Annotated in this window: 97 protein-coding genes, 1 tRNA gene and 3 pseudogenes (2 of these 101 running past the window's edge); 63 read left to right on the forward strand and 38 right to left on the reverse strand. The window is 54.0% G+C overall.

The annotated features are described in order from the left end of the window. From LF929_RS06010 to manD, 5 genes are all read right to left on the reverse strand, one after another. Positions 1 to 253, reverse strand: the start of a protein-coding gene (locus LF929_RS06010) for a GntR family transcriptional regulator (protein WP_038905142.1). Its footprint begins 434 nt before the window's first position; 253 of the gene's 687 nt are visible here — the first part of the coding sequence; the start codon lies at positions 251 to 253; the stop codon falls past the left edge of the window. 130 nt (positions 254 to 383) lie between these two features. Further along, the gene (locus LF929_RS06015) at positions 384 to 1,841 is read right to left on the reverse strand and encodes a mannitol dehydrogenase family protein (protein ID WP_226092714.1); all 1,458 of its coding nucleotides are present in this window, start codon (positions 1,839 to 1,841) and stop codon (positions 384 to 386) included. A gap of 63 nt (positions 1,842 to 1,904) precedes the next feature. Continuing rightward, on the reverse strand, positions 1,905 to 3,449 hold the full coding sequence (locus LF929_RS06020; RefSeq protein ID WP_038908642.1) for an MFS transporter: 1,545 nt from the start codon (positions 3,447 to 3,449) through the stop codon (positions 1,905 to 1,907). Positions 3,450 to 3,479: 30 nt separating this feature from the next. Further along, a complete protein-coding gene (gene uxaC / locus LF929_RS06025; RefSeq protein ID WP_226092715.1) occupies positions 3,480 to 4,886 on the reverse strand; it encodes a glucuronate isomerase in 1,407 nt (468 codons plus the stop codon). A 28-nt stretch (positions 4,887 to 4,914) separates the two neighbouring features. Next, entirely contained in the window at positions 4,915 to 6,129 is a 1,215-nt protein-coding gene (manD, locus tag LF929_RS06030; protein ID WP_226092716.1) for a D-mannonate dehydratase ManD, read from the reverse strand. A gap of 275 nt (positions 6,130 to 6,404) precedes the next feature. Here manD and LF929_RS06035 point away from each other — a divergent pair, with 275 nt between their 5' ends. Continuing rightward, complete coding sequence (locus LF929_RS06035; protein ID WP_038908640.1) at positions 6,405 to 7,496, forward strand: iron-containing alcohol dehydrogenase family protein; 1,092 nt, start codon at positions 6,405 to 6,407, stop codon at positions 7,494 to 7,496. A gap of 128 nt (positions 7,497 to 7,624) precedes the next feature. On the opposite strand, the gene pelI is transcribed toward LF929_RS06035, so the two are convergent. Then, on the reverse strand, positions 7,625 to 8,659 hold the full coding sequence (gene pelI, locus LF929_RS06040) for a pectate lyase PelI (RefSeq protein ID WP_226092717.1): 1,035 nt from the start codon (positions 8,657 to 8,659) through the stop codon (positions 7,625 to 7,627). A gap of 591 nt (positions 8,660 to 9,250) precedes the next feature. On the opposite strand from pelI, the gene LF929_RS06045 reads away from it, so the two are divergent. Beyond that, complete coding sequence (locus LF929_RS06045; RefSeq protein ID WP_226092718.1) at positions 9,251 to 9,625, forward strand: hypothetical protein; 375 nt, start codon at positions 9,251 to 9,253, stop codon at positions 9,623 to 9,625. Between the two features lie 306 nt (positions 9,626 to 9,931). Here the strand turns inward: LF929_RS06045 and LF929_RS06050 are convergent, their stop codons facing one another. After that, positions 9,932 to 11,044, reverse strand: a complete 1,113-nt coding sequence (locus LF929_RS06050) for an ABC transporter ATP-binding protein (RefSeq protein WP_038908638.1) — start codon at positions 11,042 to 11,044, stop codon at positions 9,932 to 9,934. A 362-nt stretch (positions 11,045 to 11,406) separates the two neighbouring features. Between LF929_RS06050 and LF929_RS06055 the strand changes: the two genes are divergently transcribed. The 6 genes from LF929_RS06055 (at position 11,407) to LF929_RS06080 (ending at position 18,877) form a co-directional block, all read left to right on the forward strand. Further along, on the forward strand, positions 11,407 to 12,639 hold the full coding sequence (locus LF929_RS06055; protein WP_226092719.1) for an extracellular solute-binding protein: 1,233 nt from the start codon (positions 11,407 to 11,409) through the stop codon (positions 12,637 to 12,639). A gap of 70 nt (positions 12,640 to 12,709) precedes the next feature. Beyond that, the gene (locus LF929_RS06060; protein WP_226092720.1) at positions 12,710 to 14,017 is read left to right on the forward strand and encodes a carbohydrate ABC transporter permease; all 1,308 of its coding nucleotides are present in this window, start codon (positions 12,710 to 12,712) and stop codon (positions 14,015 to 14,017) included. 10 nt (positions 14,018 to 14,027) lie between these two features. Continuing rightward, positions 14,028 to 14,924, forward strand: coding sequence for a sugar ABC transporter permease (locus LF929_RS06065; RefSeq protein ID WP_050570692.1), 897 nt, complete (start codon positions 14,028 to 14,030; stop codon positions 14,922 to 14,924). A 5-nt stretch (positions 14,925 to 14,929) separates the two neighbouring features. After that, entirely contained in the window at positions 14,930 to 16,129 is a 1,200-nt protein-coding gene (locus LF929_RS06070; protein WP_038905131.1) for an arabinogalactan endo-beta-1,4-galactanase, read from the forward strand. A 258-nt stretch (positions 16,130 to 16,387) separates the two neighbouring features. Then, a complete protein-coding gene (locus LF929_RS06075; protein ID WP_226092721.1) occupies positions 16,388 to 18,445 on the forward strand; it encodes a beta-galactosidase in 2,058 nt (685 codons plus the stop codon). Positions 18,446 to 18,562: 117 nt separating this feature from the next. Beyond that, positions 18,563 to 18,877 carry a glucose PTS transporter subunit EIIB gene (locus LF929_RS06080; protein WP_038905129.1) on the forward strand — a complete coding sequence of 105 codons (315 nt, stop codon included), beginning with the start codon at positions 18,563 to 18,565 and terminating at the stop codon, positions 18,875 to 18,877. A gap of 118 nt (positions 18,878 to 18,995) precedes the next feature. On the opposite strand, the gene LF929_RS06085 is transcribed toward LF929_RS06080, so the two are convergent. Continuing rightward, positions 18,996 to 20,267 (reverse strand): maltoporin, encoded by a 1,272-nt coding sequence (locus LF929_RS06085; RefSeq protein WP_226092722.1) that lies wholly within the window; start codon positions 20,265 to 20,267, stop codon positions 18,996 to 18,998. 267 nt (positions 20,268 to 20,534) lie between these two features. Here LF929_RS06085 and LF929_RS06090 point away from each other — a divergent pair, with 267 nt between their 5' ends. After that, positions 20,535 to 21,608: a LacI family DNA-binding transcriptional regulator gene (locus LF929_RS06090; RefSeq protein WP_226092723.1), complete on the forward strand. Its 1,074-nt coding sequence runs from the start codon at positions 20,535 to 20,537 to the stop codon at positions 21,606 to 21,608. A 167-nt stretch (positions 21,609 to 21,775) separates the two neighbouring features. On the opposite strand, the gene LF929_RS06095 is transcribed toward LF929_RS06090, so the two are convergent. The 3 genes from LF929_RS06095 to LF929_RS06105 all read right to left on the reverse strand — a co-directional run bounded on the left by LF929_RS06095 (position 21,776) and on the right by LF929_RS06105 (position 24,361). Continuing rightward, a complete protein-coding gene (locus tag LF929_RS06095) occupies positions 21,776 to 21,964 on the reverse strand; it encodes a YjfB family protein (protein WP_019844956.1) in 189 nt (62 codons plus the stop codon). A gap of 465 nt (positions 21,965 to 22,429) precedes the next feature. Next, entirely contained in the window at positions 22,430 to 22,906 is a 477-nt protein-coding gene (locus LF929_RS06100; RefSeq protein WP_012884037.1) for a WbuC family cupin fold metalloprotein, read from the reverse strand. A gap of 315 nt (positions 22,907 to 23,221) precedes the next feature. Continuing rightward, positions 23,222 to 24,361 carry a cupin domain-containing protein gene (locus tag LF929_RS06105; RefSeq protein ID WP_210174125.1) on the reverse strand — a complete coding sequence of 380 codons (1,140 nt, stop codon included), beginning with the start codon at positions 24,359 to 24,361 and terminating at the stop codon, positions 23,222 to 23,224. Positions 24,362 to 24,590: 229 nt separating this feature from the next. On the opposite strand from LF929_RS06105, the gene LF929_RS06110 reads away from it, so the two are divergent. From LF929_RS06110 to LF929_RS06120, 3 genes are read left to right on the forward strand one after another with little or no spacing between them, the layout of a single operon-like run. Continuing rightward, positions 24,591 to 24,920: a metalloregulator ArsR/SmtB family transcription factor gene (locus tag LF929_RS06110; protein ID WP_210174126.1), complete on the forward strand. Its 330-nt coding sequence runs from the start codon at positions 24,591 to 24,593 to the stop codon at positions 24,918 to 24,920. A 6-nt stretch (positions 24,921 to 24,926) separates the two neighbouring features. After that, positions 24,927 to 25,358, forward strand: coding sequence for a YeeE/YedE family protein (locus LF929_RS06115; protein WP_226092724.1), 432 nt, complete (start codon positions 24,927 to 24,929; stop codon positions 25,356 to 25,358). Positions 25,359 to 25,368: 10 nt separating this feature from the next. After that, the gene (locus LF929_RS06120) at positions 25,369 to 25,779 is read left to right on the forward strand and encodes a DUF6691 family protein (protein WP_038908625.1); all 411 of its coding nucleotides are present in this window, start codon (positions 25,369 to 25,371) and stop codon (positions 25,777 to 25,779) included. Between the two features lie 96 nt (positions 25,780 to 25,875). Here LF929_RS06120 and LF929_RS06125 read toward each other — a convergent pair whose 3' ends face one another. The 3 genes from LF929_RS06125 to LF929_RS06135 all read right to left on the reverse strand — a co-directional run bounded on the left by LF929_RS06125 (position 25,876) and on the right by LF929_RS06135 (position 29,651). Then, positions 25,876 to 27,414 (reverse strand): diguanylate cyclase, encoded by a 1,539-nt coding sequence (locus LF929_RS06125; protein ID WP_226092725.1) that lies wholly within the window; start codon positions 27,412 to 27,414, stop codon positions 25,876 to 25,878. A gap of 506 nt (positions 27,415 to 27,920) precedes the next feature. Continuing rightward, positions 27,921 to 28,814, reverse strand: a complete 894-nt coding sequence (locus LF929_RS06130) for a proline iminopeptidase-family hydrolase (protein ID WP_226092726.1) — start codon at positions 28,812 to 28,814, stop codon at positions 27,921 to 27,923. Positions 28,815 to 28,898: 84 nt separating this feature from the next. Then, positions 28,899 to 29,651, reverse strand: a complete 753-nt coding sequence (locus tag LF929_RS06135) for a LuxR family transcriptional regulator (RefSeq protein ID WP_210174131.1) — start codon at positions 29,649 to 29,651, stop codon at positions 28,899 to 28,901. Between the two features lie 269 nt (positions 29,652 to 29,920). Here LF929_RS06135 and LF929_RS06140 point away from each other — a divergent pair, with 269 nt between their 5' ends. From LF929_RS06140 to LF929_RS06160, 5 genes are read left to right on the forward strand one after another with little or no spacing between them, the layout of a single operon-like run. Next, positions 29,921 to 30,859, forward strand: coding sequence for an ABC transporter permease (locus LF929_RS06140; RefSeq protein WP_210174132.1), 939 nt, complete (start codon positions 29,921 to 29,923; stop codon positions 30,857 to 30,859). Next, complete coding sequence (locus LF929_RS06145; RefSeq protein ID WP_226092727.1) at positions 30,856 to 31,701, forward strand: ABC transporter permease; 846 nt, start codon at positions 30,856 to 30,858, stop codon at positions 31,699 to 31,701. Before LF929_RS06140 ends, LF929_RS06145 begins: the two co-directional genes overlap by 4 nt. Further along, positions 31,698 to 32,681 (forward strand): ABC transporter ATP-binding protein, encoded by a 984-nt coding sequence (locus LF929_RS06150; protein ID WP_226092728.1) that lies wholly within the window; start codon positions 31,698 to 31,700, stop codon positions 32,679 to 32,681. The genes LF929_RS06145 and LF929_RS06150 overlap by 4 nt, the downstream gene beginning before the upstream one ends. Further along, complete coding sequence (locus LF929_RS06155) at positions 32,678 to 33,715, forward strand: ABC transporter ATP-binding protein (protein ID WP_226092729.1); 1,038 nt, start codon at positions 32,678 to 32,680, stop codon at positions 33,713 to 33,715. Before LF929_RS06150 ends, LF929_RS06155 begins: the two co-directional genes overlap by 4 nt. Next, positions 33,696 to 35,210, forward strand: coding sequence for an ABC transporter substrate-binding protein (locus tag LF929_RS06160; protein WP_226092730.1), 1,515 nt, complete (start codon positions 33,696 to 33,698; stop codon positions 35,208 to 35,210). The genes LF929_RS06155 and LF929_RS06160 overlap by 20 nt, the downstream gene beginning before the upstream one ends. A gap of 207 nt (positions 35,211 to 35,417) precedes the next feature. On the opposite strand, the gene LF929_RS06165 is transcribed toward LF929_RS06160, so the two are convergent. From LF929_RS06165 to LF929_RS06175, 3 genes are all read right to left on the reverse strand, one after another. Next, entirely contained in the window at positions 35,418 to 36,221 is an 804-nt protein-coding gene (locus tag LF929_RS06165) for a pyrroline-5-carboxylate reductase (protein ID WP_210174137.1), read from the reverse strand. A gap of 2 nt (positions 36,222 to 36,223) precedes the next feature. Next, positions 36,224 to 37,402 carry a M20 aminoacylase family protein gene (locus LF929_RS06170; RefSeq protein WP_226092731.1) on the reverse strand — a complete coding sequence of 393 codons (1,179 nt, stop codon included), beginning with the start codon at positions 37,400 to 37,402 and terminating at the stop codon, positions 36,224 to 36,226. A gap of 122 nt (positions 37,403 to 37,524) precedes the next feature. Beyond that, positions 37,525 to 38,226 carry a GntR family transcriptional regulator gene (locus LF929_RS06175; protein WP_038908617.1) on the reverse strand — a complete coding sequence of 234 codons (702 nt, stop codon included), beginning with the start codon at positions 38,224 to 38,226 and terminating at the stop codon, positions 37,525 to 37,527. A 548-nt stretch (positions 38,227 to 38,774) separates the two neighbouring features. Between LF929_RS06175 and LF929_RS06180 the strand changes: the two genes are divergently transcribed. The 11 genes from LF929_RS06180 (at position 38,775) to LF929_RS06230 (ending at position 49,217) form a co-directional block, all read left to right on the forward strand. Next, positions 38,775 to 39,902: an ABC transporter substrate-binding protein gene (locus LF929_RS06180; protein WP_226092732.1), complete on the forward strand. Its 1,128-nt coding sequence runs from the start codon at positions 38,775 to 38,777 to the stop codon at positions 39,900 to 39,902. Between the two features lie 48 nt (positions 39,903 to 39,950). Beyond that, complete coding sequence (locus LF929_RS06185) at positions 39,951 to 40,844, forward strand: branched-chain amino acid ABC transporter permease (protein ID WP_038905107.1); 894 nt, start codon at positions 39,951 to 39,953, stop codon at positions 40,842 to 40,844. Then, positions 40,837 to 41,724, forward strand: coding sequence for a branched-chain amino acid ABC transporter permease (locus tag LF929_RS06190; RefSeq protein ID WP_038905106.1), 888 nt, complete (start codon positions 40,837 to 40,839; stop codon positions 41,722 to 41,724). The genes LF929_RS06185 and LF929_RS06190 overlap by 8 nt, the downstream gene beginning before the upstream one ends. Beyond that, positions 41,721 to 42,500 (forward strand): ABC transporter ATP-binding protein, encoded by a 780-nt coding sequence (locus LF929_RS06195; protein WP_226092733.1) that lies wholly within the window; start codon positions 41,721 to 41,723, stop codon positions 42,498 to 42,500. Before LF929_RS06190 ends, LF929_RS06195 begins: the two co-directional genes overlap by 4 nt. Beyond that, positions 42,497 to 43,216 carry an ABC transporter ATP-binding protein gene (locus LF929_RS06200; RefSeq protein ID WP_210176510.1) on the forward strand — a complete coding sequence of 240 codons (720 nt, stop codon included), beginning with the start codon at positions 42,497 to 42,499 and terminating at the stop codon, positions 43,214 to 43,216. Before LF929_RS06195 ends, LF929_RS06200 begins: the two co-directional genes overlap by 4 nt. Positions 43,217 to 43,249: 33 nt before the next feature. Then, complete coding sequence (locus LF929_RS06205; protein ID WP_226092734.1) at positions 43,250 to 44,092, forward strand: VOC family protein; 843 nt, start codon at positions 43,250 to 43,252, stop codon at positions 44,090 to 44,092. Positions 44,093 to 44,995: 903 nt separating this feature from the next. Beyond that, positions 44,996 to 45,658, forward strand: coding sequence for a DUF3313 domain-containing protein (locus tag LF929_RS06210; RefSeq protein ID WP_210174144.1), 663 nt, complete (start codon positions 44,996 to 44,998; stop codon positions 45,656 to 45,658). 86 nt (positions 45,659 to 45,744) lie between these two features. Further along, positions 45,745 to 46,371, forward strand: coding sequence for a paraquat-inducible protein A (locus LF929_RS06215; RefSeq protein WP_226092735.1), 627 nt, complete (start codon positions 45,745 to 45,747; stop codon positions 46,369 to 46,371). Then, entirely contained in the window at positions 46,367 to 46,984 is a 618-nt protein-coding gene (locus LF929_RS06220) for a paraquat-inducible protein A (protein WP_226092764.1), read from the forward strand. The genes LF929_RS06215 and LF929_RS06220 overlap by 5 nt, the downstream gene beginning before the upstream one ends. After that, on the forward strand, positions 46,981 to 48,615 hold the full coding sequence (locus LF929_RS06225) for an intermembrane transport protein PqiB (protein ID WP_226092736.1): 1,635 nt from the start codon (positions 46,981 to 46,983) through the stop codon (positions 48,613 to 48,615). Before LF929_RS06220 ends, LF929_RS06225 begins: the two co-directional genes overlap by 4 nt. Further along, a complete protein-coding gene (locus LF929_RS06230) occupies positions 48,612 to 49,217 on the forward strand; it encodes a membrane integrity-associated transporter subunit PqiC (protein WP_038908608.1) in 606 nt (201 codons plus the stop codon). The genes LF929_RS06225 and LF929_RS06230 overlap by 4 nt, the downstream gene beginning before the upstream one ends. A 66-nt stretch (positions 49,218 to 49,283) precedes the next feature. Here LF929_RS06230 and LF929_RS06235 read toward each other — a convergent pair whose 3' ends face one another. From LF929_RS06235 to LF929_RS06255, 5 genes and pseudogenes are all read right to left on the reverse strand, one after another. Next, positions 49,284 to 49,907 carry a TetR/AcrR family transcriptional regulator gene (locus tag LF929_RS06235; protein ID WP_038908607.1) on the reverse strand — a complete coding sequence of 208 codons (624 nt, stop codon included), beginning with the start codon at positions 49,905 to 49,907 and terminating at the stop codon, positions 49,284 to 49,286. Between the two features lie 294 nt (positions 49,908 to 50,201). Beyond that, a pseudogene (locus LF929_RS06240) lies at positions 50,202 to 50,405 on the reverse strand (transposase); the annotation flags it as partial. Between the two features lie 345 nt (positions 50,406 to 50,750). Continuing rightward, positions 50,751 to 51,011, reverse strand: a pseudogene (locus LF929_RS06245) (PIN domain-containing protein); the annotation flags it as partial. A 21-nt stretch (positions 51,012 to 51,032) separates the two neighbouring features. After that, positions 51,033 to 51,494 carry a helix-turn-helix domain-containing protein gene (locus LF929_RS06250; protein WP_226092737.1) on the reverse strand — a complete coding sequence of 154 codons (462 nt, stop codon included), beginning with the start codon at positions 51,492 to 51,494 and terminating at the stop codon, positions 51,033 to 51,035. Between the two features lie 375 nt (positions 51,495 to 51,869). After that, positions 51,870 to 51,946, reverse strand: a tRNA-Arg gene (locus LF929_RS06255). A gap of 328 nt (positions 51,947 to 52,274) precedes the next feature. On the opposite strand from LF929_RS06255, the gene LF929_RS06260 reads away from it, so the two are divergent. Further along, positions 52,275 to 54,725, forward strand: coding sequence for a DUF3772 domain-containing protein (locus LF929_RS06260; RefSeq protein ID WP_226092738.1), 2,451 nt, complete (start codon positions 52,275 to 52,277; stop codon positions 54,723 to 54,725). Positions 54,726 to 54,874: 149 nt separating this feature from the next. On the opposite strand, the gene LF929_RS06265 is transcribed toward LF929_RS06260, so the two are convergent. Then, positions 54,875 to 55,735, reverse strand: coding sequence for a D-amino-acid transaminase (locus LF929_RS06265; RefSeq protein WP_226092739.1), 861 nt, complete (start codon positions 55,733 to 55,735; stop codon positions 54,875 to 54,877). 477 nt (positions 55,736 to 56,212) lie between these two features. Here LF929_RS06265 and alaC point away from each other — a divergent pair, with 477 nt between their 5' ends. Together alaC and outS are read left to right on the forward strand one after the other, a co-directional pair. Beyond that, positions 56,213 to 57,451, forward strand: a complete 1,239-nt coding sequence (alaC, locus tag LF929_RS06270) for an alanine transaminase (protein WP_210174151.1) — start codon at positions 56,213 to 56,215, stop codon at positions 57,449 to 57,451. A gap of 155 nt (positions 57,452 to 57,606) precedes the next feature. After that, a complete protein-coding gene (gene outS / locus LF929_RS06275; protein WP_038905095.1) occupies positions 57,607 to 58,008 on the forward strand; it encodes a GspS family T2SS pilot lipoprotein variant OutS in 402 nt (133 codons plus the stop codon). A 35-nt stretch (positions 58,009 to 58,043) separates the two neighbouring features. On the opposite strand, the gene gspB is transcribed toward outS, so the two are convergent. Then, positions 58,044 to 58,691: a type II secretion system assembly factor GspB gene (gene gspB, locus LF929_RS06280; protein ID WP_226092740.1), complete on the reverse strand. Its 648-nt coding sequence runs from the start codon at positions 58,689 to 58,691 to the stop codon at positions 58,044 to 58,046. Between the two features lie 1,105 nt (positions 58,692 to 59,796). Here gspB and gspC point away from each other — a divergent pair. The 12 genes from gspC to LF929_RS06340 all read left to right on the forward strand — a co-directional run bounded on the left by gspC (position 59,797) and on the right by LF929_RS06340 (position 71,780). Further along, positions 59,797 to 60,615, forward strand: coding sequence for a type II secretion system protein GspC (gene gspC / locus LF929_RS06285; RefSeq protein ID WP_038905093.1), 819 nt, complete (start codon positions 59,797 to 59,799; stop codon positions 60,613 to 60,615). Between the two features lies 1 nt (position 60,616). Continuing rightward, on the forward strand, positions 60,617 to 62,761 hold the full coding sequence (gene gspD, locus LF929_RS06290; RefSeq protein WP_038908595.1) for a type II secretion system secretin GspD: 2,145 nt from the start codon (positions 60,617 to 60,619) through the stop codon (positions 62,759 to 62,761). Continuing rightward, complete coding sequence (gene gspE / locus LF929_RS06295; RefSeq protein WP_038905091.1) at positions 62,758 to 64,254, forward strand: type II secretion system ATPase GspE; 1,497 nt, start codon at positions 62,758 to 62,760, stop codon at positions 64,252 to 64,254. Before gspD ends, gspE begins: the two co-directional genes overlap by 4 nt. A 1-nt stretch (position 64,255) precedes the next feature. Then, positions 64,256 to 65,482, forward strand: coding sequence for a type II secretion system inner membrane protein GspF (gene gspF / locus LF929_RS06300; protein ID WP_038905090.1), 1,227 nt, complete (start codon positions 64,256 to 64,258; stop codon positions 65,480 to 65,482). Between the two features lie 33 nt (positions 65,483 to 65,515). Beyond that, a complete protein-coding gene (gene gspG / locus LF929_RS06305) occupies positions 65,516 to 65,977 on the forward strand; it encodes a type II secretion system major pseudopilin GspG (RefSeq protein WP_016941164.1) in 462 nt (153 codons plus the stop codon). A gap of 2 nt (positions 65,978 to 65,979) precedes the next feature. After that, positions 65,980 to 66,519, forward strand: coding sequence for a type II secretion system minor pseudopilin GspH (gspH, locus tag LF929_RS06310; protein WP_019844983.1), 540 nt, complete (start codon positions 65,980 to 65,982; stop codon positions 66,517 to 66,519). 3 nt (positions 66,520 to 66,522) lie between these two features. Continuing rightward, complete coding sequence (gene gspI / locus LF929_RS06315; protein WP_012885481.1) at positions 66,523 to 66,900, forward strand: type II secretion system minor pseudopilin GspI; 378 nt, start codon at positions 66,523 to 66,525, stop codon at positions 66,898 to 66,900. Then, positions 66,897 to 67,658, forward strand: a complete 762-nt coding sequence (gene gspJ, locus LF929_RS06320) for a type II secretion system minor pseudopilin GspJ (RefSeq protein ID WP_226092741.1) — start codon at positions 66,897 to 66,899, stop codon at positions 67,656 to 67,658. The genes gspI and gspJ overlap by 4 nt, the downstream gene beginning before the upstream one ends. Further along, positions 67,655 to 68,767 (forward strand): type II secretion system minor pseudopilin GspK, encoded by a 1,113-nt coding sequence (gene gspK / locus LF929_RS06325; protein WP_226092742.1) that lies wholly within the window; start codon positions 67,655 to 67,657, stop codon positions 68,765 to 68,767. Before gspJ ends, gspK begins: the two co-directional genes overlap by 4 nt. Then, entirely contained in the window at positions 68,764 to 69,966 is a 1,203-nt protein-coding gene (gene gspL / locus LF929_RS06330; RefSeq protein ID WP_226092743.1) for a type II secretion system protein GspL, read from the forward strand. Before gspK ends, gspL begins: the two co-directional genes overlap by 4 nt. After that, positions 69,963 to 70,451 (forward strand): type II secretion system protein GspM, encoded by a 489-nt coding sequence (gene gspM / locus LF929_RS06335; protein WP_038905084.1) that lies wholly within the window; start codon positions 69,963 to 69,965, stop codon positions 70,449 to 70,451. Before gspL ends, gspM begins: the two co-directional genes overlap by 4 nt. Before the next feature lie 477 nt (positions 70,452 to 70,928). Continuing rightward, positions 70,929 to 71,780 carry an A24 family peptidase gene (locus LF929_RS06340; protein ID WP_226092744.1) on the forward strand — a complete coding sequence of 284 codons (852 nt, stop codon included), beginning with the start codon at positions 70,929 to 70,931 and terminating at the stop codon, positions 71,778 to 71,780. A 175-nt stretch (positions 71,781 to 71,955) separates the two neighbouring features. On the opposite strand, the gene ypdK is transcribed toward LF929_RS06340, so the two are convergent. Beyond that, a complete protein-coding gene (gene ypdK, locus LF929_RS06345; protein WP_099048981.1) occupies positions 71,956 to 72,015 on the reverse strand; it encodes a membrane protein YpdK in 60 nt (19 codons plus the stop codon). Between the two features lie 540 nt (positions 72,016 to 72,555). On the opposite strand from ypdK, the gene LF929_RS06350 reads away from it, so the two are divergent. Both LF929_RS06350 and LF929_RS06355 read left to right on the forward strand, forming a co-directional pair. After that, complete coding sequence (locus LF929_RS06350) at positions 72,556 to 73,128, forward strand: alpha/beta hydrolase (RefSeq protein WP_226092745.1); 573 nt, start codon at positions 72,556 to 72,558, stop codon at positions 73,126 to 73,128. 406 nt (positions 73,129 to 73,534) lie between these two features. After that, the gene (locus LF929_RS06355; protein ID WP_226092746.1) at positions 73,535 to 74,593 is read left to right on the forward strand and encodes an alkene reductase; all 1,059 of its coding nucleotides are present in this window, start codon (positions 73,535 to 73,537) and stop codon (positions 74,591 to 74,593) included. A 415-nt stretch (positions 74,594 to 75,008) separates the two neighbouring features. On the opposite strand, the gene LF929_RS06360 is transcribed toward LF929_RS06355, so the two are convergent. The 6 genes from LF929_RS06360 to LF929_RS06385 form a co-directional block, all read right to left on the reverse strand. After that, the gene (locus LF929_RS06360; RefSeq protein ID WP_016941155.1) at positions 75,009 to 75,425 is read right to left on the reverse strand and encodes a hotdog fold thioesterase; all 417 of its coding nucleotides are present in this window, start codon (positions 75,423 to 75,425) and stop codon (positions 75,009 to 75,011) included. Between the two features lie 41 nt (positions 75,426 to 75,466). Next, positions 75,467 to 76,225, reverse strand: a complete 759-nt coding sequence (gene dhbA, locus LF929_RS06365) for a 2,3-dihydro-2,3-dihydroxybenzoate dehydrogenase (RefSeq protein WP_038908588.1) — start codon at positions 76,223 to 76,225, stop codon at positions 75,467 to 75,469. Then, on the reverse strand, positions 76,222 to 77,097 hold the full coding sequence (locus LF929_RS06370) for an isochorismatase family protein (protein WP_210176499.1): 876 nt from the start codon (positions 77,095 to 77,097) through the stop codon (positions 76,222 to 76,224). The genes dhbA and LF929_RS06370 overlap by 4 nt, the downstream gene beginning before the upstream one ends. 3 nt (positions 77,098 to 77,100) lie before the next feature. Beyond that, positions 77,101 to 78,729, reverse strand: coding sequence for a (2,3-dihydroxybenzoyl)adenylate synthase (locus LF929_RS06375; RefSeq protein WP_226092747.1), 1,629 nt, complete (start codon positions 78,727 to 78,729; stop codon positions 77,101 to 77,103). After that, positions 78,726 to 79,913: an isochorismate synthase gene (locus LF929_RS06380; RefSeq protein ID WP_226092748.1), complete on the reverse strand. Its 1,188-nt coding sequence runs from the start codon at positions 79,911 to 79,913 to the stop codon at positions 78,726 to 78,728. Before LF929_RS06380 ends, LF929_RS06375 begins: the two co-directional genes overlap by 4 nt. Before the next feature lie 83 nt (positions 79,914 to 79,996). Continuing rightward, positions 79,997 to 82,207, reverse strand: a complete 2,211-nt coding sequence (locus LF929_RS06385; RefSeq protein WP_226092749.1) for a TonB-dependent siderophore receptor — start codon at positions 82,205 to 82,207, stop codon at positions 79,997 to 79,999. Positions 82,208 to 82,518: 311 nt separating this feature from the next. Here LF929_RS06385 and fes point away from each other — a divergent pair, with 311 nt between their 5' ends. The 3 genes from fes to LF929_RS06400 are packed head-to-tail and all read left to right on the forward strand — an operon-like array spanning position 82,519 to position 92,838. Beyond that, complete coding sequence (fes, locus tag LF929_RS06390) at positions 82,519 to 83,811, forward strand: enterochelin esterase (RefSeq protein WP_226092750.1); 1,293 nt, start codon at positions 82,519 to 82,521, stop codon at positions 83,809 to 83,811. A 34-nt stretch (positions 83,812 to 83,845) separates the two neighbouring features. Next, positions 83,846 to 84,064, forward strand: a complete 219-nt coding sequence (locus LF929_RS06395) for an MbtH family NRPS accessory protein (RefSeq protein ID WP_038905071.1) — start codon at positions 83,846 to 83,848, stop codon at positions 84,062 to 84,064. Between the two features lie 50 nt (positions 84,065 to 84,114). Further along, positions 84,115 to 92,838, forward strand: a complete 8,724-nt coding sequence (locus tag LF929_RS06400) for an amino acid adenylation domain-containing protein (protein WP_226092751.1) — start codon at positions 84,115 to 84,117, stop codon at positions 92,836 to 92,838. A 367-nt stretch (positions 92,839 to 93,205) separates the two neighbouring features. Here LF929_RS06400 and LF929_RS06405 read toward each other — a convergent pair whose 3' ends face one another. Genes LF929_RS06405 through fepD form a run of 3 tightly spaced genes read right to left on the reverse strand, consistent with a single transcriptional unit; the run spans position 93,206 to position 96,163 of the window. Beyond that, positions 93,206 to 94,003 (reverse strand): ABC transporter ATP-binding protein, encoded by a 798-nt coding sequence (locus LF929_RS06405; protein WP_038905069.1) that lies wholly within the window; start codon positions 94,001 to 94,003, stop codon positions 93,206 to 93,208. A 47-nt stretch (positions 94,004 to 94,050) separates the two neighbouring features. Next, positions 94,051 to 95,085 (reverse strand): iron-enterobactin ABC transporter permease, encoded by a 1,035-nt coding sequence (gene fepG / locus LF929_RS06410; RefSeq protein WP_226092752.1) that lies wholly within the window; start codon positions 95,083 to 95,085, stop codon positions 94,051 to 94,053. A 10-nt stretch (positions 95,086 to 95,095) separates the two neighbouring features. After that, on the reverse strand, positions 95,096 to 96,163 hold the full coding sequence (gene fepD / locus LF929_RS06415; RefSeq protein ID WP_226092753.1) for a Fe(3+)-siderophore ABC transporter permease: 1,068 nt from the start codon (positions 96,161 to 96,163) through the stop codon (positions 95,096 to 95,098). Positions 96,164 to 96,404: 241 nt separating this feature from the next. Here fepD and entS point away from each other — a divergent pair, with 241 nt between their 5' ends. Continuing rightward, complete coding sequence (gene entS / locus LF929_RS06420) at positions 96,405 to 97,688, forward strand: enterobactin transporter EntS (RefSeq protein WP_226092754.1); 1,284 nt, start codon at positions 96,405 to 96,407, stop codon at positions 97,686 to 97,688. A 28-nt stretch (positions 97,689 to 97,716) separates the two neighbouring features. Here entS and fepB read toward each other — a convergent pair whose 3' ends face one another. Continuing rightward, on the reverse strand, positions 97,717 to 98,763 hold the full coding sequence (fepB, locus tag LF929_RS06425) for a Fe2+-enterobactin ABC transporter substrate-binding protein (protein ID WP_226092755.1): 1,047 nt from the start codon (positions 98,761 to 98,763) through the stop codon (positions 97,717 to 97,719). A 416-nt stretch (positions 98,764 to 99,179) separates the two neighbouring features. On the opposite strand from fepB, the gene LF929_RS06430 reads away from it, so the two are divergent. Then, the gene (locus LF929_RS06430; RefSeq protein ID WP_210174170.1) at positions 99,180 to 101,036 is read left to right on the forward strand and encodes an Svx/AvrXca family virulence/avirulence protein; all 1,857 of its coding nucleotides are present in this window, start codon (positions 99,180 to 99,182) and stop codon (positions 101,034 to 101,036) included. Positions 101,037 to 101,155: 119 nt separating this feature from the next. Here the strand turns inward: LF929_RS06430 and LF929_RS06435 are convergent, their stop codons facing one another. Further along, positions 101,156 to 101,962: a 5'-nucleotidase, lipoprotein e(P4) family gene (locus LF929_RS06435; protein WP_210174171.1), complete on the reverse strand. Its 807-nt coding sequence runs from the start codon at positions 101,960 to 101,962 to the stop codon at positions 101,156 to 101,158. Positions 101,963 to 102,583: 621 nt separating this feature from the next. On the opposite strand from LF929_RS06435, the gene LF929_RS06440 reads away from it, so the two are divergent. The 13 genes and pseudogenes from LF929_RS06440 to LF929_RS06500 all read left to right on the forward strand — a co-directional run bounded on the left by LF929_RS06440 (position 102,584) and on the right by LF929_RS06500 (position 113,501). Continuing rightward, complete coding sequence (locus tag LF929_RS06440) at positions 102,584 to 103,375, forward strand: NPP1 family protein (RefSeq protein ID WP_226092756.1); 792 nt, start codon at positions 102,584 to 102,586, stop codon at positions 103,373 to 103,375. Between the two features lie 522 nt (positions 103,376 to 103,897). Beyond that, positions 103,898 to 104,116 carry an AlpA family transcriptional regulator gene (locus LF929_RS06445; protein WP_019844053.1) on the forward strand — a complete coding sequence of 73 codons (219 nt, stop codon included), beginning with the start codon at positions 103,898 to 103,900 and terminating at the stop codon, positions 104,114 to 104,116. Then, positions 104,113 to 104,970: a hypothetical protein gene (locus LF929_RS06450; RefSeq protein WP_226092757.1), complete on the forward strand. Its 858-nt coding sequence runs from the start codon at positions 104,113 to 104,115 to the stop codon at positions 104,968 to 104,970. Before LF929_RS06445 ends, LF929_RS06450 begins: the two co-directional genes overlap by 4 nt. A 35-nt stretch (positions 104,971 to 105,005) precedes the next feature. Continuing rightward, entirely contained in the window at positions 105,006 to 106,004 is a 999-nt protein-coding gene (locus LF929_RS06455) for a P2 family phage major capsid protein (protein WP_226092758.1), read from the forward strand. Between the two features lie 7 nt (positions 106,005 to 106,011). Then, complete coding sequence (locus tag LF929_RS06460; protein WP_226092759.1) at positions 106,012 to 106,521, forward strand: GPO family capsid scaffolding protein; 510 nt, start codon at positions 106,012 to 106,014, stop codon at positions 106,519 to 106,521. 88 nt (positions 106,522 to 106,609) lie between these two features. After that, positions 106,610 to 106,852, forward strand: a pseudogene (locus LF929_RS06465) (ash family protein); the annotation flags it as partial. A 113-nt stretch (positions 106,853 to 106,965) separates the two neighbouring features. After that, on the forward strand, positions 106,966 to 107,163 hold the full coding sequence (locus LF929_RS06470) for a host cell division inhibitor Icd-like protein (protein ID WP_226092765.1): 198 nt from the start codon (positions 106,966 to 106,968) through the stop codon (positions 107,161 to 107,163). Continuing rightward, on the forward strand, positions 107,156 to 107,347 hold the full coding sequence (locus LF929_RS06475; protein ID WP_042862156.1) for a hypothetical protein: 192 nt from the start codon (positions 107,156 to 107,158) through the stop codon (positions 107,345 to 107,347). Before LF929_RS06470 ends, LF929_RS06475 begins: the two co-directional genes overlap by 8 nt. Continuing rightward, positions 107,340 to 107,591 (forward strand): hypothetical protein, encoded by a 252-nt coding sequence (locus LF929_RS06480; protein ID WP_050569887.1) that lies wholly within the window; start codon positions 107,340 to 107,342, stop codon positions 107,589 to 107,591. The genes LF929_RS06475 and LF929_RS06480 overlap by 8 nt, the downstream gene beginning before the upstream one ends. Next, positions 107,566 to 110,268 carry a DUF927 domain-containing protein gene (locus LF929_RS06485; RefSeq protein ID WP_226092766.1) on the forward strand — a complete coding sequence of 901 codons (2,703 nt, stop codon included), beginning with the start codon at positions 107,566 to 107,568 and terminating at the stop codon, positions 110,266 to 110,268. Before LF929_RS06480 ends, LF929_RS06485 begins: the two co-directional genes overlap by 26 nt. 304 nt (positions 110,269 to 110,572) lie before the next feature. Next, positions 110,573 to 110,899, forward strand: a complete 327-nt coding sequence (locus tag LF929_RS06490) for an ogr/Delta-like zinc finger family protein (RefSeq protein ID WP_226092760.1) — start codon at positions 110,573 to 110,575, stop codon at positions 110,897 to 110,899. Between the two features lie 692 nt (positions 110,900 to 111,591). Continuing rightward, positions 111,592 to 112,566, forward strand: a complete 975-nt coding sequence (locus LF929_RS06495) for a retron St85 family effector protein (protein WP_123250068.1) — start codon at positions 111,592 to 111,594, stop codon at positions 112,564 to 112,566. Continuing rightward, positions 112,563 to 113,501 (forward strand): retron St85 family RNA-directed DNA polymerase, encoded by a 939-nt coding sequence (locus LF929_RS06500; protein ID WP_123250067.1) that lies wholly within the window; start codon positions 112,563 to 112,565, stop codon positions 113,499 to 113,501. Before LF929_RS06495 ends, LF929_RS06500 begins: the two co-directional genes overlap by 4 nt. 141 nt (positions 113,502 to 113,642) lie before the next feature. Here LF929_RS06500 and LF929_RS06505 read toward each other — a convergent pair whose 3' ends face one another. Beyond that, positions 113,643 to 114,683 carry an IS481 family transposase gene (locus tag LF929_RS06505; RefSeq protein WP_210175837.1) on the reverse strand — a complete coding sequence of 347 codons (1,041 nt, stop codon included), beginning with the start codon at positions 114,681 to 114,683 and terminating at the stop codon, positions 113,643 to 113,645. Positions 114,684 to 114,777: 94 nt separating this feature from the next. Beyond that, a protein-coding gene (locus LF929_RS06510) for a tyrosine-type recombinase/integrase (RefSeq protein WP_226093332.1) crosses the window boundary here: on the reverse strand, positions 114,778 to 115,343 show its 3' end. Its footprint extends 616 nt past the window's final position; only the last 566 of its 1,182 coding nucleotides appear in the window; its start codon lies beyond the right edge, outside the window — the gene reads right to left on this strand; the stop codon is at positions 114,778 to 114,780.

Consider the following 115,343-nt stretch of genomic DNA (forward strand, 5'->3'; position numbering starts at 1 on the left):
CGGCCACGCGCTGCTCGGAAATCTTCATCACGAACGTGCCGCGCTGCGGCAGAATCTGTACCAGCCCGGCTTCCGCCAGTTTGATGAACGCTTCTCGTACCGGTTGACGGGAGACAGAGAAACGAGTCGAAATTTCCTTTTCAGACAAGAGTTTGCCGGGAGGGATCGTGCATTCCACAATGTCTTTGCGCAATACACGATAGATCTGTTGATTAACAGGTTCGTTGCTGTTGATTTGGGCGTAGTTATCCATGCATCCGTGGTGTATTTGAGCTGTTTGTCATCATGATACATGGTTAGCTAACGCCTTATCCATAAGGCGTGTGATTTTCCCCACCGAGGGCGCACAGGCTAACGGGGTGGCCTGTGCGCCCCGGGCGGTATTATTGCATTAGCGCCTGTAGCGTGGCGTTAACACCGTGATCGACCAGCGACAGATAATAGCGGGTGACGGTCTGGACAAAACGGCTATCGGCGGGCAGGTCGCGACCAAAAATGCTCTCCCGCGCCAGCAGGGCGTTAACACGCGCCTCGCCTTGCGCGCTGTGTTGGACAACCTGCGCCAGCACCTCTTTTTGTGGATCGCTTATCTCGATTGGCTGGCCTTGTTCATCCACGCCGCCGACATAGCGCATCCAGCCCGCCACCCCCAGCGCCAGCATGTCGAACCGGCTGTTATGGGCCAGATGCCAGCGAATGGAATCCAGCAGGCGCGGTGGCAGTTTTTGCGAGCCATCCATGGCGATTTGCCAGGTGCGGTGCTTCAGCGCCGTATTACGATAACGTTGCAGCAGTGCATCGGCGTAAGCGACTCTATCGACCCCGATGGTACGCAGTGTCGGTGCCTGCTCCTGTAGCATCAGGTGACGTGCAGCGGCGACCAGTACCGGGTCCTGCATACAGTCGCTGATATGCGCGTAGCCCGCCAGATAACCGAGGTAGGCCAGAAACGAATGACTGCCGTTGAGCATACGTAGTTTCATTTCTTCATAGGGTAAGACATCCGACACCAGTTCAGCGCCGCCTTTTTCCCATTCCGGTCGCCCGTTGACGAAGTTATCTTCGATGACCCACTGGAAGAAGGGCTCGCAGGCGACACCCGCCGGGTCATCAACCCCCAGCATGGCGGTGATTTGTGCCCGTGTTTCCGCGGTGACCGCCGGTACAATGCGGTCCACCATGGTCGACGGAAACGTCACATTCTGTTCTATCCAGCCTACCAGGCCGGGCTCCTGCAACTGCGCTAACTGGGTGATGACGTTGCGTGTCACATGGCCATTCTCCGGCATGTTATCGCACGACATAACGCTGAACGGTGGCAGGCCATGTTCTCGGCGACGTCTGATAGCCGCCAGTATCACGCCCGGCAGAGAACGGGGTTGTGCCGGGTTCTGAAGGTCATGCACGATCAACGGGTGTTCGGTGTTTAACTGCCCGGTAGCGGGGTGGTGGCAGTAGCCTTTTTCCGTCACGGTGATCGACACAATGGCTATCTCGGGTGCGCTGAGCGCCGCCAGAATGCTTTCAATGCCGTCCAATTCGGCGTGCAATGCCTTTTTCGCCACACCGATGAGGCGGCTGCTCCAGTTATCGCCCGCCATTTCCGATACCGACCACAGCAGATCCTGCTGCCGGATATCCTTGATCTGTTGCTCTCCGCCAATCAGGTTGATTTCACAGTAGCCCCAATCGCTGCCGAATTGCGCGGCCAGTTTATCTGCGCACACCGCCTGGTGAGCGCGATGGAAGGCACCAAAGCCAATATGGGCGATGCGTGCCACCAGTTTGTTACGGTCATACTCAGGCTTTACCGCGTTTGCCTGTAACAGTGGAGTTGTCATGACTTTTTTCCTAACGTGAATGCTTACCGGTGGTTTTTGACCACCGGAGTGACTGCTGAAATGTTATTCACCGACGTGAGTGATGGTTCGCGCCCTGTTGAGGGTGGGGGATTCGGTGTGTTGCCACAGGGTGTCGTAGGCATGACCGGTCAAGTCCTCCACGATACGACGTGTCTCTGGCGTGACGTCTTGCTTCCTGCCGTTCGCTTTCAGGCGTTCGACTTCATCGATAAGGACTTTGTGCGTTTGCTTATTGAGGTGGAAGGTCAACGCCTGCCACAGCGCAATCAGCAATAACCCGGCGGTACCGATGAACATCAGCCCGGCGATGGTATTAATCGCTTCCTGCGGTTGCACCTGACTGCCTTTTACAAAGCCCCCCGATTGCAACAGCAAACCGACGACAAAAGTGGCGATGGCAACCGTGGTTTTGCGTGAGAAGGTCATGACTGCCGCGAACAGCCCTTCACGGCGCTGGCGTGTGACCATCTCATCGATATCTGGAATGAATGGGAAGACATTCCAGGGGGTAAATTCCAGCACGCAACGGCCAACCTGATAGCAACCCGCCAGCGCCACCAGTGCCACCGTCTTGTTATCCATCGGTACGCGGTAGACATAAAAGAAACCGGCGAGACACACCATCATTACCGTGTAGGCGAAGATGTACAGACGTGACGGACCGTATTTGATCATGGCAAGCCCGGCCAGCAACGTCACCGGTAACCCGACAATGCTCATGGAAAGCAGGCTGCCAGCAAATGACGACGACACGTTCAGGCAGTAGACGCAGAAGAACACGAACACGGTGTTATAGACGTCTTTGGCGGTAAACGAGAACAGGTAAATCGCCAGGTGTTTTCTAAAGGCCCGTACACGCAGGGTAGAGGCATAATCCTTCAGCAGCCCACCGAGCATCCGCAATTTTTCCCATACGGTGCCAGGGTGCCGTTTCGCTTCCAGTTCCGCCAGCATTTCTGGGGTGAGTTCACGTTCCCAGGTCACTTTCCATGAGATAAACACGCACAGCATAAAGGTCACGGCGAACATCACGCCATTAACCAGATACGCGTTGGCATCGTGCTCACCATAGTGCTTAATCAGCAGGCCGGGGATAAAGGTGGCGAGGAATGTCCCCAGTGCCGACAGAAACATACGGCAGGTAGAGAGTTTGGTGCGTGAGTTAAATCCTTTGGTCATTTCCGACGGCAGCGTTTCCCACGGAATGAGCACCATCGCGGCGATGATTTCGAATGCCAAATACACCGACAAGTAGAACCAATAGTTCATGCCGTTTACCCATAACAGGGCGTAAACCAGCATCAAGGGCGCACCAATTAATAAAAAGAATCGGCGGCGGCCAAATTTTTTACCAAAATAATTTTTATAGAAATGATCGGTAAAGCTGCCCATAAATAAACTAACAATCGCATCGACAATACGAGCGATGGCGACAATAGACGCCGCCTCTACGGGAGTTAACCCCACAAAGGTGGTATAGAAAAAGAGTAACCAGGCTCCGATGACGGTAAAGGCACCGCCACCCATAATATCTGTCAGGCCATAACCAATACTGACGGGTATCGTGACTTTCTTGGTACCAGACATAATTTATCCTCATTGAAATGAGAGTAATAATCAGAATTTAAAATAGTGTAGGGCGTTATCGTGGCAAATATTTCTTACCATGCGTTGGAGAATAAGCGTGTCGGCAGGATAGTCGCCATTCTCAATCCACTGCCCGATTAACCCGCAGAGAATGCGTCGGAAATAATCATGGCGGGGATAAGAAACAAAACTGCGTGAGTCAGTCAGCATGCCGACAAAATTCATTAACAACCCCTGGTCTGCCAGGGTGTTGAGTTGGTTTTGCATACCACGGCGGGTATCGTTAAACCACCAGCCAGAACCGAACTGTAGCGGTGATTTAATGCCGTCTTCGCCAGATTGGAAATTGGCAATCGTCGAGGCCACAATATCGTTGTACGTTGCGTAGAGATTATAAAGAATGGTTTTCGGTAAGTGATTCTCCCTGGTCATGGCATTGAGAAAGGCATTCAGATTGCTGGCTAATTGATTCTGATCGGCAATGGAATCAAATCCACTGTTGATGCCCACTTTTTCAAGCGTTCGTTGATTGTTATTACGAATGGCACCGAAATGAATTTGCATGGCCCAATCATATTTTTTATAAAGCCTGGACAGCGTCATTAATAATACACTCTGCCAGGTGATTTCTTCTGCGGGGGATAATGCCTTGTTCTGTGTTTTTTTCAGGAATACCGCTTCGGCTTCATGAGGTGTAAATTCGCTAAACGTGAATGCTCCCAATCCGTGATCGGAAATACGACAGCCGACATCATGGAAATATTTCACACGCGCTTCCAGCGCACGTTCAAAATCCGCCAGTTGGGTAATTTTTTCGCCCGTTAATGCCGACAGGCGTGTCAGTGCAATAAAAAATACCTGATGTTGCTGGGAAAAAAACTCATCCGGACGGAAAGTTGGCAATACACGTGGCGCGAAGGTGTCATCCTGTTTTAATAACTGGTGATAGTGCAGGTCATCCAGTGGAGAATCGGTAGTGCAGATAACCTCCACCCGGGAGCGCGTCATCAGCGCGCGTGGCGTGAAAGCCTCATCGCGGAGCTGGCGATTACAGGCCTCCATGATTTCACGCCAGTTGCGGCTGCTGAGCGGTTCATCAATGCCAAAGTACTGTTTGAGCTCCAGATGTGTCCAGTGATAAAGCGGGTTACCGAATGCCGCTTCCACGGTGTCTGCCCAGGCCTGAAATTTTTCTTCTGCCGTGGCATCACCGGTGATGTTGGCCTCGGGGATGCCGTTGGCGCGCATTGCGCGCCATTTGTAGTGATCGCCTGCCAGCCATAGCTCGGTCATGTTGCTGAACGGGCGGTTGTGGTAAATATCCCTGGCCTCCAGGTGACAGTGATAGTCAATGATGGGTAAGTCACGCGCGACCTGTTGGTAGAGCGCTATCCCCGTTGGGTTGCCTATCATGAAGTTGTCGTTAATCAAGCTCATGGCTTTCTCTCCTCACCCTGTCGTTGGTTTACCAGTTCCACAGCGTGCCATCTTCCAGACGGGCAACCGGCAGATAGGCGGGGTCGTAGGGATATTTGGCCGCCAGTTTTTCGTCGAACTCGATCCCCAAACCGGGTTTGTCGCCGGGGTGCATATAACCGTCTTCAAACGTCCAGTTATGCGGGAAGACGTCCAGCATCTGTTCGGAATACCCCATAAATTCCTGAATACCGAAATTCGGCACCCAGAGATCGAAGTGCAATGCGGCGGCCATGCAGACGGGTGACAAGTCCGACGGGCCGTGCGAACCAGTACGAACCTGATACAGCGAGGCGAAATCGGCGATACGGCGCATCCCGGTAATGCCGCCAGCGTGGGTGATGGTGGTGCGGATATAATCGATTAACTGCTCTTCGATCAGTTGCTTGCAATCCCAGATGCTGTTGAAGACCTCGCCGACGGCAATCGGCGTGACGGTGTGCTGGCGAATCAGACGGAAGCAGGCCTGATTTTCGGCCGGTGTCGGGTCTTCCATCCAAAACAAACGGTATGGCTCCACGCTTTTACCAAAACGCGCAGCCTCAATCGGTGTCAGGCGGTGGTGCATGTCGTGTAGCAGGTGTTCATTAAAACCAAATTTGTTACGCACGGCTTCAAACAGGCTGGGGGTGAAGTCGAGGTACTTCTCCGTCGACCAGACTTGTTCTTCCGGCCAGTTGCCTTTGGTGGCGGGTTCATACGCCAACCCTTTGCCCTTCGCCATACCATAGGTGGTTTTCATACCCGGAATGCCGCACTGCACACGAATCGCTTTGAAACCCTGCTCGCGGTGGCGGGCATAATCATCCAGCACCTCGTCGATGGAGTGACCGGTGGTATGGCAATACACCATGACGCCACTGCGGGAAGCGCCGCCCAGTAACTGGTAGAGCGGCATGTTCGCCACTTTGCCTTTGATATCCCACAACGCCATATCCACGGCGGAAATGGCGGACATGGTGACCGGACCGCGACGCCAGTAAGCGCCTTTATAGAAATATTGCCAGATGTCTTCGATCTGCCGGGCGTCACGGCCGATCAACTGCGGGCAAAGATGATCCTTAAGGTAAGACGCAACGGAGATCTCCCGTCCGTTCAGCGTGGCATCGCCAAGACCCGTGACGCCGCTGGTCGTGGTGATTTTCAAGGTAACGAAATTACGTCCCGGACAGGTGACAAACACTTCTGCGCTAACAATTTTCACGGTTTTGAGTCCTTTTTATGTCTTCTACGCTAACTACCATACAAGTATATATTGGCGTACACTATGCGCTGCCTCACAGTTATTCATTTGGCTGGGTAAAAAAACCGCCTTACGCCATGCCGGAACCGCTGATGGCAATCTGTAGCGAAAAACAGCCGTGAAGTGGCATAGTGTTTGCTTGATAAAGGGTGTGCCTGGCAAAAGCAGAGGGCAGTATCGAGCCCCGATAGGCCATTAACAGCAATCAATGACAGCAAACAGGAACAGTAATAGAGATGACACAACAGGTTTTCTTTCCCGCCACCGTGTTGCGTGGCGTCGGGGTCAGTCAGCAGTTGGGGGCGGTGTGTGCCCGGTTCGGTAGTCGGGTTCTGGTGGCCGGAGGGCATCAGGCGCTGGCAGCCGCACAAACCGTGATCATTGAGCAACTGCGGCAGGCCGGGGTGACGCTGACGGCGGTGGAGTGGTCCGGTGAGCAATGCAGCGTCAGTCAGATAGAACGGTTGTGCGCGCGGGTGCGTGAAACCGACAGTGATCTGATCCTGGCGGTGGGGGGCGGTAAAGCGCTGGATACAGGGAAAGCGGTGGCGTTTCAGTGTGGTATCCCGGTAGTGACGTTGCCGACTATTGCGGCTACCTGCGCGGCGGTGACCCCGCTGTCGGTGCGTTACCATGATGACGGCCATTTCCACGATTTGTATCACCTGCCGGTGGCCCCCGCTGCCGTGGTGATAGACAGCGCGTTGCTGGTACGTGCCCCACTGCGCTGGCTGGCAGCCGGGCTGGGGGATACGCTCGCCAAGTGGTATGAGTTCCGTGCGATTGATAAAGGTGACGATAGCAATGGCTTTGCGGCGTCGTCACGCGCTAACAGCGAGATCTGTTTTCGGTTGATAGCGCAGCACGGCGAGTCTGCCTGTCGTGCGGTGATGGAAGGGCAAGCCAATGACGCGCTGGACCAGGTGCTGGATGCCATCTTCCTGTTTGCCGGTCTGACATCGCTGATGGCCAGTGGCGCACATGCCGCAGCCTCCCATGCGTTATATGAAGGGTTTACCGTGTGTGATAAAACCCGTGAATTTGGTCACGGCTTGCTGGTCGGTTTTGGCAATCTGTGTCTGCTGGCGCTGGAACAGCGTAGCGATGAGGAGTTGCTGGAAGCGATTCGGCTGTCGCATGCCTGTGCGGTGCCGCTGACACTGGCGGCTATCTGCCCGGATCTGTCAGAAGACGAACTGGCGGCGATTATTCGTGCCTCGATTGATGCGCCGGATATGGCGAACATGCCGTTTAACGTGACGGAGTCACAGTTGCATCAGGCGATACGCCGGGTTGAAGCGCTGGCGGTGCGCGTTACAGCCGGGTAATGCGCTAACCATGATGGAGTCGGCTCACCCAGCGGGTGGGGCGATAGCAAAGACCGGGCGAGCCCGGTCTTTGTTTGATGGATACTTATGGAAGCCCGTGTTGTGTTTCAATCGGTCACATGACCCTGTCAGAGTTTGCTGACGCCAGAACGACTCACCTTGCAGTTAGCGGTATCCCACTTCTCACCGTATTTTTCCGGTGTTCCCTGGCCTTTCACCACGCCTTTGAACTCTTCGCAGACGGGCGGTTTGCCTTCTTTATAATTCTTGATTTTCAGACCACTGATAGTGGCCACATCACCGTAGTTACGGTTAACACCGGCAATACTGTCAATGGTGCCGTTCACGGTGGCGCTGGTGACGGTCAGGAAGCGCGGACCGCCATTGTTAGAGCAGTCACCGCAAGAACGCCACAGCTTTCCGTGTTCACCGGTCAGGGTAAAGTTGCCCTTCACCACGGTGGTGCTGTTTTTGGAGTTGTGCTGCAATACTTTGTCCGGTTTACCGCCGTAACCGTCTTTAGCGTTGTGCGCTATCCCACCAACGATGGTGAGGGTTTTACCGTTATTGGTTGCGGCATCTTCACAGATGTCCTCCCAGATGACGTTTTCGATAGTGCAGTCACCGCTGTCACAGTGAATACCATCCGCACCGCCGGAAGCCGAAATACGCAGGTTTTTCACCGTGGCGTTTTTCAGGATGATCAGCGGCTTTTGTTTATCACTGTCATTTGGGCAGGACGTACCGATAGTCACACCGCCACAATCGACGGTGCGGTTTTCGAATGTGACCCCCGGTTTGCACTCAGAGCTGGCTTTCGCTGCACGCAGCGGGCCGGTGCTCGGTGCCGTGGTCACGGTATTCGAAACGGTCTGGTTTTGATTATCGCTGACGACATCCACCCAGTACCAGTAGTTAACGCCACTATTGGTGTCGGCATCGTTAAAGGTGCGGGTTTCTGCATCCAGTACGGCGATGCGTTCACGCAGGTCAGGATTACTGGTGGTGCCACGATACACTTCCTGACGTACGACTTTACTGGCATCGGTAGACCAGCCCAGATAATTGACATCACTTTTCTGGGACAACATCAGTGTGGTTTGGGTCGCGAGCGACGGTGCCGCCAGCGCGAGTGCACACAGAGGTAATACATACTTAAACATACAATCTCCTTGTAAATCCCACAGGTATTGACTCTCATTCAGTTGAGAGAAAGAAATAAATAAAAGCGGGTACTTCCTGAAAGTATCGAGACTACTATAGATCAAAAAATAAAAGTTGTGAGAGAAATAAACCGCTGTTTCGAAAATTAACTCAGGGTGAAAATAATCTGTTTTACTTTCTCATTCTGAATAGAGAATTCGTTGTGATAATTTGTGATATGTAAATAAAAAATATAAAGTCAACTGTGACAAACATCAATTTTTTATTATTAGTGAATTGATTTTTCGCGGCGTTTAAGAATGGGGTTGAGAGAGATATGGGTAACAGGCGAATAATACAGCCTGTGGTTTATTCTACCGCCATACTGATAGCAGTGAGATGTTGATCACTGATACCGCAGGCAGGCAACCAGGTGGTAATGGCATCAAACGCCTGTCTGGTCAGGTCATCATGGGCTGGTTTTTATTCAGATGACTGCGCTGTTATTTCTTAACAAGGTAAAACGTTGTAACGTAAAAATGGTGAGTGCATTCATACGCATGTCATATTGTTTTTCATTTATAGGGATTTATGCTGGGTATTGAATAGGGATGTCTGTGGTGATGATGAAGAGGAGCGTTTGGGGAGCACAGGTTGCCATACTATGGGGTGTCGTAATGGGTGGGACCACCTTGTTGGCGGGATGTGGCGGCGCTGAGCCAACAGAGCAGGAAATCAGACAGGCTGTTGATGAGAGCGTGACGCAAACCAATCAGGAAATAAAGCAGCGAGTCGGCTCGCTTTTTAATGACGAGATGCTAATTAAAATCAATTCATTAAAAAGATTGAGCTGTATTAACATCGAAAATAATACGTATCAATGCAATGTCGAACTTGATATCACTCCGCCACAAGGTGGAAACAAAAAAGAAACTGTTGTGCTGGTTTTTATTCGTGAAAATGGTAAGTGGCAGATAATAAAATAATATGTTGTTTTTCTGCGTGTTATTTTTCGTGAGTCGTATTTCTCTTACAGCGTATTTTTCCATGAGTGGCGTGATGGGGCTGTGCTGCCATCGTTATTTATTCAGTCTGGTTTCCGCTCTTTTACTGAGAAGGGCACATCGGGTTCCCAAAGGAGATTCACACCACAACACCTTCTTTCACGTAGTGGGAGAACCCGCGTGGTTATCCGGCCCATCCGTGGGCGTCACTCTGGCACAACACATTGTTGACATTGTTGAATGCCTCAATGCTCATCTATCCGTGCATATCGATCCATGCATATCTCATCAATGTACATCGGGAACAGGCACGTCGGCGTTGATTCGCCGCCCAGTGGCGTCAAACACCAGACAGTGAGTGGCGTCGAAGCCGACAGTGATCGCCTGCCAGGGACGGAATTGTACGTCGCCGGGCAGCAGAATTTTAAAACCGTCGTGACCATAGCACTGCCCGAACAGGTAGGTGTTATTGCCCAGTCGTTCAACCACTTCGCACTGGAAATCCAGCGTCACCGTATGCGAGGAAGGCTGAATACCGAGATGCTCCGGGCGAATACCCAGTGTAATCGCATCGCCAGCTTCGAGCGGGGAGGTGGCGATAGCCAGCGTCAGCGTTTTATCTGCCGTCAACGCGACGGTTAACTGATGCGGCTGCCAGGCGATGACGGTCGATGGCAGAAAGTTCATCTTGGGTGAGCCGATAAAACCGGCGACAAAGCGATTGACCGGGTTGTAGTACAGCGCCATTGGCGAGCCGGTTTGCTCCACCTTGCCGCTATTCATCACCACGATTTTATCGGCCAGTGTCATCGCTTCCACCTGATCGTGGGTCACATACACCATCGTGGTTTTCAACTCCTGATGCAACCTGGCGATGTGCAAACGCATATCCACCCGCAGTTCAGCATCGAGGTTGGAGAGTGGCTCGTCGAACATAAACACTTTTGGGTTACGCACGATGGCTCGGCCGATAGCCACGCGTTGGCGCTGTCCGCCGGATAGCTGTTTCGGTTTTCGGTCCAGCAAATGAGACAACTGTAGGGTTTTGGCGACCATCTCGACCTGATGGCGAATCTCCGCCTTCGGCACCTTGTTGACTTTCAGTCCATAGCCCATATTTTCCGCCACCGTCATGTGTGGATAGAGCGCGTAAGACTGAAACACCATCGCCACACCGCGGTGAGCCGGTGCAACGTCATTCATCACGTCGTCATCAATCAGAATCTTGCCATCGCTAATCTCCTCCAGACCGGCGATCATCCTCAGTAGCGTGGATTTGCCGCAGCCAGAAGGGCCGACAAACACCGCAAACTCACCCGCCTGGATATCCAGATTGATATTGTGCAGCGTTTCAGTGTTGCCAAAGCGTTTGGTGACATTTTGTAAGCATATGCTGGACATCCGCTTTTCCTCAAACGGGTTTATCAATACGGCGACGGCAAGATGCCGCCAGCGTCGCGTCATTCAGTGAATGTACTACGTGTAACAAATTTTATCGGATAACCTGACCGCGTATTTACGTTGAAAAGACTATAACTGCCTTGTTTTTTGCACCCTATCGGCATGTTTCATTTCTGCAATTGTGATCACACAATAGCCACTTTTCTGTCGTCATATCAGGATGCTTAGCGTAGCGTATAACATCATCATCAAATGATTTATTTCGGTTTTAACCCCTTAATCATAAGGTGATGTCAGGTTTGCCAATGCGAAGAGCCATGCTTTTTTCATTTAAAATGTTATACCTTCACATGAGGTCGATAATGAAAACCAAAACACTTACCGCCCTGCTACTCTCCACCACGGTGGTCGGCCACCTGTCGGCGTTTTCGGTGCATGCCGCACCGTCACTGACCGTTTGGGAAGACATCCGCAAGTCGGATGGCATTAAAGACGCCATCAGGGATTTCGAAAAACAGTTCAACGTCAGCGTGAACCTGCAGGAAATGCCGTATGCCCAGCAACTGGAGAAATTGCGTTTAGATGGCCCGGCGGGTATTGGCCCCGACGTACTGGTCATCCCCAATGATCAAGTGGGCGGGGCGGTGGTGCAGGGGTTGATTGCGCCGCTCAAACTCGACCAAACCGTGCAGGACAGCTTTACCGCGGCGTCGATTGCCGCATTTCGCATGAACAATCAGGTGTATGGCTGGCCGAAAGCAGTGGAAACCCTGGTGCTGATTTACAACAAGGAACTGGTGAGCAAACCACTGGCCAGCTTGCAGGAGTGGTATGACTTTTCCCGCCAGCGGCAGGCGCAGGGGGCATTCGGGCTGTTGGCGAAGTTTGATCAGATTTACTACAGCTGGGGTGCTATTGGGCCGATGGGCGGCTATATCTTCGGCAAGAATGATAAAGGCGGCCTCAACCCGTTGGACATCGGGCTGAATACCCCGGGGGCGGTGGATGCCGTCACACTGCTGCGTAAATTTTACGCAGATAAACTCTTTCCCGCTGGGATTGTCGGTGATAACGGGTTAAACGCCATCGATTCGCTGTTTACTGAGAAAAAAGCCGCCGCTGTGATCAACGGCCCCTGGGCGTTCCAGCCCTATGAGGCGGCGGGTATTCATTACGGCGTGGCACCGCTACCGCTGCTGCCGGACGGCAAACCAATGAGCTCGTTCCTCGGCGTGAAAGGCTATGTGGTATCGACCTGGAGCAAGGACAACGCGCTGGCACAACGCTTTATCGAATTCATCAACCAGCCGCGTTACGTGAAGGTCCGCTACCAGCGTACCGGTGAGATCCCGCCGCAAAAAAGCATGATCGACGACCCGTTAATTAAGAACGACGAGAAAGCCAGCGCGGTTGCCATTCAGGCCGCCCGCGCGGTGCCCATGCCGGGTATCCCGGAAATGGGCGAAGTCTGGGGGCCAGCTAACGCGGCGCTGGAGCTGAGCATGACCGGCAAGCAGGAACCGAAAGCGGCACTCGATAACGCGGTGAAGCAAATCAAAATGCAGGTTGAGGCGATGCAGGCCAGCAATCAGTAACCGCCGTTATTCATTGGCATCGGTCATATCGTGCGGGAGGGCAGCCTCCCGCGATAACAAGGAGTCGCGTGTGATTATCAGTTCTGGCGAACCCCTTTGTGGGGAAAAGCGTACCCGACGCCACGCCTGGGTTGCGGCCGTCTGCGCCGTGCTGCCCGGCGGCGGGCAGTTTTACCATCGTCAGTGGGCGAAGGGCATGATCTTTTTAGTGCTGCTCGGTAGTTACCTGGGGGTATTTCATGATTTTCTGCGCACCGGTCTGTGGGGCGTGTATACGTTGGGCGAGGAAGTCCCGCGTGATAACTCCATCTTCCTGCTGGCGGAAGGGATCATCAGCGTGCTTATCATCGCGTTTGGTGTGTTGATTTATGCCTGGTCTATCAACGACGCCTGGCGTAACGGCAAGCGGCGCGATGAGGGGCTGGCGCTGAATAGTGTGCGCCAGCAATACCGCCTGTTGTTGAGCGAGGGCTTCCCTTACCTGATGATTACACCGGGGTTTATCCTGCTGGTGTTTGTGGTGATATTCCCGATTCTGTTTGGTTTCGCCATCGCCTTTACCAACTACAACCTGTACCACACCCCGCCCGCCAAACTGGTGGAGTGGGTCGGCCTGAAGAATTTCGTCAGTATTTTTACCCTCAGCATCTGGCGCTCGACATTTCTGGATGTGCTGCAATGGACGGTGGTGTGGACGCTGCTGGCGACGACATTGCAGTGCACGGTGGGGATATTGCTGGCAATCCTGGTAAACCAGAAAGACCTGCGTTTTAAACCACTGATTCGCACGATTTTCATTCTGCCATGGGCGGTGCCGGGATTCGTCACTATTCTGGTGTTCGCCGGGATGTTCAACGATTCGTTTGGCGTAATTAACAATGCCATTCTGGCGTCACTAGGGGTAAGCCCCAAAGCCTGGCTGACCGATCCGTTTTGGACCAAAACGGCGTTGATCATGATGCAGACCTGGCTCGGTTTCCCGTTTGTGTTCGCCATGACCACCGGCGTGCTACAGGCCATTCCGGAGGATTTGTACGAGGCGGCCACGATGGACGGTGCCAGCCGCTGGACGCAACTGCGCACCATTACACTGCCGCTGGTGCTGTACTCGATTGCGCCGATCATCATCACCCAGTACACCTTCAACTTTAACAATTTCAACATCATCTATCTGTTTAACAACGGCGGACCTGCCGTCGCCGGCTCCAATGCCGGGGGCACCGATATTTTGGTGTCCTGGATTTACAAGCTGACGATGTCGTCGTCCCAGTATGCAATTGCCGCCACCATCACCATCCTGCTGTCGATCTTTGTTGTTGGTCTGGCGTTGTGGCAATTCCGGGCGACCCGGTCGTTCAAAAACGATGAGATGGCCTAAGGGGGCAATGATGGCGACGACTCAGCGTATTCAGCATCAACGCGTTAATCGGCAGAGTGTTAATCATCAAAGCATCAAACGTGAGAGGGCGATTCGGCTTTCGCTGTCCTGGCTGGTGATTATTGCGGTGTCCGTGGTGATCATTTATCCGCTGGTGTGGACGGTCGGGGCATCGCTCAATGCGGGCAACAGCCTGTTGAGCACCTCGATCATTCCGGATAACCCATCCTTTCAACATTATGCGGATCTGTTTAACGGCCAGGTCAATTATCTGACCTGGTACGTGAACTCGATGAAAATCAGCTTTCTGACCATGGTGCTGACGCTGTTAAGTGTCAGTTTCACCGCTTATGCCTTTTCCCGTTTCCGCTTCAAAGGGCGGCAGAATGGCCTGATGTTATTTTTGCTGTTGCAGATGATCCCGCAGTTTTCGGCGCTGATTGCCATTTTTGTGCTGTCGCAACTGCTGGGGTTGATCAATAGCCATCTGGCGCTGGTGCTGATTTATGTCGCTGGCATGATCCCGATGAACACCTACTTAATGAAAGGTTATCTGGACGCCATTCCCCGTGAGCTGGACGAATCAGCGCGCATGGACGGTGCAGGCAATTTCCGAATCTTCATTGAGATCATCCTTCCGCTGTCCAAGCCCATTATCGCCGTGGTGGCGCTATTTTCCTTCACCGGCCCGCTGGGCGATTTCATCCTGTCCAGCACCATTTTGCGCACGCCGGATAAGTACACCCTGCCTATCGGCTTATACAACCTGGTGGCCCAGAAGATGGGAGCCAGCTACACCACTTACGCAGCCGGTGCGGTGTTGATTGCCGTGCCGGTCGCGCTGCTTTACCTGATGCTGCAAAAATATTTTGTCTCCGGTCTCACTTCAGGCAGTACCAAAGGATAATCACGATGAAAAAAATGATACCCGCTTTACTGGCTGTTTCCCTGTCACTGGGCGCGATGCCGCTCATGGCAGCGGAGTCTGTTGTTATTAAACCGCTGCGCAATGCCCCGGCCGATTTTATCAAAGGGGCGGATATTTCCACCCTGCTGGAAGTGGAGCGTCAGGGGGCTGTGTTTTATGACGAAAATCACACGCGTGTTGACCCGGTCGCGCTGCTGAAAAAGAACGGCGTTAACTACATCCGGTTGCGGTTGTGGGTAGACCCAAAAGACAGCGCCGGGCACCCCTACGGCGGTGGCGATAACGATCTGGCAACTACCCTGGCGCTGGCTAAACGCGCCAAAGCCGCAGGGATGAAGCTGTTGCTGGATTTTCACTACAGCGATTTCTGGACTGACCCCGGCAAGCAATTCAAGCCGAAAGCTTGGGCTAACCTGTCCTATGATCAACTGAAAACCGCCGTTCATGACTATACCCGTGACACCATCGCACGTTTTAAGCGGGAAGGGGTGTTGCCGGATATGGTGCAGATCGGTAACGAAGCCAACGGCGGTATCTTGTGGCCGGAAGGCAAAAGCTGGGGGCAGGGCGGCGGCGAATTCGACCGGTTGGCTGGCCTGCTGAATGCCGCGATTGCCGGTTTGCGCGAAAACCTCAGTTCGCCAGGGCAGGTGAAGATTATGCTGCATCTGGCAGAAGGCACCAAGAACGATACCTTCCGCTGGTGGTTTGATGAAATCACCAAGCGCGGCGTGCCGTTCGATGTGATTGGTCTGTCGATGTACACCTACTGGAACGGCCCCATCAGCGCCCTGAAAGCCAACATGGACGATATCAGCCAGCGCTACAACAAAGACGTTATCGTGGTAGAGGCTGCCTACGGCTATACCCTGGCGAACTGTGACAACGCCGAAAACAGCTTTGGCGAAAAAGAAGCAGCGGCGGGTGGCTACCCCGCTACGGTACAAGGGCAGGCCGACTTCGTTCGTGACCTGATGCAAAGCGTGATTGATGTGCCGAAAAAACGCGGCAAAGGGGTGTTCTATTGGGAACCCGCCTGGATAACCCCGCCGGGAAATACCTGGGCCACCGAAGCTGGTATGACTTATATCAATGACCACTGGAAATTGGGCAACGCCCGTGAAAATCAGGCGTTATTTAATTGCCAGGGGGAGGTGTTGCCTTCGATAAAAGTCTTTAAATAAATACCCGTCATACTTCAAGTTGCAGATGCGTTGGCTTTCCTCGCTCACCCCAGTCACTTACTTGTGTAAGCTCCTGGGGATTCGCTGCGTCGCCGCCTTCCTGCAACTTGAATTATTTAGGGTATACACCCGGCATATTTCACGTGCAGGTGTGTTGGTGGTCTTCGAGGCATGTCGGAGAGTAATGCGTTACCGCCCGCCTGCATATCAAAATAGTGCAACGATGCTGTTTGCCTATTCAGTATTAAGGATTGTTTTATGAAACGATTTCCGCCTTTGAATCCGAAGGTCGAAGGGTTATTACATGGCGCTGATTATAATCCGGAGCAATGGGAGAATTACCCCGGCATGATTGATGACGATATCGCCATGATGAAACAGGTGAAATGTAATGTCATGTCGGTGGGGATTTTTAGCTGGGCCAAACTGGAACCGCAGGAGGGAGTCTATCGGTTCGATTGGCTGGATGAGGTGATTGATAAATTATATCAGCAGGGCATTTCCGTGTTTCTGGCGACACCCAGCGGTGCGCGTCCGGCCTGGATGTCGCAGCGCTACCCGGAAGTATTGCGTGTCGGGCGTGACCGGGTGCCAGCCTTGCACGGTGGCCGTCACAATCATTGCCTGTCATCGCCGGTGTATCGGGATAAGGTCCAAAAAATCAATACGTTGCTGGCGGAACGCTACGGGCACCACCCGGCGGTCATCGGCTGGCATATTTCTAACGAATACAGCGGTGAGTGCCATTGCCCTTGCTGTCAGCAGGCCTTTCGTCGCTGGTTGCAGGCACGTTACCAGACGCTGGAGAACCTCAATCACGCCTGGTGGAGTGATTTCTGGAGCCACACCTACAGCGACTGGTCACAGATTGAATCACCCGCACCGCAAGGCGAGGTGTCCATTCATGGGTTGAACCTTGACTGGCGGCGCTTTAATACCGCACAGGCGAAAGACTTCTGCGCACAGGAAATTGCACCGTTGAAGCGAGTCAACCCGGCTATTCCGGTCACCACCAACTTCATGGAGTATTTCTACGACTACGATTACTGGCAGTTGTCGCAGGTACTGGATGTTATTTCCTGGGACAGTTACCCGATGTGGCATCGGGATAAGGACGACGCCACGCTCGCCTGTTATATCGCCCTGTTCCATGACCTGATGCGCTCGCTCAAGCAGGGTAAACCGTTTGTACTGATGGAATCGACCCCCAGCGTGACCAACTGGCAGCCGCTCAGCAAGCTCAAGAAGCCGGGGATGCACATTCTCTCTTCATTGCAGGCGGTGGCGCACGGTGCGGACGCGGTGCAGTATTTTCAGTGGCGTAAGAGCCGAGGTTCGGTGGAGAAATTTCACGGCGCGGTGGTGGATCACGTCGGCCATGTTGATACCCGCGTCGGTCGTGAAGTCGCCCACCTGGGGCAGATTTTATCGCAGCTCTCTGATGTGGCAGGCAGTCGGGTAGACGCGCAGGTGGCGATCCTGTTTGACTGGGAAAGCCGCTGGGCGATGGATGATGCGCAGGGGCCGCGTAACCTGGGGCTGGAATATGAAAAAACGGTAGCGGAGCATTATCGTCCATTCTGGGAGCAGGGGATCGCGGTAGACGTCATCAATGCTGACTGTGATTTCAGCGGCTATCGGTTGCTGATTGCGCCGATGCTCTACATGGTGCGCCCGGGGTTTGCCGAGCGTCTTGAGCAGTTTGTCCGGCAAGGCGGCCAGGTGGTGGTGACCTACTGGAGTGGTATCGTTAACGACAGTGACCTGTGTTATCTGGGCGGCTTTCCCGGCCCGCTGCGCCCGCTGTTGGGAATCTGGTCAGAAGAGATTGATTGCCTGGCGGACGGCGAATTTAACCGGGTACTGGGGCTGTCGGGCAATGGCAGCGGGCTGAAAGGGCCGTATCAGGCACGCCATCTGTGTGAGTTGATTCACCTAGAGGGGGCGACGGCGCTCGCCAGCTACTGTGACGATTTCTATGCCGGGCGACCTGCAGTAACGGTGAATCGCGTCGGTGACGGGAAAGCCTGGTACGTCACGTCGCGTAACGACCTGGCGTTTCAGCGCGATTTCTTTACCGCTATCATCCGTGAGCTCAATCTACCCCGGGCACTGGACATGCCATTCCCCGAGGCGGTAACGGCACACCGCCGCACCAACGGTGACGATGAATTTATCTTCATTGAGAACTACAGCGCGTTGCCGCACACGCTCCCCCTGCCCGCCGGGTACCGCGATATGCTGACCGGTGCGCCGCTGAGCGAGGTTGTCCTTTCCGCCTGGGATTGCCGGGTGATCCGCCGCCGTCTGGTGTAACAGCTGTCAAACCTGCGCCCATTGCCGTGTCGGCATGGGCGATTTCTTTTGGGGCGATACCCACCGTGCCGATGGGTGTCGCCGCGTACCGAACGATACCTTCACAGGAGTATGCTCATGGTCAGTCTGCATTCTGTTATGCGTTATTTTTCACACCCGAAGCCGACGGCGGAATTAAGCGACGACGATAAACAGCAAATTCAGCGTCTGCTGCAGTTATTTGGTGGGCGGGAGAATATCGAGCAGGTCGATGCTTGTATTACCCGGCTGCGGGTGACGGTAAAAAATCTGAGTGTGGTTGATTCACAAGGATTACAGCAAGAAGGCGCGTTGGGCGTGATTATTCTGGGCCAGCAGGTTCATGCCATATTCGGTAAACAGTCGGATACATTGCGTAAATTACTGGAGGAACATTTTTCCCGGCCGGAATAACCGCACGCTATAAATAAAAAAGAGGATAACCCGGCGGGTTATCCTCAAAACATAGCGCTAAACGTTCAGATAACAATGATGAAAAAACTACCGGAGAAGGGAATATTCCGGGGGCTGGTTACCACCAGGCCTCCACCTGTACGCCAACGTTCCAGGTGTTATTCGCCGTACCGTCTTTGAACGGCTTGCCATCCTGACTGTCGTTGAGATAAGAGGTGTAAAGCCGTAATTCTGGTCGTGACATAAATGCCGGGCCTGCCGCCAGTGCCAGCGCCAGCGTATATTTCTCACCGCTTTGTTTAAATGCGGTGCCGTTCTTGAAGTTGTCTTTTTGGGTAAAGGCACCCACTTCACCAATACCGCGCACATAATCGGTAAACTGGTATTGCAAACGCCCTACCAACGACAGCAACCGGGTGGTATCCGTGGCTTCATTGATGTGGTTAGCCGAGCCCCAGGTCAGTACATGGTTGAATGACAGCCGCTCGGTGAGAGGGATAAGACCTGTGTTGATCGCGCGATAGCCGGTAGCGCTGTTAACCTGGTTCCACATGTCATACCAACCGCCGCCCTGCGACACCATGTTTTGCGCCAGCCCTTTATTGGCATACTGCAACACCACCTTGTTATAGCCGCCCAGCATGTCCTGACTGATTTCACCGGTCAGCATGACGCCGTTGTCTGCATCGTACAATCCGCCGTAGTCTTTCTGTTTTTTGGTGGCGTTGGGCATGGCATAGTCGATACCCAATTCGGTCCAGGCACCTTTCCAGGGTTTCAGCCCGGCATAGCGCACATCGGCATAATTGATGTTGACGTTACTGTTGCCGTTGATGCGGTCATCCACGGCGTTGGCGTCGCCACGTATCCAGGCAACGGACAGCGCCCCCGGGCCCAGCGTATAGTTTTCGATCCCGGCACCCGAGCCGGAAATATTCCAGTACTTGGTATCGATAATGTGCAGGTCGTGACGCTGATAGTAGCGTTTTCCACCCCAGATCATCGCGTTAGGATCGCCGGGGACCAGCCCTTTTATTTGCAAATTCAACTGACGCAGGCCGAACTGCGCATCATTGCCGACGGTGGTTTCGTTATCGTTAGAGCCATCTGACACCATACTGACCATGCTGTCGACGTAGAAACTGACATCGTTTTTCTTGTACACCTCTGAGCCCAGTTCCACTTCGCCGTAAGTATCGTTTTCGTTACCCAGGCGACCAACTTTGTTTTTCTGCCATTGTGCCATGCCACCATCATTGGATACTCCCACACCACCACGCAGGTAGCCGTGAAAATCGATGGGGACGCTGGTGGCCTCTGCTGCCAGCAAGGCTGGAGAGATCAACATGGCGGTGAGTGCGGTAGAGACAGTAAGGAGTTTGGTGTTCATGATGGCCTCTTGTTGTAATGTATTACGTTCACATTTATGGGTAGATAAAATGCTTAAGCGTAAAACTGAGCAACGATTTCGTTGGTTTATTGTGATTTAATGCAAATAAATCATTTTGTTTTGTAATGATTGGTGAGGTCTGTCACGAGTTTTTGTTATGTGAACGTAATACTTTTATGTGATTTGGTCAGAATGGCATTCCGGGCATGGTTTTTTCGTTGAGGCAGCTGTTACAATCCCGCTAAAACCACGACGGAAAACCCGATCATGAAGTCGAAAAGCGCTACGTTAGAGGATGTTGCCCGCCATGCGGGTGTTTCTTATCAGACGGTATCGCGGGTGCTAAATAAATCTGCGAATGTCTCCGAGTCCACGCGCCGCAAGGTAGAGCAGTCTATCGAGTTGCTGCGTTATGTACCTAACCGGCTGGCTCAGCAACTGGTGGGTAAGCAAAGTATGACGGTGGGGCTGGTGACGACATCGCTGGCGCTGCACGCACCGTCACAAGTCGCCGCAGCGGTGAAAAGATACGCAAATATCGAAGGCTATCAGGTACTGATCTCGATGATTGATGAGAACGTCAATCATGGCATTCAGGATTCTATCAATGAACTCAAGTCACAGCGGGTTGATAAGGTTATCATCAACGTGCCACTGGAAACGGAAGAAGCGCAGCGTATCGCCGAGGACAATGACGACGTTTTGTGCCTGTTTTTGGATGTGGACCCCTACAGTTCCGTGTTCAACGTGTCGTTTAACCCGGCGGATGGCACACGGGCCAGCGTGAAGTATCTGTATGAACTGGGGCACCGTGATTTTGCGTTACTGGCGGGACCCGCCGGTTCAGTTTCCGCAAGGCTGCGGCTAAAAAACTGGCTGGAAACGCTGGAGGGATACGGCCTGACGCCGACAACGGTGATGCATGGCAACTGGGATGCACAGAGCGGTTACGCCAGCGCATTGCAGATGCTGCGTGAAACGCCGCAATTCAGCGCGGTTCTGGTCGCCAACGACCAGATGGCGCTCGGCGTATTGAGTGCCTTTCATCAAAACCAGTTGACCATTCCCGGCCAGAAATCAGTGATTGGTTATGACGGGACTTATGAAAGTTCGTTCTTCCACCCGGCGTTAACCACCGTCTCGCTGGATCTCGACCTGCAGGGCAAGGAAGCGGTTAACCGCCTGCTGAATGCCGGTGACACTGACGTTCAACGTTCGTCCTCCATTCTGCCTGCCAGGTTGGTTATCCGTAACTCTACCGGCCCGCGTATTGATGAGCAGCGCGATTTGCAGCAAATCGCCGAAGAGTTGCGGTTGATTGCGCATCGCTTGAGTCAGTAAAAGGCGTTGTGCAAACAACGGTAAAAATCTGCTGAGAGTAAGAAGTAAGAGCCGGTGGGAACAAAAACTGGCAAGAATAAAAACCCGGCGAGCGTGACTCGCCGGGTTTGCAAAATCAGTCTTAACGGGAACCCCGTACTGCCGCGTTCCTGATAAGACAACCGGGATTAGGCGGTGGTGTTGATATTACGCCCGATCGCCGGATTGGCAGGTAATTGAGGGATGGACTGGACGAGGCTGGTCACGGTGTCTTTCTGATTATCCAGAGATTTTTTAAGAACAGCAGTACCGATCTCGCTGCTAAGCTGCATGTTATTCAGACCAGTGGAAAGCGATGCAATCTGTGATACATCCATTGTGGTTATCCTATGGTTGTGCTGGAAGAGGGCCGGTACAGCAATGAACCGCTCTGTGTAAATGAACTGCTCTGCGTACCGACGTGACGTCCATCAATACGGTATCCATTCGCATACCGATGCACTGGTGCAATATCACACCAGCGTCTTTACGGTATCGGTCTTTTTTGCTCAAACTTTAGGCTAGCAGGTTCTGGACATGACTGCCGCTCTTTTCGTCATATTAGTCGTATTAGCTCAAACTTGACCTGACAGTATTTTCTGGTAGTGCACAATCAAATCAGACCGTCGGTTTTGAGCGAGGAGCGGAAGTTGGCGCTAAAAAGATGACTACCGATGCCGTGTCGATTCAGATAAATAAAAATGAGAATCAGCGTCTGAAGATCACCAGTGCCTCTGCATTTTCGGCCACACAGTGGTGTTTTTTGGAAAAGTCATGTAAAGGCACTCCGCTCAAAGCAAAAATTACAGGGTAAAACCACCATCACCCACTTGCGCCAGTGCATACCATTTCATCAACTCAGCCGTTCCCGGCTCGTTTTCGGCGGGTGCCCATGGGGCCATATCTTGCTCAGCTACTGGCTGGTAACCCCCGTGTTTTACCTCAAAAATAACGCCTCCTTTATCCATCGACAAAACTGCATGCCAGGTCCCAGCATCCATTTCCAGCACCTTGCAGTCTTCACCTAGCACAACGCGGTGGGTCACGTTGCCTTCGTCATCAAAATTCAATACCAAAAAGCGTCCGATGAGGGATGTCAGCAGCTCAAAGGTGTGCGGGTGGCGGTGAGGGCGAACATAGGTACCCGGTTCCATAGCGATAGCCAGGCGCTGAACAGGATCGCTCAATTCAGGGTGGAGATTACGATGAGCACGTAAGCGAGGGGAATTTTCAGCCTGTTCGCTTTGTTCTTGTAGATCACTGAACGTAATTTGTTTCATATTAGCCTTTGTGAATGTAGGTCGCTCACAGTAACCCGGATGCCGTGAGGTTTTATGCTATCAATATCTTTTTAATCATTAGCGTTTCAACTTTCCAAAGCAGAAACAGGATTTGTTACTTTTACTGAAAAGAGCTTATCAATTTTCGCCTATGTATCAGATCATTCATTGCATGGTGTCAACGGGGTATGTTCTGTTCTTCGGTGAAAATTACATATTATCGATAGTAATGTCCGCTTTGGCACAAAGCTGCCTGTCAGCTTAAGTCATGCTTTGTGCCGTAAAAGTGTCAGATCTGGTCGCGACTAATAGATATTAGTCGTCGTCTGCGACGTCATCGTCGAAAAACCAGTAACCCTGATTGATCAGTCCGGTTAATTCCGCCACGAAGGCCGGGTTGTGCAGCGCGTCACCCAGTTCTTTTTTACCGATAGTGGTGTAGCGGCACAAGGCATCGGCTGCATCCGGTGCGACGGTATCGAGTTCTTCACTATTAATAAAAAAATGGTTCCCGATATGCAGTACCCGTAGTCCGTTTAAGCGGGTCAGCACTTCACCGGCTTGCAGGGCATCGGCAATTTCATCCGGTTCGTAGGGGGGTTCCGCTGGTGCGATATCCAACTCGTGGCGCGGCGTGCTCGCAAAGCGACCAAACCACTGTTTAAACGCTTCCGGCTGATTGATCACCTCAATCATCATATTACGCAGGCGATCAAGCTCATACTCTTCCACCCGCCCTGGGTGTTCCCGGCAGGTTAAGTCTGGGTCGCTGTAGTGCTCGCTGCCGAGGTCGTGTTCCAGCGCATAGTCTGCAAAGCTGCTGATCAAATCTCTACCGTTCGGCCCACGGAAACCAACCGAGTAGTTGAGTGTGGTTTCGAAGGTGAAGCCATCGTGCGGGAAACCCGGCGGAATATATAAGATGTCGCCCGGTTCAAGCTCTTCTTCAATAATTGGCGTGAACGGATCAACGTGCAGCAGTGCCGGATGCGGGCAGAACTGGCGCATCGGCAATTTATCACCGACCCGCCAGCGGCGGCGGCCCATCCCCTGAATAATAAACACATCGTACTGGTCGATATGCGGCCCAACACCGCCACCCGGTACAGAAAAGGAGATCATCAAGTCGTCTAAACGCCAGTCCGGCAGTACGCGAAACGGGCGCACCAGCTCGGCAGACGGCGCATGCCAATGGTTAACCGCCTGCGCCAACAATGACCAGCCGGTTTCCCCTAAGTGATCAAACTGCTCAAACGGCCCGTTCCATGCCTGCCATTGGTTATTCACATGGCTGACGATGCGGCTATCGACTTCCGGCTCCATCGCCAGACCTGCCAGCTCATCCGGCGTAATCGGATCGATGAAATTCGGGAAGGCATTTTTTAAGACAACAGGTTGTTTCTGCCAGTATTTTTCTAAAAATTCGGGCCAGTTAAGGTTAAGCTGATAAGCCATACATTCACACCAGTGAGAAGACAAACGGGCCTGATTATAAAGACGCTGGATGCCCGGTCGCCTTGTCATGGGTCAAGGTCGTGTGTTTGGGCGGTTATCATTGTGAATGTGTTGGTGAGAGCGTGACCGCTATCACGGCGTACAACGTCATGACAGGCGGTCACCGCGGTTGAAAGAATAATGAATAAAAATATATTATATATAATTGTATATTGATGAGGTGTCAGCTATGCTACAAACCGGCGATCAGACGTTACCCGACGACATGAGAAAGGCAGCCCAAGCGGCGGCGGATGTGCTGCGTGGGCTTGCTAACGATGACCGCTTACTGTTGATGTGCCAGCTTACCCGTGGGGAAGCCTGTGTGGCTCAGTTAGAGGAGCGATTGGGCATACACCAGCCTACGTTGTCGCAACAGTTAGGCGTGATGCGGCGTCTGAATCTGGTGACGACACGGCGGGAAGGCAAACAGATTTTTTACCGCATCGAAGATGAACGGGTACTGTCACTGCTCAACACGCTATATACCCTGTACTGCCCTCAGGTAGAGGATGAGTAAAACATCATGATCAATCTTGAACAATTCACGCCATTGCCCAGTTTAAGCGGCGGGTTGCTGATTGGTATCGCGGCCAGTGTACTGGTTCTTTTTTGTGGCAGAATCGCCGGCATCAGTGGGATTCTGGTCGGCGTGTTGCCCGAAAAAGGAAAAATAATCGAGAAATGGCGGCTGGCGTTTCTTGCCGGTCTCATCCTCGCTCCGCTGTTGTATACCGCGTTCTTCCACCACCCAGACGTTACGCTCAGCACTTCTACGCCGGGATTACTGTTGGCCGGTTTTCTGGTGGGGGTGGGAACACGACTGGGTTCGGGATGCACCAGTGGGCACGGTGTCTGCGGGTTGTCCCGTTTTTCTGTTCGTTCGCTGGTCGCCACCCTGGTTTTTATGGTGGTGGGTTTCGCGACGGCCACATTAATCGGCTATTTTCAGTGGTAAGGATAAGACGATGACTCTTCTGGTGTCTTTTTTCTCCGGCCTGATCTTTGGATTTGGGTTACTGATGAGCGGAATGGCTAACCCGGAAAAGGTATTGGGTTTTCTGAATTTATCCGCCGCGTGGGATCCCTCACTACTGTTTGTGATGGTGGGGGCTATCGCCGTCGGTATTGTTGGTTTTTCGCTGGCAAAGCGACGCAAGACGGCGCTTCTCGGCATGGACATGGCCTTACCGAAAAGTAAAACAATTGATGGTTCGCTCATCACCGGTGCGCTGCTATTCGGAGCCGGGTGGGGGATTGCCGGTATTTGCCCCGGACCGGCGCTGGTGCTGGTGGGTGCAGGTTATACCAAAGGAATGCTATTTACCCTGGCGATGTTGGGCGGCATGGGATTTGCCGGGCTGATTAAGCGTTCTTGATGAGGGGCTATTTTATAAAATATCCCGTGTTTTGGTGAGCCACCATATACCCACATGCACATGTTATTTAGACAGCTGATTGTTTCGGCAACTGAGTTATGTTTCATCAAAGACTTTTTTATCTTCGGTCAGAATATGTTCGATACAGAGCTCATAGATAAGAAACTGTGAAATAGCATCAAGCTCCAGATTTCCTCTTGAGAATAAATCAACCAGATAATCTAATCTGTTAATCAGGCTTTTGTGCTGTTGATGATGTTCAGCTCTGTCTGGCGATTCTCTATCTGATGATATCGATTTTTCCTCAAGAATGAAGTGAGCTAACATGGCTTCCCGCAGCCGTGCAATATAATTCAGTAACTGCGCTTTACTGTAATCCCGGTGGGCATACGCTGCCCATTCGTTAGTGAGGTTGATGAGGTTGACATGGTCACCGTCAATATCATTTAGCCCCGTTGATAATTTATCAGACCAAATGATTACTGGTGCACTCTTCTCAAATTGAATCGGAGCATCAAATAATGCCTTATTTTTCCCGGTTATTTTTGCATCATACAAAGCACTGTCTGCACGATCAAACCAGCTACTCCATGTATCCGTGCTTAGACAAAGAGATAAACCAATACTCACACTCAGTCTTCGGTCAGGCAGAGATACCTCATTATTCACTGTGTGGCATAAGTGGTTGGCAATATTGTGCAACCCGGAAAGCCCCGTGTTGGGGAATATAATCACCAGTTCCTCACCACCCCATCGCCCTATAATATCTGTATCCCGCAATTGGGCCCTGCACACGGCAGATATCTTAGTTAATATCTGATCGCCAACAGCATGTCCATAGACATCATTGACCTGTTTAAAATTATCAATATCGATGATTGCCAGCGCCACAGGTGTGCCATATCGTTTCAGACGGCCCATTTCATAAGCCGCGACTTCATCAATTTTACGTCGGTTCCAAAGGCCGGTTAATCCGTCTTTCAGGATTAACTCCATATTTAAGTAATCGGTCCGTTCTTTTGTCATGAGAATAAAACCAACGGAAAGGCAGATCACTGTAATCAAAACAGAAACATAGAGTACTATCTGCGATATATCTCCTGAATAGAGACCTTTTATATCTTGTGAACGTAATAAAGCAAAAAAGACGCGATACGTCAGTATCAGCATGTTGGCCAGAATGGAAAAAAGAACTAAATATTTCCCTCGCCCCTTTATCTGACGCCAGAAACGCGAGAGCGCATAGGTAGTCATTAGCTCGATGCAGACATAAGCTGATGAGTTATAAATAATACGGGCATCTTTACTGTCTTTGTAAATAAATGAAATTAACGTCACATATACAATCAGGAGTAGTTGAATTTTGGATGGGGGCGGAATTTTTAGGAATTTATAGATTCCAGCCATCCACATAGAAATACTGATTGCAATACAGGTTTCGCCTGCCCAAACGAACAGGCTACCGTAACTCGCAGCGGTAATGAAAAGGAGATATCCAGTACCATGTGCAATATTAGCGAAAGAGACATGATATAACCCGGATTTTCGCTCCGAGGTTGACGCTAATGAAATGGTTATCCCAAAAGTGAAGTTAATGACAACAATAAGTAAAAAAATTGTTTTAACGTCCAGCATTAATCACGACCCTAGTATTGAGGAAAGATTAATATTCATTAATTATTTTAATGTAATCTGTGTGTAAGCTATTTTAGTTTATAAGTATTATCTGAAAATAACTACGAATAGAAAGTAAAAGATTATTGCCACAAAGTATTACGTTTAGAAGGGATATCAGGACATGAAATCACAGCAGAAAAAATTTCGGGGGTTATGATAAAACGCTGTAAATAATTCCGTGTAACGGCCACCTAGGTATGGGCAGCATTATGAAGTATGGATGGGGGCTCAACTTGTCATCGAACAAAAAGAGAAAAGAGCGGTAATTTATTGAGATACTCGCCATGACACCGCTGGTGGTTGCTAATCCTGACGCGGCGAACAGCATACCTTGCTTATTGGCTCTCAGCCCTGTTTGCTTTTTCTCATAAGGAATGAACTAAGCGCCTTACGGCGCTTACGCGTACAAACACTATCTGTCTGGTACCATCCATTCGATACAACCCACCTGGTGTTCGCAACCATTAACAACACTGCGTCAAAAAATCACTGACGGTCTGCATGCACAATGCCCGTTCTTCGACATGGGGCATATGGCTGGAGGATTCGAAAATGACCCATTGTGCACCGGTAATCTTGTCCATAAACGGCTGCACGACCTCGGGTGTTGCTTCATCATAGCGACCAGAAATCAGCAATGTGGGTACGCGTACTTGTGGTAAACGGTCAATAATCGTCCATTCTTTCATGTTGCCGATAACGTGGAATTCCGTCGGGCCGTTCATCGCGTGATATACCGTCGGGTCGGCGTCCATGGCGTCAAAGGTGCGCTGCACTTCCGACGGCCAGGGTGAGAGCCGACAGACATGGCGCTGGTAAAATACCTGGCTGGCTGCTTTGTATTCAGCGCTGTCCAGCGTGCCTGCCGCTTCGTGCACCAGCAGTGTCTGTTGCACATCCGGCGGAAGCTGCGCGCGCAGTTTCGCCGCGCCTTCCAGCCACAGCGCCATTGAGGCCGGTGAGTTGGCGATAATCATCGCTTTCAACCCTTGCGGCTGGGTGACCGCATGTTCTGCTGCCAGCATTCCACCCCAGGATTGCCCCAGTAGCGCGTAGTTGTCGGCAATCTCCAGTGCCTGCAACAGATGATTCAGTTCGTCGAGAAACAGCGAGGGCTGCCAGAAATCGGGGCTTTTCTCCGGCAGATGGGTGGAACGTCCGTTACCTAATTGATCGTAGTGGATCACGGCGCGCCCGGTTGCGGCGATATCTTTGAACGCATCAACATAATCGTGAGTGCAGCCGGGGCCGCCGTGCGCGACCACCAACGGCGTCTGACCGTTGTGCAGATCGCCGCAGATGCGAAACCAGGTCTGATATCCCCGGAAAGGGACATAGCCTTCTCGAATGGTGTACATGAGTGACGTTTACCCTGTTAAGTGAAGTGGCTTTCAGGTTAGAACGTCACTGCTTGCGCTGAACACTAGCAAAAATGCTAGTTATTAACTGTCCAGCAAACGGTAATGCAACGCCCGGACAACAGCCTGCACGCGGTTGGTCGCGCCGAGCTTTTTCGCCGCCGTATTCAGATGCAGCGTGACAGTCGCGACCGAGCGGTGCAGCTTGCGGGCAATCTCTTTCGCCGTCAGTCCTTCGGCGGACCACGCCAGACATTCGCGCTCGCGGTTGCTCAGTTTGACATGGCGGCAGGTAAGCATTGAGGCGTCAAACAGCGGGAACGCCGACTCCTGAAAGCGGTGCGCCAGGAAGGTCAACTGCGCCAGCGTTTCGCTGATATCCCGCTCTTCCCGCTGGTCGGTCACAATGCCGGTCAGCGTGACAAAACCGCCATTGGGCAGATGCAGCGGTACGGTAGCGCCGCAGGGCATGTTGTTATCACGCATGTAGTGCGTCACTTCTTGCGTGTTCTCATCCAGTCGCCCCTGCAATGCGCTGCGATCCGGGCGTTGATAAGACCAGACAAATGGCGCGCAACTCCCCAGCGCAAAATGCTGAACCGGATCGACCTGATAGTAGCCACGCTCGCACCACAGCCCGCGCATATCATCCGGCACATTGCGCATCTCCAGCAGCGATGGCGTAATCAGCGCGCCTTCCAGCGAACGCGGCACCGGTGTGTAGTCGTAAATCACCGCATCAAAACCCAACGCCTGCGTCCGGGCAAACAGCCCGGCAAAAGCCTCTTCAAGCCTGGCGGCGTTGGTTGCACCAGGGCTTTCGATATCAATACGCATAATGAACTCCCCCAAGGTAAACGGTGCCATGCCACGGGTACGGTTTGTGCAATTTCCCCGTGGCTTCGCCAAGGCATGCAATTCCGGTGCCGTCCTGCGAGAAAGGTAAAACTAGTATTTTTGCTAACTACCCAGCCCTGAATGATGTCGTTAGCGTAAAGAAAACGCCTGATAACGCTGACCAGGCGCAAATTGATGACACAGGGCTGCACTGTGGCGGAGCGATTTTTTTAACCCTTAACCACCGTATGCACCATGGGAGTTCGCTGATGCATCGTTACCGTTTTCTGTTATTTCGACCCTTGCAACTGCTGCCCGTACTGCTTGGGATCAGCATCATTACCTTCGCGATGGTACGGGCTATCCCCGGCGATCCGGCGCGCATTCTGCTCGGCGTACACAGTACGCCAGAAGCACTGGCGCGTATCCGTGCGCAGTTCGGTCTCGATGAACCATTATGGGTGCAGTACGGCTACTTTCTGCGCAATTTATTACAGGGGGAGCTGGGCAAATCGATTGTCTACCGCGTTGATACCCTGAAGCTGATCAACTCACGTCTTGAACCGACATTGTGGCTAGTGTTTGGCAGCGTGCTGCTGGCAGTGATCCTGACCATTCCTCTGGCCTCGCTGGCGGCACGGCAGCGCGGGCGGGTGGCGGATCAACTGATCCGTCTGTTCACCACCGCCGGGTTAGGGTTTCCGGCGTTCTGGCTCGGCATCATGATGATCATCATTTTTAGCGTGGTGCTCGGTTGGTTCCCGGTCTCCGGTTATGGCAGTGATTTTGCCAACCAACTGCACCATATGGTGCTGCCGTGCCTGACGGTAGCACTGGCATTATCAGCAGTCCTGATTCGTAACCTGCGCGCTAGCCTGCTGATGGAAATGAGCAGTGATTATGTGGTGGCGGCGAGGGCGCGGGGCCAGCGTGAAAACCGTATCTTCTGGCGTCACGTGTTGCCCAACTCACTGGTGCCGACGTTAAACCTGCTGGCGGTGAATATTGGCTGGCTGATTGGCAGCACGGTCGTGATTGAGAGCGTGTTTGCCATTCCGGGGCTGGGCCAGTTGCTGGTGAAAGCGATTTTTAGCCGCGACTACATGGTGGTGCAGGGCGTGGTGATGGTATTTGCGCTGGCAACGGTGGTGGTCAATTTGCTGGCCGATGTGCTGACCGTAGCGCTGGATCCGAGGGTGAAGTTATGAGTGCGCTCAGCGTGATTTCCGGGTTACGCCGCCGGGCGATCCCACGCCAGCACGCGTTGCGCGCCGGGATAGTGATTGTCGGTCTGTGGTTGTTTATCGCCCTGTTCGCTCCGTGGCTGGCACCGTTTGATCCCATTACCCAGGATGCCACATCGAGCCTGCTTTCCCCCGGCGGCGCGCACCTGTTCGGCACCGATAACTTTGGCCGCGATATCTTCTCGCGCGTGCTGTGGGGCGCGCAGGTGGATCTGCAAATCTGCCTGCTGGGGGTTATCTTCCCGTTTCTGCTCGGCACCACGCTCGGTGCGCTGTCCGGTTATCTCGGCGGCGTGGTGGATGCGGCCATTATGCGGCTGATTGACATCGTGCTGGCGTTTCCTTTTCTGGTACTGATGCTGGCTATCATCGCCATTCTCGGGCCGGGGCTGGGCAGTTTCTATATTGCGATGGCGATGGTCGGCTGGGTCTCTTACGCCCGGCTGGTGCGGGCGCAAGTGCTGACGCTAAAACAGCGGGATTTTATTGTCGCGGCACGCAGCCTGGGTTACAGCCACGCGCGCATTCTGTTCCGCCATCTGTTGCCGAACGCTATCACCGGCGCGCTGGTGTTCTCCATGTCCGACTGTGTGCTGGTGCTGCTGAACGGTGCGGCGGTCAGCTACCTTGGGCTGGGCGTGCAGCCGCCCACGGCGGAGTGGGGCGTGATGGTGGCGGAGGGACAGAGCTTTATCACGACTGCGTGGTGGATAACCACCTTTCCGGGGCTGGCGATTGTGTTGCTGGCGATGGGCTTCAGCCTGCTGGCCGATGGCCTTGGCGATAAACTGGGAGCGTGCGTATGACACTGCTGACCGTCTCAGAACTGACTATTACCCGCGAGCCGGATATCGCGCTGGTCGATAAAGTCTCATTTACGCTGAATGCCGGCGAGATGCTCGGCCTGGTCGGCGAGAGCGGCTCCGGGAAAACCGTGACCTGCCGCGCGTTGATGCGGCTGTTGCCCGGCCAGGGGTTAGCCATTACCGGCGGCGAAGTGCGGCTGGGCGGCCGCGACCTGTTGTCGTTAAGCGAAGCACAAATGTCGGCGGTGCGCGGGCGCGAAATGGGGATGATTTTCCAAAACCCGGCCAGCCACCTCAACCCGGTGATGACCATTGGCGAGCAGATTGCCGAAAGCCGCCGCCGTCATTTCGGCACCAGCCGCGCACAAGCGCGGGAAGATGCCAAAGAACTGCTGCGTCAGGTCGGTATCCCCGATCCGCAAAACCGCATTCATCACTATCCGCATGAATTTTCCGGCGGCATGCGCCAGCGCGCGATGATCGCCGTGGCACTGGCACCTGAGCCGTCGCTGCTGATTGCCGACGAGCCAACCACGGCGCTGGATGTCACCGTGCAGATGCAGATCCTGCGTCTGCTCAGCGACTTGCGCCAGCAATTGGGGCTGGCGGTGATCATGATCACCCACGATCTCGGTGTGGTGGCGCAAACCTGCGATCGCATCGCCGTCATGTACGGCGGGCGGCTGTGCGAAGTGGGCGGCAAGCGCGATGTGCTGGCGCAGCCGCTGCATCCCTACACCCGTGGATTAATTGATTGCCAGCCAGCCAGCGAAGGTGGGCAGGGGCGACTGGTGACCATCAGCGGCCAGCCGCCGGTGGCGGATAATTTCCCGGCCGGTTGCCGCTTTCATCCCCGCTGCCAGTACGCCAGCGCGGCTTGTCAGCAGCAGCCTGCGCTGCGGCAGGGGCGCGACACGCTGGCGCATGCGGCGGCCTGCCATCACGCATTACAACCACTTAGCCTGCGGGAGGGCGCATGACGACATCAGCAAACTGGCCCCTGTTAGAGGCGGATAACGTCAGCGTGACCTTTCCGGTTTCCGGCGGCCTGATGGGCGCCAGGCGGATGGTGCACGCCGTTAATGAGGTCACACTGAAAATTCACGCCGGGGAAACCCTCGGTCTGGTGGGCGAATCCGGTAGCGGCAAAAGCACGCTGGGGCGGGCGTTATTGCAGCTTGAGCGGGTGACGGCGGGCGAGGTGCGCTTCGATGGATACCGTATTACTCATGGGCTGAAGAGCGACGTGGCGCGGTTGCGGCTGCAAACGGCGATGATTTTCCAGGATCCTTTTGCCTCGCTTAACCCTCGCCAGACCATCGGCGACAGTATCGCGGAAGTGTTGCGTGTGCATCGAAAAGTGCCGCGCAGCGGTGTGCATGCGCGGGTGGTTGAACTGCTGACGTTAGTCGGGCTGCGCCCGGAGCAAGCGAAGGTCCGGCCCGGTCAGCTTAGCGGTGGGCAGTGCCAGCGTGCCGGGATTGCGCGCGCGCTGGCGATCGAACCCCGGTTGATTGTGGCAGATGAGTGCGTGGCGGCACTGGATGTCTCCATTCAGGGGCAGATCGTTAACCTGCTCATGGAACTGCGCGAAAAGATGGGGCTGGCGATTTTGTTTATCGCGCACGATCTGGCGATTGTGCGTCGCCTGTGCGATCGCGTGGCGGTGATGTACCTCGGGCGTATTGTCGAAGAAGGCCCCTGCGAAGCGGTGTTCACGCAGCCGCGCCACCCCTATACCGCCGCACTGGTGGCAGCTATCCCGGAAATTGACCCCGATAAACCGCTGCCCGCAGAACCGCTTGGCGGCGAACCGCCCAGCCCGTTATCCATTCCACAAGGTTGCGCTTTCCATCCGCGCTGCCCCTATGCGCAAGTGCAGTGTCGCACGGGCGCGTTACCTCCAACCCGGCAGATTGCCGATCACGCATATTCCTGTGTGTTGACCCACACAGGCGATGAGACTGTTTTTCCTTTAACCAGGAGATCTTTTGATGAAGCACAAGCATGTTAAGTTGTTGGCGGCCAGCGTTTTTCTGGCGCTCAGTGTGGTCAGCGAAATGGCGCAGGCGGCAGGCGTATTAACCATTGGCCGTCGCGAAGACAGCACCACGTTCGACCCTATCAAATCGGCGCAAAACGCCGACAACTGGGTGTTTTCCAACGTCTTTGATCCGCTGGTGCGGGTGGATAAAACCGGCACCAAACTGGAGCCGGGCGTGGCGGAAAGCTGGACCATTTCGCCGGACGGCAAGGTCTATACCTTTAAAATTCGCGACACCAAATTTTCCGACGGTACACCGCTGAGCGCCAGCGATGCCGCGTTCAGCCTGCTGCGTATTCGTGACGATGCCGGTTCATTGTGGCGCGATTCGTACAGCATTATCGATAAAGCCGAAGCGCCGGATGCACGCACGCTGGTCGTCACGCTAAAATCGCCGTCTGCGCCGTTCCTGTCACAACTGGCATTGCCGAATGCGTCGGTTATTTCGGAAAAAGCGCTGAAGGACGAAGGGGCGGAGACGTTTGCCGAAAAACCGGTCGGCTCTGGCGCGTTTAGCGTGAAAGAGTGGGTGCGCGGCGAGAAAATCGTGCTGGTGAAGAACCCGAACTTCTGGCAGGCGAAGAACGTCAGCCTCGACGAAGTGGACTGGCTGACCATTCCTGATGACAACACCCGTATGCTGAAAGTGCAGGCCGGTGAGTTGGATGCCGCGCTAATGGTACCGTTTTCGCGTATTGCCTCACTGCAAAAAGACAACAACCTGAAGGTGGAACTGGATCCATCAACCCGTGAAGATCATCTGTTGATCAACCACTCGCACGGTTTGCTAGGTAAAGTGGAAGTGCGCCAGGCGCTGGACTTTGCCATCGATAAAGAGGCGATTGTGAAGACCGTGACCTTTGGTTACGGCCAGGTGGCGAACTCCTATATCCCGGCTGGCGCGCTGTATCACTACAGCGATAACCTGCGCCGCGCCTACGATCCAGAGAAAGCTAAGCAGATGCTAAAAGCCGCAGGGGCGTCTAACCTCACGCTGAATTATCTGGTGAATGCCGGTGATGAAGTGGATGAGCAGATTGCCATTCTGCTGCAGCAGCAACTGGCGAAAGCGGGTGTGAAAGTGAACCTGCAAAAAGTCGATCCGAGCCAAAGCTGGAATATGCTGATAGCGGGCGACTATGATATTTCGGTGATGTACTGGACCAATGATATTCTCGACCCGGATCAGAAAACCACCTTTGTGCTGGGCCACGATTCGAACATGAACTACATGACGCGTTATAAGAATGACAAGGTGAAAGCGTTGGTTGCTGCGGCTCGTGTGGAAATGGATCCGAAAAAACGTGAGCAAATGTATATTGAATTGCAAAAAATGGCGAAAGCCGATGTGAACTGGATCGATCTCTATTATAGCTCTTATCGTAATGTAACTCGGAAAAACATCGACGGTTTCTACCAGAACCCGCTTGGCCGTTTCTTCCTGGAAGACACGGTGAAGAAATAATATATACTTCAAGAATGCTCCAGGCCGCTATATAACTATTTCATGCGGCTTGGAGCCATCGCTACACAGGCATATCCAAACAAGGCGAGCTGCCCTGACTGTTACACTGATGCCATTAACGGCGAACTCCCCCCTGAACATAAGGCCCAATAGCGACAGGGGCCAGTGACGTTGAAATTACTGACATAGACCAACCTTATTAACGCGTTATTTTTGACCGGAAAGCTCGGTGGTACGGCGTACCGCAGCCAGAACGCTGCTTTGCAGGCCGGCTGCGAAATCACTTTTATTCAACTCGTATAAGCCATTAATGCCGACACCCGCCGGAGAGTTATTAATATCCATCAGTTGGCGCGGATGGCGTCCGGATAACTTAAGCATTTCAACCGCGCCGACCAGGTTTTCCCACACCACCTGCGTTGACTGCGTACGGGTTAATCCGGCAAGAACACCGGCATCAGCCAGCGCTTCGACAAAGTAATAGACATAGTTGACGCCAGCGACAGCAAACCCGGTGAAGACATCAATCAGCCGCTCTTCCAGCACCATCACCTTGCCGAAACTTTCGAGGAATGGCATGACAGACGCGCTGTTGACATAAGCATTAAACGCCACGCCGCTGTAGCCCAGCCCGGTATCCGTCAGTGTATTCGGGATGATCCGCGTAATCGGGCGCGACTCGCCCAGCATGGCAGACAACTGAGCCAGCGTTACGCCCGCAATAATAGAAATGACTGACGCCTGCGGTGTTGCATGCGCTTTAATCAGCTGTGCGACACTGGCAATATCATCCTGTGGGCGAACCCCTATCACGATGTGATCCGCGGCGGCCAGTGCGGCGGGCAAATCTTGGGTATTGCTCAACCGATAGCGCGCTTTCAGCGTTTCAATTCGCTCAGGATCAATATCCGATAAGCTGACCTTATCCGGGGTTAATGTCCCGCGTTTTAAGGCGGCGCGCAGAATGGCTTCGGTCATTTGACCGGCACCAATAAAGTGGATATGACTCATAGTTAATCCTCGGAAGTAACAGAAACAGGGCCCAATGACCTCTCCACCAGCGATACCCACAGACCGATGCCGGGTGCGATAAGTTGGTCATTAAAATCGTAATGCGGGTTATGTAATGTCGCGCCCGGCGTTGGGCCATCGGCCCCCAGCCACAGATAAGCGCCCGGACAGGCTTCCAGAAAATAGGCGAAATCTTCTGCTGCCATGGATGGCGATAACTGCGTGTGCACCTGAGTGATACTAGGGACATGGCGTGCGGCATCCGCCAGTATTTTGGCCTGTTGCGCATGGTTGGCGGTTACCGGGTAACCGTATTCCCAGCGAATGTTGCCACGAACGCCAAACGGTTGGGTGAGCTGTTCGACATACTCCGCCATCAGGCTCTGGCAGCGCTCTCTGGCCGTCTGGCTCAGGCAACGCAGCGTGCCAGACACGTGCATTGTCTGCGGAACGACGTTTATCGCTTCTCCGGCCTGCAGTTGCGTCACGCTGATCACGGCGTTGTCTAGCGGAGAGAGGCGGCGCGTCGTGATCGTTTGCAATGCGGTAATCAGGTGCGCACCGGCCAGCACCGGATCGGCTCCTTTTTCCGGCATCGCCGCATGGCATCCCACGCCAGTCAGCGTGATAAAAAAGTTGTCCTGCGAAGCCATCATCGGGCCTGCGCTCACAGCCACTTCACCTACCGGCAGCCCCGGCCAGTTGTGCAGCGCATAAACCGCAGAAACAGGGAAGCGCGTAAAGATCCCTTCTTCCACCATCAAACGCCCGCCACCGGCATTCTCTTCCGCAGGCTGAAAAATAAAGTACACCGTACCGTTGAACGCTCTGGTTTGGCTGAGATAGCGTGCCGCCCCCAGAAGAATGGCGGTATGCCCGTCGTGCCCACAGGCGTGCATCGTGCCTGCCGAGGTTGAGCACCAGGCAACGGCGTTATCTTCCTGGATGGGTAATGCATCAATATCAGCGCGCAGGGCTATTGCCGGCCCTTCACCATGGCGAAGCACACCAACCACGCCAGTACCCGCGATACCGGTATGCACCTCAAGATCATATTCGCGTAGCAGGCTGCTGATTTTCGCGGAAGTATTAAACTCTTGTAAGCCAATCTCCGGGCGCGCGTGAATCTCACGTCGCCAGATAATCGCCTGTTGAATAATCTCTTCGGGAATGGCGCGCATATTTCCTCTGCATTTTCCCGGCACAATGCCGCAGCATGACGCTGTGAATAGATGACCAGAACGCATAATGTTTTCTGGTAGCGAATTACATTATTGTATTTTTTTTAACGAAAAAGAGCGGCTCAGGGTTTGCCAAAATAGATTCTGGCCAGCCCCTCCTTTGTTACTTCAACCGCGTGCTCGGCGCTCAAGGAAATATGTTGCTCAATCAGTACCACGCCTTTTTCTATATCCCGCTGACGTAAAGCCGCGATAATGTCGACATGTTCGTCATAAGCATTATTCCTGCGCACGGGCGTTTCGAGATCGATACGCCGGAAAAAACGGCTGAGTGAATTCAGGCTATCGAGCATTTCATAGAGCCGACCGTTATGGGAAATACGGGCTATCTCCATGTGGAAGCGTTCATCGATTTCCGCGATCTTCGCCCAGTCCTGCTCGGTTTGCGCCGGGCGATGCTGGCTCACTTCCTCCCAGATAGCCGTGGTCGCGGCGATCTCTTCATCGGTTGCCCGCAGGCAGGCGAAACGAAAGGTGGATTGCTCTATCACCATTCGCACTTCATACAGCTCGCGGACACCCTCCGGCGTCAGGTCGCGGGAATAAAAACCCCGGTTGGGTACAAAGTTCATAAAGCCATCTTTTGCCAGACGGTTCAGCGCTTCCCGTACCGGGGTGCGCGAGACGCCCAGTTGTGCAGCAAGCTCAACTTCATTCACCCGTTCGCCGGGACGAAAGTGGTAATCAATCGCCAGGCCTTTCACTTTCTCGTAGACCTTTTCCACGCTGTCAGCGCTACGGGATTTCTTTGTAATAGCAACCACATTATCCCCTTAATTTACCGCACACTCAGCACGAAGATAAAAATGCTGCACAGGTTGTTTCACGTAATGTTTTTTATTGATAGCACAGCGAAAAAAACAACTCAACACAAAAGTGAATACACTTCTGCTTTATTTAAAAAATACTGATTTATAAGTATTTTATATCTTATTTCTTTTTGGTATGACTTTTTCGCACCATTTTACGGCAGCATTGCACCAAAATGAATCAACATGACTTCACTTTTGCACGCAGACGTTTTTATCAATCACGGTAAAAAAGAAAGTGAAAGTTTTACTATGCGATTTTTATTATTTTAGATTTCCTTGTATTTATTCGGGAATTTGCATTCGTCTCACCTGAAATAAGCATGTGCTGTCGGGAACATCCTGGATTTCTGGCATCGTCTTTGCTTAATGCATAAGTGTATGCACTTATATATTCACTTTGGTGCGCACTTTTTTGGCATGACCAGGCAGGCTTGTGCTCGTTTGCACAGGCGACAAAACACCGGCCTCAGAAGTCGGTAACAGCAAACCGGAGAACCAACATGAAAAATCGTTTTGGGCAGGGTATGACGCTGTCAATACTGGCAGGTATGACATTGTTAGGTCTGGCGCACACGGCGCAGGCCGATGTGAACATTGGGGCGATTCTGCCCTTAACCGGCACCAGCGCCAGCATTGGTGAAGATCAGCGCCGTGGTATGGAACTGGCGGTTGAACAGGTCAATGCCCAGGGCGGCGTCAACGGTCAGCCATTACATGTGATCGTGGAAGATTCCGCTGAAAGCCCGGTCACCGGCCTGAATGCCGTACGCAAGTTAACTCAGGTTAACCATGTGCCGTTAGTGGTGGGCAGCTTTTCCTCCAGCGTCACCATTCCGGTTGGGCAATATCTGGTGAAGAACAATCTGCTGCACATCAATATTTCCGGCACCAGCACCGATATCCGCAAAATCGGCGCGACGTCCTGGAGCGTTATTGGCCTGGATTCCCTTTCCGCGAGCTTCTCGGCACAAGATGTGCGCCAGCTCGGTTACAGCAGCGTCGCCTTTATCGCCCCGGATGGGGCTTACGGGCAGGGGATGGCGGAGCAGTTCACCAAAGCGTTTGAAAAAGTGGGTGGCAAAGTGGTCGCCAAAGTGCTCTATACCAGCGGTCAGCCTTCTTATCGCCGTGAGCTGGAGCAAATCTCCCGCGCCCACCCGCAAGCCTATGTCTATACCAGTTACGGCCAGGATGCCATTGTGCTCAACCGTGAAGCCTGGGAACTGGGGCTGAATAAAACGCCCTGGTATGGCATGTATTTAACCATGGCCATTGAAGGTTCTCCGGCGCAGTACACCAACGGACAGGTTGGTATGGAAGTCGCGGGTATTGACCAGCAAGCGGCGAGCGGCAACGGCGCAAATTATGCTGAGCTGTACCAGAAAAAATTCCATGAGAAACCGCGCTCCGTATATGGCAGCTATGCCTGGGATAGCGTGATGCTGGCGGCGGCGGCAATGGATAAAGCACACAGTGCCGAACCAGCAGCGATGATCGCGGCAATGAAAACCGTTGCGCCTGGCTTTACGGGGATTACCGGCACATTAAATCTGGATGCCGATAACCAGCGTCAGTCCCAGCCATACCTGAAAGTGAAAGCGTTTAATGGCGTACCGGTTCCCCGGTAACGAGCCGCTTTATCTTGCCAGTTCACGCTACATCATCGGGGAAACACCATGCTGCAGTTTTTGATTGATACATTGATTCGCACAGCGGATTTGTCGCTGGTCGCGCTGGGATTAAGCCTGGTGTACGGGCTGGTACGGTTCGCCAATATAGCCCATATGCAATATGCCATGGTCGGTTCATTTATTACCGCCGCCGGGCTTCGTCTTGGCATGCCGTTGTCTATGGCAATCGTGTTTTCGGCAATAGTCTGCGGCATGCTGTCCATGTTGTTGCATCACTGGGTGTACCAGCCGCTGCTAAAAAGCGGCACCGCTAACGCCATGATTGGCTCGCTGGCGGTATCGATGGTGCTGATTGCACTGGTTCTCGGGGTTGAAGGATCGGCCCCGGTGAATTATTCCCTGCCAGTGGGCGAACTCTTGCAGGTGGGGGACACACGTATCTCGACCGACGAGCTCTGGAGTCTTGGCGTCACGATTTCATTGGTGGTGATGTTCAGCCTGCTGCTGTTTCGCACGCCGCAAGGGCGTGCTATCCGTGCGCTGGCCAGTAACCGGGATCTGGCGGCAGCCTCCGGGTTGAATGCCAGTGCCATTATCCACAACGTCAATCTGGTGGCCGGCATGCTGGCCGCAGTGGGCGGCAGCATGCTGGCGATGAACGCCAGCGCATGGGTTAACCAGGGCAATGACCTAATGTTGCCGGTACTCGCTGCCGCCATTCTCGGCGGGCTGGGAAACCCAATGGGCGCTATTTTTGGCGCACTCCTTATCGCGGCAACCGAAACCCTCGTTACCAATATCGACTGGAGCTGGCTGTTCGGCGGCGACTTATTGTTTATCCCGGTAACCTGGGTGAATGCCTCATCGTTTGTGATTTTGCTGCTGGCGCTGTTGCTGCGTCCTTATGGCCTGTTTAACCGGGAGGTCCGCCGTGTCTGAGTTTTTACTGCATATCCTTTGCCTTGGCGGGATCTATGCCATCGTCGCACTTGCCCTGAATTTACAGGCAGGTTACGCCGGTTTGCTGAATTTCGGTCATATCGTGTTTGTCGGAACCGGCGCTTATGCCATCGGTCTGGGAAGCAATTTCGGGTTGCCGCTGTGGCTGGTGATCCCGGCCGGGTTACTGTGTGCCATTGTTATCAGCGTACTGATGACGTTGCTGGGCCGTCAGCTCACGGCGGATTACTGGGGCATCGCCACGCTGGCGCTGGCTGAAATCATCCGTATTGCGGTCGTCAATGAGGACCGTCTGACGGGCGGCGCGCAGGGGATTGGCGGGCTGTCCGCACCCTGGTCAACCGGCGATACCGTCGCCGATACGCGTATCTTCGCGGTCATTATCTTGCTCTGCGTCATCGCAGCCACGCTCGCCAGCCTGCGGATCGGCGCCAGCCGGTTTGGTCGGGCGCTGCGCCTGATGCGCGAGCAACCTCAATTGGCTATCTGCATGGGCTATGCGCTGCCGTGGCTGAAATGCCGGGCGTTAATGAGCAGTGCGGTGATGTGCTGTCTGGCTGGCATGTTACTGGCCTGGTACACCGACTATGTCAGCCCGGATTATTTGCTCTCTTCGGAAACCTTTCTTATCTGGAGCATGGTGATGATCGGCGGCATTGGCAATGTGCGCGGCGTGCTGCTGGGCGTGTTGTTGGTGGAAGGGCTGTATAACTTTATCCCCTTCGCAAAAGATTATTTCCATATCGGCTCAGACCTGACTGGCGCTCTGCGCCTTGGGTTGGTAGGTCTGGCTTTATTACTCTGTCTGCTCACCCGCCCCGGCGGCCTGTTACCGGAAAAATTAAGGACGTTATCATGAGCCGTTTGCTTGAAGTGGCTGATATCAGCAAAGCCTTTGGCGGCAACCAGGTACTGACATCCGTATCATTCACGCTGGAGAAGGGCGAAATTCTTGGTCTGCTGGGGCCAAATGGTTCCGGTAAGAGTACGCTGCTTAATACCATTTCCGGTTTTACCCGACCGGATGGCGGCAGCATCACATTTGATGGCCACGCCATTGCTTGTCAGCCCAGTCACCGGATCATCCAGGCGGGCATTGCGCGCACTTTCCAGCTCCCTGTCATGCCGGAAAAAATGAGCGTGATGGAAGTCGTCATGACAGCGGGTACTCGTCAGCACGGCTTATTCAACGGTCTGCTGGGGCTGGCTTCCGGGCGTAAAGTCGAGCAGGAAGACAGAGCCCGTGCCCGTGAATTACTCGATATCTTGTTATTAACCAAAGTGAAAGACCTGCCTGCCGCCGCGCTTTCCGGCGGACAGAAAAAATTACTGGGCATTGCCTGCGCGTTGATGGGCAACCCAACGCTGCTGATGCTGGATGAGCCGATGGCGGGCGTGCACCCGAAATTACGCCAGGAACTGGTGGAAACGCTGGTCAACCTGAGCCGTCAGGGCATTTCGCTTTTGGTTATCGAGCACGACATGCACTTTATTAACACCTTGTGTCAGCGCTGCATTGTGCTGGATCGCGGGCAGATTGTCGCCAGTTGCCAACCGAGCGAACTGGCGCAGAACCAGCAGGTACTGGAGGCCTACCTCGGGCACAGCACCGCAACATTGCAGGAGGCGGTATGATTACCCTCGAAAACGTGGTCGCCGGTTATACCCCGGGGATTGATATTCTGCATGGTATTTCATTGCATGTTAAACAGGCGGAAATCGTGACGCTGCTGGGGCCAAATGGCTGTGGCAAATCCACCTTGCTGAAATCGATTGCCGGTTTTGTCTCCCCGCGCGAAGGACGGGTTGAAATCAATGGTCAGGAAACGGCCAAAATTCCGGTGCACCGGAAAATCCGTGAATGCGCACTCGGATTTGTTCCGCAACTGGACAACGTCTTCAACACTCTGACCGTGGCAGAAAACCTGCAAACCGGGGGACAGTTTTTAGCGCCCGGTCAGCGTAAGCAGCGGATGGCGCAACTGGCGGAACATTACCCGGTATTACATAAAAAGTGGCAATCGCCTGCGTCCGCGCTTTCCGGCGGCGAGCGACAAATTCTCGCGCTCGCCCGCGCACTGATGCCTGAACCGGCGGTACTGCTGCTTGATGAACCCTCGGCCGGGCTGTCACCGAAAATGCTGACGGAAGTGTTTAGCGCCATACAAACCATTCGCCGCAAGGAAAAAGTGACCATTTTGATGGTCGAGCAGAACGCCATGGAGGCACTGCACATTTCTGACCGGGCTTACGTACTGGCGCTGGGGAAAGTGGCGATGGAGGGCAGCGCGCGAATGCTGCAGGATGACCCCCGTATGCGCGAGCTCTATTTTGGTGGTCGTGCCGCCTGACAGGATCAATAAAAAGAACAGAAGGAATACACCATGCCGATTATACCGGTTATCGATCACGCGGTGATTAATGTCAATGAAGAGCTGGATCAGGCGCAATACCTGTTCCAGCGGATGGGATTTCAGCTCAGTACGCGGGGACATCATTCGATGGGCTCCAGCAACCATCTGGCCATATTCGCCGATAACTATCTGGAGCTTTTAGGCTATGAGCCTGCCATACGGACAGACTCGCGAGGTTTATGGAACGTTGCACCAGGTCTTGCTGGGCTGGTCTGGAAAACCCAGGATGCGCATGCGGTATGGCAGCACCTCCAGCAATGCCAGCTTGATGGCGAACCGCCGACCCGCTTCTTCCGCCCGGTGATACTGCCGGATGGCAGTCAGACTGAAGCCCGGTTCTGTATCTCGCGGATCCGCGCCAGCGCTGTGGAGTACGGATTCAGTTTTTTCTGCGAACATCAGACGCCGCAAGCCGTCTGGCAGCCCGCCTGGCAAGTACATCCGAATGGCGTGCAGGCGCTGTCCGCATTCGTTATCGCTTCGCCTCAACCTGAACAGACACTGGCGCTGTATCGTCAGTTATTCAGTACGGAGGCCCGCGAGGAGGACAACGGCGGCTATGTGCTTGATTCAGGAAGCTGCTGCCTGCGTATTATCACGCATCAACAGGCAAGCCTGGAGTTCGCTCTGCCACCAGTCGCTGCGCAGGCTCCGGCGAAAATGGTGGCACTCTGTTTTCAGACGACCTCACTGGAGCAGCTCAGGCGCTGCCTTAGTCAGGGCGATATTCAGTGGCGCGAGCAGGACAGCCAGGTGCTAGTGATGCAGCAGCAGGCACAATGGCTGGCGATGCGTTTTGCAGAAAAAGGATAGAGGGGAGGGCTGAAAACGCAGCAAGAGCAGGACGTGGCGTGAATATTCACCTGCGGCTTCTCTTTAAGTATCACCGATTTTAGCCCGGCTGCACGCTCTGGCAGCCGGCAGATCCCGGTACAAATTCAGAGGGCAGCATCCACTTCAGAGGACACCATCCACGATGGCGCTGGCCTGCTCAACTTTTGGCCCGTTCGCTGTCACCGGGGCGAAGCTGAAGCGTTGTACTGGGAAAACGATAAAACCGTGGTCGGTTTTAGTTGACCACTACAGATTTCACCATCAGAACTCAAGCATATGCGACAGCTTGAAGAAGAAAACCTGCGGTTGAAGATGCTGTGCCGATCTGAGCGTCGATAAAGCGATGTTGCAGGATGTCCTCGCAACAAAAAAGAGCTGACACTGGCACGTCTGCGCGAATAGCCCAGGGATTTACAAGCGCACTACGGAGCCAGTGAGGGACCGGTCTGTTTTGCATTGCGGATCAGTCGTAGTTCGTTTCGATACCGTTCTGTTGCCGCTGATGTACGTAAGTGCTTGTAGTCACTCCGTTTCTGTAAATAATTTTCTGCCTGCTTTTCAAGCTGCAATCGTTGGGCCGAAATCCGAGCACAAAAAGCGCATAAGAACCGACTATCGATTTTTTCCATGAGCGTTCAGGAACAAAATCGCTATACGCCATTATTCCTCATTTCTCTCTCAATTTAGATATCTACAGCATTTCTAAAACAGGCAATGTGTTTCTAAGCCTCATCACAAACGTCTTATCGAACAATTTCGTTGACAGGTTTCAGTCCTGCGATCAAAACTAAACTGTACAGTTTATATGTGTGCGAATTTGATGCTTCTTACTGAGGGCATGGCGGTACGCGCGGCCCCTAACCAAAACGAAAGGATGTACTCATGAAGATGTTAAGGCAGGTCAGTGGGGTCATGGTCATCAGTATTGCTTTACTGCTGGCAGGGTGTGCGGGTAATCAGCCGGTGCGCTACAGCGGCATCGACTCTGCTGCAAAGCTTTCGGCAAACACCGATGATAATGCCGAACGCATGCCGTGGCGGTATTCACCGCAGGTCGACTGGCGTAAGTACGACAACATCATCATTGACCCGGTGAAGATTTATCAGGGTAGCGACGGGCAGTTTGACGACATAGCCCAGGTCGACCGGCAGGCTCTTGCCACTCACATGCAGGATGCGTTCAGCAAAGCATTAAGCACGCGCTTTAAAACGGTCGGCACGCCTGCGACCGGAACTTTGCGCCTGAAACTGACGCTGACGGGCGCGGACACCACGCCACAGGTGGTGGGTACAGTCACCAAGTTCGATCTTGCGGGTGGCCCCTACAACATTGTGCAGTCGGTGCGTGGTGGGAGGGGACTGATGAGTGGTTCGGTGGATTACGCCGTTGAAATTTATGACGCCAGCAGTCACGAACTGCTGAAGGCTTACGTTGCTCACCAGTACCCGAATGCCATGAACATCTCTGCCAGTATCGGCTCGCTGAGTGCCGCTGAAGTGGGTATTGAAAAAGGGGCGGAAGAACTGGCGGAGATGCTCCAGTAGCCGTCGTCACCCTATGTACAGCCGGATGCCTTAACCGGAATCGGCTGTGATTTTCCTCGTGCATCACTTCCTGGCGAACCGGCTTTATGAAGATATTCCCGCATCTGACTATCTGCCCGCATTGCGACAGCGTTTACCTGATGTTGCCCTGCGCGCCGGGCGATATTGCGCTCTGTCAACGGTGCTACGCCGTGTTATGGCGTGGTCATCATCGGGTGCTCGGCCATGTACTCCCCCTGATATTGACGGCGGCCATTACCTTGTTCCTCGCCTGTATCTTTCCGATAATGTCCGTTGAATTTTACGGTATGGCGAATGACATCACTCTCTGGAATGCGGCATGGGCGCTGGCAGCAGATGATGGCAACTCTATTATGGCGATCTGTACCGTTTCCCTGCTCATTGTCGCGCCTTTTCTGAAGATAACGCTGACGGCCTGGTTGCTGAGCTTTGCACATTTCGGGCGTGCGGCACCGGCGTTTGTCTTCATCATGAAAGTGCTTAAATTGCTTCATCCTTGGAGCATGGTCGAAGTGGGCGTGCTGGGGTTTCTCGTGGCGGGGATAAAACTCTCGTCACTACTGGACGTCTCTGTGGGACCAGGCGGTTGGGCGCTGGCCATTTCCTGTGTGCTGGTTGTTCTCATCAACAATCACGATTTACGCCCGCTGTGGGATCTGCTTCCTGTTGGGGAGAAGGGCAGTGACCATTGATGTGCCGTTTGCTCGTGAGATGCAAGTGTGTCGCTGCCCCTTATGTGGGCTGGTGTGTTCCGATGACAGGTCGTCTGGTGTGTGGGGGAAATGCCCTCGCTGCCATACGCTGTTGCCCCATCACCAGCATAGCCGTCCGCAGATGAGCTGGGCGCTGTTGTTCACCGCTATGATACTGTATGTGCCCGCCAATCTGTTTCCGGTGATGTCCACCATGCTGCTCGGCCAGGGTAGTGACAGCACCATTCTTTCCGGTGTCGTGGCCTTCTGGCGAAGCGGGTCATGGGGCATCGCGGCGATCATCTTTGTTGCCAGCGTGGTGATTCCTTGTCTGAAGTTTCTCTCACTGAGTGTGCTGCTGTTCTCAACAAGCCGTAAGAGCCGCTGGGCCAGACGCGAACGAGCCCGGCTGTACCGCGTAGTGGAATGGATTGGCTGTTGGTCAATGCTGGATGTCGTGGTGGTGGCCGCGGTGTGTGGCCTGCTCCGGTTTCATACGCTCAGTGAGGCTGAACCCCGGGCCGGCATTTTTTTCTTCGGCTTTGTGGTCATCCTGACCATGCTCTGCGCGCTGAGTTTTGAACCAAAAACATTATGGGAAGATAAGCAATGATGCGTCCTGTTTCGGGTATTCCTCTTTTACATCATGGGCGCTGGCGCACTGCCGTCATCTGGCTACTTCCGGTTGTCGCGCTGGTGATTGCGGTATCGATGGTCATCCAGGCGCGCTTATCTGTCGGGCCGGAAGTGGTTATCGCGTTTCGCAGCGCCACTGGTCTGGAGGCTGGTAAAACCGCCGTGAAATACAAAGATGTCAACGTCGGGCTGGTGAAGGAGATCACGCTCAGCCCCGATAACACGCAGGTACTGGTGCGGGTTTCGCTTGGCAAAAGTGCGCAGAATCTGGCGCGTAGCGATACCCGATTTTGGGTGGTCAGGCCGCGAGTGGGAATGAACGGCGTCAGCGGTATCGATACGCTGCTGTCCGGGGCGTACATAGGCGTGGACAGAGGGCTGTCTGGTGAGAGCCAGTACCGGTTCACCGGGCTGGAAACGCCTCCGTCCATCGTTAACGATATGGAAGGCAGCCAGTTTCTGCTGGAAGCGGACGACCTCGGGTCCCTGGATATTAACTCGCCGGTTTACTATCGCCGCATCCCGGTCGGGCGGATTACCTCTTATCATCTACGTAAAGACGGCAGGGGCATCGACCTGGACATCTTTATTGATGCCCCTTATGACCGCTTGGTCACCGCAGACTCACGGTTCTGGAATGTAAGTGGCGTGGATCTTTCCGTTGGCAGCGACGGTTTTCAACTAAAAACCCAGACCGTTGCTGCCATCATGGCCGGGGGGATTGCGTTCTCCACACTGGAAGAACCCTCTCATGGTGTGCTCCATAAGCAAACACGTTACAAACTGTCACCGGATGAAGAGACCGCGATGGCTCCTGCGGACGGCCCACCGGTGCGCTTTCAGTTACGTTTTGAACACACCCTGCATGGCCTGAATGTGGGGGCACCAGTACAGTTTTCCAGCGTGCGTATTGGGCGTGTTGCCTCCATCGAGCTCGACAACAATGCCGAAGGGTATCGCTTTCCGATTGTGGTGTGCATCGATGTTTATCCTTCGCGAATGGGCAACGTGCTCGAAAAACTCCCGAAACCAACGGGTGACGTTGACCTCAACACCGCTATTTTCACCCGCGAGATGATCGCTAATGGATTACGGGCGCAGGCCATATCCAGTAGCCTGCTGACAGGGCAATTGTACATCTCTCTCGATTTCATCCCGGATGCGCCAAAAGTGAAGTTTGATGTTACAAAACGCCCGGTAGAACTCCCCACTATTAATGGCGGACTGTCCATCCTCCAAGATCAACTCACAGAGATCACTCGCAAAATCAATAAAATGCCGCTCGATGAAATTGGGAGCAACATGAATACCTCGCTGGTAGAACTGACTAAAACGCTACGCATGGTCAACGCCCGGACGCTGCCCGCAGCCAACCGCTTGATGCAACAGGCGCAGCACACAACACAGGACGTGCAAAATCTACTGGCGGAAGATTCCCCGCTGATGGTGACCTTTCTGCAGTCTTTACAGGAAGCAACGCGAACGCTGCGGACCGTGCGCAGCCTGACAAACCAGCTGGACAGACACCCTGAATCATTAATACAGGGGCGAGCAGCGGATGCGGCGCTGGATGACTCTCTTCCACTTAAGCAAGTAGAGCAGCCATGAAAGTCATTTTATCGCTGATCCTCTGCGTCACCAGTGTGCTGGTCGGGTGTGCCTCACCACATGTGCGTTACCACACCCTGGTCAGTTCTGACTCCGTTTCCAACATGGTTGTGCCGCCTGAGTTTGTGATCGACCTGTTGCCTGTTGGCGTTCCGGCACAACTGGATACCCAACAGGTGGTGGTTCGCCAGAGCAACAGTCGTATGGTGGTTCTGGATAACGATCGCTGGTTAAGCCCATTAGGTGATGAGTTGCAAACTGCACTGTCTCTGGGCATGACGCAGCAGCTTAACACCGTGGATGTGGCAGGGCTGGCGCGGGATAATCGCAAACCGGTGGTACGGGTGCTGATACAGGTTCGGCGTTTTGACAACTGGCCCGGCAACGCTGTCAGTCTGTACGCTGAGTGGAGCTTATCCGTTCAGCAGGAAGGAAAAAACCGGCGACTGGTGTGCAGAAGCAACATTACACAGCCGGTTGCCGGAGATTCTGCGCAGATGTTTAGAGCCGGGCAGCAAGTTGTGAAGCGCCTGTCAAACCAGATAGGGCAGGTCGCGACTGACTGGGTGACGAAGGGCAGGGATGCGTGTCGCCTTCACTGATCTGAAGCAGAAAAACCGGGTTCGATGCGGCGAACCCGGTTTTTTATACCTGATTGCACAAGAGGGTTACTCCGTTTTTGTCACTGCACCATTCAGAAAGATTCGCAAGCCATTGGCGACCATTTCACTGACTTTTTCTTCTGAAAAATCAGGCATTTCGCGCAGAAAAAACAAGACCTCGGTTTCTGCTTTGACAAGCGTTGTAAACTGGATGGCACGGAGCATCGGGTTCGCCGGTGCCAGTTCACCCCGTTCCATTGCGGCACTCATTTCCTGCGCTAGCGCTTCCATGCTCTGCCGGATACCGGATTCCAGGAACAGTTGCCCGATATCAGAATGTCCGGCTTCCCCCAGCACCACGCGGTAAATCTGTAATGCCTGGTTGTCGCAGGCCACCACCCGCAGCATATCTTCGCCAAAACGAGTGAGCTTTTGTTCCAGTGTCAGGTGCTGGTATTCCGGTTGTGTTAACCCGTTCGCTGCTTCGGTGAGGAACCGGGCGCTGTAATTGCGCACCACTGTTTCAAACAGCGTTTCTTTTGAGGAGAAGTATTTATAGAGTGTGGCCTTGGAGCCACCGGCGCGTCTGGCCACTTCATCCATGGAGGCACGTTCGTACCCAATCTCAAGGAACACCTCAGCGGCGGCAGCCACGATCGCATCACGGCGCGCCTGCGTTAGTACTTTCATGTTGAACCCCTGGCTGGTTAAAAAGTCATGCTAAAACATAACTATACCGTACGGTACTCACGCCATTATGCCACATAGCAGCCTTAAAGGGGGGACGAATATCGCTTGATGAGCAGCGGTAAGTGAGGTTGCAACGGGACCTGAGTTTTAGTGCATCTACTGCAGTCGTCTTGTCCCGGTGATGGAGAAGGTGATGAATGCTAGCTCGGATGTGCGCTACGGCTTATAAGGCTTATCACACCAGCGTTACCAGACCGGTCAACATTAAGGTCTGCTGACGGAACAGGACATCGGTGCTACGGTTGTTTTATTAAATCCGCGCCGCTCCTTTAACTGGTTAACCCACTGATTCATATAACCATCATTGTTATTCGTGGCACCCCTGACGACAGCGCGGGCACCATGAATAAACAGTGTCCGTAGATGCTTGTCGCCTTTTTTCGTCATATTCATCAGCACCTGCCTGTCGCCACTCGAGTGCTGGCGTGGAACCAGACCCCAGTTGAATCTGCAGCGGACTGGCGAAACGGGAAATATGGAGACAAACCAACTAACATTACTAACTGAAAGTTGTATCAATGCTTTTACGGTTTGAGGCAAGCCTTGCCGAAGTAGCGCTTCAAGGTATTTATCGACTGATTTTGGCGGTTTCCTCATGCAACGGCGCTGTTCACTGACAGCAGATAACACAAGTGCCCGGTTTAAATCGAACAGGTCTATGATGAAGTCATCTGGATGCAAAACTTCAATACCGAAGCTGTTGAGCGACTGATGAGGAAAGTCTTTCAGGTTAAACGTAACAATGATTTCGGCGTTACCGCGAACAGCAGCAGCAACCACATGCCGATCATCGGGGTCTGGAAGAATGATGCCCGGAATGAGCGATTCAAACCCTGTGAGCAGCGCATCAGGAAGCGCCTTATTCAGCAGTTCACTGATTCGCAAGACATTCTCGGGCAATAGATCAGATCTATTTGCCAATAAATTTCGTTTCCACTCATCCTCTATGACGACGGTCCATTTAGGCTGGTACAACCCTGTCAGCCCTAAGCGAATTAAGAGATCCCGCAGGAGAGATGGATAAATGACACTCGCATCTAACACGACAGGATAAGGTGTGTGTCATTAGTAAAGTCCAGGCTCCTGGCTATGGTCGGTCAGCTCCTGCATTGCGCTACGGCTTTCATTATCCCGCTGGCGTTTATATTCCATCAGGTTCGCGAAAAGCACGCGACGGTGGCGACCGGTTTTATGAAAAGGCAATTTCCCCTCTTCCAACAGTTTCACCATATGGGGACGTGAGACGTTGAGAATGTTAGCCGCTTCCTGCGTGGTTAATTCTGCATGTACAGGAACAACCTGAACCGCATTTCCCATAACCAGTTCACCTAGAATTGACATCAGCAGCTTCAGTGAAGATGTTGGCAATTCGATCTGGCGGGTGTTGTTTTCGGCGTCCTGAATCAAGATTTTTTGTGTTTCCACCTTTGTGGAGAGATAGGCAGCAAGCTCCCTTTGCCCGCGAACTGCTGTCTCAATCTCATTTGGAGCCGGAAGACTCAGGCTATCAGGAATTGAGTGTGTCATTGTTGGTATTCCATTTTCAGTGCATCAGTCAGCCAATTAGCGATTACGCTTTCAGCTTGAATGATGCCAAAAGCAGTTTAAGGTAGATCATACGAAATAAACGAAAAATGCGAAATAAACGAAAAGACGCTATTGTTGTACAGTTCTGCGTAAAAGCCTCATACGGCTTATTGGCTAAACCAGTTCTCTACACGCAGGCCCGGCATGCGTTCAGACCAAACAATAGAGCAGGAGCGTTTACCGGAGCTGGGGAAGCCCACTGCCGCTTTGGTCGCACTATAGAATGTCACATCACCGTGAATCGCAATGACACCCGTTAGAGCACCTGTGAGAATTGTGTATTTAGGGATTATTAATATGAGTGATTGATTTGAATGGTACGCCCTACAGGATTCGAACCTGTGACCTACGGCTTAGAAGGCCGTTGCTCTATCCAACTGAGCTAAGGGCGCCTTGATGACATACAGTCGCTTGGCGATGTGGGCTGGATTATACCGGGCATCACTGATGAGTCAATGAATTGGCGCGCGATTCGGGTCGGTCGGCGAATCCCTGAACAACTGTCGTATTATCCCTTGTTATTGTTGCAAATCACGTCAGCATATCGCGAGTGTTCTCGCACGTTGAGCAGTTTCGGCGATATCTGTTTGAGTTTTACCTTCATTGCTGAGTAAGTTAGTAGCCACCTGCCTGCAGAGTGACGTGGGTTCTTATTTTATAGGCAACCGGTATGGGGTGTGCTGTACCGGCTGTCGACAGTATCAAGGGTACATTGAGTGTATGCGTAAAAGGCTATTCGGGGTTTATGGAGTGATGCTGCTGATGGCGTTGTTTGCCTTCAGTTCCGTGAGTATGGCGGCGACAGACCCGGTATCAGATGGGCAGGGGGATGCCGTAGAAAAAGTGAATGTGGATACCGAACTGGTGAAGTTGCAAAAACAGCTCGATGGTATCAAACAACAGGTTTCCGGCACGACCACTGACGCCAGGCTCAATGCGCTTAACGATACCACGCTGGAATTGGTGACCAGTGCGGATAAGCTCGCGGGTGTTATTGCACCGATGCGTGCTCAGTTGCAGGCTCAACTTGATGTGTTAGGGCCAGCGCCTGCGCCACAGGCTGCGGTGAGTGAAACGGCGGAGGTGACGCGTAAACGCGCTTCGCTTAATCAACAAAAACAAAAACTGGATACGCAGGCGAATCAGGTTCAGTCGATAAAAACCGGTGCTGAGAACCTGTCGACGCAGATTCTGGCATTACGCCGCAATGTGCTGAAAAGTCAGCTGGCGCTCAATTCCGGCAGTATTCTTGGCAGCCGATTTTGGTCACCCATAATCAAGCCGTTGCAGGAGGATATGGAGCGTTTATCCGACTTGAGAGATGACCTGGGTGAAGCGTTTAGCGCAGCCTGGCAACCTGAGTGGCGTTATGGTTCGGCGTTTTTCCTGTTGCTGGCGATAGCGCTGGGTACGGTCGGCCGAAAGCTGCTGGAGAAATATCTGGCGCGCGCGGGAATTCATCTTTTGCCGGAAGGCCGCCTGAGACGCAGTTTCCTGGCTATCGCAGTGGTGTTTTCCACGGTGCTGACGATGGGGCTGGCCATTCTGTTGGTGGATTATGTGTTCACCCGTCATGGCGATGTGACCGATCGCGCGGAAGGCTTCATGGAAGGATTGGTGCGGCTGGTTGTGTTCTGCTCGATGATTTCCGCACTCGGACGCGCTTTTCTCTCCAATAAACGCCCATCGTGGCGATTACCGGCGATGGCTAACCCGGTGGCGAAGGCGATGGAGCCGTTCTCGATTATTGCCACCAGTTTGATCGTTATTTTTGGTGTGATTGAACAGATTAACACGGTTAGCGGCATTTCTGTGGGGGTGACGGTCGTGGGCAACGGCCTGTCGTCACTGTTTCTGGCGCTGGCGTTTTGGGCCATTGCCTTACGCAGCGATCAGATTCGGCGGCGTATGGTAGAGGCTGGTGAAACACCAGAAGCACGCTCTACGCTGGCGGGATTGGTTCATCTGGCTGTGTTGTTAACGACGCTGGCGGTGCTGGTGTCGCTGTTGATTGGCTATATCTCGCTGGCTCGCTTCCTGACGTATGAGCTGGTATGGGTTGGCATGGTGTTATCGCTGCTGTATCTGATGACGACCTTTGTGGAAGATGTGTGCGAGAGCGTGTTTTCACCCGCATTCGCCTGTGGCCGACAGATTAAGCGAACACTGAATCTGGATGATCGCCATCTGGATCAGGCGGCGACTGTTTTGTCAGCCGGGTTGAAAGTCATGCTGATTTTGATGGCGATTGTGGCATTGATGAATGGCACCTTTGGCTCTACGACACCGGTTGAGCTGGTGCAGAAAGTCGTCGAAATCTGGGGCGGCAAAGGGCTGGAGTCTATCAGCATCGTACCTGCCCATCTGGTCAATGCCATTATCCTGCTGGTGATTGGTATTTATAGCCTGCGGGTGTCTCGCCGTTGGCTGGAGCATGATTTTTTCCCGAAAACGATGCTCGAAGCCGGTATCAAGGCGTCACTGGTAACGTTGTATTCCAATATTGGCTACATCCTGATTATTCTGCTGACACTGGCGACGCTTGGCATCGAGTGGAGCAAGCTGGCCTGGATTGTCAGTGCGTTATCCGTCGGTATCGGGTTCGGTTTGCAGGAAATCGTGAAGAACTTTATTTCCGGGTTGATCCTGCTGACGGAGCGGCCGGTCAAAGTGGGGGATTTGGTCAACATCAGTGGCGTCGAAGGGGATATTCGGCGTATTAATGTGCGTGCGACGGAAATTCAGTTGGGAGATCGTTCTACCGTGATTGTGCCGAACTCTCAGTTTATTTCGCAGAATGTCCGCAATATTACGATGGGTAACCCACACGGTGTCGCCACACTGGCACTCACTTTCCCGCTGGATATCGATCCAGAAATGGTCAGACGTATTCTGCTCGATGCTTACCACGAACATGAAAAAATTCTGGACACCCCAACACCGTCTGTCATATTCAGCCAGTTGACGCCAAACGGTATGGTGCTCAGTGTCACCGGCTATGTCGGTAGTCCACGCATGGTATCGTCAGCCAAGAGTGACCTGTTGTTCGACATCATCAAGCGCCTGAGAGCCGAGAATATCCCGCTGGCCGTGCCGCAAAAAATGGTGCTGGAAAGCAACGTGGATATTTCCTCGCTACAAACAGACGCGTTACCGCTACCCAGACAGTAACGCACTGGGGAGTAGGCACGTAAGGGAATGCAGGGTGAGACAGTATTGTGACTTCGGTATCTTAGGGTAAACGGTAGGCGTCTTGTCGTAATCGTAACAAACCGGCACTTCGCTTCAGTCGGGGCCGGTTTGTCAGACGGATGGGGTGGTTAACGGGTTTGGGCGTGTGCCATCGCAATGTAGATGTCACGCAGGCGGCGAGTGACAGGCCCAGGTTTGCCGTCGCCGACCTGCCGACCATCGATGTTCACCACAGGTAACACGAAGGATGTGGCTGAGGTGATAAATATTTCCCGTGCCTGCCTGGCTTCTTCCGGTGTGAATGGCCGTTCTTCTACCTTGATCTGCTGCTGTTTGGCCAGAGCGAGCAGTGACTGGCGGGTAATACCGTGCAGGATATCGTGACTCAGCGGACGAGTAACCACGGTATTGTCATCCAGCACAATGTAGCAGTTGCAGGAGGTACCTTCGGTGACAAAGCCGTTTTCAACGAGCAGGGCATCATCTGCCTGATGGGCGTGCGCATACTCTTTAGCCATACAGGCCGCCAGTAAACTGACCGTTTTAATATCGCGACGGTGCCAGCGAATATCCGGGCAGGTCACCACCGAGAGCCCGGTTTCCGCTTTGGGGTGGGCGATAATAGGGCGAGCCTGGGTGAATAACACCAGCGTTGGTTTGACATCCGCCGACGGAAAGTAGAAATCGCGATCACCGCCATTGCCGCGGCTGAGTTGAAGGTAAATTGAGCCTTCCTGTAGGTGATTTCGTTCGATCAACTGTTGGTGGATGGTTTTCAGGTCATCATCCGACACGGGCAGCGACAAGGAAAGCTCGCGACAAGAGCGCTGTAGCCGCACCAGATGTGCATCCATGTCGACCAATCCGCCATTAATCACCGATGTCACTTCATACACTGCATCAGCAAACAGAAAACCACGATCGAATACCGAAATGGTGGCCTGGGATTCCGGCAGATACTGACCATCAACATAAACCGTACGCTGCATGACAACACTCCTTAATGATGTCGGGCAAAACCATGTCATAACGCCGTATTTGCCGTACTGGAAACACGACGGCTTCAGGCATGTGGGAAAATTTTAGGAATCGGACGGGCAGTTCTGCCAGCGGCAGTCTGAGGCATCAGGAACAAAGATTGTCGCGCGTCGTAACCGCGCATAAAGATACTGATTTCCCTTACTGGGTGAAAGGGTGTTGCCGCAGTCTTTCATAGGAAAAAGATATGCTGTGGGTGTCGATGGTGTTGGCGTGTCCAATACTCATCGGTGGTGAATGTCGTCGAAATAGGGGGGGAACGGAAATAGCCGGAAAAATCGCCGGATAAATCACACCTGCGCGGGGAAAAAAATAATTATCTGTCGCTATCGACAGCCTGGGTTAACTGGGATAGGGTGAGTAACTGCCCGTCTCACGGGCCTGCGTCGCTCGGACGGTCCGGGCGCTCACGTTATCCTGAGGATTCTATGGCTGATTCTACTTCTCAGCGCCATTTTGCGCGCATCGATCGTCTCCCACCTTACGTTTTTAATATCACGGCTGAATTGAAGATGGCTGCGCGTCGTCGCGGCGAGGACATTATTGATTTCAGTATGGGCAATCCAGACGGCCCGACACCACCGCATATTGTCGAAAAACTGTGTACGGTGGCCCAGCGTGAAGACACCCACGGCTATTCCACATCACGGGGTATCCCGCGGTTGCGTCGGGCGATTTCCCGCTGGTATGCCGAGCGTTATCAGGTCGAGATTGATCCCGAAAGTGAAGCGATAGTCACAATCGGTTCCAAAGAAGGGCTGGCACATTTGATGCTAGCGACGCTGGATCATGGCGACACCGTACTGGTGCCGAACCCCAGTTATCCGATTCATATTTATGGTGCGGTTATTGCCGGTGCGCAGGTGCGCTCAGTGCCGTTGATCGAGGGTATCGATTTCTTCAACGAGCTGGAGCGTGCCATCCGTGAAAGTATTCCCAAACCTAAAATGATGATTTTAGGTTTTCCGTCTAACCCGACAGCGCAGTGCGTTGAGCTGGATTTCTTTGAGCGGGTCGTGGCGTTGGCCAAACAGTATGGGGTATTGGTGGTACACGACCTGGCGTACGCCGATATCGTTTACGATGGCTGGAAAGCGCCGTCAATCATGCAGGTGCCGGGTGCTAAAGAGATAGCGGTAGAGTTCTTTACGCTGTCAAAAAGCTACAACATGGCAGGCTGGCGTATCGGTTTCATGGTGGGTAACCCGGAGCTGGTGAATGCACTGGCGCGAATCAAAAGTTATCACGACTATGGCACCTTCACCCCGTTACAGGTAGCGGCGATCGCCGCACTGGAAGGGGATCAGCAATGTGTGCGCGATATTGCCGAGCAGTATCGCCAGCGCCGTAATGTGCTGGTGCGTGGTCTGCATGAAGCCGGTTGGATGGTGGATGAGCCTAAAGCCTCAATGTATGTCTGGGCGAAAATCCCGGATGCGTACACGCATTTAGGATCGCTGGAGTTCGCCAAACGATTACTGGCGGAGGCGAAAGTGTGTGTCTCTCCCGGCATTGGGTTCGGTGATTACGGCGATACGCATGTGCGTTTTGCCTTGATCGAAAATCAGGACCGTATTCGACAGGCGGTGCGTGGTATCAAAGCCATGTTCCGTGCCGATGGCATATTGCCCGCCGCTAACGCGTTGTCCGGCAATAAGAAAGGGTGATAAGCCTGCCCTGGCTTGCAGAAATATTTTTCTGATGGTTTGATCACGCCGTCCTTTGTCGCCACTTGTGGCGGCAAAGGGATAATGGTTTGCTAGGCAGGTGCCCATGTCGGGCATCCCAGAGATGGAACTTAATCAATAAGACGAGTTGAGTCATGCATGTATCTTCGTTAAAAGTGGTGCTTTTCGGTATCTGTTGTCTGAGTCTGGCGGCCTGTCAAACGTCCGCGCCGGTGAAAAACACGGCGTCTCGCAGTACAACCAGCCTGTCGGTTAATGAACAAGTCAGCCAACTGGCGTCATTGGTGGCGGCCAGTAAATACCTGCGGGTGCAGTGTGAGCGCAGTGACTTGCCGGATGACAGCGTGATCCTGAAAACGGCAATGAAGGTGGCGGCGCAAAAAGGTTGGGATACGACCCGCTATCAATCGTTGCCGCAACTGAGTGAAAACCTGTATCAGGGGCTGCTAAAAGATGGTACGCCCAAAGCCACACAGTGCTCGTCGTTCAACCGCACGATGACGCCATTCCTTGACACCATGCGTACCGTCCGCTGATGAGGCAAGCAACTGCCTGATGTGCAGTTGCTGCACTATTTTTTCGTGGTCCTGATGGTTTTTTCCGGTTTCGACGTTGTTTTCGGCACTGAATCTTCGCTGGCATCACTTCCTGGTTTCCCGCCGGGCCAATCCTGCAATGAATCCAGAATAAACGGCTCGCCATCGAAGCTGAATATCACCATATCCTGTTCAATCTGCTCGATAATTAGCCCTGGATACGGGGTGTCGCCTTCCCGATAACGCTCTCCGTTCAGGGTGACGCTGCGTTTGTCCGGGTCGGAGGTATAAACGTGGGCGCTGAAGGCGATAGAGGGTAATTCGCCGGGTTGCGCGGTTTGCCAATGGGCTGGCGATTTTTGCGCTTTCGTTTCTCCTGCGATATCAGTCGGTTCAGCTGAGGTGTCCTGATGATTCACGGCTGTCTGTGCCGGAGGAGGCGCGGTAGCCTCGGTTGGCTTGTCATGGGGATGTGTTGCAAGCGCCGGTGAAGGTGCTGGCGAAGCGGCGATCGCTTCCATAGGCGTTGATGGAGAGTGGATGTCCACCCAGTGCTGATGACCAAACCACCCCAGCGTGAACAGCAGCAGTGCGTAAACCGCTAGCAAGTAACCGGGAATGCGGTAGCCTGTTTGGGACGAGGTTGACTGGGTCGATGATGTTACTTCCGGTGTATTTTTCACGTCTTACCTCAACGGTTATGTAGCCTGACGCTCTTTTGTGAATCCATCTGACAGACCTTGGTAGGAATGCGGATGCCTTATTTTCCTGGGAATGAAAAGGAATAATCAACGCTTCATCCCAGTTATGTGACCTGAATGCCATTTCAACAACATTCTATTACGCTGCTCATTAATGCCGGTAAAAATTTGAGGCTAGTCGCAAAAAAAATGCAGGAATATGTTTTAATGAAACGGTGTTTTACCATCATGATGGTGTTGTTTCTTTTTTTGTACACAAAAGAATCACAGGCAGCAGATAGAGTATAAGAAACCTAAATGACGTCAGGTGATTAAATAATCCGACGTATTTGGCGATGGACCGAATAGCAGGAAGAGAATCAGGGGCAATAAGGCGGTTCATCAAAGGTTTAGCGGAAAATGAATCTCTCACGTGATCGCTTTTTTTAGATAAAAAGACGAGATGTCATTGGCGATAAAAGTCATTTCTGCAAGAAAATTGTATTTTTGTATCAGTCAGCAATCTTAGTCATGACATGAAATGAGTATGTCAATAAAATACGATTCTTTTACAAGACAGAATATTTCTACGTGTTTAAGCGATTTCGGTAATACTTGTATGACCAATGATATCGAGTAGTGACTGAAACAGGGTAGAAAAATGGTTGCTGACTGGAGGATTGTCTTGTCATTAACCTGGGTTATATTGTTGAAGATTTTAGTGCGACCCGGCACGGTAGTACAACGTGTCACTCGCCTGGCATAACAGGAAACAGGATGCCTGTCAGCCAGCAACACGACTGTAGACAGGTGTCGCGTAAGCGCGGCGTAATGGTGAAAAACGCATAAAAATGCTCAAGGCATGAATGCCACCATGTGACCGTGTGGCCTTTGCGGCAAACCAGTTTGAACACACATCGTTACCTGTATGGGTGAGGTCTGGCCCGCAGGTAGTAAAACGACAACCAACGCAGAAGCGCTGTTTTTCAGAAGTTGCATCCATTTCACATGGATGCCATGCCGTTAAACATGGCGCTGTATGGCCCTTATTCCACGTTTGCGAACGTGGCAAGGATAATCGGCGAACACATAGGGATACTGTTTGCAGATGAATATCTCGACACTGCCACCGTTATCTCCGTCTGTTATCAGACGGATTTTGTTTTATCTGTTAATGCTGCTCATTTGTCAGCAACTGGCGATGATTTTCTGGCGCATCGGTTTGCCAGAGAATACGCCGGTCGCCAGTGTGCAGATCACACCGGCTCAAGCTCGTCAGCAGCCTGTTACCCTGAATGACTTCACGCTGTTCGGCGTTTCTCCCGAAAAAAATCGTGCGGGCGCGTTGGATGCATCGCAAATGAGCAATCTTCCCCCTTCTACGCTGAATCTTTCGCTGACCGGTGTGATGGCGGGTGACGATGCGTCCCGATCTATCGCCATTATTAGCAAAGACAACGAGCAGTTTAGTCGCGGCGTCAATGAAGAGGTCCCCGGTTATAACGCCAAAATCGTGTCAATCCAGCCGGATAAAGTGGTGTTGCAGTATCAGGGACGTTATGAGGTGCTGGGGTTGTATGGTCAGGAAGAGACCGGTGCGGACGGCGTCCCCGGTGCGCAGGTGAATGAGCAGCTTCAGCAGCGTGCTTCCACCGCCATGAGTGATTACGTATCGTTCTCGCCGGTGATGAACAGCAACAAACTGCAAGGATACCGGTTGAATCCCGGGCCGAAAAGCGACTCATTCTACCGTGTTGGACTTCAGGATAACGATATGGCCGTTGCCCTGAATGGGCTGGATTTGCGTGACGAAGAACAGGCGAAAAAGGCCATGGAACGTATGGCCGATGTGCATAACTTTACCCTGACGATTGAGCGGGATGGGCAGCGTCAGGATATTTATATGGAATTTGGGGGAGACGAGTAACGTGCTTGGCAAAGGGATAAAAAAAAGCTTGGGGTGGCTGGGGCTAACCGTTCTCCTGCTTGGCTCGCCGTGTGGCTGGGCCGCTGAATTTTCAGCCAGTTTTAAAGGAACTGATATTCAGGAGTTCATCAATACGGTCAGTAAAAACCTGAACAAAACGGTCATTATTGACCCAACAGTGCGCGGCACGATCAGTGTGCGCAGTTATGACATGATGAACGAGGAGCAGTACTACCAGTTTTTCCTCAGTGTACTGGATGTTTATGGCTTTTCAGTCGTGCCGATGGATAACGGCGTCTTGAAAGTCATCCGCTCTAAAGATGCCAAATCGTCGTCGATTCCGCTGGCGAATAACGAACAGCCCGGTGTGGGCGATGAACTGGTTACACGTGTGGTGCCGCTCAATAATGTGGCCGCTCGCGATCTGGCACCGTTACTGCGCCAACTTAACGATAACGCGGGTGCCGGTACGGTGGTGCATTATGAACCGTCCAACGTGCTGTTGATGACCGGGCGAGCTGCGGTTATCAAACGGTTGGTGGATATCGTCAATACTGTGGATAAAACCGGCGATCGTGAAATGATCACCGTGCCGTTGACCTACGCATCAGCGGACGATGTGGCCAAACTGGTGAACGATCTCAACAAAACGGATGAGAAGAATTCGTTGCCCAGCACCATGCTGGCGAATGTGGTGGCGGATAGCCGGACCAACTCGGTGGTGGTCAGTGGTGAAGAAAATGCCCGCCAGCGTGCGGTAGAGATGATCCGACAGTTGGATCGCAAACAGGTGGTGCAGGGCGGCACCAAAGTTATCTACCTCAAGTACGCCAAAGCGTTGGATCTGATTGAAGTGCTGGCCGGTAACGGAACCAGCGGGAGTCGCAATTCATCATCGAACAATTCGTCTTCTTCGCGCTCAGGCAGCGGCACCAACAGCAACGGTAATCTCAGTTCGTCTAATAATTCCTCCAACTCGTCATCTTCTTCCTCATCATCGTCGTCTTCATCCAGCTCCAGTATGGGGTTTGGTTCTGCGTTTGGTTCAACCAACAGCTCTGGTGGACGCACGATTATGATTCAGGGGAAAGAGGTGACGGTGCGCGCCCATGATCAGACCAACTCACTGATCATCACCGCGCCGCCCGATATCATGCGGGACCTGGAACAGGTGATTAACCAATTGGATATTCGTCGGCCTCAGGTATTGGTAGAAGCGATCATCGCTGAGATTCAGGATGCTGATGGGCTGAACCTGGGGATTCAGTGGGCCAATAATCGCGCCGGGATGACCCAATTCACCAATACCGGCATACCGATTTCAACGGCGGTGATCGGCACCGATCAGTTTCGTAAAGATGGAACACTGACCACGGCCTATGCCAGCGCACTCGGTAGCTTCAACGGTATTACCGCCGGTTTTTATCGTGGTAACTGGTCGATGCTGATGACCGCGCTGTCCAGCGACAGTAAAAACGATGTGCTGGCGACACCCAGCATTGTGACGCTGGATAACATGGAAGCGACCTTCAATGTCGGTCAGGAAGTGCCGGTATTGACCGGATCGCAAACCACGGTGGGTTCAGGAAACAACATTTTTAATACCGTCGAGCGTAAGACCGTCGGTATCAAACTGCGCGTCAAACCGCAGATCAACGAAGGCGATTCGGTGTTGCTGCAAATTGAGCAGGAAGTGTCCAGCGTGGCGGACAGCAGCAGTAGCGCCAACAGTTCTCTGGGGGTGACCTTTAATACCCGAACGGTGAATAACGCGGTCATGGTCAGCAATGGCGAAACGGTGGTCGTCGGCGGCTTACTCGATAAATCGACCGATGAAAACAACAGCAAAGTGCCTTTGTTGGGCGATATTCCGGTGCTGGGCAATTTGTTCCGTTCGAAGAGCCAGAGCGTGAAAAAACGTAATCTGATGCTGTTTTTACGACCGACCATCATCCGTGACCCGAAACAATTTCAGGATGCGTCAATCACTAAATACCGCAGTTTTAACAACGAACAGCAACAGCAGCGCGGTGAAGGCAGCAGTGTGCTGGATAGCAACACGGTGCGTTTACCCGGTGGCAACACCTACACCTTCCGACAGGTGCAGTCATCCATCGCCGCGTTTTATCAGCCGGAGGGGCGATGAGCGCTCAGCCCGCCCACACGTCTGACTTACGGCCTGTACTGCCGTTTGCGTTTGCCCGGTCACAGCAAATTCTGTTGCTGCAAGATGAGTCGGCAACCGTCGCCGAGGCGGTTTGTGTACCCGGCACCTCGGCTCTGGCGTTACTGGAGGCTCGCCGGGTCGCCGGGGTGGCGTTGGCGGTCAGTCAGGTCAGCCCTGAAGAGTTTGAGCGGCAACTGGTTATGCGTTATCAGCGCGATTCTGAAGAAGCACGACGCCTGATGGAGGACATCGGTAACGATATCGATTTCTACACCTTGGCCGAAGAGCTGCCGGATAGCGATGACTTACTCGATGCTGACGACGACGCACCGATTATTCGGTTGATCAACGCCATGCTCACGGAGGGCATCAAACACAAGGCGTCGGATATCCATATCGAGACGTTTGAGCGCCACCTGCTGATCCGTTTTCGTATTGATGGTGTGTTGCGGGAGATTTTGCGCCCGCAGCGCCAACTGGCGTCATTACTGGTATCGCGTATCAAAGTCATGGCCAAGCTGGATATTGCCGAAAAGCGCGTCCCGCAGGATGGACGTATGGCATTGCGCATTGGCGGCCGTGCTATCGATGTGCGTGTCTCGACCCTGCCTTCTAACTATGGCGAACGCGTAGTGTTGCGTTTGCTCGATAAAAACAGCGTGCGGTTGGATCTGGAAACACTGGGGATGGCGGAACATAACCGTCGTCAGTTGGATACGTTGATCCACCGTCCGCACGGCATCATTCTGGTTACCGGCCCTACCGGCTCGGGGAAAAGTACCACCCTGTATGCCGCCTTGAGTCGACTCAACTCTGCCGAGCGCAACATCATGACGGTGGAAGACCCGATTGAATATGAACTGGAGGGCATTGGTCAGACCCAGGTGAACCCCAAGGTTGATATGACGTTCGCCCGTGGTTTGCGTGCCATTTTGCGTCAGGACCCGGACGTGGTGTTGGTAGGGGAAATTCGTGACGGTGAAACGGCACAAATTGCGGTGCAAGCGTCACTAACCGGGCATCTGGTGTTATCTACCCTGCATACCAATAGCGCGCTGGGGGCGTTGTCCCGCTTGCAGGATATGGGAATTGAACCGTTTCTGCTGTCAACGTCGCTACTGGGTGTGCTCGCACAGCGGCTGGTGCGTACACTCTGCCCGTCATGCCGTCAGCCCTATGCCGTCGATGAGGAACAGGCAAAACAGACCGGACTGGCGGTGGGAACCACACTCTACCATCCCGGTGGGTGCGAGAAGTGTAACTACAGTGGCTATCGTGGTCGTACCGGTATCCATGAACTGTTGCTGATTGATGACACGGTGCGCACGGCGATTCATCGCGGCGAAAGTGAATTGGGCATTGCCCGGATGCTCGGCGATGGGCGAATCACGATTCGTCAGGATGGTATGGACAAAGTGCTGGCAGGCATCACCACCTGGGAAGAAGTGGTGCGTGTAACGAAAGAGGAATGACATGGCGCTGTTCCAGTATCAGGCATTGAATGCCCAGGGAAAGAAAAGTCAGGGTATGCAGGAGGCGGACTCTGCGCGTCATGCACGCCAACTGCTGCGTGAGAAAGGACTGGTACCGGTCAACATTGAGGAGCAGCGCGGCGAAGCCGCTCCTCGCAGTGGTTTTTCGCTGTCGTTGCGCCGTTCCCACCGTATCAGCGCCAGCGATCTGGCCTTGCTGACCCGGCAACTGGCGACACTGGTTGCGGCGGCGTTACCGTTGGAAGAAGCACTCGACGCGGTGGCGAAGCAGAGCGAAAAACCGAAGCTCAGCGCCCTGATGGCGGCGGTGCGCGCCAAAGTGGTGGAAGGGCATTCACTGGCTGAAGCGATGGGGAATTTCCCCGGCAGTTTTGAGCGGCTGTACTGCGCTATGGTGGCGGCGGGCGAAGCCTCGGGTCATCTGGATGCGGTGTTAAATCGACTGGCGGATTACACCGAACAGCGTCAACAGATGCGTAGCCGTATTCAGCAGGCGATGATTTACCCTTGCGTGTTGACCCTGGTGGCGATTTCGGTGGTGTCTATCCTGTTGTCTGCCGTGGTGCCTAAAGTGGTCGAGCAGTTTATTCACATGAAACAGACGCTACCGTTGTCCACCCGGTTACTGATGAGCGTCAGCGATGCGGTGAGAACCTACGGGCCCTGGGTGGTGTTATTGCTGATTCTGGCGGTCATGGGGTTACGCGTGTTATTGCGTAATGAGAAGCACCGTCTGGCGTTCCACCGACGTTTACTGTTTTTGCCTGTCATTGGGCGGGTTGCCCGTGGTCTTAACACCGCCCGCTACGCACGCACATTAAGTATTTTGAATTCCAGCGCGGTGCCGCTATTGCAGGCGATGCGTATCAGCGGCGATGTCCTGACCAACGATTATGCCCGCTTCCGGCTGGGGCAGGCGACTGACGCTGTACGCGAAGGGGTGAGCCTGCACAAAGCGTTGGAGCAGACATCGCTGTTCCCACCGATGATGCGCCACATGATCGCCAGCGGCGAACGCAGCGGCGAACTTGATGGCATGCTGACTCGCGCCGCGGATAACCAGGATCGTGAATTCAGCGCCCAGATGACACTGGCGCTGGGGCTGTTTGAGCCGCTACTGGTGGTGAGTATGGCTGGCATTGTGCTGTTCATCGTGCTGGCTATTCTCCAGCCGATTTTGCAGTTGAATACCCTAATGAGTATGTAGCGAAGATTGATACGTTAATGAGGTAACAAAGAGATGGAACGACGTCAGCGAGGTTTTACCCTGTTGGAAATCATGGTGGTCATCGTCATTCTTGGCGTACTGGCCAGTCTGGTTGTCCCGAACCTGATGGGCAACAAAGAAAAAGCCGACAAGCAGAAAGCCGTCAGCGACATAGTGGCGCTGGAGAGCGCACTGGACATGTACAAACTGGATAACAGCCGTTACCCGACAACCGAACAAGGGCTGGGCGCGTTGGTGAAAAAACCGACCACGCCGCCGGAACCACGAAACTACCCGCAGGATGGATATATTCGCCGTTTACCGCAAGACCCGTGGGGAGCCGACTACCAACTGGTTAGCCCAGGTCGCCACGGCAAAATAGACGTGTTCTCCTACGGCCCGGATGGCATGCCGGATACCGATGACGACATTGGCAACTGGAATGTCGGCAATGGTGCGCACAATAACGGTAACAACGGCAACGGGAACCCCTGATTGTGCGCCAGCGGGGATTCACGCTGCTGGAAATCATGCTGGTGGTGTTGCTGGCTGGCATTGCCGCCACACTGGTCATGATGGCGATCCCTGCGCCCAAGCAGCAGGATAGCGGCTGGCAGATAGCCCGCTTTAAAGCACAACTGCAATACGCGGTGGAGGACAGCCAGATGAATGACCATATTCTGGGGATTTATCTGCAGCCTCACCGCTGGCAATACGCACTGTTGCAGCGTCAGGTCGTGGAGAATTCGCCAGAAGATCAACAACGTCTGCGCTATGTCTGGGTACCGTGGCAGCCGTACCGCCTGTCTTCACCCAGCGAACTGCCGGCTAGCTTTCAAATTGAACTGTCTACGCAGGCAGGGGCAGCGGGTGATGGTGCCGGTTTTTCGCCAGGCAATGGCGACCCGCATATCCTGATTCTGCCGGGCGGCGAAGTGACGCCTTTTCGTCTGACGTTGCGTAACGGTAATGACTCTGCCTGGCTACAGGTTGATACCAACGGTCAGCTACATACGTCGTCGGAAGCGGAGCGCTAAGGGATGAAACAGCAGGGAATGACGTTGCTTGAAGTGATGGTGGCGTTGGTTATTTTCGCGTTGGCGGGGTTGACGGTGCTGAAAACAACCGCGCAGCAGGCCAATAGCCTGGGGCGTCTGGAAGAGAAGACGTTTGCGCTCTGGATTGCGGAAAACCAACAGGCGGTGATGCGGCTGGAAAAACAGTGGCCGCAAACCCAATGGGTGACGGGGGAGGTGACTTTTGCCGGTTCACAGTGGTTTTGGCGCATTCAGGGGGTAGCCACAGCGGATCCACAGGTACGCGCCATCGATGTTGAAGTGCGCCATGATCGTGACAGCCGCGCTGCCGATGCCGTATTGCGCAGTTATCAGGTTCAGCCGGGAGACCCTGCGCAGTGAAACGTCCAGAAAGAGTGAAACGGCCAGAAAGCGGCTTTACCTTGCTGGAAATGATGCTGGCGCTGGCAATTTTCGCGGCGTTGAGTCTGGCTGCCTCGCAGGTGATGAACGGCGTGATGCATAACGATGAGGCGTCAGCGCGCAAAGAAGCCCGACTGGCAGAACTGCAACGGGGCTTTTCCCTGATGGAGCGGGATTTTTCACAAATCGTTCCGCGCCGTAGCCAAGGCTATGAACTGGGGTTTTATGCTGAGCGTTATCAATTAGGCAGCGCTGATTGGGCAGTCAGCTTCATCCGTAATGGCTGGCTCAACCCGCTGGGCATCATGCCGCGTTCGGAACTACAGCGGGTCGGATACCGGCTGCGTGGCGATACGCTGGAGCGGTTGTTCTATGATTCTTCCGAGCCGCTGTCGACGCAGGAACCTGCGATACGAGCGGTGTTAACCGGCGTCAGTGGTTTCGTCTTGCGCTTTTTCGGCAAGGATGGCTGGCAGGATCGTTGGGATGATGCGACCCATCTGCCGCGAGGTATCGCTATCGTCGTGACCTTGCGGGATTACGGCGACATTACCCGTGTGTTTATGGTGACGCCGCGCTATGTGGCAACGCAAAATCAAAATAAGGCCGGGCAAAACGGCGATAGCCGCGACGACGATAAGAACGTGAGCAGTCAGGAACAACAGTCGCAGGACAATACCGATGGCGAGCAGAACCAGCAGGCTGCACCGGATGATAACAGCGGGGGGGATTCATGAGTCGTCGCCAACGTGGAGTCGCTCTGCTGATCGTGATGTTGATGTTGGCATTGATGGTCACTATCGCCGCGTCGATTACGGAGCGCAGCGGTAAAGCCTGGCAACGTACCAGCAATTTACTCAACCGTACGCAGGCCCGCTGGTATGCCCTGGGTGCGGAGGCGCTGATTTCCAGCGTGTTACAGCGTGATGCGAAGGCGTCGCCCCAAAGTACCTTTATCGGCCAGCCCTGGTCTAAAGTGGACCATCAGGTAATGTCGGACGGCAGTGAAATTCGCGCCCAGGTGCAGGATGGTCAGGCTTGTCTTAATCTGAATGCGTTGAGCCCGGCAAAGAGTACAACGGCGACGGGCGTGTCCGGCAATAGTAGCGGCAACAATTCAACAGGCAATAACACGAGTAGTAGCAATACAAGCAGTAGCAATACAAGCAGTACAAGTAGTAACAGCGGGACAAGTAGTAATAACAGCAGTAGCACCAACAGCGCCAACCCTGAGCAAGGGCCGTATGCCGCGCGGGTTTTTCGCCAGCTATTGATTGTGTTGGGGGAAGAGCCTAAGCAGGCGGAACATATCACCGATGCGGTACGCGATTGGATCGATGAGGATAGTGAACCGCTAATGAACGGTGCGGAAGACGACAGCTATGTCAACTTTCATCCTGGTAACCAGCGCATGGCGGATGTTTCAGAACTGCGGGCGGTCATGGGGGTGGATGCGGGGTTATACCGTCGGTTATTGCCTTATGTCTGCGTCCTGCCGGTGGACAAGCTGGCTATCAACGTGAATACGTTGACGCCAGACAGCGCGCCGTTGCTATCGGCGTTATTCATGGGCGAAATCAGTCGGGATATCGCTGAGCGCATTTTGCAGCAACGACCACCGCAGGGGTGGCGCAATCTGAATGATTTTATGGGGATGTTGACGCTGTCGGGAAATGGTAAGACTGGCGCTCGCCAGGTGCTGGTGATAAAGAGCGACTGGTTTTTTGCTGATATCCAGATACGGGTGGACGACAGTGAATTCTATCAACGCAGCCTGTTTCACCGCGGTAAACAGACTGAGGTAGTACAGCGTCAGTACGGGGGATATAGGACGGTGAACCCATGAATAAGGCCGAAAATATCAGCGGCAAACAACAACTGATTTTGCGGTTACCGACAGAAGCCTCCGGCAGTCTGGAGTGGCTTATCTGGTCTGTCAGCCGTCACCAGATGCTGTCCAAAGGTACGGGCACGCTGGAGAGCCTTCAGTCAGCGTTGGCGGATTATCCGGTCATGTCGGTACGGGCACTGGTGCCGTCCACGGATGTGACGCTGCATAACCTGTCATTACCACGCCAGTCGCGTCGGCAACTGTTACAGGCGATTCCATTTATGTTGGAAGAGCAGGTAGCAAGCGATATTGACCAGTTGCATTTTGCCGTTATGGACATGCAAGGGGATACCGCAACGGTAGCGGTGGTGCAAAAGTCACGTTTGCAGGCGTGGCTGACGTTGTGCGAGGAACTGGGCGTGCCGCTAGAAACCATCATGCCGGATGTGATGGCATTGCCGCGTGCCGATAGCGCCTGGAGTGCCATTAGCCACCAGAATCTGTGGTTATTCCGCCAGGATACCGGTATTGGCATGGCCGCTGAGGAAAGCTGGTATCAATCGTTGCTGTCCAGCTTTCAGCCATTACCTGCCGTACACTGCTACAGCCCGGTACCTGCGTCGGCACTCACCTGGCAACCACAACCGGTAACCGATTTACTGACACTGGTGGCACAAGCGACCTTGCCAATGAGTATGGATTTGCGGCAGGGGGAGTATGCGCCGGTGAAGCCCTGGAAACAGGCGCTGTTGCCGTGGCGCAATGTGCTGATTGCCTTGTCTGCCTGGTTGCTGCTGGTGTTGGGGGAATCGGTCTGGACCCATTATCAACTGTATCGCCAGGCGGACTACTGGCGTCAGGAAAGCGTACGGGTATACCGCAAATTGTTCCCGGATGAAAAACAGGTGGTTAACCCGCGTGCGCAGATGCAACGCCATTTGCAGGAAGTGCGCACAGGGGGCAGTGGCTTTGCCTTGACTGAACAGATGAACCGGTTGCAGCAGTTAGTGGCGCAGAATGACGGCGTGTCGTTGCAGTCGTTGTCGTACGATCGGAGCCGCGATGAACTACGGCTCAGCCTGCGTGCCACGTCCTATGCGCAGATGGAGCAGTTCCGTCAGCAGGCCCAGGCGTATTTCCAGATCCCGCCGGGGGAAATGAAGCAGGAAAAAGACCATGTTGAAGGCCAGTTAACCCTGAGGAGTCAGCCATGAATGAGTTACGTCGTCGCTGGCAGATAATGAGCCAGCGCGAGCGGATGATGATGCTGGCGTGTGGCGCTCTGGTGGTACTTTGCCTGTTGTATTATCTGATCTGGTCACCCTGGCAGGAGAGTGCGCGGCAATGGCAGATGACTATCGATCGTGAGCGCCAGACCGTGCGTTGGATGCAACAGCAAGCGCCACGGTTACCGCCGCCGGAAGGCGCACGGCGACAAATTGCCGGTCGTGACATCAGCCTGACGGTATTGGTGCCGCAAAGCGCGGCCCGTTTCGGCATTACTGTACTGCGTATGCAGCCGCAGGAGTCGCAGGTATCGGTAACGCTGGCCCGTAGCGACTTTAATAATCTGCTGCACTGGCTGGCCGAACTGGAGCAGAAAAACGGCGTGATTACCCAAGGAATGGATGTGACCGCGGTACCCAACAGTCCAGGCATCGTGGAAGTGACCCGATTGTCGCTGGAGCGGGTGTTGTAACGGGAGTGGGTATTGTAACGGATCAATCCGCGAGTCAGCCGCACTGTGCGCTGGCTCGTAAAAAATAATGTCCGCTACCCGGCTGCCTTGCCGGCGCTGACAGTGGTGTATATACCCAAAATAATTCGAGTTGCAGGACAACACGCTCGCGTGTTGAACAACGCGATGCGTTGGCCCTTTAGGGCAAGGCACGTTAGAGCCTTGTAACGCGGCAAGAGAGTGACAAATTCGTTGGGAACGAATTTGACCAGCCAACGGCTGGCCTCTGGTGAGAGACAGGATGTCTCTCATTTCATCCCGATGAGCTTACTCAGGTAAGTGATTCGGGTGAACGACAAATCGGCATACGCCGATTTGAACGCTGCTTGCAGCGGCCCGAAGGGCGAGGCCCATTGATGGGCCGAGTAACGCCGCCAACACACCTGCAACTTGAAGTATGAGGGGTATAGGCCATCAGGGATCGGAATAGGAGAAAACATGGATCTGGTCACCTTCGCCAATACTAGCCCGCGTATCTGGCTGGGTATGCTGCTCGTACTGGGGCTGGTCATCGGCAGCTTCCTCAACGTGGTTATCCACCGGTTACCTGTCATGCTGGAGCGGCACTGGCGGCAGGAGGCGCGTTTCCACCTGGGGTTGCCCGTTGGTGCGCCGCCTGCTCGTTATGATCTGTGCTGGCCGCCGTCTTCCTGCCCACACTGCCATCAACGCTTACGCGTACGTGACAACATTCCGCTGCTGAGCTGGTTATGGCTGCGTGGGCGCGCCCATTGCTGCGGTGGCGAGGTATCCTGGCGTTATCCGCTGATTGAATTGTTGTCAGGGGTCGCCTTTTTGTTGGCGGGTTTACTCTGGCAACCGGGGCTGGCGCTGCTGGGGGCATTGCTGTGTATTAGCATGTTGCTGGCGCTGGCAGTGATTGACGCGCGCACCCAACTATTACCGGACGTGATGACATTGCCGTTGTTATGGTGCGGGTTGTTGTTCAATCTGGCCGATACGTTTGTACCGCTTGAGCAGGCGGTTGTCGGTGCCATGGCGGGATACCTGTCGCTGTGGCTGATTTACTGGGGATTTCGCCTGCTGAGTGGACGAGAGGCGCTGGGGTATGGTGATTTCAAATTGCTGGCCGCGTTGGGTGCCTGGCTTGGCTGGCAGGCGTTACCTAATCTGGTGCTGATCGCGTCGTTAGCCGGGCTGGTGGCGACACTGTTGTGGCGGCGCATCCGGCGTATCAGTATGCAGCAACCGCTGGCGTTCGGCCCCTGGCTGGCGGTGAGCGGGGCAATTGGTCTGGTGTTGAATGTGCTTGGTGGCTGGAGTCACTAACGAGCCGGATACCGTCTTGCAGCCGGTCCCTTTTCTCCGTACCGCTAAAAGAAACAGGCTGGCAGAATAGCTGCCAGCCTGTCGTTTTATTCGTCTTTCGTGTACTGATAATTATTTTTTGTTGTCGCTTCAACAGGAGCCTTCTGTCGAAGTGGATGAGGAAAAACCGTCAGGGTTATTCCAGCATCAGTAAAAAAGTGCCTACCCATAAAAATAAAATAAACGAAACGCCCATGAATAAGTACTTCACTGATTTTTCTCCAGGACTATTACGCCAGCAATAATTCCTACGCCAGCAATAATTCCGATTGTGCGTTTAGCTTTCAGGAGCCGCCTGCATTGAGACGATCCCCAGTCACTGCCGCCTGGGCGGGCAGATAAGGGAATCGGCGCTAATCTACGCTGGGTCAGGGGCGAAATTCAAGCGGAATGTTTAACGCTGACTTATTGATGTGCCCGGTGCTCCTCACTAGTGACGATGATCGTCGTATCGCCAGCGCTGGGGAATGGGTATTCTTTCGTCAGACGGGGTAAGCCAGCAGGTTATATGGCGGCAAGTACCAGACATAAAAAGAAAAAATCGTTTTTTTGGTGAATCGGGCCAGCATGTAAATTGCTGTACTGAATCAGGATACAAATCAGGAATCCCGTGGTAGGCTGTAAGCCGGTACTGATATTGTTATCAGATTGTAATGGAAAGGATGTAAGGATGGCGGGGTCTTTAATGCTGTCTGTGTCATCCTGACGGACAATCAACAGGGAGACACAGAACCTGATGCAGACAACAGAAGTAGACCAGCGGCTGAGAGAGCTCGACTCGCGCTTAACGATGGTGCTGGTGCCGGGATTGCGTGACAGTGACGAAGACCACTGGCAGAGCTACTGGGAACGCCGGTTTCCCTTCTGGCGGCGTATCCGCCAGAAAGAATGGTATCAGGCAGATCTGGATCGCTGGGTGTTGGCTATCCGCCGCGAACTGGCGACCTGTGATCGCCCTGCGGTGCTGATAGGCCACAGTTTTGGCGCGCTGGCCGCCTGCCATGTGGTCCAGCAGGGCATGGAAGGGATTGCCGGTGTGATGCTGGTGGCACCTGCAGAACCCATGCGTTTTGAGATTGAAGACCGAATTCTACCCGAGCAACTGGCGGTACCCAGTCTGGCATTTGCCAGCCACAACGACCCGTTGATGACCTTTTCCCGTGCCGAGTACTGGGCGAAAGTCTGGGGAAGTAGCCTGGTGGATGTGGGCGAAGGCGGGCATATCAATGCTGAAGCTGGGTTTGGTAAATGGGAGTATGGGCTGCAACGTCTGGCGGCGTTTGGTGAGCACCTGTTGCCTGCCGGTTGATGCGGCGAGACTCGCACACAGGCTGGTGTGCTGTGTGGCTATCCCTACCTATCTTCGTCATTGATAGGCTACCAACGCGTTGGTTTGCTTATCTGATGTATCTATTGGCCCATCGCCCGATGGGCCATTGTCCCCAGTGTTAAGCCTGAGGGTACTTTGCCCACCATCATCTGGCGTTATAACCTGATGCGTCATTATTAGCACCTAATGGTATGGCGACTGTTCCTGCAATAAGGTATATCCCTTGTCCTGAGCCGTTACCGATGCTACCGCTGTTACTGGAGCGTTGTTATTGGGTATTCGGCTATCGCATTATCGTTTCGCTATCACATTACCGTTCGCTAAAAACACAAGGCGGTGGGACGTAATCACCCGTATCGACCGCCAACAAATTAAGGAAAACGCTATGCCAGGTTTGTTTGATCCTATCCATATTGGTGCTATTCAGGCTGAAAACCGTATTGTCATGGCGCCGCTGACCCGCATGCGTGCTTTTGATCAGCGCATCCCAAGCGCGCTGTCGCAGGAGTATTACGTTCAGCGTGCCAGTGCCGGGATGATCCTGACGGAGGCTACCGCCGTCACCCCACAGGGTGTCGGTTACCCCAATACCCCAGGTATCTGGTCGGATGAACACATTGAAGGCTGGCGTCGCATCAATGCGGCGGTACACGCGGCAGGCGGTAAAATGGTGTTGCAGATGTGGCATGTAGGGCGCATTTCAGACCCCGTCTATCTGGACGGCGAGTTACCGGTGGCCCCCAGCGCCATTGCGGCAGAAGGGCATGTGGCGACGATTCGTCCCTATAAACCCTATGTGGTGCCACGTGCGCTGGAAACGGATGAAATCCTGGGGATTGTTGAAGACTTTCGTCAGGCGGCGGAAAACGCCAAACGCGCCGGGTTTGATGGGGTGGAAGTCCATGCGGCCAACGGTTACCTGTTCGATCAGTTCCTGCATGATGGCTCAAACCAGCGCACCGATCAGTACGGCGGCTCGATTGCTAATCGGGCGCGCTTCCTGCTTGAAACCGTCGATGCCGTGTTGACCGTCTGGCCTGCGGATCGAGTCGGCGTGCATTTCAATACCATGTCTAACACCCATTCAATGCAGGACTCTGATCCGCAAGCGCTGTTCGTCTATGTGGCAGAACAACTCGACAGTCGTAAACTGGCCTTCGTCTTTGTGCGTGAAGCGCTGGATACCCCACAGCGTATTCTGCCTATTATCCGTAAAACGTTCCGTGGCGTGGTGATCGCCAACGATGGACTGACCCGTGACTCGGCCGAGCAACTGTTAGCGGATGGCGAGGCGGATGCGGTATCGTTTGGGAGAATGTATATCGCCAACCCGGATCTGGTTGAACGCTTGCGTCGCGGCGCACCGCTCAATGAACTCAACGGCAGCACGATCTATAGTGCGGGGGCGGAAGGCTATACCGATTACCCGGTATTGGCGCAATAAAACTTACCAGGAGGCTGTTTACAAACAGCGATGTTGTTTTATGAATGGTGAAGTTTGCCCGGTCAGTGAACAGTTTCGTGCGGAATAAACGGTGTAATTTCTTTGCTGCTTTATCGCACGCACGACAATGAGAGGCTCAAACGCCGCCTCTCCTTGACCACTGGCTTGGTGGCTAAACAGTGGCGCTGTGCGCTACCTTCGGCGTTCGACTTCGCTGTTCGGGCCGCCCGTGACGCGTTCCAGACGCGGCACGGGCTTTCGCCGCGTCATGCGGCTCACCCGGCGAAGTCGGCCACCTCAGCACTGTTTGTTACGCCAGAAAACCCACTCACCGATAATTAAGGTGTTTGTCAGCAATCTGAAGGAGGCCATCGGCCTCCTTTCTCTTATTTACGACTTTCTGTATTTACAACTTCTACGGTTGAATCACCGCGGTGGTCAGCCGGGCAATACAGCAGCGCCGCTGGCGTTCGTCCACTATTTCTACCTGCCAGACTTGTGTCTGGCGGCCCAGATGCAGCGGCTGGCAGATTCCCCGCACGTCTCCCTGCGTGACCGCCCGTAAGTGGCTGGCGTTAATCTCTACGCCGACCACGCTGGCACCCGGTTCGGTGCACAGCCAGCCCGCTACCGAGCCGAGAGATTCCGCCAGCACCACGGAAGCACCACCGTGCAACAGGCCAAACGGCTGTCGGGTACGGGTGTCTACGGGCATGAGCGCTTCCAGCGTGTTGTCCGTCATGTGGACAAAACGGATCCCCAGATGCGACAACATGCACTCTTCACTCATTTGGTTGAGCATGTCTAGCGTGGTGACGCGTTTCCAGATCAAGGTGTGTTTCTCCCGTTTTCCATCAAGAGCCCATGCCAGAGTCATGCGCCCAGCGTAGCACCACCGTCGATGACCACATCCTGTAACGTCACGTGGCCTGCCAAATCAGACGCCAGAAACAGTACCGTATCGGTAATGTCGCGAGGGCGAGCGATTTTGCCGAGCGGAATACCCAGTTTGAACTGTTCCGGAAAACCGGCGATGGTATGCTGTTCTGCGTCAGGGGCGTGCCACAGGCTGCGTTGCATCGGGGTATCGGTGGAGCCGGGAGAGACCAGATTGCAGCGCACGCCATACGGGGCCAGTTCGAGACCGACGGTCAGGCACAGGCTGCGTAACGCCGCCTTAGAAGCGCAATAGGCGGCCATGCCGACGCGCGGTACATGTGCGGCGTTGGAGCCGATAGACACGATAGCACCGTCGCGTTGCCGCTGAAATTGTGGGATCACGGCCTGAAACAGATGAAACGCGCCGCCTGCGTTGACGTTCAGGCAATCCTGCCAGTCTTGCTGACTGAGTGTTTCGGTGTGGCCCATGCGCAGGATCCCGGCACCGTTAATCAGCACATCCAGATGCGGCGTCTGTGCCAGTTGTCTGGCACAGGTGGCAGCAACGGCCGCCGCATCGCTGACATCCAGTTCGATGGCGTGAAACGGCAGAGAGTCTGAGGAAAAGGCGCGGTCAAACCCGGTGACGGTCGCCCCCGCTTCGGTAAAACGGCAGGCGATGTCATAACCGATGCCACGTCCGGCACCGGTCACCCACACTTGCTTACCGCTGAAATCCAGCGCGACGCTCATGCTTCCTCCGCCTGACGCTGGCTGAGCAACTGATGCCAGTGACGCAATGTAGGCTTTTTCACTAATGTCACGAAGTCCAGGTCATGCCCTTGCTGACGCCAGCGGGTAACCAGCGACATGATGCGTACCGAGTCCAGACCATAATCCAGCAGGTTGTCGTCGTCACCGATGTCGTCATCGTCATCCAGCAACGGCAGCAGTTCGGCGCGCAGGCGCGTCAGGCCGTCGTCGTCCTGCGGCGCGAGGGCATCCAGCAGTTGTTCACAGGTCAACACCCGGCCGCAGCGACCGGCGGTATAACGCAGCGCCATCAGGTGTTCTTCCTGGGAAAAATCTGCCAGCGCGTCAGCTACCATGAACGGTTTGATGTCACGCATAAACGCATCGTTAGCGGTCGTCAGGCACCCGATGTGTGCGTATACCCCACAGATAATCAACTGGTCACGGCCGGATGATTTCAAGCGTTGTTCCAGATCCGAACGGTGGAAGGCACTGTAGCGCCATTTCACCAGCACGGTGTCGCTGTCGTCCGGTGTCAGGGCTTCGGTGATGCGCTGCTGTTCCGGGTGGCGATTGAGCCCTGGCCCCCACATGTCATTGAGCAACGCCCGGTCGGCGTCGCTCTGCTGGTTGGGCTGAGCGGTATAAAACACCGGGATACCCTGCTGACGGCATGCCTGGCGAAGGCGAGCGACGTTGGCGATCAACTGTTCGGTCAGCGGGCTGTTTTCTCCCCAGAAATTGAGGAAGTAGTTTTGCATGTCATGAATCAGCAAGGCCGCGCGTGAGGCGTCAACCGGCCAGTTCACCTTATTAACCGGCAGATGCTCTGCGCCGGGAAGCGGATAGGCGTTCAGTTTTGGAATAGCCATGATTTATTCTCCTGCAGCGGCCGTTGCGACAGACTGTTGCGCCAGCTGGCGTAGCCGCTGTTTATCGACTTTGCCCACTGCGGTTTCCGGCAGGGTGGGCAGTTGTTCAAATCGGTCCGGTAATTTGTAGTCGGCGATACCCTGTTCACGCAGGTGGCGACGTAATGTCACCGCTTTGAGTGGCTCGCGGGTGACCAGGAAAGCGCAGCTTTTCTCACCCATCATCGGGTCGGGCACCGCCACCAGTGCGGCATTGATCACGGCAGGGTGGCGAAGCAGCAGGTTTTCGATCTCTTCAGCAGCAATCTTTTCCCCACCACGGTTGATTTGGTCTTTTTCACGCCCGACCACTTGCAGGTAGCCATCAGCCTGTTGGATTACCACATCACCAGAGCAGTAGAACCCTTGCGCGTCGAACACCTGGCGGTTGTAGGCGGGGCTGCGGTAGTAACCACGGAAGGTATAGGGGCCACGTGTCATCAGGCGGCCCGGTGTACCGTGCGGTAATGGAGTGCCGTCGGCATCGGCTACCCAGACCTCGTCATCGTCGCTGATAGGGCGGCCTTGTGTGGTGAAGCAGTGGACATCGTCATCGTCCAGCCGGGTGTAATTCACCAGCCCCTCAGCCATGCCGAACACTTGCTGTAACTGGCAACCCAGTTCCGTTGGTATGCGTCGCGCCAGCGATTCGCTTAACCGTGCACCACCGACCTGAAGTACGCGCAGGCTCGCCAGCGCGTGGCGATTACCCGATAACGCCACCGCTTCCAGCCACAGAGTGACAGCTGGGGGAACCAGCGCGGTGAGGGTGATGCGATGCTGCGCAATCAACGGGAAACAGCAGGCTGGGCTGGGGTCGTTTGCCAGCACGACCGTACCCCCGGCATAAAACACACCCAGTGCACCCGGCGAACTGAGCGGGTAGTTGTGGGCGGCGGGCAGGGCGCACAGGAAACGGGTATGGGCGTCAACCCGGCAAATCTCCACGCTGCCGCGAATGCTGTAGTAGTAATCGTTGTGGGTGCGAGGAATCAGTTTCGGGGTGCCGGTGCTACCGCCGGAAAGCTGGAAGAATGCCACCTGATCGGTGGGTGTTGGGGTTGCCGGTGCGAAGGCTTCCGCTTCCAGCAATAGCTGTGACAAATCCTGAGACGTGTTGCCGTCGCCGCGCAGCAGAACGTGCTGTAACGTGGGGCAGCGTTGGCGGAGTTCGTTGATAAAATCATCGTTGGCGAACAATGCGTGGCTGCGATCGGCTATCAGCAGCGTTGGCGCAATCTGGTCGGCATAGGCGCACAGTTCGCTGCGCTGATGACTGAACAGGGCGTTGACCGGCACGATACCGGCCCGCAGCAGTGCGAAGTAGGTCAGGTAGAACTCGGCGGTATTGCCTAGCTGTACCAGCGCTGTTTGCCCCGGCGCGATGCCCCGGCGTTGCAATGAGCCAGCTAACTGCGCCACCAACTGGTTCATCTGGCGGTAGCTGAGCGTGCGTTCGCCATCGATCAGGGCGATGGCGTCATTATCGGCATGGCGGGTGAGGATGTCGCCCAGCGGGAGATCCAGCCAGTAGCCCCGCTCGCGATAACGCTGCTCCAGCTCGGGCGGCCAGCGGGTGAATTCAACCATCATGCTGCACACTCCTGATCCTGACGCAGACCAAATGCACGCAGCATGGTGCTCAATTTAACACCGGTTTCGTGCCATTCAGACACGGGCTGAGAGTCTGGCACAATGCCTGCACCGGCAAACAGCCGTACCCGGTTTTGCCGTACTTCGCCACAGCGAATAGTCACCACCCACTGGCCGTTGCCTTCATCGTCGCACCAACCGACGATACCGCCGAATAGCCCGCGGGTGAACGGTTCCAGTTGGGCGATGCGGTCTCGGGCCGCTTCAAACGGTACGCCGCACAGCGCCGGGGTGGGGTGCAGCAGACAGGCCATCGACAGGGCGTTTTCCCGGGCATCCAACACTTCACCCTGAACACGGGTCGCCAGATGCCACAGCACCGGCGTGCTCAGCAGCTCGGGGGTGTCCGGAATGGTCAGTGTCCGACAACGTGATGCCAGCACCCGACGAATATCATCGGTGACCAGCCGGTGTTCGTGGCGATCTTTCGCTGAGGCCAGCAGCGTACGGCGCAGGCGTTGGTCTTCCACCGGGTCGTCGCTACGGCGGGCGGAACCGGCCAGCGGCTGCGACACAATGTGGTGACCTTGCTTATGCAGTAACAGTTCCGGGCTGGCACCCAGCAACGCGCCTTGTTCCAGCGGCACGTGGAAGTTGTAGCTCCAGGGATTTTGCTGGTTGAGCTGTCGCAACAGGCGGATTGAGTCCAGCGGTTGCTCGGTGTCGATATCCAGCAGGCGTGACAGCACGATTTTATTCAGCTCACCGTTGCGGGTGGCGTCAACGCCAGCACTGACCATCTGGCAAAAGGTATCGTGTCCCGGCACTTCACGTATTTGACGTGCGTTTATTGGCGTGGCGGGCAACATGTCGTGTTGTAGTGTGTCCCGTGAGAACCAGTGAGACTGTTGTGGCACAAACAGTCGTGCAGGCTGGCGTTTGTCAAACGGGATCGCGCCCACCAGCAGTGGCCGGGCGATACCATCCTGTCGGGCGCGGGCAAACAGGGCGCTGATCTTTTGCTGGACATCACCCTGGAGGTGCTCGCCCCCTGCCACGGCCGTCGACAAGGCGGCGTAACATCCACGGGCATGCAGGCTGTTGTCGGGAGACAGAAACAGAAAATCATCGTGCTGAAGTGTGCGGATATCCAGCGATGAAGAGGTAGCTGCGAGCGTTGACACGGGGGTTTCCTTATGTCGAGAGTGGAACAAAATGGTGGCGCACAGGCGTCACCGCAGGGCGGGAAAACCCGCCCTGCCGCGTATTACCAGCTATAGCTGACCGTCGCGACGACAGTACGCCCACTGCCGTAGAAGCAGGCGGTATCGCCACCGCATGACGCTACATAGCGCTTGTCGGTCAGGTTGTTGACGTTCAGTTGCACGGTGGTGCCTTTCAACTGGGAAGAGAGCGACCCCAACTCGTAACGTGCCATCGCGTCGTACAGGGTATAGGCCGGGACTTTGAAGCTCTCGGCGTTATCGCCGTAGCTTGAGCCGACATAACGCACCCCAGTACCCAGCGTGACGCCACGCAGCGGACCGTTCTGGAAGCTGTAGCTACCCCAGGTGGACGCAGAGTGACGCGGAATCGCCGATGGTGTTTTGTTCACCTGGCTGGCGGTGTAGCTATCCTTGGTGACCGCGTCGGTATAGGTGTAGGCCGCCATCAGGCTGATTTCCGGCGTCAGTTGCGTGTGCACTTCTGCTTCCGCGCCTTTGGATTTCACTTTGCCGATCTGTTCGTTGTACTGGGTCACGCTGTTGTACGAGGTGATGTTTTTCTGCGTGATATCAAACAGCGATAAGGTCAGCAGGGTATTGCTGCCTTTAGGCTGGAACTTGATACCCACCTCGGATTGTTCACCGGTGGTCGGTTTAAACGCAGGCGTGCCGGGTGCGCCGGAGTCCAGGTTGGGTTCAAACGAGGTGCTGTAGCTGACATACGGCGAAATACCGTTATCGAAAGCGTAGAGCAGGCCAGTACGACCGGTGAATTTACTGTCGTCTTGCTGTGTTGAGGTACTGGTGGTGTGGTCTTGCGTGCGTATTTGGCTCCAGTCATGGCGACCGGACAGCAGCAGGTTCCACTGATTCCACTCCATCTGGTCTTGCAGATAAACGCCGACCTGATCGAGTTTCTTCTTGTAAGACTGGTTCAACGAGAGCTGGCTGTCGCTGACCAGATAAGAACCACCGTAGCTGGGGTTCGCCCAGTCAAAGTTGTATCCCGAACCACTGTTGCGCCAGTAGTTGTAATCGCGGTCCTGCCATTTGTAATCCACCCCACTGAGTACAGTGTGTTGGACATCGCCGGTTTCCAGTTTGACCTTAATCTGGTTATCCAGACCGATTTCATCGGCGTTCAGTTCTTCACGCACCTGACGGCGGGATAACGACGTATCAGAGATTTCCGGGTTACTCCAGGTATACACCAGATACTTGTAACGTTCTCTTAGCTGGGAATAGCGGAAGTTTTGCTGGAAAGAGACGTTATCGTTAAAGGAGTGGTCGAGAATATAACCGATACCGATCTGCTCGCGTTTTGAGCGATTGTAGTTGGGGTCGCTGACGTCCAGATCACGCGGAATATAACCTGCGCTGGCTTCGGTCACGGTACCTATCTTGGGCAGGAAGTTGCGGTAACCGGCCTTAGGATCGTTCTGGTAACTGGTCAGCAGCGTAAAGCTGGTATCGCTGTTAGGCAACCAGGTGATCGCCGGTGCGATAGCAACGCGCTTCTCTTTGTAATCCTTGACGAATTCATCACGGGTGCTGGCGATACCATTGAGGCGGTAAAGCAGGGTTTTATCGTCATTGAGCGCGCCGCCGAAATCAAACGCTGCTTCGCCCAGATGCTGATTACCCGCGCTGAATTCCACTTTGTGGATATCTTCTGCCGTCGGGCGTTTGCTGGTCATGCTGATAAGCCCGCCGGGGTTGACCTGTCCATACAAGACGGAAGCCGGGCCGTGCACCAGCTCTACCCGCTCCAGCAACCAGGGATCTATTTTCCCCAGCGCTGCACCCTGGCCGCTCAGGCCATAGCTCAGGCCATCAAGGAATTTCGGCGCGTAGCGGAAACCACGGGCAATCACCTCATCATTGCGGTTAGACGAACCGCGGTAGTTGCTGACCACGCCGCTGGAATAGTTCAACGCGTCGGACACGGAAGAAACCGCTTGCGCGTCCATCTGGTCGCGGGTGACCACGGTGACGGATTGCGGGGTTTTGATGAGCGGCGTGCTGGTTTTGGTGCCGGACGCACTTTCCTTCGCCACAATGCCTTTCAGCGGTGCAGTCACGCTTTCAGCGGCGGTTGCCGACACCACCATGGTATCGGTGCTGGTCGTGGTTTCTGCTGCCTGTGCATGCGCAGCCACCAGCAAGGTGGAAGCCAGCATGGCTGGCATGGCGTTTTTATTTTTCTGCCAAGACTTTAGTTTTGTTAATTGTTTCTTCCTGGTGCTACGCATCAGTGATCCCCTCCTGTAAAAGATCTTATTTTTTGTGTACGTCAGGCTGTGTACTCACCGGCCTTGCCATTCTTTGCGTTAAAGAATCGAATCAACTTTAAATTCATGTGGTTAATTCGTTTTTTAGCGATATGTGACCAGATGGCGAGTTTTTAAATCCCAGTAAATTTTGGGAATTGCATATTATTGCAAATGAAAATGTTTCTCAATATTATTCTCGTTGTCTAAATAAATGTAAATTCACAAGCGGACACATTAGTCCTGTTAACTAAATGTAAGTGAAACGTAAAGGGCAGACACAGGAGGTTTTGATGTCGGCAGTACAGCCGTCAGGTTTCGCCGCCACGCTGTTGTCATCACCCCAGGCCGGGGATGACGCGTGGTGGCAACAGATCGCCAGCGTGGGGACGCCGCTGGTGGAAACGCAGGATAGCGGACGGGTTCGCGTGACTTTTCTCTGGCGTGACCCGAACGGCGATGAGCATCACTCCGCTATCCAACGGGTCTATGCCGATATCAACGGCGTGACCGATCACCACAGTACCGATCCGCAGAGCCTGGCGCGCCTGCCCGGTACCGATGTCTGGCATTGGTCGATGGTGATTGAACACGACTGGCGTGGCAGTTATTCCTTGATTCCGATTGAGGCGGCGCAACTGCCACCGCCATTCAGCGACGATGAACAACAGCGTGATTATCAGCAGCGGGCGTGGTGGTGTTCGCTGTTTCCCTGCGCGATGGCTGATCCGCTCAACCTGAACCGACCGTGGGGTGCGCAATTGTCAGGGGCGCATATGCCGGGTGCGCCAGCACAGCAGGCCTGGCGAGCGGTGGATCAAGGCGAGGCGAGTGACGCAGACCCGGCCCGGCTGACGGTGTTTGACTGGCAGAGCGAGCAGCTCGGCAACCAGCGTCGCATTTGGCTGTACACCACCGGAGAGAGTGAAGCACCAGCGCAACGGCCGCTCTGTCTCGTTCTGGATGGGCAGCGGTGGGCTGACGACACGCCGCTGTTTAGCGCTCTGGATGCAGAAACCGCACTGGGGAATCTCCCGCCCGCCGTTTGGTTATTTATTGACGCGATTGATGGCGAAACCCGTTGTCGGGAATTGCCGTGCGATGCCGCGTTCTGGCAGGCGGTACAGCAGGAATTGCTGTTGCAGGCGGCACGCCTGACGCCGTTTAGCGACGATCCAGACCGCACGGTGGTGGCCGGGCAGAGTTATGGCGGACTGGCGGCGCTGTACGCCGGGTTGCACTGGCCGCAGCGTTTCGGTCGCGTACTTACGCAATCAGGCTCGTTCTGGTGGCCAAATCTGCAATTCATTACCGATTTTGACCAGCACGCAACGCTGGAGCCCGGCGTGTTGGTCACCCAGGTGCGGCAGGGTGGCCGGGCCGCATCGCCGCTGGTGATTTTTCAGGAAGCGGGACGACGTGAGGCGGATATCGCCTTCGTCAATCAACAGATGCATGAGGCGCTAATAGCGGCGGGGCATCAGGTTTACCAGCGTGTGTATGCCGGTGGGCATGACACCTTGTGCTGGCGCGGCGGGTTGATAGAGGGATGTCGTTGGTTGTTGAACCACACCCACACCCGATAACGCGCAGCAACCCTTATCACATGAGGTAATAACAATGAGTCAGGAACAAGTGAATCCGTTTGACGATGATCGTCTGACATTTCTGGTCGTCATCAACGAACAACAGCAATACAGCCTGTGGCCAGAGTTTGCCGCCGTACCGGCGGGCTGGCAGGTGGTCTACGGGCCGCAGTCCCGCGAGGCGTGCATCGCCTATACCGAAACCCACTGGCAGGACATGCGTCCGGCGAGCCTGCGGGCTGAAAACGCCTAACCGGCATGACCAGTCGGGACTGTTTCCGTTGACGGAGTAAGGAAAACAACGTGTCAGATCTACTTAACGAAACACAATTATCCACCCAGCAATCATCATCGACAAAGAAGCCATCATCGACTCAGCAGACATCATCCGCTGACGCATCATCGTCTCATCCCCACGTCTCCTTCTCCTCTACGGGGACGTCCGGGCAGCCCGAGTCTGCTCATGACGTCACGTCGGCACAGTCGGTGAATACGTTGGAACTGCCGCTGGTGGCGGCCCAACCCGGTATCTGGATGGCCGACCACATCGCCAGTCAGTCGAATGCGTTTACGGTGGCGCATGCGCTGGAGTTGAACGGCCCGGTTGACCCGGATTGTCTGCTGGCGGCCATCCGTCAAGGGCTGTCGGAAGCGGATACGGTGCAGGCGCGCTTTGGCTTCAATGATCTCGGCGAGCCGGTGCAGTGGCTACCTTCTGCGCCGGGTATGGCGGCGATTAACGAACCGGAATGGCTGGATTTTCGCGACCCAGCGCAAGGTGAGCAAGCTGCCTGGGCGCTGATGCAGGCGGATCTGGCCGCGCCGTTGCCGGTCGATGGTGAGCAACCGCTGTATCGCCAGGTGCTGATGCAGGTTTCCGCGCAGCCGGAGCGCTGGTTCTGGTATCAGCGCTTTCATCATCTGATGGTGGATGGTTTCAGTTTTGATGCCCTGACCCGACGGATAGTGGCGATTTACAACGCTCTTTGTGCCGGTAAAACGCCGGACGCCTCGCCGTTTACACCGTTTGCCGATGTGGTGACGGAATACCACGAGTGGGAACGTTCGTCGGCGTATCAGCAGTCGGCGGCGTTCTGGCGCGAGCATGCCCGTGAATTGCCGACGCCCGTGTCGCTGGCGGCAGACGTCTGTGAGTTGTCGCCGCAAGGGATTCGCACCGTGCAGCAACGGGTCACCTTACCTGCCGCACCTTTTGTGACGCTGGCGGAGCAACGGTTTGGCGCTCAGCTACAACCGGCGGAAATTGCGATGGCGGCACTGGCGGTATACCTCTACCGCATGAGTGGCGAATCGCGCTTGTCGGTGGGCTTTCCGTTTATGCGACGGATGGGGTCGGCAGCATTGTGTGCCAGTGGGCCGGTAGTGAACGTGCTGCCGCTACAATTCACGCTGCAACCCGAGATGACCTTAATCGATGCCACGCAAATGCTGCAGAAGGAAATCAAGGCGGTACGACGTCATCAGCGTTATGAAGCGGAACAGTTACGACGGGATCTGGGGCTGGTCGGCGGCAGTGAGGGCTTGTACGGGCCGGTGATCAATTTCAAGGTGTATAACGCCGAACTGGCACTGGGACATACGCCGGTCACCACCCATGTGCTGGCGATGGGGCCGGTGGACGATATGGAGTTTACCCTTGGCGTGCAGGAGGGTGAGCTGCAACTGGAGCTGGTCGCCAATCCGGCGCGCTACGACGCCCCGGCGTTGCAGGGGCATGCGCAACGTCTGCAACACGTGCTGACGCAACTGATACAACAACCAGAGCTGGCTATCGGTGAAGTGAGTCTGCTCAACGACGACGAATGGCGGCGTATTGACAGCTGGGGCAGTGGCCCGCGCCTGACGATACCCACGACGCTGCACTCGGTGCTGGATTGCCTGCAACAGCAGGTACAGCAACAGCCCGACGCGTTGGCTGTGACCTGTGGCCGTGAGCAACTCAGCTACCGCCAGTTATCGGCGCAGGTCATGCAACTGGCGCGTCGGCTGATGGCGCAGGGGATCGGTGCCGGTGATGTGGTAGCGATCGGCGTCCCGCGTTCGGTTTCGTCGGTGGTGGCGATGTTCGGGGTACTGGCCAGCGGTGCGGCTTATATGCCGTTGGATCTGGATTATCCACGCGAACGTCTGGCGTTGATGTGTGACGATGCGCGTCCGGTACTGTTGCTGACCCACAGCACGGTGCGTGAGCATATGCCGACACTGCCGCAGGTGCTGTGTCTGGACGATGCCACGTTACGGGCCGAGTGCGCCCGCTTGCCCGCCCATCCGGTAACGCAGGCGGAGCGACGCGAGCCGTTACGGGCTGAACATTTGGCGTACATGATCTACACCTCCGGTTCTACCGGGAAGCCGAAAGGGGTGATGAGTACCCATGCCGGTTTGCTCAACCTGATGATGTCACATTCGAGCTTCCTGTTTGGCCCGGTGATAGATCGCTTTTCACGGCAACATGGTCGCCGTTTACGCGCCGGACACACGGCGTCATTCTCCTTCGATTCCTCCTGGGAACCGCTGTTTTGCATGATGATGGGCAGCGAATTACACATTTTCGATGAAGAACTGCGTAAAGATGCCTGGGCGCTGGTTCAACACTTTACTCAGACGCCTATCGATTTGCTGGATATCACCCCGTCGTTCTTCACCCAGATGATCGACAGCGGCTTGCTGGAGCCGGATAACCATCAACCCGCTTTCATCATGATTGGCGGTGAAGCGGCCACGCCACGGCTGTGGCAACTGATGCGCCAGCATCCGCAGATGGAAATTCATAACTATTACGGGCCGTCGGAATACACCATCGATACGTTGGGGGCTCGGGTCACGGTGGCGGACCAGCCGGTTATCGGCCAACCGGTCGCCAATACCCGTGTGTGGCTGCTGGATAACCACCTGCGACCGGTGCCGGTGGGTGTACCCGGTGAGCTGTATATCGCCGGGCCGGGGCTGGCGCGTGGTTACCTGCGCCGCCCGGATCTCACAGCGACGCGCTTTGTCGCCTGTCCGTTCGTATCAGGGGCGGTGATGTACCGCACCGGTGACCTGATGCGTTGGCGTCACGACGGCCAACTGGCGTTTATCGGCCGCGTTGACCATCAGATCAAAGTGCGCGGCTTTCGCGTGGAGCTGGGCGAAGTAGAAAATGCGCTGGTGGCACTGGATGAGGTCAGCACCGCGGTGGTGATCGCCGAACCGCTGGGTGCGACGCATCGGCTCATCGGTTATTGCTCGGTGCCGAGCGATACCGCCCGCGAACAACCGGATTGCGCGGCCCGTTTGCTGGCACAACTTGCTGAGCAACTGCCGGATTACATGGTCCCGGCGGTGCTGATGGTGATGGCGGAACTGCCGCTGACCGTCAACGGTAAAATTGACCGCCAGGCACTGCCAAAACCGCAGCAGGCAGAAGCGGTAGTGGGACGCGAACCAGCCAGCGATGAAGAGCGGCTGATTTGCCAGTCCATCGCCAGCCTGCTGAAACTGGACGCGGTCAGCGCGGAAGCGGATTTCTTTGCACTCGGTGGCGACAGCATTTCCGCGATGGGGCTGGGCACGCTGTTGCGGCGCGCCGGTTGGCAATTGCGGCCGAAAACCATTTTCGCTGAGCGCACGCCAGCACGGATGGCGCAAGCGATGCAGCCGCTGACGACGACGGCCACACCGTCACGTACGCGGCGCTACGGTGTGGTGGACGGTTTGCCTATCGTACACAGCTTCGCCCAACTGGCGGGCATCAACCAACGGTTTGCGCATGGCGTATTCCTGTCGGTGCCTGAAACATTGCAACCAATACACCTGATGCAGGCGCTGAGCGCACTGGTGCAGGCACACCCGGCGTTAACCGCGCAGACTGGTGACAGCCATCTGGTCATTCATCAGTCGTCATCGACGGCCGTGCCGCTACAGTGTGACACACTACGCGCACAAGAGCCGGTTGAGGTGGCGGCGGAACGGGCATATGAAGCGGCGGTAGCACGTCTTGACCCGGCGGCCGGTCAGATGATGCAGGCCGTACTGTTGCAACGCGATGGTCGTGCTTGTGGGTTGGTGCTGGTGGCCCATCATCTGGTGGTGGACGGCGTATCGTGGCGCGTGCTGTTACCCGAGCTGCGTCAGGCCGCCGAAGCTGCGATGGATGGTCAACCGGTGGTGTTAGCGGCTGAGGAGTGCTCGTTATACGACTGGTCTGCCAGCCTGAAAGGGCAGGTAACCGTGCGCCGTGCTGAGTTACCATTCTGGCAATCGGTGCTGGCGACGCCTCTGCCTCGGCTGGGACGCCGGGCGCTTGACCCGTCCTGCGATCAGGAGCAGACCCGGCAACAATCACGCCGGGTGCTGGATGCCCGGTTGACGCAGGCGGTGCTGACGCACTTACCGGAATGCTATCAGGCGCGGGTGGACGAGATTTTGCTAGGCGCGTTGGTGCAGGCCTGCCACCACCGTTTTGGCGTGCAACCGCTGCGGCTGGCACTGGAATCTCACGGGCGTATCGAAACACCGGAAGGGTTAGATCTCGCCCGCACCGTCGGCTGGCTGACTGCTGAATACCCGGTGTGCATCGCGGCACCGACGGCACAGGCCGATGCGCCCTGGGCGATTTTACGGTCCGTGAAACGTGCGCTGCGGGCGGTGCCGGATCGCGGCGTCGGCTACGGCGTGCTGCGCTATCTGGATACACAGAGTGCCGAAACGTTGGCGTCGTTGCACGCGCAGGCACCGGAAATCCTGTTTAACTATTTGGGGCGCTTCGAGTCGGGCGAGGGCCACTGGTCACCTCGTCGCAGCGATCACCACTTCCGCGATACCTTTGCCGTACTACAGGCACCGACGATACCGCTCAGCCACCCGCTGGATATCAATATCTTTGTGGATGAACAGGGCGAACAGCCACAACTGGCCATCCACTGGGGATGGGCGCATGGCGTCTTCGATGAGGATGATATCGACGCGTTGCATCAGGGAATGGCGCAAGCGATTGACGCGTGGCGGCAACAGGCGGACTACCCGCCGTTGTCGGATACGCTGGTATCCGTTGACGTCGCGCAGGATGCGGTCACTGACGAGACACTGGACTGCCTGCGTCAGCATTACGGGCCGTTATCGGCGGTGTTGCCTGTGCTTCCCTTGCAGCAAGGGTTGCTGTTCCACGCGCAACTGGCGCAGACCACCGGGAGTTATAACTCGCTGACCCGGCTGTCGTTGCACGGCCCGCTGTCGGTGGCACAACTGAGCCAGGCATTAGAAGCGGTGGTTCGTCACCATCCGCAACTGGCGGCGTGTTTTGACACCGAGCAGACGTCGGTGCCATTGCAGGTACTGCCGGTGTTGCGTGACGACCAGTGTTACTGGCCGCTGGAGAGTCAGACGTTACCGGCGATGCAGGCAGACGAAGAGGCCGCTGCGCTGCTGGCGCTGGAAAAAGCTGAACTGGCACGCGACCTGTTCCACCAGCCCTCGTCCATGTTGCACGCCTTGCTGGTCAGCCATACGGGCACTGAGCGTCACACACTGTTTCTGAATGCGCATCATCTGGTGGTGGATGGCTGGTCGACCCCGGTATGCCTGCGTGACCTGTTCACCGCGTTGTATCAGGGCCGCTCGGCACTTACGCCGCACAGCGTGCCGTATGCCGACATCGTTCGCCAACTGGCGGCCCGCGACGCGCAGGCGTCACGTCAGCGCTGGCGCGACGTGCTGACAGGTGCCCGCCCGACCCTGCTATTTGGTGACGGACCGCATCATGGCGATGGTTCGTATCATGATGACGTGCGTGAGCTGGAGTTACTGCCGGAACCGCAACTGGAACAAGGCTTACTGGCGCTGTGTAAACAGTATGGCCTGACGCTCAATAGCGTAATGCAGGGCATCTGGGGGATGTTGCTGTGCGCCAGTAGCGGCGCGGATGATGTGCTGTTCGGCTCGCCGGTGTCGGGTCGCTTCGGGCAGATTGACGGCATCAGCCAGCAGGTCGGGTTATTCAGCAATACGTTACCGGTGCGGGTACGGTTGGATGCATCACGGCCGTTGCCGCCGCAGTTGGCTGAGCTACAGGCGCTGCAAATCCAACTGATTGAACACGATGATGTCGGTCTGGGGGAAATCCAGCAACTGGCGGCTATCGGCACGCTGTTCGACACCTTGCTGGTGGTGGAGAACTACCCGGATGGCGATGAGCTGAGTCAGGCCGGGCAGGCGCTGCGCTGTGAGGCGGTAAACAATCGGGGTTACACCCACTATCCGCTGACGCTGCTGGTGCTGCCGGGCAAACGGCTGCGGCTGCTGATGGAATACCGCGACAGCGTGGCACAACCGCAGCGGCTGGCGCAGCGCTTGTTACTGTTACTGCAACAACTGGTGGCAGACCCGGAGCGCGCGCTGTCGGCCTGGAATCTGCAACTGCCGCAAGAGCAGGCGCTGCTGGCGGCGGTCAATCGTACCGAACAGCCGGTACCGCCGGGTACGTTGCATCAGGCGCTGGCAGCACAGGCACAACGCACGCCGGATAGCATCGCGCTGGTGGATAGCCAGCATCAGTTGACCTACCGTCAGGTTCAACGCCAGACCCGACTGCTGGCTGACCGGCTGATCGACGCCGGGGTGCGACCCGGTGATATCGTGGCGGTGGCGCTGCCGCGCTCGGTGCGCTTGAGCCTGGCGTTGTACGCCATTCTGGAGGCGGGTGCGGCCTGGCTACCGCTGGATACCGGTTACCCGGATGAACGGCTGGCGCTGATGGTGGAGGATGCGCAACCTCGCCTGATGATCACCGAAAGCAGTTTGCAGTCGCGTTTTGCAGGCATGGCCGATGTACTGCTGCTCGATACGCTGGCGGATGAACGCCAGTCGCCGCGTCACGCGTCACCACCGCTCGCCGATCAGCAGGCCGCTTACGTGATTTACACCTCCGGTTCTACCGGTCGCCCGAAAGGGGTGGTGGTTGGCCATCAGGCCATCGTCAACCGCTTGTGGTGGATGCAGCATCAATACCCGTTAGTGGCGGATGATGTGGTGCTACAGAAAACACCGTGCAGCTTCGATGTGTCGGTGTGGGAGTTCTTCTGGCCGCTGATGGTCGGTGCCCGTCTGGTGATGGCACCGCCGGATGCGCACCGTGACCCGGAGGCACTGGTACAGCTGATCAACGATTACGCGGTGACCACCATGCACTTTGTACCGTCGATGCTGGCGGCCTGGGTGAGTGCGCTGGAGACGCATCCGCGTGACGAGATCGGCTGTGGAAGCCTGCGGCGAGTGTTCTGTAGTGGTGAAGCGCTGTCGCGCGAACTGGCGCTGGATTATCAGTCGCTCATCGCGGCACCGCTGCACAACCTGTACGGCCCGACCGAAGCGGCGGTGGATGTCACCTGGCAACCGGCCTCTGGCGAGGCGCTGGCGCGCTGTCATTTGCCGGGCATTCCTATCGGACTGCCGGTGTGGAACACCCAACTGCGTATTCTGGACGGCGCGTTGCGGCCGGTACCGGTCGGCGTAGCGGGCGATCTGTATTTGTGCGGTATCCAACTGGCGCAGGGATACCTGCGTCGGCCGGACCTGACTGCCAGCCGTTTTGTGGCGGACCCGTTTGCTCACGGTGAACGGATGTACCGTACCGGCGATATCGCACGTTGGCTGGAAGATGGCACGGTAGACTACCTGGGGCGCAGCGATGACCAGTTGAAAATTCGTGGTCAGCGCATCGAACTGGGGGAAATTGAGCAGGTGCTGCTGGCACAGCCCGGCGTGGCGCAAGCGGTGGTCGGTGCGCGTGAGTTAGGTGGAAAAGCCACCCGACTGCACGGTGCCGATGCCCGACAGCTGGTGGCCTGGCTGGTGCCGCAGGCCGGTATCTCGCTGGATGTTGACCAGTTACAACAGGCGCTGTCGCAGCAATTGCCGGCCCATATGGTGCCGGTGAGTTATGTGCTGATGGCGTCATTCCCGCTGAGTGCGAATGGCAAGCTGGATCGTAAGGCGTTACCGGCACCTGCCGGACAGCACGCTGACGGCCGCGCCCCGCAAACGGACACTGAACGCACGATCGCGGCCCTGTTTGCGGAGCTACTGGCCTGTGAGACGGTATCGGCGGATGACGATTTCTTCGCGCTGGGTGGTCACTCGTTGCTGGCCATGCGACTGGCCGCCGAGATACGCCGTCAACTGCGACACTCGCTGACGGTGGGGCAGATTATGGCGGCACGCAGCGTAGCCCATATTGCAGCGCTGGTAGAAGGCGATGCGGACAGCCAGCATCTGGACGGTAATGGCGATATGCTGCCGTTACGGACGGGAACCGGACCGGTGCTGTTCTGCCTGCATCCGGCATCGGGTTTTGCCTGGCAGTATGCGGGTCTGTTGCAGTATCTGGACGGGGAGTACCCGATTGTCGGGTTGCAATCACCACGACCGGACGGGGTCATTGCCGCGTGTGAATCGGTGGAGGCGATGTGTGAGCGTCATCTGACGACCATCCGGCGTATTCAGCCGCAGGGGCCGTATTTCCTGCTGGGTTACTCGCTCGGCGGTACGCTGGCGCACGGTATCGCCGCACGGTTGCAACAGGCGGGCGAAACGGTGTCGTTCCTTGGTTTGCTGGATACATATCCGCCGGAAGGGCAGGACTGGACCGCTCCGGATGAAGCCGACGCCCGCGAGGAAGTCGAGCGTGAACAGGCCGGGTTTATGGCCGACACGCAGGCGGAGGACGACCCGCAACTGCGCGCAGAACGCGAGGCAATGTTTGGCAATATCGTCGCCAACTATCAGGATGCGGTACGGCTGTTGTCATCGGCCCGTTCACATCGTTACGACGGTGAAGCCACGTTGTTTGTGGCAACCCGCACCCTGCCAGCAGGGATGGACGTTGACGCTACCTGGGCACCGTATGTCGGTACACTGACGCAGTATCCGCAGTATTGTGAGCACGCGGATATTCTGTCGCCCGCATCGCTGGAAAACCTGGGGCCGTTGCTGAATAGGTTGCTGACAAACAGCCATGTTGTTTTATGAATGGTGACGTTTGCCTGGTCAGTGAGTAGTTTCGTGCGGGATAAGCGGTGTCATTTCTTTGCCGCTTCATCGCACGCACGACAAGGAGAGGTTCAAACGCCACCTCTCCTTGACCACTGGCTTCGTGGCTAAACAGTGGCGCTGCGCGCTACCTTCGGCGTTCGCCTTCGCTATTCGGGCCGCCCGTGACGCGTTCCAGACGCGGCACGGGCTTTCGCCGCGTCCATGCGGCTCACCCGGCGAAGTCGCCCACCTCAGCACTGTTTGGGACGCCAGAAAACCTACTCACCGATAATCAAGGTGTCTGTCAGTAATCTGAATGGCCGACGATAGTCGGCCATTTCTTATTCCAGAAACCGTGTTTGTTTTAAGGGGCTGGGTGATGGCGGCCGCAGGGGACGATAAGGGGGGTGTGGGAAACCGGGTCGTCGATGATGACACAGGCCATACCGAATACTGCCTGCACTAGCTCGGCGGTGATGACATCGGCGGGGGCACCCTGCGCCATAACGGTGCCTGCGCGCATCACGATAAGGTGATCGGCGTAGCGGCAGGCTTGATTGAGGTCGTGCAGTACCGCCACCAGTGTGCGGTCATGCTGCTGGTTCAGTTCCCGAAACAGATCGAGCAGGTCAATCTGATGGGCGATATCCAGCCAGGTGGTCGGTTCATCCAGCAATAACAGCGGTGTTTGTTGTGCCAGCACCATCGCAATCCACACCCGTTGACGCTGGCCGCCAGACAGTTCATCGACGCTGCGTTCTGCCAGTTCGCTGACGTTAGTCGCCACCATCGCCTGTTCCACCGCCACTTGATCGGCCTCACTCCACTGACGCAGTAGCGTTTGATGCGGGTAGCGGCCGCGCGCGACCAAATCCATCACGGTGATGTTATCCGGTACGATAGCGTGCTGTGGCAGCAGACCTAACTGCCGGGCCAGCGTTTTGGTGGGAATACGGTGAATGCTGGTACCGTCCAGTAACACGTCGCCCGCCATCGGTTTGAGCAGGCGGCATAGTGCTCGCAGCAGGGTGGATTTACCGCAGGCGTTAGGGCCGATGATGACGCTGAATTTTCCCGCCGGGATCGTCACGCTCAAATTGCGGGCGATAATGTTGTTGTCGTAGCCCAGCGTTAACTGCTCGGCGTGTAAAAGCTGTGTCATCAGAATCACTCTTTACAGGCAAATTACAGGTAAATTAAAGGGGCGGATTAGCGACGCGATTCACGGATCAGCAACCCGATCAGATACAGCCCGCCAATGCTGACCGTCACCGAACCGACAGGCAATTGCCGACCGGTAAACAGATGCTGAGCGACAATATCCGCCGCCAGTAGCAGCACGCTGCCCACCAGTGCGGCAGCACACAGCGGCATGGTGCTGGCGCGGGTCAGACGGCGTGCTATCTGTGGCGCGGCCAGTGCGATAAAGGAAACCGGCCCGGCACTGGCCGTGACAACCGCAATCAATACGATGCCGCACAGCATCAGCCACAACCGACTGGCCTGTGCATTGACCCCCAGCGCTCTGGCGCTGTCATCGCCCATTTCCAGCAATTGCAAGCGCCGCGCCAGCAATAACGTTGCCAGCACGGTCAGCGGCATTAACAGTAATGCGGGTGTGGCTTTGGCCCAGGTCATACCGTTCAACGAGCCAGCTCCCCACAATGCGGCGCTCATCACCGTTTCCAGCGCACCGGTGATCATTAACCAGGTATTGAACGCCGACAACACGGCACTGACCGCGATCCCGACGATAATCAATCGAAAGCCGCTGATACCCTGCCGCCAGGCCAGCAGATACACCAGTAACGCGGTCGCCAGACCACCCAACATGGCACCACCGGCAATCTGGTAATAGCTGCCGTGCAGCACAATGATCGTGACCAGCGCACCAGTATAGGCACCGGTGTTAAAGCCCACGACGTCCGGGCTACCCAATGGATTACGTGTCAGTGACTGGAAGATAGCACCGCTGATACCAAGACAAGCACCGCACAGTAACGCCATGATCGCCCGTGGTGCGCGCCATTGGGTTACCACGGTCACGGTACCGGCATCGCCGTGGTGAGCCAGCGCCTGCCAGACGGTGACGGCTGACAGCGGCAGTGTGCCGAGGCTGACTGCCAGCGTCAGCAGGGCGACGCAGACCAGCAGCAACGAGAGGTTGATCCACAATGCACGCAACGGCAACCGACCGCTAATCAAACCAGACGTCGTGCGCAGGAACAGAGTTCGGGTAGACATAACGTGTTTCCTAAAACTTGCGCTGGCGTACCAGCCAGATCAGTACCGGCGCACCGATAAAGGCGGTGACAATAGAAACCCGCAATTCACCCGGTACCAACAGGCGGCCGACAATATCAGCGCAGAGCAGCAGTATGGGGGAGAACAGCAGGGAATAGAGCAGAATCCAACGTTGATCCGGACCGGCCCAGCCGCGTGCGATGTGAGGGATCATCAGGCCGACAAAGCCAATCGGGCCGGTCAGCGCGGTGGCGGAGCCACACAACAGCATCACCGACAGCATCGCCATCACACGAATGACGCCGACACGGGTGCCGAGTGCCGTCGCGAGGTCGTCCCCCATACTGAGGGTATTCAGTGAACGGGCCGCCAAAAATGCCAGCGCACAGCCCAGCAGTACAATGGGGGTGACCCAGGCCACATTGCTTAGCGAACGGATATCCAGCGTACCGGCTTCCCACAGGCGTAACTGATCAAACGCGTGGGGATTGAGCAGCGACAGTGATGAGGTAAAACCCGACAACACGGCGCTTAGCGCCACACCGGCCAGCGTCAGGCGTATTGGATTCACCCGACCGCCGCTCAGTGTACCGATGATCCACACCATCAGGCTGGCTGCTAACACGCCGAGCCAGGCAAACCCCAACCACGACGCCATACCGGTAATCCCGAACACGCTAATGCCGAGTACGATGGCAAAGCTGGCACCGGCGTTAACACCGAGGATGCCAGGGTCGGCCAGCGGGTTGCGGGTCAGCGCCTGCATCACCGCCCCGGCGGCACCCAGCGCCATGCCGACCAGAATACCGGCCAGTGTGCGCGGTAGCCGCGCCTGTAAAACGATGATGCTGTCCGGACCTTGCGTGTGACCCGCCAGACTCTGCCAGACGACTTCCGGCGCGATGGCGCGGGCACCCAGCATCAGGCTGGCGAGACACACCAAGGCAAGCAACAGCAGACAAGGCAGTACGCCACCGAACCGACGCCCGGTTAACGATGACGGTGTATACGGCAGGGGGGTAACCTGACCACCAACAGATGAACGCATTGATAAGAACTGCTTTATTAAATAATGCATATGATTATTATTATCATTAATGTTATGGCATGACTAGGGTAACATTGAGGTTTTGGCAAAGACATTGACCTGACGCTGGGTTAGCGGCATTTACCTCGGGGTTAACCCCCACAGGATTAACTATCGCAGGATTAACGCGTCATCCCTGGCTGGGTGTGCCGTTATTTCAGGTCGCTAATGGCGGTGCTGCGGCGCGGCTGCGGCCGCATTTTTATTAAAGACAGGAATTCAACCAAGACTCATGGCTAAATCTTCTTTTTTTCTCGACTTCAGCCTGCTCAGGCAGAACGCACATTTTCGCGCCATTTTTATGGCCCGCATGTTGTCGGTGTTTGCACTCGGTATGCTGACCGTTGGTGTACCGGTGCAGATTCAGGCGATGACCGGTTCTACGTTACAGGTCGGTATGGCGGTGGCATTGGATGGCATCGGTATGTTTATCGGGCTGATGTTGGGCGGGGTACTGGCGGATCGCTTTGATCGCCGCAAACTGATTTTGTTTGCCCGTGGCACTTGTGGGATAGGGTTTGTGGCACTGAGCCTGAATGCGTTTTCCGGCTCGCCGTCATTGCTGGCACTCTACGTGCTGGCAGCCTGGGACGGCTTTTTCGGCGCACTGGGGATGACCGCGTTGATGGCGGTGATCCCGTTGTTGGTCGGTCGGGAAAATTTACCGGCGGCTGGGGCGCTGACCATGTTGACGGTACGACTGGGGGCCATTTTGTCACCCGCACTGGGCGGGGTGATTATTGTCGCCGGTGGCGTAGGCTGGAATTTCGCGGTGGCGGCGGCCGGTACGTTGGCGACCTTGATCCCACTGGTGCGACTGCCGACCATGAAACCGGCACCGGGCAAGCCGGAGCACCCGTTGCAGGCGCTGGCTGGCGGGGTTCGTTTCGTTTGCGCGCACCCGGTGGTGGGGTGTGTGGTGTTGCTGGGAATGTTGGTGAGCGTGGTCGGTGCAATGCGGGTGCTGTTCCCGGCGCTGGCGGGTGACGCGTACCACGCCGGGCCATCGGCGGTCGGGTTAATGTATTCTGCCGTACCGCTGGGTGCCATGCTGGGGGCGTTTACCAGTGGCTGGGTATCCGGTGTCGCGCGGCCGGGGCGCATTCTGCTGGGGTGTGCGACCGGAGCATTTCTGGCGGTGGGGTCGCTGGGGTTGTTCAGCCATTTGCTGCCCGCGTTGCTGGCGTTGGTTTGTTATGGCTATTTCAACGCGATCACCTCGTTGCTGCAGTTCACCCTGATTCAGAGCCACACGCCGGATCACCTGTTGGGCCGGGTTAATAGCCTCGGTACCGCGCAGGATGTCACCGGCGATTCCGTTGGCGCGTTGATTCTGGGGCTGATGGGCAAACTCCTGGTGCCTGCGACCAGCATTTTGGCGTTCGGCGCGGCGGCGACCGCGTTGGGGGCACTGATGACATTGCTGGTACGTCCGCTACGGCAATGCCGTTTTGGCGAACCGGTGGAAACACAGCGTGAAGAGGACACAACCGACGACGCGTTACAGGAAGGATAACGCGTCGCCGTGTGCTCCATGCTGTCGGTCAGTGAGCCGCTGGCCGACGAAAATGGTGTTCGACCTGGTTTAGCATGTTGCTGGCGCTGTAATAATCGAGCCGGAAGGTATCCGGGCCCATCGCCCAGACACGGTGCTGCATGACCGGATCGAGGTGACTGAGGAATGGGTTGTCGATGACTCGCTTCACGGTATTCTCGTCAGTGGCGAACAGCAACAGTGACTGGCCGTTGAGACTGGCAGCCATATTCTCGCCGGAGATTTGCACAATATCTTGCCGTTTGCCCATTCGCGTTTCGGTAGGCAGGTTGTCCGGCAGCGAGGCTAACTGGAACCCGAGTTCATGGAGCAATTGTCCCTGTGCGGACGAGGGTGTCCATAGGTTAACGCCCCGACCGTCTTCGTAATACACCAGCGCCGACACGGGTTGTGGCGGCAACTGAATCGCCTGTTTCACCGCCTGCACCCGCTGTTCGAAACGCGCAATCACCTGGCGGGCATCGGTTTCGTGACCGGTAGCTGCACCCAGATAGTCAGCCAGCTGTTGCCAGCTTTTGTCACCGTAATCCACTACCAGCGTCGGCGCGATGGCCGAAAGCTGTTCATACAGTTTCAGGGCGGAGTCACCGCCAGTGGCGGCAATAATGATCATGTCCGGTGCGGCCGCGGCAATCGCTTCTGCGTTCGGTTCGGTGATATAGAGCGGTTTGACGTGGCGGGCTTTTGCCTCGGCACTCCACTGACGAAAGAACCCTTGCTCGTCAGCCACGACGGTATCAGGGCTGGTGGCACCCGAGCCAACCAGTGGCGCATTGATAGCCAATAGTGTGCCGCTGAGGGTGACACTGGTGGAAACGATGCGTTGTGGTGGGTGCGTGAGTGTGAGCGGCCCTTTCGGTGTTGGAACCGTACGGGGCCAGCCCGCGGACGCTGACGCCGGGGTTGTTGGCGTTGGGGAGGAGGCGTTGTCGCAACCGACCAGCAGCATTGCCAGTAACCCCAGTAGCCAGGGTAGGTAACCCTGTTGTTTATTCCCTGATGGCACGCTCTGCGCGCACGTCCCTGATCCCAGCATACGTTTACCTGTTGAGCATGAAAATGTGCCGCAAGGTTATCGATAATACGTATCATATTCAATACGATTGAGTGGGATGGTTAATATCTCTTAATGATTTCCTGGGGTGAAAATGATCAGTTAACCATGCTGTTTTTTTGGTCTCAGACATGTTCATCGTTTTTTCAAAGTAAAACGGACAGCGGTTATGTCATGTTTTGTTAATCATGATTCATCACTGTGTATCGAAAGCATAATAAGTGTAATAAAGTTAATGTGTTGTTCTGTTGAGAACAGCGAAACTCTCTTTATTTATACAAAACAGGTCATGAAGACCTTAGGCTGCCTTTGACGTCCGATGTCAGGAGGCTTGCTTTCCTTTTCATTGGATCGTGAGAAGGCGTACTTACTCATTATCATGCTCGGAAAACGGACTTATGTCGCAGATAAAAAAGCATATTTCTCTGGGGCGCTGCCTGTTTGTCGCAGGTAGCCTATTGGCGGCGAACGCCGCTTATGCCGATGAAACCTGTGTGGCAGGCAACTGGCAAGTCAGTAACGTCAGCGATATGCCCGCAGTGCAGTATCAAACCGAACACTTCGCGTTTCGCTGGAACAGTAATCAGGTTAAGCAGGCCGACGTCGTTGCCGCCGGTAAGCAACTGGAGTTGATTTGGGATAAGTTCATCAACCAGATCAAATTCCCGCAGCCGTATTGCAACGCCACCACCAAGTACAAAGCGAATATTCATATTGACCCGTCTTTCGGCCTGAGCGGTGGGATTGCCGACGGTAGCACGATGGGGATGTGGATCGGTCCCGACGCACTACTTGACCATTGGGGGCTGGCGCATGAGTTCACCCACGCGTTGCAAGGGCAGACCGGCAGCTTCCAGTCTTACGGTAATCAAAACTTTGTCGGCTGGATTTGGGAGTCCCATGCGAACTGGATGGCGCATCAGCTTGATGAATACCACGGTACCTCCACGCATTGTTCTGACATGCTGGTGAATTATCCGCACCTCTATCTGGGATCGACCCGCGATCGTTACTGTAACTGGCAGTTCATGGAACACCTGAAGAACCGCTATGGCTACAGTGCCGTTAACGACCTGTGGGCTAACGCGCCGAAGGTGGGAAGCGCCGGGCAAAATACAACCGACCCGATCAGTGTGCTGAAGAGCAACATGGGCTGGAGCCAATCCGAACTGAACGATTTCTTCGGCGACTGGGCGATGCACAACGTTAACTGGGACTATACCGATCCTGATGGATACGATCGCAGCAGCTTTTATCGTCTCAGCTATGGGGGATATGGTGCGCTGACGCCATCTCAGGCCAACGCGGATCAGCTATTGCGTACTACCGCGCTGGAGCCGGTCAGTGCCTCTGGCGTAAGACGATTTGCCGTGCCGTTTGATCAGGCACCGCAACGCTGGGGTTACAACATTGTTCGCCTGATCCCGGATAGTGGTGCCACCAAGGTAACGGTGTCGTTTCAGGGTGTGGTGCAAAGCGCACCGGCGGTTAACCGCCTGCCGGGCTTAAAGAACGATCCGGTTTCGCTCACCCAGCCGGATTCCGACTGGCGCTGGGGCCTGGTGGCGATCGACTCCGCCGGCAAGAGCCGCTACAGCACGCTGCAACGTGGTGCTTCAGCCAAAATCAGCAACTTTGCGGTGAAATCCAATGACAAAGGGTTGTATCTGGTGGTGATGGGGACACCGTCGCAAATGCATCAGATTACCTGGGATCAGGCGTATTACTCGTTGTACCGCTATCCGTGGACGGTGGACCTGACCAACGCCTGGGCGGAAGGCTCACAGCCAAACGCGCCGACACCGACTGCCAAGGGCCGTCGCCACAGTAATGGCGGTGGTTGGGTGGCGAATGGTGCACAAGTGGCATCGACCGCATATGTCGGGCCGTATGCCCGCGTGATTGGCGGCAAGGTGCTGGATTATGCCCGTATCGAAGATCATGCGACAGTGTTAAGCGGCACGGTCTCAGGTAATGCCCGTGTAGGGGGTCTGACTGTCGTGCAGGGCGATACGGTCATCAAAGACAATGCGCAGGTGAATACCGTGTTTAAAGGGCCGGGAGCATTTGAGCCTGGCGTGGTGGTGTCCGGCTCGGCGCAATTGCGTGGTGATGCGGAAATTCGTGGTGTTTCTGTCTCTCAGGGGGTGTTCTACGGCTTCATTGACGACAATGAGGTGCGGGACAATCAGGCCGGTGCCAGCCTGAGCGACGCGGTACCTGAGGTGACTGAACGTCCGGCTTACGCCAAATAAGCCGCAGACAAGATCGGCGGTATATCACCGATTGGTCGATAATATCAGTCGGTTACGTGAGTGAAAGGAACAACGGGGCAGACGCCCCGTTGTTGTTGGCCAATGCGCTGTAATCCGGATTACTGGCCGTTCCAGACACGCATCTGTTGGCTGCGTACCTGTAACTTTTGTTCTGGCGTCAGCGCGTTGTAGTTGCTGCTAAGGCCGCTCTCCCAGTCGCCGTAAAGCGGGTTAGGCAATACGATGAACTGTGTGCCGAATTTCGCCCGGTTTGCACTGACAAACGCACGGCGTTCATCGTTCAGCTTGTGGTACGTCGCAGCGCCGAAATCATTGAGGTTGTCGCCAACATACAGCACGATCTGGTTGCCTTTCGCGCTGATTTCATCAAAGCGGGCTTGCTTGTTGCTGCTTCCTTTGCTCAGCCACAGTGTCTGGCTGTTCACATCCGGGAAACCGAGTTTTAGCATGTTTTCGCGGGTATCCGTGGCTTCGCTTTCCAGCCGGTTCGAGACATAGAACACCTGCCCGCCATGACTATTCACATAGCGTGCAAATTCCACTGCGCCGGGTACGGCCAGAGCCTGACGGGCATGTGACCAGCGGCTCCAGCTTGCAGGACTAAAGGGCTGATGCTCTTTGGCCTGCCAGCCGCTGTAGGCGCTGTTATCCAGCATGGTTTCATCCAGGTCAACCACGACGACTTTTTTCTTACCGGCAGTCACAGGCGCGGCATCGAATGCCACGCGAGCCGAGTTGAATGCCTGATAACACAATGCCTGATATTCACCCGACTGCTGGAACCAGTTCAGAGCCAGCACCGACTGGTTAGAGAGCGTCGTCTGGGCTTGTTGTGACGGTGTGCTGCAACCGGTTAACGCCAGCATTACCATCAGAGCGCCTGCGCTGAAAGTCAGCTTTTTCATGTGTTTTCCTTTCTTGTTTGGGCCTGGCAGGGTAAGTGCACCGCGCCGAAGTCATGGAGTACGTGCATCAACGTATCGAAACAGCAATGTATCAGAGAGTAAATACGCAGATTTTATTTGTACGCACTTTTTTAAGTGCTGTCACGAATCTGTGGGGGGACGAATTCGGGCTTCAGAAGGCGCCACCACGATGTGAAGGTGCTGGGGAGTGAAGAACCTATCTCATCTGGTGCTAAGAAATGAAGTAAAAAACAAAGGACGATAATAATAAGAAAAATAACAGCGAATCAGGTGTGGATAATTAATTGGAGAGGGTTATCTCGGTTTTATTTATTTTAAAACGAAAATGAAAATAAATATTGAAGAGGTAATATAGAGGTTGTTTCTCCGGGTAATCATTGGTTGCTGGCTGAAATATAGCTATGATAATTTTCTGGAGACCATTCTTTATCTATTTTTTGTCATAAGGCTGAAATGGATGGTTGATGGTTTTTCTTATTAATGGTTTTACTGAATAACGATTTGCTGATTAAAAAATTACGCGTTAATTGTAATTCCACTCTTTATTTTTAAAAACACGAATGGGCATGACGCCTAAGCAAAATGGAAACAGGAGATACTATGTTTTTAAAGAAGAAAGTAATATTGGCAACCCTTCCTCTCTGGGCCGTATTTACAGCACATGCTGATGATTTCGACAAACTGGATCAGGCATTACCTTCCGGTGTTAACGCGGCGTCGATTGCGCCGGTATTTGATTTCGATACCGATGGCTGCTTGCCCAGTGCTGGAATCAGTCGCAGCGGTCAGCAAAATGGCGGCCTCAATCCGACGGGTAGCCTCACCGGTGGTTGCCGCTGGACGACGTTTCTCGATAAATCCAATACGCTACATCGGTACGCCTGCGTGAATAGTGGTGGTAACCGTTACTGCGGCCATTTTTATGCGCTCTATTTCCTGAAAGATCAGATTGTGGCGGGCGTCAAAAGCGGCCACCGAAATGACTGGGAATATGCGGCAGTCTGGACCAAAAACGGCACGGTAACGCATGGTAGCTATAGCGCCCACGGCAAGCTGACGACAGCCGCTGCCTCCAGCCTGGATAAACAAAATGGCCACCTGAAGTTTGTCTATCACAAAGATGGTGCGCTGACCCATGCGTTTCGTTTTGCCAAATCAGGCGAGCAGGCGGAAAACCCTTATAACACCTTTGTCACGCCGGATATTGTCAGTTGGTATGCCGTGCATGGCGATGGCGTCAGCAATCAAGAGATGCGTAATAAAATGAATACGTTTGATTATAGCTCGGCAGATATCCCGATGAAGGACAGCAATTTTCTGTCTAACCTGAACGCGGGTAAACCGGGTGATTACCCGAACTTCACGCAAGCCAGCGTGGACAGCGCTAAATAATGTACCGGCCGGGCCTGACAGTCCGGCTAACGTCATTTTTATGATTTATAGTTGTTTTTAAAGGATTTTTAGACTTACTGAGAAGGTGTGAGACGGGGTGATGGCGTCCCCAGCAGGAATCGAATTTAATAAATAAAATATTGAATTTTAAGTATTTTACTTGTTTTTGCTTTTTGTTTTATACATTTAGTTATACGCATTTATGATAAATTTTATTCTGCCTTACTGAATTAGGACATGGCTGCACTCTGTCTATTTCCCTTGTTATTTTCATTTCTTTACAAAAGATTATTTCGTGAGCTTCAAATTGTTGAATATAGGTGAATAATGGTGAATACGGGTGAGGAGTGGTAAGAATAAAAATAATAAGATCTGTTATTCTTTTTCACACGCCGCTGTTACAAATCCTGCATATTTACATGGTGACATTAAGATGTAACTCTATATCCATCCAACCGGTTCTTACCTAATCTGAGATTTTCTCACATGGTCTAATTGTATTTGTTTTGAGGAAGGGAATGTATGAGTTTATCTATTAATGAAAATAATGACGTGCGCCTAATCCGTCTGAAGGATGTGATATCAAAAACAGGGTTGCCGCGTTCAACACTTTACCGCCGAATGAAAGAAGGATTGTTTCCACTGAATGTGTCTATTGGAGAAAACTCTGTAGCATGGGTGGAGCATGAGGTTAATGATTGGATTAATGATAGTTTAAAGAATAGAAAGAGCATGAAATGAAAAAAATTCCTTTTTGTAAGCATAGCCCATCAATGAATATTATTGCGGCGTATGTTTCGATCCCTTTTGAAACTGATCACGGTGATGGTGGTTTTGCTATTCGGGTGATTGAGATTTACCGTTTATTCAAAATGGAACGATTGTTAGCTGAGTTTGAAATGCTGACCGGCTATGGTGCGCCCTGGTATCGGTGCGACGCTGAAGAAATTAACGCATTGGTTGAGCGCGGTACGGCTATCTGCGACGCGGCACGCCAAGCCAGCCAGGAAGCCGAACGTGAAAAAGCACAGTGTGAGAGCCTGCTCACCAATCTTAGCCAGGGGGCTTTTGATGCAGCTAAATGGCGTATGTCACTTAAAGAAGCATTAAGGCAAACACAGGATAAGGCATTACGGGCGAAAGATAACGCTGAACGAGCCAGGTTAGTATTAAATGCACGACTGGGATTATTAGGGCTGTTGCGTCCGGTGGTTGAGGATATGTTGAGTAAGCGTATCAAGGGGCTGAGAAATAAGGTAATGGAACAACTACCGATTATCGAGTTGCCCGCTTATACCTATCAGGTTTCATTACACCCCAGTGGGTTGGAAGAAAAATCACATATTAGTGCCTGGAAAACAATGGATGCATTACAGTCGGCTATTCAGAAAGTAGTAAACCATTGCCGTACTCCTACGGATAAATATGAGTTAAATCACCACGGTGTTGAAAAAGCAGAATTATGCCGGTGTTATTACAGTGCTGACGGTGAGCTATTTCGTCAATTAATGCCGGTTGCCGATTATGTAGATTCCATGTTGCCTGGGAAAGTTGCTTTTTCTAAAAAGCAAAGGTTAATGAAAAGCGATATCTAACTAAGTTTATCACTCCATTTAAAAAGGAAATAACCATGATTCACGTTAATGCTCCGGCATTGGCGGGGGAGTTTCATCGAAATTTTACCCGTGGTGTGCAATTTATTAATAAAGAAAAAGGCAGCTTTACTATTTCGGCTGGTGCTGAGAAACAGTTGCGTATCGCGCTGATGGAATCGGGCTGGATGATGCAGGGCATTACCTTGCTTGATGTGGATGACGGGGCCGGGCAGGCGATTACGCTCGGTGATAATAGCCTGCATACCGGGCGCAGTCTTAACGGGCGTTTTAACAAACCGCTGGCAGTGAATGGCACCCCTTATGTTTTGGTTGAAACGGATACGTGCGCGTCGCTCAGTTATCACCAGATGTCTGCCATTGCCAATTTGGGAGGCATTGAACACTTTACCCGTGTGGTATCTGATTTCTTCGATCGTGTGATGGCATTGGATATCCTGCGCATCGGCTTTAATGGTGCCTTTATTTCACCGGAAACCCGCCCCGAAAAATATCCCAGAGGTCAGGATGTCAACCTGGGCTGGCACGCGCTGGCCAAGCAGTTCAACGGCGGCTCTCAGGTTCTGACGGATGCCTTTACGTTGGGGCCGGGAGGGCATTTCCCCCATCTGGATGCACTGGCAAACCATTTAATCACTGAAAAAATTCCAGAAGGTTTTCGGGATGATCCGCGCCTGGTGGTGTTGGTCGGGGCAGAACTGGCGGCAATGGAACGGTTACGACTGTTCATGATGGCAGACAAACCTGCTGATACTGCTGCTGCACAGATGGCGACCAGCTCTGTAGCCGGGCGCTTTGCCTTTGTACCGCCGTTTATGCCGGGAAAACGCCTGGCTGTCACCACACTGGACAACTTGCACGTCTACACGCAGATGAATACCCGTTATTTCCGAGCGGCCTTTATCGATGACCGCAAGGTTTATGAGCATAGCTATTTGCGTAATGAAGGTTATGCGCTGGGGGATGGGTGCTTATATGCCGCTGCTGATGAAAACGCCGTGACGTTAGTGCAGTGAGGACGGGATGAACGATTCACAGTTAAGTACGGGGTGGTTTTGTGTTGCCACGCAAGGGGCAACGATTGACGGGCGTTACATTGAGCCGGAATGGCTTGTCGATATGGCACAAACCTACGATCCCAAGCGCTATACCGCGTTGATTTGGGAAGAGCACCGGCGTGATGCGGATAACCTGGGGGAAGTGCTGGCGGCCCGGCATGAAATCCATCAGGGGGAGATGCGTTTATATGTGCGTATCCGGCCAACGGCCAGATTGGTGCGCTACAACGAGAACGGGCAAAAACTGTTTTGCTCGATTGAAGTCGCTGAGGATTTTCCGTCAGAAGGGCGTTTTTATCTCAGTGGGTTGGCTGTTACTGACAGCCCAGCCAGTGGAGGAACATCCCGGCTGAGTTTTAGTCGTAATCGAGCGTATTTCTCGCGTCGGGGGAAACCGATCCACTGTAGTCGGCCTGTTCCTTGTCATTTTTCGTTGTCGCCATCTGGCTGGTTTGCCGCCATTTCCGGGGGCTGAGGCGGGGCCAAAAAATACCCGGTGCGGTGGTTGCACCGGGTATCTCTGACGTATCAGGAGTGTCTCATCCATGAGAACAGGAAGGACTATGTACGCGATAACGTTTCCCGTCAATCATGGGAATTCGGATAAAAACCGCTTGCTGTCGCCAGAAAACGCGGGGTATAGTTTTCGCGTTGCCGCAAAATCGGCAACCGGGCGTAGGAACCCGAAACGTTTACAGGCGACACCAGACGCGCCATGCGTCTTTTTTATTGTCGATGCTTTTGCACACCTAGCAGAAATGGCTTTTTGCCATGCAGAATCAATGGTGGGCTGGGCGGGGCAGCCTTCGGGCTGGCCGGTTTCCTGTAACGCCGGTATTCCTACCCCCGCTCAGTCCACCACCCGCAGTGTAGGAACTCAGGTGGTGGGTATTTTACCCAGTTACAGGAGGCTACCTTTATGGTTGCGACCCCTACCCAAACTCACCCTGAATTTGTCTTTCTATTCCTGGCTGTACGCCGTTCAGATATTGATGCCGTACCACACCGTGAAAACGTGGTGGCTCCCAATGAACAGTGTGCCCGCCGTTTACTGGCGCGTGATTATGTTCTTGCCTTTGCAGGGCGTTTGCCGGTTATCGGAGGCCGCCATGTTTAACGATACCCCGCTGGAACTGGATGAAGCGCTTGATCAATGTCGTGCGCTGGCCTATGCCCTGATTGAACTGGATCAGCCGGAAGTGCGAGAGATCCTGATATTTATTCTGGCTGAACGCCTGAACCTGTTATATCGCCTTAATGAATCCCCGGAGCCTGATAACCCGGAGGATGCCTATGAATAACGCTCATTTCCCATGTGCCTACACCCAGCGTGGTGATGAAAAAATTCAACGGGCGATGCTGGTTGCCGGATTAATGGCGGATCTACTGCGTGATCGTGACGGTATGGTGGCGCAACCCCTCAATGTAGAAAGCGTGGCAGCGGTCTTTGAATGTGTGCATGAACAGCTCAATGATGCTGTTAGCAATAATGCGTTTATGTCAGAAGCGCTATCGCCGGATGAAGGGGGCGCGTGTGACGCATAAACATCAATTGTCATCGACAGTAAAGGCGGCCAATGGCCGCTGGGGGCAGATTTTACCGGCATTAGGGATAAGCGTACCGGGAAATGGCAGGCATGGAGCCTGCCCAACATGCGGCGGGTCTGATCGTTTTCGGTTTGATGATAAACAGGGGCGCGGCACCTGGTTCTGTAATCAGTGCGGGCATGGTGACGGCTTAGATCTGGTGCAACGGGTCAATGGTTATGACGCGAAAACCGCGGCTGATGCTGTGGCCGCTGTGCTGTCGTTACCGGTGGTGCAACAGCCCGCTGATTCGCCCGCCAGAAAGGATACTGACGATGCCGAAAAGCGCCGTCTGTTCCAGGCGACTTACCGCCAGTTGCGTGCGCAGAGTACACCCGGCGACAGTGTATATCTCGCCAGTAAAGGGTTAACGGGGCAGTCTTTGCCCCTGATTAGCCATGAGCAACGTAGCGGCGGTGTGTCCTTTCCTACCGGTTCGCTGCTGTTGCCGGTGAGCGATATCCACGGGCAGATTATCGGCGCTCAACTGATTAGCCCTTCGGGGGATAAGCGGCTGTTGCCAAATTCGGTACTGAACGGGGGATTTATTGCTGTTCAGCCGGTGCCGGAAGCCATGCCGGAGCAGGTGACAATCACCGAAGGCTACGCCACGGCGTTAACCGTGGCCGCAATGACGGAGGGGATCACCGTGGCGGCGGTGGCCGCCAGTAATCTGCTGAATGTGGCGCAGGCGTTCCGGTTGCGCTGGCCGGAGGTTCGGCTGGTGATTGCCGGTGACAATGACCTGATTGATGGTAAAGAAAACACCGGCAGGCATTGGGCGGAGAAGGCTGCGAAAGCGGTCGATGGCTGGGTGACACTTCCCCCTACGCGCCATAAAGCTGATTGGGATGACTTTCGACAGGAGCATGGCCCGGAACGGGCCAAAGAAGCCTTTCGGGAGGAAATGGTGCTTTATGGCAAAGGTAAAACCCGTCTGCCGCAGGGGTTCCGGCTTACCCAGGAATATCTGTGGTTTGACAAGCAGGTGAACAAGTCCGATGGCGATGTGGAAATTCGTAATATCAAGATATGCAGCCCGCTGCGGGTAACGGCCATTACCTGTGACATTGACGGCAGCAACTACGGTCGCCTACTGGAGTGGGAAGATACCAACGGCATCCAGAGAAAATGGGCGATGCCGATGGAAATGCTGGGCGGCAGTGGGGAAGAGTTACGCCGGGTACTGCTGGTTAATGGGCTGTCGTACATCAACACTAACGGCCAGGCGCGGGCGCACCTGATGGAATATATCTCGTTGTGCAAGCCTGACCGCAAAGTGACCTGTGTAGATAAAACCGGCTGGCATGGTGGGGTGTACGTGTTGCAGGACGAAGTGATCGGAGATGAGGCGGATACGGTGATCCTGCAAACGTCCTGTGTTCAAGGGCGTGATTTTCGTACTGCCGGATCACTGGCGGATTGGCGTGAACAGGTCGCACGGTATTGTGTGGGTAATGCCCGTGTTGCATTTGCGGTTAGCCTGGCTTTTGCTGCACCACTGCTGAAACTGGCCGGTGTCGGCGGCGGTGGTTATCACCTGAAAGGGGAATCAACGGACGGCAAAACCACCACCATGAAGGTAGCAGCGTCAGTCTGTGGCGGCACGGATTACTGGCATACCTGGCGAGCGACGGGCAACGCGCTGGAAGGCACCGCCAGCCGCCGTAATGATGCCGCCCTGATGCTGGATGAAATCCGCGAAGTGGACGGGCGCGAAGCCGGAAATATCGCCTATATGCTGGCGAACGGCCAGGGCAAAGCGCGGGCCAGAACGGACGGCAGTGTCAGGGAAACCAGCCGTTGGTGTCTGCTGTTTTTGTCTACCGGGGAATTATCGCTGGTGGAACATGCCGCCAATGCCGGGGAGCGAACCTATGCCGGGGTTGAAGTGCGGATGGTACAAATCCCCAGTGATTCCGGTAAATACGGCGTATTTGAAACATTGCACGGTTTTGCCGGAGGCAAGGCGCTGGCCGAGCATTTAGAGCAGGCGGTCACGCAATACCACGGCACGGCGTTTCGTGCCTGGCTGCATCACCTGACGGCGGATTTGCCCGGTATGACGGCCAAAGCCAAAAGCCTGTTAAAGACCTACACCCGCGAGATGACGCCGCAGGATGCCGGTAATCAGGTGGGCAGGGCGGTCACGCGCTTTGCGCTGGTGGCAATGGCCGGAGAGCTGGCAACCCAAGCCGGTATAACCGGTTGGCCTGCCGGGGAAGCATTGCAGGCGGCCAAAAGCTGCCTGGCGGCGTGGATGGCTGATCGTGGTCATGCGGCTAATCAGGAAGAAGCGGCCGCACTGGAGCAGGTGAAAACCTTTATGACGCGCAATCAGTTTAGCCGTTTTGCTGACTGGCATAACGAGCAAAGTCGCCCGTCCAATATGGTGGGGTTTCGTCAGGTGGTGAAAGGTGGCCACAGCGGAGAAGCCGTCACGCTTTTCTATGTGCTGCCATCTGGCTGGAAAGAAATCTGTCAGGGGTTTGATGCCAAAAAGGTGGCGCAGTTGTGTGCCAGGGCGGGGTATCTGGACTTACCGGATGATGCCAGCCGGACACAGAAAAACATCCGCCTGCCAGAAATAGGCGTCAAGCGGGTGTACCAGTTTAACAGCAGCGTTTTAGGGTAATTCTCTCGCGTATCTTATTTTTCTGAGGTAACAGAGGTAACACTGGTAACAGACAGGCAGGACAAGGGGGAAACCTGTTACCAGTAAGGCATAGTCACCGGTAACAGTGGTAACACTTACAAGTTTGTTACCAGCGTTACCAGCAGGAATAAGACAGAGGTAACAGATAAAAGCCATATATATCAAGGCTGTTACCAGTGTTACCGCTGTTACCACGCGCAGAGAAGAGACAGACAATTAGGAATGACCGTTCGCAAAGGCTTTTTTCCTGGCGGGCGGTGGGTGAAGAAAAGGTGAGGAACTGATGAGAGTAATGCGCGTGTATTGTCCTGAATGTAGTTCGCTGGCGGTGGTGCGAAAGACCAATCGCAAACATCCACAGATTGCCGATATCTACTGCGCCTGTAGCAATATGGAATGCGGTCACACGTTTGTGATGAACATGACCTTTTCACATACCTTAAGCCCCAGTGCGTTGACACATGGCCGACTGATGAAAAACATGATTGATGCCATCGCACCAGACAAACGTCAGGAAATGATCGACCTGTTAAGCCAGGCACAGGATGATGACCAAAAGGTGAGTAAACCGCAAGGGCCGGTGAGCGCCACGGCGCAAAGTCGGCGCTGATAGGCTCCTTGTCTCTGTGTTCTCACCGTTCACGTTTTTCAGTGAGCTGAATATTGCCACTCGCGTGTAAGCCGCATCCGGCAAGGGATTGCCGGAGCGTTGGCTGATTGTATCGTTATCCCTTCATTGCCGAAAAATCCACGCAAAATAAAAAATATCCTTTCCAGTCATACAGATAATCTCAATTTGTATGGTATTTCCCTTCCCCAAAAAGCCTGAAAACTGAAAAATGCTGAAATGTGTTTCAATCATTTCAGTCGAGCTGTGTACGCTGATAGCCCAGGCACTGCGCGGGCTGGCGCTATGGTTTGTAGAAAAGGAAAACTGAAAAATTTCATGACTACGAAAACCGCAGGCGGGTGCGGTGTAGTGCCGATTTTGTGGTGTGGGTAATTATTATGGAATTAGTAAGGGTCATTGACTGCTGGGTATTCTTTGGTATTCTTTAATGGCCTTTACGCGTTGGGATAATGTTTTATCCTAGTCGGGCGTTTCGCCAGACTCTAATTTATTGTGGACATTTAGGGTTGCGCTTCAGCACTTTCAGCAAGATCCTTCATTCCACTGCGTTTCATTCAGGAGCTCACTGAAAGTCTGAAGCGCATCCTTCAGGTAAAGGATCCGAAAGGTGGCTGTTTAGCCACCTTTTTATTATAAGATAGGGGGTCACAAGGTTGAGTGATTCTGCATATATGAATGCATTACAAGAGCAGTTTGGAGATTTGAACCATTCAAATTTCATTGTTCAATTTATGCCCCCGATAATTTTCGTTTGTGGTGGTCCGATGAATGCCACACCTATAAGTGTAAGAGATTACATTTTTACATACTTTGCTGGCCACCATCCTGAATTATCAGACTCACTTATACTTGCTGAAAATTTCCATGATTATTTTAAAGATGGCGCTTATTCTGATTTAATGAGTTTTGAGGATGATATAGCAAATATATCGACTCTTGTAGTCATATGCTTAGAAAGTGCAGGCTCCTTGGTTGAGTTAGGGCTTTTTGTTAATAGAAAAAGCCTTGCGCAGAAATTACATATTATTGCACCATTGGAAGAGATAGAAGGTAATGTCGAGAAAAAAATACCACCAAAGTCCTCTTTTATATATCTCGGTCCATTGGAGTATTTGAAAAGAATTGATGAAAGTTACGTTTCTGTATATCCGTGGCCTAAAAATAATTCATTGGTTTATAACGAAATAGAATTAATTTCTCATGATATCAAGGCTAGACTTAAAGGTGTAAGAAAGACTGAAAAATATAGTCCAGATAATAGTGGCCACCTTGCTATATTAATTTATGAGATAATCCTCTTATCAGAACCAATTAAGAAAACAGAGATTGAATGGGCTTTGTACTGTATGGATATTGATGTTTCTCAGAAAAAAATATCAAGACTTTTGTATCTTCTTGGAAAGATGAATCTTATCTCATATATTCAATATAGTGGCCCTGATTATTTTTATACTATAGGACATAAAGAGAGTAAAATTAAATTTGGACTAAGCAAAAGCGGAAAAATAAAAGATGCAATGGGAATGAAAATAGCAATAAGACAGTCTTATTTATTTATTGATAATAAAGAAATGGATGAGACAGCTAAGAAAAGAAAAAATGTTCTTTCCCGTATAAATGAAACTAGGGAGAAAGGTAAGGTATGAAACTATTAGAGATAATATCTAAAGGACTTTACTTAACGGAGGATGAGGCTAAGCGGTATATCGCTACAATGCCTAGACGTTATAAAAGATATCATATTGCTAAAAGAAATAGTGATAAAAAACGATTGATAGCTCAACCTGCTCGGCAGGTTAAATCTATCCAACGATCTGTGATTAGCATAATACATGATGAAATTTTAATTCATGAAAATGCATATGCATATGCATCAGGAAGAGATATTAAAAAAAATGCAGAAATGCATAGAAAGAATAAATATATTTTAAAAATGGATTTTAAAAATTTCTTTTTAAGTATCAAACCTCATAATTTATTTCATGTGTTTGAAAGACAAGGGATCATTCTTGATGATGAGGATTTTTTTGTCTATGGGTGTCTTTTCTTTTGGAAGCAAAGGAGGAATAGCCCTTTACGTTTAAGTATAGGTGCGCCTTCATCACCATTTATATCAAATGCTATAATGTTTTTCTTTGATGATGTTATAAGTAATAAATGTAAAGAAATGGATGTGTCTTATACAAGATACGCAGATGACATGACATTCAGTACGAATAATAAAGGTATATTGTTTGATTTGCCAAAGTTAGTAAGAAATACTCTTAATGACGTAGGGCTTAAAAATATAAAAATAAATCATGAAAAAACAGTGTTCTCTTCGAAGAAATTTAATCGACATGTAACTGGGGTAACTATAACGAATGATGAAGCTCTATCTATTGGTCGAGAAAAAAAACGATTACTAAGAACCAAAATAGACTACTATCGTAAGGGTTTGTTAAACCCAGGTGAAGTAATGAAGTTAAAAGGTGAGTTAGGATTTGCAAAGTTTATTGAGGAAGGTTTTATAGAAAGAATGATTAAAAAGTACGGCATTGAACTTATTGAATCAATTAAGAAATTTGAAATAAATGAATGATGTGAATTTTTATTAGGAATGGTTTTGGGGTTTTATTTATGATCGCTGTATTTCATTAATTAAGTTCTGCTAGTTAGATTATATGTATTAGCTCAGACCTGATCTGACAGTTACCGGTTATTTATACAGGTGTCTGTCAGATTACATCTGGCTTAAATTTTTATCAGCCCAGATGCGTTTTCCATCAAGTAATGTTTCCATTGGCGTCCGCCCACAGCACATTTTTCCCTGATGGGTTCGCTCATTATTATAGTGAGTCAGCCATTCATCAAGGTCCGCTTGTAATGTGTCGAGATCGCCATATAACTTTTTACGGAACGTCACCTGATAAAACTCGTTTAGTATCGTTTTATGGAACCGCTCACAGATACCGTTGGTTTGTGGCGACATCGCTTTGGTTTTCGTGTGGTCGATGTCATTTATCGCCAGATACAGCTGGTAATCATGTTGCTCCACTTTGCCACAGTACTCTGTGCCTCTGTCGGTCAGTATCCTCAGCATCGGCAGGCCATGAGACTCATAAAACGGCAGTACACGATCATTCAGTAAATCAGCTGCTGTAATCGGCGTTTTAGTCACGTAGAGCTTGCAGTGAGCTACTTTCGAATACGTATCGACGAACGTCTGCTGGTAAATCCGCCCGACGCCTTTCAGATTGCCCACATAGAACGTGTCCTGCGAGCCCAGATAGCCCGGATGAGCGGTTTCGATTTCGCCACAGGCTTCGTTATCACTGGCTTTACGTTCCAGCGCGGCAATTTGGGTATCAGTAAGTTCGATACCTTCACGAGACACTTTTTCTTCCAGCGCTTTCAGACGTTTTTTGAAGTTCTCAAGGTCGTGACGCAGCCAGACTGAACGAACGCCGCTTCCGGAGATAAAAACACCTTGTTTACGCAGCTCGTTGCTGGTCCGGTGCTGGCCGTGAGCCGGGAATGCGACAGCATAATCAACAACAGCCTGCTCAGTGGCATCATCGGTACGATTTTTAAGGTTAGGAGCGCGACGACTACGGTTTATCAGTGCATCCACGCCGCCTTCATCAGCCAGTTCGCGATAACGATAAAACGTATCCCGTGAAACGCCCATGATTTTGCAGGCTTTGGATACGTTGCTGAGCTCTTCAGCGAGGTTGAGCAAACCAGCTTTGTGTTTGATAACGGGATTGGTAGTATGAAACATGAGAGTTACCTTGTGTTTTGTATAAGGCTTCGACACCCCTATCAAAACCGGTAACTCTCAACCTTTCAAGGCCATGTGTCAGATCAAGTCGCGACTAATACAGATTATATATGAATGTGGTTTTTTTTGCATACCACTGCAACATCTCCCTACGCCCTTCCAAATATTGCGCATGATTATAAGTTCCACGGATGGAGTTTTTATCAACATGCGCAAGCTGCATTTCAATCCATGCGCTGTTAAATCCGTGTTCATGCAAAATCGTACTCATGGTGTGGCGAAAACCATGACCGGTTAAACGTCCGTGATAGCCCAGGTTTTTTATCACTTTGTTGATAGTGGCATCGCTTATCGGTTTTCTGGTGTCGTTTCTTCCTGGGAAAACGAATTCATAGTAACCGGTTAGTGTCTTTAGCTCTTTCAGGATGGCTATTGCCTGTGTAGACAGTGGTACCAGGTGCGGACGTCGTTTTTTCATGCGCTCTTTCGGGATTTCCCACAACGCATTATCTAAATCAAATTCATCCCATTTTGCGGCGCGTAGTTCAATGGTTCTTACACCGGTCAGCATCAAAAGCTGTGTGGCGTATTTAGTTATCTTACTGCCGGTGTAATTGTTTAGCGCAGCGACAAACTCCGGTAACTCACTTTCCGTCAGGA

Source organism: Dickeya oryzae (assembly GCF_020406815.2).
In the GTDB taxonomy this organism is placed as follows: domain Bacteria; phylum Pseudomonadota; class Gammaproteobacteria; order Enterobacterales; family Enterobacteriaceae; genus Dickeya; species Dickeya oryzae.

Bases quoted from the DNA above. Each gene is read 5' to 3' on its own strand.
- LF929_RS06015 (WP_226092714.1), bottom strand. From the start codon at position 1,841: ATGACAACTCCACTGTTACAGGCAAACGCGGTAAAGCCTGAGTATGAC.
- LF929_RS06020 (WP_038908642.1), bottom strand. From the start codon at position 3,449: ATGTCTGGTACCAAGAAAGTCACGATACCCGTCAGTATTGGTTATGGC.
- uxaC (WP_226092715.1), bottom strand. From the start codon at position 4,886: ATGAGCTTGATTAACGACAACTTCATGATAGGCAACCCAACGGGGATA.
- LF929_RS06035 (WP_038908640.1), top strand. From the start codon at position 6,405: ATGACACAACAGGTTTTCTTTCCCGCCACCGTGTTGCGTGGCGTCGGG.
- pelI (WP_226092717.1), bottom strand. From the start codon at position 8,659: ATGTTTAAGTATGTATTACCTCTGTGTGCACTCGCGCTGGCGGCACCG.
- LF929_RS06045 (WP_226092718.1), top strand. From the start codon at position 9,251: ATGTCTGTGGTGATGATGAAGAGGAGCGTTTGGGGAGCACAGGTTGCC.
- LF929_RS06050 (WP_038908638.1), bottom strand. From the start codon at position 11,044: ATGTCCAGCATATGCTTACAAAATGTCACCAAACGCTTTGGCAACACT.
- LF929_RS06055 (WP_226092719.1), top strand. From the start codon at position 11,407: ATGAAAACCAAAACACTTACCGCCCTGCTACTCTCCACCACGGTGGTC.
- LF929_RS06065 (WP_050570692.1), top strand. From the start codon at position 14,028: ATGGCGACGACTCAGCGTATTCAGCATCAACGCGTTAATCGGCAGAGT.
- LF929_RS06070 (WP_038905131.1), top strand. From the start codon at position 14,930: ATGAAAAAAATGATACCCGCTTTACTGGCTGTTTCCCTGTCACTGGGC.
- LF929_RS06075 (WP_226092721.1), top strand. From the start codon at position 16,388: ATGAAACGATTTCCGCCTTTGAATCCGAAGGTCGAAGGGTTATTACAT.
- LF929_RS06080 (WP_038905129.1), top strand. From the start codon at position 18,563: ATGGTCAGTCTGCATTCTGTTATGCGTTATTTTTCACACCCGAAGCCG.
- LF929_RS06085 (WP_226092722.1), bottom strand. From the start codon at position 20,267: ATGAACACCAAACTCCTTACTGTCTCTACCGCACTCACCGCCATGTTG.
- LF929_RS06090 (WP_226092723.1), top strand. From the start codon at position 20,535: ATGAAGTCGAAAAGCGCTACGTTAGAGGATGTTGCCCGCCATGCGGGT.
- LF929_RS06095 (WP_019844956.1), bottom strand. From the start codon at position 21,964: ATGGATGTATCACAGATTGCATCGCTTTCCACTGGTCTGAATAACATG.
- LF929_RS06100 (WP_012884037.1), bottom strand. From the start codon at position 22,906: ATGAAACAAATTACGTTCAGTGATCTACAAGAACAAAGCGAACAGGCT.
- LF929_RS06105 (WP_210174125.1), bottom strand. From the start codon at position 24,361: ATGGCTTATCAGCTTAACCTTAACTGGCCCGAATTTTTAGAAAAATAC.
- LF929_RS06110 (WP_210174126.1), top strand. From the start codon at position 24,591: ATGCTACAAACCGGCGATCAGACGTTACCCGACGACATGAGAAAGGCA.
- LF929_RS06115 (WP_226092724.1), top strand. From the start codon at position 24,927: ATGATCAATCTTGAACAATTCACGCCATTGCCCAGTTTAAGCGGCGGG.
- LF929_RS06120 (WP_038908625.1), top strand. From the start codon at position 25,369: ATGACTCTTCTGGTGTCTTTTTTCTCCGGCCTGATCTTTGGATTTGGG.
- LF929_RS06125 (WP_226092725.1), bottom strand. From the start codon at position 27,414: ATGCTGGACGTTAAAACAATTTTTTTACTTATTGTTGTCATTAACTTC.
- LF929_RS06130 (WP_226092726.1), bottom strand. From the start codon at position 28,814: ATGTACACCATTCGAGAAGGCTATGTCCCTTTCCGGGGATATCAGACC.
- LF929_RS06135 (WP_210174131.1), bottom strand. From the start codon at position 29,651: ATGCGTATTGATATCGAAAGCCCTGGTGCAACCAACGCCGCCAGGCTT.
- LF929_RS06140 (WP_210174132.1), top strand. From the start codon at position 29,921: ATGCATCGTTACCGTTTTCTGTTATTTCGACCCTTGCAACTGCTGCCC.
- LF929_RS06145 (WP_226092727.1), top strand. From the start codon at position 30,856: ATGAGTGCGCTCAGCGTGATTTCCGGGTTACGCCGCCGGGCGATCCCA.
- LF929_RS06150 (WP_226092728.1), top strand. From the start codon at position 31,698: ATGACACTGCTGACCGTCTCAGAACTGACTATTACCCGCGAGCCGGAT.
- LF929_RS06155 (WP_226092729.1), top strand. From the start codon at position 32,678: ATGACGACATCAGCAAACTGGCCCCTGTTAGAGGCGGATAACGTCAGC.
- LF929_RS06160 (WP_226092730.1), top strand. From the start codon at position 33,696: ATGAAGCACAAGCATGTTAAGTTGTTGGCGGCCAGCGTTTTTCTGGCG.
- LF929_RS06165 (WP_210174137.1), bottom strand. From the start codon at position 36,221: ATGAGTCATATCCACTTTATTGGTGCCGGTCAAATGACCGAAGCCATT.
- LF929_RS06170 (WP_226092731.1), bottom strand. From the start codon at position 37,402: ATGCGCGCCATTCCCGAAGAGATTATTCAACAGGCGATTATCTGGCGA.
- LF929_RS06180 (WP_226092732.1), top strand. From the start codon at position 38,775: ATGAAAAATCGTTTTGGGCAGGGTATGACGCTGTCAATACTGGCAGGT.
- LF929_RS06185 (WP_038905107.1), top strand. From the start codon at position 39,951: ATGCTGCAGTTTTTGATTGATACATTGATTCGCACAGCGGATTTGTCG.
- LF929_RS06195 (WP_226092733.1), top strand. From the start codon at position 41,721: ATGAGCCGTTTGCTTGAAGTGGCTGATATCAGCAAAGCCTTTGGCGGC.
- LF929_RS06200 (WP_210176510.1), top strand. From the start codon at position 42,497: ATGATTACCCTCGAAAACGTGGTCGCCGGTTATACCCCGGGGATTGAT.
- LF929_RS06205 (WP_226092734.1), top strand. From the start codon at position 43,250: ATGCCGATTATACCGGTTATCGATCACGCGGTGATTAATGTCAATGAA.
- LF929_RS06210 (WP_210174144.1), top strand. From the start codon at position 44,996: ATGAAGATGTTAAGGCAGGTCAGTGGGGTCATGGTCATCAGTATTGCT.
- LF929_RS06215 (WP_226092735.1), top strand. From the start codon at position 45,745: ATGAAGATATTCCCGCATCTGACTATCTGCCCGCATTGCGACAGCGTT.
- LF929_RS06225 (WP_226092736.1), top strand. From the start codon at position 46,981: ATGATGCGTCCTGTTTCGGGTATTCCTCTTTTACATCATGGGCGCTGG.
- LF929_RS06230 (WP_038908608.1), top strand. From the start codon at position 48,612: ATGAAAGTCATTTTATCGCTGATCCTCTGCGTCACCAGTGTGCTGGTC.
- LF929_RS06235 (WP_038908607.1), bottom strand. From the start codon at position 49,907: ATGAAAGTACTAACGCAGGCGCGCCGTGATGCGATCGTGGCTGCCGCC.
- LF929_RS06250 (WP_226092737.1), bottom strand. From the start codon at position 51,494: ATGACACACTCAATTCCTGATAGCCTGAGTCTTCCGGCTCCAAATGAG.
- LF929_RS06260 (WP_226092738.1), top strand. From the start codon at position 52,275: ATGCGTAAAAGGCTATTCGGGGTTTATGGAGTGATGCTGCTGATGGCG.
- LF929_RS06265 (WP_226092739.1), bottom strand. From the start codon at position 55,735: ATGCAGCGTACGGTTTATGTTGATGGTCAGTATCTGCCGGAATCCCAG.
- alaC (WP_210174151.1), top strand. From the start codon at position 56,213: ATGGCTGATTCTACTTCTCAGCGCCATTTTGCGCGCATCGATCGTCTC.
- outS (WP_038905095.1), top strand. From the start codon at position 57,607: ATGCATGTATCTTCGTTAAAAGTGGTGCTTTTCGGTATCTGTTGTCTG.
- gspC (WP_038905093.1), top strand. From the start codon at position 59,797: ATGAATATCTCGACACTGCCACCGTTATCTCCGTCTGTTATCAGACGG.
- gspE (WP_038905091.1), top strand. From the start codon at position 62,758: ATGAGCGCTCAGCCCGCCCACACGTCTGACTTACGGCCTGTACTGCCG.
- gspF (WP_038905090.1), top strand. From the start codon at position 64,256: ATGGCGCTGTTCCAGTATCAGGCATTGAATGCCCAGGGAAAGAAAAGT.
- gspG (WP_016941164.1), top strand. From the start codon at position 65,516: ATGGAACGACGTCAGCGAGGTTTTACCCTGTTGGAAATCATGGTGGTC.
- gspI (WP_012885481.1), top strand. From the start codon at position 66,523: ATGAAACAGCAGGGAATGACGTTGCTTGAAGTGATGGTGGCGTTGGTT.
- gspK (WP_226092742.1), top strand. From the start codon at position 67,655: ATGAGTCGTCGCCAACGTGGAGTCGCTCTGCTGATCGTGATGTTGATG.
- gspL (WP_226092743.1), top strand. From the start codon at position 68,764: ATGAATAAGGCCGAAAATATCAGCGGCAAACAACAACTGATTTTGCGG.
- gspM (WP_038905084.1), top strand. From the start codon at position 69,963: ATGAATGAGTTACGTCGTCGCTGGCAGATAATGAGCCAGCGCGAGCGG.
- LF929_RS06340 (WP_226092744.1), top strand. From the start codon at position 70,929: ATGGATCTGGTCACCTTCGCCAATACTAGCCCGCGTATCTGGCTGGGT.
- LF929_RS06350 (WP_226092745.1), top strand. From the start codon at position 72,556: ATGCAGACAACAGAAGTAGACCAGCGGCTGAGAGAGCTCGACTCGCGC.
- LF929_RS06355 (WP_226092746.1), top strand. From the start codon at position 73,535: ATGCCAGGTTTGTTTGATCCTATCCATATTGGTGCTATTCAGGCTGAA.
- dhbA (WP_038908588.1), bottom strand. From the start codon at position 76,225: ATGAGCGTCGCGCTGGATTTCAGCGGTAAGCAAGTGTGGGTGACCGGT.
- LF929_RS06370 (WP_210176499.1), bottom strand. From the start codon at position 77,097: ATGGCTATTCCAAAACTGAACGCCTATCCGCTTCCCGGCGCAGAGCAT.
- LF929_RS06375 (WP_226092747.1), bottom strand. From the start codon at position 78,729: ATGATGGTTGAATTCACCCGCTGGCCGCCCGAGCTGGAGCAGCGTTAT.
- LF929_RS06385 (WP_226092749.1), bottom strand. From the start codon at position 82,207: ATGCGTAGCACCAGGAAGAAACAATTAACAAAACTAAAGTCTTGGCAG.
- fes (WP_226092750.1), top strand. From the start codon at position 82,519: ATGTCGGCAGTACAGCCGTCAGGTTTCGCCGCCACGCTGTTGTCATCA.
- LF929_RS06395 (WP_038905071.1), top strand. From the start codon at position 83,846: ATGAGTCAGGAACAAGTGAATCCGTTTGACGATGATCGTCTGACATTT.
- LF929_RS06405 (WP_038905069.1), bottom strand. From the start codon at position 94,003: ATGACACAGCTTTTACACGCCGAGCAGTTAACGCTGGGCTACGACAAC.
- fepG (WP_226092752.1), bottom strand. From the start codon at position 95,085: ATGTCTACCCGAACTCTGTTCCTGCGCACGACGTCTGGTTTGATTAGC.
- fepD (WP_226092753.1), bottom strand. From the start codon at position 96,163: ATGCATTATTTAATAAAGCAGTTCTTATCAATGCGTTCATCTGTTGGT.
- entS (WP_226092754.1), top strand. From the start codon at position 96,405: ATGGCTAAATCTTCTTTTTTTCTCGACTTCAGCCTGCTCAGGCAGAAC.
- fepB (WP_226092755.1), bottom strand. From the start codon at position 98,763: ATGCTGGGATCAGGGACGTGCGCGCAGAGCGTGCCATCAGGGAATAAA.
- LF929_RS06430 (WP_210174170.1), top strand. From the start codon at position 99,180: ATGTCGCAGATAAAAAAGCATATTTCTCTGGGGCGCTGCCTGTTTGTC.
- LF929_RS06435 (WP_210174171.1), bottom strand. From the start codon at position 101,962: ATGAAAAAGCTGACTTTCAGCGCAGGCGCTCTGATGGTAATGCTGGCG.
- LF929_RS06440 (WP_226092756.1), top strand. From the start codon at position 102,584: ATGTTTTTAAAGAAGAAAGTAATATTGGCAACCCTTCCTCTCTGGGCC.
- LF929_RS06445 (WP_019844053.1), top strand. From the start codon at position 103,898: ATGAGTTTATCTATTAATGAAAATAATGACGTGCGCCTAATCCGTCTG.
- LF929_RS06450 (WP_226092757.1), top strand. From the start codon at position 104,113: ATGAAAAAAATTCCTTTTTGTAAGCATAGCCCATCAATGAATATTATT.
- LF929_RS06455 (WP_226092758.1), top strand. From the start codon at position 105,006: ATGATTCACGTTAATGCTCCGGCATTGGCGGGGGAGTTTCATCGAAAT.
- LF929_RS06460 (WP_226092759.1), top strand. From the start codon at position 106,012: ATGAACGATTCACAGTTAAGTACGGGGTGGTTTTGTGTTGCCACGCAA.
- LF929_RS06470 (WP_226092765.1), top strand. From the start codon at position 106,966: ATGGTTGCGACCCCTACCCAAACTCACCCTGAATTTGTCTTTCTATTC.
- LF929_RS06475 (WP_042862156.1), top strand. From the start codon at position 107,156: ATGTTTAACGATACCCCGCTGGAACTGGATGAAGCGCTTGATCAATGT.
- LF929_RS06480 (WP_050569887.1), top strand. From the start codon at position 107,340: ATGAATAACGCTCATTTCCCATGTGCCTACACCCAGCGTGGTGATGAA.
- LF929_RS06485 (WP_226092766.1), top strand. From the start codon at position 107,566: ATGAAGGGGGCGCGTGTGACGCATAAACATCAATTGTCATCGACAGTA.
- LF929_RS06490 (WP_226092760.1), top strand. From the start codon at position 110,573: ATGAGAGTAATGCGCGTGTATTGTCCTGAATGTAGTTCGCTGGCGGTG.
- LF929_RS06495 (WP_123250068.1), top strand. From the start codon at position 111,592: ATGAATGCATTACAAGAGCAGTTTGGAGATTTGAACCATTCAAATTTC.
- LF929_RS06500 (WP_123250067.1), top strand. From the start codon at position 112,563: ATGAAACTATTAGAGATAATATCTAAAGGACTTTACTTAACGGAGGAT.
- LF929_RS06505 (WP_210175837.1), bottom strand. From the start codon at position 114,683: ATGTTTCATACTACCAATCCCGTTATCAAACACAAAGCTGGTTTGCTC.